The organism is Streptomyces zaomyceticus (genome assembly GCF_014656215.1).
GTDB classification, from domain to species: domain Bacteria; phylum Actinomycetota; class Actinomycetes; order Streptomycetales; family Streptomycetaceae; genus Streptomyces; species Streptomyces zaomyceticus.
Map to the genome: position 1 here is coordinate 113165 of NZ_BNBZ01000009.1, position 113163 is coordinate 226327.

A 113163-nucleotide genomic window follows, 5' to 3' on the forward strand; every position below is an offset into this window, starting at 1 on the left:
CTTCAGGTCGAGCTCCCGCACCAGGTAGGTGCGGCCCTGGTGGAGGTGGACGGCGCCCTCGTGGACGGCGGTGTGGGAGGCGGCCTCGTCAACGGTGCCGAGCAGCCTGCCGGTGCCGGACTCCACGATCCGGACGGGGCTTCCGCCGCCGCCCCGGATGTCGGTGAGGTCGGCGGCCCGCTCGCGGCGGGTCCAGTACCAGCCGGTGGAGCGGCGGCGCAGGAGTCCGGCGCTCTCCAGCTGGGGCAGCAGGTCGGGGACGGCCGGGCCGAAGAGGGCCAGGTCGGGTTCGGTCAGCGGGAGCTCCGCGGCGGCGGCGCACAGATGGGGGGCGAGGACGTACGGGTTGTCGGGGTCCAGGACGGTCGATTCGACGGGCTGGTCGAAGATCGCCTCCGGGTGGTGGACCAGGAAGGTGTCCAGGGGGTCGTCGCGGGCGATCAGGACCGCGAGGGCGCCCTCGCCCGAGCGGCCGGCGCGGCCCGCCTGCTGCCAGAGGGAGGCCCGGGTGCCCGGGTAGCCGGCGATCAGGACCGCGTCCAGGCCCGAGACGTCCACGCCCAGCTCCAGGGCGGTCGTGGCGGCCAGGCCGAGGAGCTCGCCGGAGTGCAGGGCCCGTTCCAGGGCCCGGCGCTCCTCGGGCAGGTAGCCGCCGCGGTAGGCGGCGACCCGGCGGGCGAGTGAGCGGTCGGTCTCGGCGAGCCGTTCCTGGGCGATCACCGAGATCAGTTCGGCGCCGCGTCGGGAACGGACGAAGGCGACCGAGCGGACGCCCTGCCGGGTCAGGTCGGTCAGCAGGTCCGCGGTCTCGGCGGTGGCGGTACGGCGTACGGGCGCGCCGCGCTCGCCGTGCAGCTCGGTCAGCGGCGGCTCCCACAGGGCGAAGACCAGCTCGCCGCGCGGGGAGGCGTCGTCGGAGACCTCGGTGACCGGGAGGCCGGTGAGGCGGCCGGCGGCGAGGGCGGGCTCGGCGGAGGTGGCGGAGGCGAGGAGGAAGACCGGCTCGGAGCCGTACCGGGCGCAGATCCGGCGCAGGCGCCGCAGTACCTGGGCGACGTGGGAGCCGAAGACGCCCCGGTAGGTGTGGCACTCGTCGATCACGACGTAGCGCAGGGAGCGCAGGAAGGAGGACCACCTGGGGTGGGAGGGGAGTATGCCCCGGTGCAGCATGTCGGGGTTGGTCAGCACGTAGTTCGCGTACTGGCGGACCCACTCGCGTTCCTCGACCGGGGTGTCGCCGTCGTAGACGGCGGGGCGGATCCGGTTGCCGAGGGGGGCGGCCAGTTCGCGCACGGCGCGCCGCTGGTCGGCCGCGAGGGCCTTGGTGGGCGAGAGGTACAGGGCGGTGGTCCCGCGTCCGTTGGGGGCCTCCGAGCCGTCCAGGAGGGTGCTGAGGACCGGGGCGAGGTAGGCGAGCGACTTGCCCGAGGCGGTGCCGGTGGCGATCACCACGGATTTTCCGTCCAGGGCGTGCTCGGCGGCCTCCGCCTGGTGGGCCCAGGGGTGCTCGATCCCGGCCTCCTGGACCGCCGCGATCACCTCCGGACGGATGCGGTGCGGCCAGACGGCATGACGACCCTCCCGGGCGGGCATGTGCTCCGTATGAGTGATGCGCGCGGCCCGGCTCTCGCCCGAGGAGAGCCGGTCGAGGACCATGCCGGGGGAGGGGCGACTGCCCGTGTCCCCGGCCGGGTGACGGGGGCGCTGATTCTTGGCCATCGGCACCGAGTGTGTCACTGCCATGACGGACAATGCTTCCAAGGCGTCGTGCATGGCTGCTGGTAAGTGATTGAATGCCATCGCGGCTGGCGATCAGTTCCCTGACTCCCGCCCGGGAGACCCAGTGGGAACGATCGTTCGATAGCAAGGTGCTGGAGGATCCGTGGACCTGTCCCTGTCGACTCGCAATGTGTCCGGCGCTGGTGGTGACCGTACGGTCGTCGAGGTCGGTGGCGAGATTGATGTGTATACCGCGCCCAAGCTGCGCGAGCAGTTGGTCGAGTTGGTGAACGACGGCAGCTACCACCTGGTCGTCGACATGGAGGGCGTGGACTTCCTCGACTCCACGGGCCTCGGCGTGCTCGTCGGCGGCCTGAAGCGCGTTCGCGCGCACGAGGGGTCGCTGCGTCTGGTCTGCAACCAGGAGCGCATTCTCAAGATTTTCCGGATCACGGGTCTCACCAAGGTGTTCCCGATCCACACCTCGGTCGACGAGGCCGTCAACGCCGTCGACTGAGCCCAGGGGGTTCGCATGGCCACCGTTGAACTCCGCTTCAGTGCTCAGCCCGAGCACGTCCGTACGGCCCGTCTCGTGGCCGCCGCGGTCGCGCGTCGGGCCGGGGTGGACGAGGCGGTCCTCGACGAGGTGCGTCTCGCCGTCGGCGAGGCGTGTTCCCGTGCGGTCGGGCTGCACCGCAGCAACGACGTCGCCACGCCCATCCGGGTCGTGCTGATCGAGGAGGAGAAACTGTTCTCCATCGAGGTCGGCGACGAGGTCCCGGGCGCGGGGGTCGCGGCGGCGGATGCCGCCGGTGTCCCCGGCGCGCGCGCCTCGGCCCCGGCCGAGGAGTTCGACGACGCCGACGGTGAGGACGAGATGGGGCTCGCGGTGATCCGCGGGCTCGTCGACGACGTCGAGGTGAGCGCCGGCGAGGACGGCGGCACGATCCGGATGAGCTGGCCGGTGAGTTCGGCGGACGTCCTGTCCTGACCCGTACGGGCGAAGCAGGAAGCGCGTTCGGGAAGAGGCCCTGCCCCGCAGGGCCTCTTCCGTATGCGTCGCCGCAGCCTCGCGCCACAGCCCCGCCGCCGCGGCCGGTCTCGGATTGATGCATCCGCGCGGTGGGCCTCCGGCATCCCCGTCTGTGCCGGTTTGCCTCCCTATGATCCGTCCCCATGTACCCCACTTCTCTCGCCGCGGCGGTGCTCACGAGCGGGAACCGGACGATCGTGTACGTCGTCGGCGCCGTCGCTCTCCTCGCGCTGGTCGTCGCACGACTCCTCGTCCGCCAGGTGCTCGCGGCCGGGGAGGGCACCGAGCGGATGAGGGAGATCGCCGCCGCCGTGCAGGAGGGGGCCAACGCCTACCTCGCCCGGCAGCTGCGGACCGTCGCCGTCTTCGCGGTCGTCGTGTTCTTCCTGCTGTTGCTGCTGCCCGCGGACAGCTGGTCGCAGCGCGCCGGACGCTCCTTGTTCTTCCTCGTCGGGGCGCTGTTCTCGGCGGCCACGGGGTACATCGGCATGCGGCTCGCCGTACGGGCCAATGTGCGGGTCGCCGCGGCCGCCAGGGAGGCCACCCCGGCCCCGGGCGAGCCGGAGCGGGATCTGACCGAGGTCGCACACCGGGCGATGCGGATCGCGTTCCGTACGGGCGGCGTCGTCGGCATGTGCACGGTGGGCCTCGGGCTGCTCGGGGCGGCCTGTGTGGTGCTGGTCTACGCCGCCGACGCGCCCAAGGTCCTGGAGGGTTTCGGGCTGGGTGCCGCGCTCATCGCCATGTTCATGCGTGTGGGCGGCGGCATCTTCACCAAGGCCGCCGATGTCGGCGCCGACCTGGTCGGCAAGGTCGAGCAGGGCATCCCCGAGGACGATCCGCGCAACGCGGCCACCATCGCCGACAACGTGGGCGACAACGTCGGCGACTGCGCGGGCATGGCGTCCGACCTCTTCGAGTCGTACGCCGTGACCCTGGTCGCCGCGCTCATCCTCGGCAAGGCGGCCTTCGGCGACCACGGCCTCGCGTTTCCCCTGATCGTGCCCGCGATCGGCGTGATCACCGCCGTGATCGGCATCTTCGCCGTCTCGCCGCGGCGCGGTGACCGCGGCGGGATGAGCGCGATCAACCGCGGATTCCTCGTCTCGGCGGTGATCTCCCTCGCCGGCGTGGCCGTCGCGGCCTTCACCTATCTGCCGTCCTCCTACGCCGAGCTGGCGGGCGTCACCGTTCCGGGGATCCGCGACCACGCCGGCGACCCCCGGGTCCTCGCCCTGGTCGCCGTCGCCCTCGGCATCGTTCTCGCCGCGCTCATCCAGCAGCTCACCGGCTACTTCACCGAGACGAGCCGGCGGCCGGTCAGGGACGTCGGCAAGTCCTCGCTCACCGGCCCGGCGACCGTCGTCCTCGCGGGTGTGGCCCTCGGCATGGAGTCCGCCGTCTACACGGCGCTGCTCATCGGGCTCACCGTGTACGGGGCGTTCCTGCTCGGCGGTGCGTCGATCATGCTCGCGCTGTTCGCGGTCGCCCTCGCCGGAACGGGCCTGCTCACCACCGTCGGTGTGATCGTCGCCATGGACACCTTCGGCCCGGTCGCCGACAACGCCCAGGGCATCGCGGAGATGTCGGGGGACGTCCGGGGCGCGGGAGCCCAGGTCCTCACCGATCTGGACGCCGTCGGCAACACCACGAAGGCCATCACCAAGGGCATCGCCATCGCCACCGCCGTGCTCGCGGCCTCGGCGCTGTTCGGCTCGTACCGGGACGCCATCGCGACCTCGGTCGCCGAGGTCGGCGCGAAGGCCGACGAGCTGACGCTGTCCATGGACATCTCGCAGCCCAACAACCTGTTCGGGATGATTCTCGGCGCGGCCGTCGTCTTCCTCTTCTCGGGACTGGCGATCAACGCCGTCTCCCGTTCGGCCGGATCGGTGGTCTACGAGGTGCGGCGGCAGTTCCGCGAGCACCCGGGGATCATGAACCACACCGAGAAGCCGGAGTACGGGCGGGTCGTCGACATCTGCACCAAGGACGCGCTGCGCGAACTCACCACGCCCGGGCTGCTGGCCGTCCTGGCCCCGATCGCGGTCGGTTTCGCGCTCGGCGTCGGTCCGCTGGGCGCGTATCTCGCCGGGGCGATCGGCACGGGCGCGCTGATGGCGGTCTTCCTCGCCAACTCCGGTGGGGCCTGGGACAACGCGAAGAAACTGGTCGAGGACGGGAACCACGGCGGCAAGGGCAGCGAGGCGCACGAGGCGACCGTCATCGGGGACACGGTCGGCGACCCCTTCAAGGACACCGCCGGTCCGGCCATCAACCCGCTTCTGAAGGTGATGAATCTGGTCGCGCTGCTCATCGCCCCGGCGGTCGTCCGGTTCGGTTACGGGGACGACGCGAGTGCCGGATTGCGGGCCGGGATCGCGGTCTTCGCGCTGCTCGTCGTCATCGCCGCGGTATGGGTCTCCAAAAGGCGTTCGGTGACCGTCGCCTGACGTGGCGTCCGTCTCATTCCCGGGCGCGTCAGGGGTGCGTGAGGCGTCTCTCGCTTGGGTCAAAAGACTGCAATACGGTCTGAATCCGTCGTACGAAAGGTGGAAGTAGCCCGTTCGGCGTGTATGTTCCGGGGCCGAGAGCCTTGGAAGGGACCGATCCGTTGAACAAGAAGCTTGCGGCCGCGCTGTCCGGCGGTGCGGTACTCGTGCTCGCGCTGTCGGGTTGCAGCGACGACGAGGGCGACAAGGTGAACGACTGGGCGAAGACGTTCTGCGACCAGGCGAAGCCTCAGATCCAGAAGCGGGCCGACGCCCACCAGATCATCATCTCGACGGCGGCCGACAGCAAGCCCGCCGAGATCCAGGCCGCCGACTCGAAGGCGTTCCAGGACATCGCCGACGCCGACCGGGCGCTCGCCAAGGCCGTCGAGAGCGCCGGGGCGCCGCCGGTCGAGAACGGCGAGAAGGTCCAGCAGGACGCGATCAAGGAGCTCAACGCGACCGCGGTGGCGTACGAGGGGCTCAAGAAGCAGGTCGACGCGCTGGACCCGACGAACCAGCAGAAGTTCGCGGACGGGCTCCAGAGCGTCGCCGACGGTCTGACCAAGATCGAGAAGATGGACCAGAACGCCCTGTCGAAGCTGGAGGAGGGCGAGCTGGGCCAGGCGATGGCCAAGCAGCCCGGCTGCCAGAAGCCCACCGCCTCGACCCCGCCGAAGGCCTCCGGTTCGGCGGCGCCGAACCCCGGCTCCACCTCCGACTCCTCCGGCAAGGGTTCGGACCCGTCGGATGCCGGGTCGGAGCCCACGGGGAAGGCCTCCACGAAGCCGAGCAAGAAGGCGACGGCGACCAAGAGCGAGTAGGCCGACGCGGGCCGCGCCGATCCCAAGGGCGCGGGCCGCGCGGATTCGGGGCCCGCGCGGATCCCGCGGGCGCCGGCCGGTGTCACGCGGATCCCGCGGGCGCCGGCCGCTCCGATCCCGTGGGCCTCGCGCGGGCCCACCGGCCCGCAGGGCCCCGCCGAGGCGGCGATCGGCCGTCCGTCGCCGGGTCGGCCGCCCGGTTGTCGGTGGCGGCGGTCACAATGGAGCGGTGAGTACGACCAGCCTGCCTCCCCGCCTCCCGGTGCCCGCGCACGCCGCCCGTCTGCGCGAGGCCCTGCTCGCCGCCGACTTCACCGCCGACGGACTGCTCGACCGCCTCGGCGCCCCGGCCTACGCGGCGCTCGCCCGCAGCGAGACCGTGCCCGCCCTGCGCGCCACCCGCGGCGACTCCCCGCTGGAGACCCTCGTCCGGCTCTTCCTGCTCCAGCAGACCGTCGGGCACGAGCGGGCCGCCGCCGCGCTGCCGCTCGCCGAGGCCCTCGCCGACGGCTGGGTGGTCCGCGAGGACGGCACGGTCTCCGCGACGGTCGACGTCCGGCCGTACGGCGGGCCGGACGGCGAGGACTGGTTCATCGTCTCCGACCTGGGCTGCGCCGTCGGCGGAGCCGGAGGCATCGGGAAGAAGGACGAAGGGGTCGTCCTCGGCGTCGGTGGGGCCTCCACCACCCTCGCCGGGATCACGGTCCGTACACCGGTCTCCTCCGCGCTCGACCTCGGCACCGGCTCCGGCATCCAGGCGCTGCACGCCGCCCAGCACGCCACCCTGGTCACCGCCACCGACCTCAACCCGCGGGCCCTGGACTTCACCCGGCTCACGCTCGCGCTCTCCGGGGCGCGGGAGGCCGAGCTGCTCACCGGCTCGCTCTTCGAGCCGGTCGACGGCGACAGGTACGACCTGATCGTCTCCAACCCGCCGTTCGTGATCTCCCCCGGCGCCCGGCTGACCTACCGGGACGGCGGGATGGGCGGCGACGACCTGTGCCGCACGCTGGTGCGGGAGGCCGGCGAGCGGCTCAACGACGGCGGTCACGCCCAGTTCCTCGCCAACTGGCAGCACGTCGAGGGCGAGGAGTGGCAGGACCGGCTGCGGTCCTGGGTGCCCGCCGGCTGCGACGCCTGGATCGTGCAGCGCGAGGTCCAGGACATCACCCAGTACGTGGAGCTCTGGCTCCGGGACAGCGGCGACCACCGCGGTGACCCGGAGGCGTACGAGGAGGCGTACGGGCGCTGGCTCGACGAGTTCGAGGCCCGCAAGACCCGCGCGGTGGGCTTCGGCTGGATCACGATCCGGCGGAACGAGGCGGTGTCCTCCGGCGCCGTCGAGCCCTCGATCGTCGTCGAGGAGTGGCCGCACCCCGTCGAGCAGCCCCTCGGTCCCACCGTCCTCGCCCACTTCGAGCGCCAGGACTATCTGCGCACCCGCGACGACGCCGCGCTGCTCGCCGACCGGTTCGCGCTCGCTCCCGAGGTGGTGCAGGAACAGGTCGGGCTTCCCGGCGCCGAGGACCCCGAGCACGTGGTCCTCCGGCAGAACCGGGGCATGCGGCGGGCCACCAGGGTCGACCACGTCGGCGCCGGGTTCGCCGGAGTCTGCGACGGCACCCTCAGCGCCGGCCGCATCCTCGACGCGATCGGGCAGCTGATGGGTGAGGACCCGGTGATACTGCGGGACCGCACCCCGCAGGCGATCCGGCTGCTCGTGGAGGAGGGCTTCCTGCTGCCCGTCGGCGAGGAGGACTCCGAGGGGAACCCGGGGGAGAACTCCGGGGAGTACCCCGCTTGATACGCATCGAGCTGGACGAGGCCTCGCTCGGGGCGACCCGGATCGCGATCAGCCCGCTGCGGGACGCGTTCTGCTCGATGCACCTCGCGCTGCCGCGTCGGCACCCCTCCTGGCCGTACCAGGAGTGGGTCGGGCAGGCGCGCGAGGTGTGGCGCGAGGACGACCGGCTCCGGCCACTGTGGGACCTGTTCGCCGACGGGCGGTACGAGGTCTCCGACTTCCTGCTGCCCCGGCCCGTCGGCACCGTCCACGTCCAGGAGGAGCTCGACCTGCTGCGGGCCACCGACCCCGCGTTCGTCCGCGAGCAGGTCGCCGTCTGCTACCCCGGCATGGCCGACGCGCCCTTCGTACAGCCGTATCTGAAGGACCCCGAGGCGGCCTGCGCGGCGCTCGCCGACGCGTACGCGGCCTACTGGGAGGGCGCCATCGCGCCGTACTGGCCTACGATGCGGAGACTCGTCGAGGACGAAGTGCTGGTCCGGGCCAGGACGTTCGCGACCGAGGGCGTCGACGCGCTGTTCGCCGGCCTGGAGTCGCGGGCGCGGTGGGACCCGCCCGTCCTCGAACTGACCAAGCACCTCGAAGCCGAGTACGCGGCCGGGGAGCGCCGGCTCGTCCTCGTGCCGCTGGTCTTCGCCGAGGGCTGCCGGCTCTACTCGACGGACGACCCCGAGGTCATGGCGGTCGGCTTCCAGGCCAGGGGCGCCGCCGCCCTGCGCGAACCGCCCGAGCCCACCGCCGAGGACCGGCTCGGTCTGATGCTCGGGCGGGGCCGGGCGGCGGTCCTGCGCGAGCTGGGCGGGCCGCTGACCACAGCCGGGCTCGCCGACCGCCTCGGGCTGGCGCCCAGCACGGTCTCCGAGCATCTGTCGGTGCTGTCGGAGGCCGGTGTGGTCACCCGGCACCGGGTCGGGCGCTCGGTGTACTACCAGCTCACGGACATGGGTCGCTCGCTGCTCGCCCTGCTCGCGGGGGAGGGCGTCCTGCACGCGGTGGCGTAGGTCCCGCGTGGGGCTCGCGACGGCGCAGGACCCCGGGTCCCGGCTCGCGGTGACACAGGACCCCGGGTCCCGGCTCGGCGCGCGCGACGCCGCAGGCCCCGCCGGCCGGCCGTGTCCCGACGATTCGGGGGCTCCCGAATCGATGGCCGGGCCGTCGCGCCGGCTCCTACCGTCCGGCGCATGCTCGCAATCGAGGCGGACGCGCTGCGCCGCACCTACACCAGCAGGACCGGGTGGCCGAAGGCCCGGCGGACCGATACCGAGGCCGTGCGCGGCGTCACCTTCGAGGTGGCGCCGGGGGAGCTGTTCGGCCTCCTCGGGCCCAACGGCGCCGGGAAGACCACCACGATCAAGATGCTCAACACCCTGCTGCTGCCGACCTCCGGCACGGCCCGGGTGTTCGGCCACGACGTGGCCCGCGACCCCGTCGCCGTACGCCGCCGGATCGGGTACGTCTTCGGCGGCGACCGGGGGCTGTACGACCGGCTCTCCGCGCTCGACAACCTGCGCTACTTCGCGGAGCTGTACGGCGTCCCGGCCCGCGAGCAGAAGCGGCGCATCGCCGAACTCCTGGATCTCGTCGGTCTCCTGGGCCGGGAGAAGGAGCGCGTCGAGGGCTACTCGCGCGGCATGCGGCAGCGCCTCCACATCGCCCGCGGTCTGCTCCACCGCCCCGACGTCCTCTTCCTCGACGAGCCGTCCATCGGCGTCGATCCGGTCGCCGCCCGCGATCTGCGCCGGACGGTCGCCGATCTGACGACGGCCGGTACGACCGTGCTCCTCACCACCCACTACATGGCCGAGGCGGACGAGCTCTGCGACCGGATCGCCGTGATCGCGGGCGGCCGGATCCGTGCCCTCGGCACCCCCGACAGCCTCAAGTCCCTCGTCCGGGAACGGGATGTGCTGGAGATCGAGGCGTACGGGGTGGACGAGGAGCGGCTGGACCGCCTGCGGCGGGTACCGGGGGTGCGGGGAGTGTCGGTCGAGGAGCGGGGCGCGCTGCAGACCGTGACGGTGCAGACCGGGCGGGGGGCCGCCGAGTTGCACGGACCGGTCCTGGCGGAGCTCGACGGGGTACGGATCGGACGGGTCACGAGCCGTGAACCGTCGCTGGAGGACGCCTACATCGCGATCGTGGAGGGGGCGGCCGACGGCGCAGCCGCGGCGGGGGCGGTGTCGGGATGAGCGTCGACACGGCCCTCCTGAGGCGCGTTCCGCGGCTGGTCCTCGTCGGGGTGCGGACCCATGTCTCGTACATGTCGCGCTCCCCGATCGAGATCACCTTCGCCGTTCTCGTCCCGCTCGTCTACGCGACCCTCGCCGTCTATCTGTTCCGTGCCGCCGGGGACCCCGACCGGCTGCTCACCGCCTCCGTCGGGGCCGGACTCATGGGCATCTGGGGCTCGGTGCTCTTCGGATCGGGCGGCGCGGTGCAGAACCAGCGCTGGCTCGGCACCCTGGAGAGCCTGGTCGTCGCCCCGACGCCGTTGGCGCTCGTGCTGCTCCCGATCACCCTCGCGACCGCCGTCATCGGCACGTACGCGATGGGCGCGACGGTCCTGTGGGGCGTGCTGCTCTTCGACGTGCCGCTCGACTTCGCGCACCCGCTGCTCTTCCTGGTCGCCGTCCCCGTGTGCGTCCTCGCGCTCGGCATGACCGGGCTGCTGCTCGCCGCCACCTTCGTCCTGCTGCGCAACGCGAACGCGCTGGCCAACCCGCTCGACACCCCCGTCTGGCTGCTGTCCGGGCTCCTCGTGCCCGTCACCGTGCTGCCCGCCTGGACCCATCCGGTCTCCTGGGCGCTGCCCACGACCTGGGGCGCGCGGGCCGTGCACGCGGCGACCTCCGGCGGGGAGGTGCTCGCACCGCTGCTCGCCGCCGCCGCGCTCGGGGCCGGCTACGCGCTGGCCGCCGTCCTCGTCCTCGGGCGGGTGGAGCGCCGGGCGCGCGCCGCCGCCACCCTCGCCCTCACCTGAAAGGCACGCCTCCCATGTTCCGTTTCCTCGGCACCGCGCGGCTCGTCGTCGTCGGCGGGGCGATCTCCTACCGGGCGCTGTTCAACTGGACGACCCCGCCGATGTTCATCGGAACCCTGCTGGTGGGGCCGCTCTTCCAGGTCCTCTTCTTCGTCTTTCTCGGCAGGGAACTGGGCGTCGCCGACGACCGGTTCTACCTTGTCGGGAACGCCGTCCTCGCGGCTTCCGCCTCCTGCGTGTACGGCGGCACGATGGCCGTCGCCAACGAGCGCCGGTACGGCACGCTCGGCGCCGTCCTGCTCTCGCCCCGGCACCGGGTTCCGCTGTGGATCGGCCGGGCCCTGCCGTATGTGCTCAACGGGCTGTTCGTCAGCGCCTTCGTGCTCACCGCGGCCTCCCTCGTCCTCGGTCTGCCGGTGCCCGCCGGGGCGCTGCCCGGGCTCGGTCTCGTGCTGCTCGTCGCGGCCGGTGCCTGCTCGGCGTTCGGGCTCGCCCTCGGCGCGCTCGGGCTCCGCTTCCGTGACGTGTTCCTGGTGTCGAACGTGGCCAGTTCCGTACTGCTCCTGCTGACCGGCGCGGCCGTTCCCCGGGACACGCTGCCGCCGTGGATGCGGGCCGCCGGTGAGCTGCTGCCGCTCACCCACGCGGCGGACGCGGCACGCGGGCTGACCGCCGGGGGAGGGCTCGACCGGGCCCTGCTCGGGGCGGAGCTCGCGGTCGGCGCCGGGTGGGCGCTGCTCGCCGTCGTCCTGCTCGGTGCCTTCGAGCGGGGCAGCCGGAGGCGGGCCACGCTCGACACGATGTGACGGAAGAGGGGGCGAGAGGCGGATCACTACCGGCCATCTTCGTGAAACCGTCCGGGACGCTCCGCGTCGTTCACCCGGAATTCGCGCCCACGACGCCCGGAGGTGTCAGCCTCGGCAGCGGGAGACGAACACCGCACGTGAACGGAACGGGGTACGGGCATGGAGAGCGGGCCGGCGATCTTCGCGGGGGCGGCGTTCACGCTGTTCGGAGGCGCGCTGCTGCTGTGGACCACCGTGCGGACGATGCACCGTGAGCCCGTCGCGTACGGGGTCGCGCCGCGCACCGCGATCGCGGTGACGGGCGTCTTCGGAGCCGCCTCCCTGGTCCTCGGCGTCTGGTGCTTCGGCCGCCTCTGACCCTTGGGGAGGGTCCCTCCGGATCCGGTCCCGATCGCCTTCCCGATCCCTCCCCGGAGACTCCGGAGCGGACGGCCCGCCCCGCCCGACCGGGAGTCCGGGCGGCAGGAATGCCAGGACTCGGGTTACCGTTCGAGTGGCCGTTGCGGGCTTTCGCCGTTTGACACGGGGGCGGGTTGTACCGTCACACTCCGCAGCGACGGGAGCGTCACCGTCCGTGCCGCTGCCGTGCGTGCCAGCACCGTACGTGCCAGAGAGTGTCGATCCGGAGAGAAGAGCGAAGTTGTCCCCGACCAGCGAAGCCGCACACGGCGGCCGCCGACTCGTCATCGTCGAGTCGCCTGCCAAGGCGAAGACGATCAAGGGCTACCTCGGCCCCGGCTACGTCGTCGAGGCGAGCGTCGGGCACATCCGAGACCTCCCCAGCGGTGCCGCGGAGGTGCCCGAGAAGTACACCGGTGAGGTGCGCCGTCTCGGCGTCGACGTCGAGCACGACTTCCAGCCCATCTATGTCGTCAATGCCGACAAGAAGGCGCAGGTCAGGAAGCTCAAGGAGCTCCTCGCCGAATCCGACGAGCTCTTCCTCGCCACCGATGAGGACCGCGAGGGCGAGGCCATCGCGTGGCACCTCCAGGAAGTCCTGAAGCCCAAGGTCCCGGTCCACCGGATGGTCTTCCACGAGATCACCAAGGACGCGATCCGCGAGGCCGTCGCCAACCCGCGCGAGCTGAACCAGCGCATGGTCGACGCCCAGGAGACCCGCCGCATCCTCGACCGCCTGTACGGCTACGAGGTCTCGCCGGTCCTGTGGAAGAAGGTCATGCCGAAGCTGTCGGCCGGCCGCGTGCAGTCCGTCGCCACCCGGCTCGTCGTCGAGCGGGAGCGCGAGCGCATCGCCTTCCGTTCCGCCGAGTACTGGGACCTCACCGGCACCTTCGCCACCGGCCGCTCCGGTGACGCCTCCGACCCGTCGCAGCTGGTCGCGCGCCTCGCGGCGGTCGACGGCAAGCGGGTCGCGCAGGGCCGTGACTTCGGCCCCGACGGCCGGCTCAAGAGCGAGAGCGTGCTCCACCTGGACGAGGCGAACGCCCGGAGTCTGGCGGCCTCGCTCGCCGACACCGCGTTCTCCGTGCGGTCGGTCGAGTCGAAGCCGTACCGCCGCTCCCCGTACGCCCCCTTCCGGACCACCACCCTCCAGCAGGAGGCGAGCCGCAAGCTGGGCTTCGGTGCGAAGGCGACCATGCAGGTGGCGCAGAAGCTGTACGAGAACGGCTTCATCACCTACATGCGTACGGACTCCACGATCCTCTCCGACACCGCCGTCTCGGCGGCGCGGGCGCAGGTCACGCAGCTGTACGGCGCCGACTACCTGCCGGAGAAGCCCCGCGTCTACGCGGGCAAGGTCAAGAACGCGCAGGAGGCGCACGAGGCGATCCGCCCTTCGGGTGATCGTTTCCGCACTCCCGCGGAGACCGGTCTGACCGGCGACCAGTTCCGCCTCTACGAGCTGATCTGGAAGCGGACCGTCGCCTCCCAGATGAAGGACGCGACCGGGAACTCGGTCACCGTGAAGATCGGCGGCCGGGCCGCCGACGGCCGCGACGCCGAGTTCAGCGCGTCCGGCAAGACGATCACCTTCCACGGCTTCATGAAGGCCTACGTCGAAGGCGCCGACGACCCGAACGCCGAGCTCGACGACCGCGAGCGGCGCCTGCCGCAGGTCGCCGAGGGCGACGCGCTGACCGCCGACGGGATCACCGTCGACGGCCACGCCACCAAGCCGCCGGCCCGCTACACCGAGGCCTCGCTGGTCAAGGAGCTGGAAGAGCGCGAGATCGGCCGCCCGTCGACGTACGCGTCGATCATCGGCACGATCCTCGACCGCGGCTACGTCTTCAAGAAGGGCACGGCCCTCGTGCCGTCCTTCCTGAGCTTCGCCGTCGTCAACCTCCTGGAGACGCACTTCGGGCGACTCGTCGACTACGACTTCACCGCCCGGATGGAGGACGACCTCGACCGCATCGCGCGGGGCGAGGCCAAGTCCGTGCCGTGGCTGAAGCGTTTCTACTTCGGTGAGACCGAGGGCGGTACGGCCGCCACCGGCGGCGCCGCGGACGCCGGCAACGGCGACGGAGACCACCTCGGCGGTCTGAAGGAGCTCGTCACCGACCTCGGCGCGATCGACGCCCGCGAGATCTCGTCCTTCCCCGTCGGCAACGACATCGTGCTCCGCGTCGGCCGCTACGGCCCGTACGTCGAGCGCGGCGAGAAGGACGCCGAGGGCCACCAGCGCGCCGACGTCCCCGAGGAGCTCGCGCCCGACGAACTGACCATCGAGCTCGCCGAGGAGCTGCTCGCCAAGCCGAGCGGTGACTTCGAGCTGGGCGCCGACCCGGTCAGCGGCAACCAGATCGTCGCGAAGGACGGCCGCTACGGCCCGTACGTCACGGAGATCCTGCCCGAGGGCACCCCGAAGACCGGCAAGAACGCGGTGAAGCCGCGCACGGCCTCCCTCTTCAAGTCGATGAGCCTCGACACCGTCACCCTGGAGGACGCGCTCCGGCTGATGTCCCTGCCCAGGGTCGTCGGCGCGGACGCCGAGGGCGTCGAGATCACCGCGCAGAACGGCCGCTACGGCCCGTACCTGAAGAAGGGCACGGACTCGCGGTCGCTCACCGAGGAGGAGCAGCTCTTCACGGTCACCCTCGAAGAGGCGCTCGCGATCTACGCCCAGCCGAAGCAGCGGGGCCGGGCCGCGGCCAAGCCGCCGCTGAAGGAGCTGGGCACCGACCCGGTCAGCGAGAAGCCCGTGGTCGTCAAGGACGGGCGCTTCGGCCCGTACGTGACGGACGGCGAGACCAACGCCACCCTGCGGACCGGCGACAGCGTGGAGGACATCACGCCGGAGCGCGGCTACGAGCTCCTCGCGGAGAAGCGGGCCAAGGGACCGGCGAAGAAGACCGCCAAGAAGGCCCCGGCCAAGAAGACGACCACCGCGAAGAAGACGGCCACGAAGACGGCGGCGAAGAAGACCACCGCCACCAAGGCCACGGCCGCCAAGAAGACGGCCGCGAAGACGACGACGGCGAAGAAGACGACCGCCGCCAAGAAGACGGCGGCGGCGAAGCCGGAGTAGTCCCGGCAGGACCTCGAAGGGTGGGGTGGAGGCAGCGGCCTCCGCCCCGCCCTTCGCCTTGTCACAGGCTCGTCCGGATGTTCGGGCGGAGGCCGCGGGGAGCAATCCCGTCCGGATAGGGTGGACGGATGACGCGAGCAGAGCAGCCAGACCGCCTCGGCGATTTCGACGCCGCACTCGTCGCGGATTCGGGGGAGCGTGCCGTACGCGCCCTCTTGCGCCATCAGCCGTTGCGCAGACTGTGGAGCGCCCAGCTCGTCGGCAGCACCGGCGACGCCCTCGCCCTGCTCGTGCTCGTCCTCCTCGGCCTCCAGGCGGCCGTCACCGAGGGCGCGCTCGGAGGCGGCGAGCGGGGTGCCGCGCTCGCCGTGGCCGCCGTCGTCGGCGCACGGCTGCTCGCCTCGCTCCTCTTCGGGGCCGTCCTCCTCGGGCCGCTGACCGCCCTCACCGGGCCCGGCGGGGCGCTCGACCGTCGCTGGACCATGATCGGCGCCGACGCCGTCCGGATCGCGCTGCTCGTCATCGCACCGCTGTGGATCGACTGGACCCCCGGCAACGCCCTCTGGTACCTCCTCGGCACCGTGTTCGTCACCGGTGCGGCCGAGCGGCTCTGGACGATCAGCCGCGAGGGTGCCGCACCCGCGCTGCTGCCCTCCCCGCCGATCGAGGGCGGGGCCGTAAGGCCGCTGCCCGACCACCTCGGCGCGCTGCGCCGGCTCTCCCAGCGGACCGGCTTCCTCGCCGTCCCGGCGGCGGCCGCCGTCCTGCTCGTCGCCACCCTGGTCGGCAATCTGCTGGGCGCCGGCATCGACTGGTTCACCCTGCACCAGGCCGCCCTCGGCTCGTACGTCGCCGCCGGGCTCTTCGCCGCCTCCGTCACCGTCCTGTACGCGATGGCGCTCCCCGGCGGGGCGACGCCCCGGCCCCGCTCGCCCCTGGAGGGCCTGCGCCGCCCGGCCGGCGAGAAGGGCCGTACGGGAGCCGTCTCCCCGCTCGTCCTGGCCTGCGCCACCGTCGCCGGGGCCATCGCCGCCGCCGCGTCCGTCGCCGTCCTCCACGCCTACGACCTGGGCGGTGGCCCGGTCACGTACGCCCTCCTGATCCTGGCGCTCAGCGGTGCCACCGCCGTCGGCATCCGCACCGCGAGCAAGGTCCTGCCCGTCCTGTCCCGACGCCGGCTGCTGGCCCTCGTCACCGCCGTCACCGGCGTCGCGCTGATCGCGATGGGCCTGGTGCCGGACACGGCGACCGTGCTGTTCCTCGCCGTCCTCGCCGGATACGCGGCCGGAGTCGCCGCCCACACCGGCCACACCCTCGTCGACCAGGAGACCGAGGAGCCCCGCAGGGCCCGGACCACCGAGCACCTCCAGGCCACCGCCCGCGTCGCCATGGCCGTCGGCGCGCTCGCCGCGCCGCTGCTCGCCGCCGCGATCGGGCCGCACCGGCTCGCCTCCGGCGACTTCGTCCTCGCCCACGGCGGCGCCGCCTTCACGCTCGCCCTGATCGGCGCCCTGCTGCTGCCGGTCGCCGCGCTCGTCCTCGCGAAGACCGACGACCGGGCGGGCGTCCCGCTCCGCCGCGACCTGCGCGACGCGCTGCGCGGCTCCGACCCGGCGCAGGCGCCCGCCGCGACCGGCTTCTTCATCGCCCTGGAAGGCGGCGACGGGGCCGGCAAGTCCACCCAGGTGCAGGCACTCGCCGAGTGGATCCGCGCCAAGGGCCACGAGGTCGTCGTCACCCGCGAACCCGGCGCCACCCCCATCGGCAAGCGGCTCCGCTCGATCCTCCTCGACGTGTCGTCGGCGGGGCTCTCGAACCGCGCCGAGGCCCTGCTGTACGCGGCCGACCGCGCCGAACACGTCGACTCCCTGGTCCGGCCCGCCCTGGAGCGGGGCGCGATCGTCCTCTCCGACCGCTACATCGACTCGTCCGTCGCCTACCAGGGCGCGGGCCGTGACCTCTCCCCGACCGAGATCGCCCGTATCTCGCGCTGGGCGACCGACGGTCTCGTCCCGCATCTGACCGTGGTCCTCGACGTCTCCCCGGAGACCGCGCGGGAACGGTTCACCGAGGCGCCCGACCGCCTGGAGTCCGAGCCGCCGGAGTTCCACGCGCGCGTACGGGCCGGATTCCTCGCCCTCGCCGCCGCCGACCCCAGCCGCTACCTCGTCGTCGACGCCGGCCAGGAGCCCGAGGCCGTCACCACCGTCGTGCGCCACCGGCTCGACCGGATGCTGCCGCTCTCGGAGGCCGAGGTGAAGGCCGTCGAGGAGGCCCGCCGGAAGGCCGAGGAGGAGGCGCGCAGGAAGGCCGAGGAAGAGGCCGCCCGCAAGGCCGAGGAGGAGCGCCTGGAGCGCGAGCGCCAGGAGCAGCTCGCCAAGCTCCGTGCCGAGGAGGAGGAGCGCAAGCGGCGCGAGGAGGAAGAGGCGCGCCGCCTGGAGGCCGAACGCCAGGCGGAGGAGGCCCGGCGCCGGGCCGAGGAGGCCCGGATCGCCGCCGAGGCCGCCGCCGAGGAGGAGCGGAAGCGACTCGCGGCCGAGGAGAAGGCCCGCCAGGAGGAGCAGGAACGACTCCGCAAGGAGGCCGAGGAAGAGGCACGGCTGCGGGCCGAGGCGGAGGAGCGCCGCCTGGAGAAGCAGCGCAAGGCCGAGGAAGCCCTGCTCCGTGCCGAGGAGGCCCGCCGGATGGCCGAGGCCGCCTCCGCCGCGAAGGCGGCCGAGGAAGCCGCGGCGAGGGCCGCGGCCGAGAAGATCGCGGCCGAGGCGGCGGCCAAGGCCGCAGCCGAGCGGGCGGCGGCCGAGCGGGCCGCGGCGGAGATCGCGGCCGCCCAGCGCGCCGAGGCGGCGAAGGTCGCCCGGCAGCGGGCCGCGGCCGAGAAGGCCGAGGCCGCGAAGAAGGCGGCGGAGGCCGAGGCGAAGGCCGCGGCCGACGCGAAGGCCGCTCAGGAGAAGGCGGCCACCGAGGCCAAGGCCGCTCAGAAGAAGGCGGAGGCCGAGGCGAACGCGGCCGCCGCCGCGCGGAAGGCCGCCGCCGAGGCCGCCGAGCTCTCGGCGAACGAGGTCACCCAGCCGACCCCGATCGTGAAGCCCGGGGCCGTCGCGAAGCCGGACGCCGCGGCGAAGCCCGACCCCCGGACGGCCGTACGGCAGGACCCGGAGCCGGACGGGCCGACGGTGTCGCCCGACGAGATCACCGTGGCCACCCCGATCGTGAAGATGACGAAGCCGGAGGCCGAGACGACCGTCCTGCCCCAGGTCGGTGGGGCGCGGGGCGTGGACGAGACCGCGGTCCTGCCCGCCGTACGGGACACCGAGTCGACCGCCGTGCTGCCCTCCGTACGGGCCGACCGGGTGCCTCCCGTACGGGCCGATCGGGCGTCCGACCCCGCCGACCGGGTGCCGCAGGGCATCTTCCGCGACGCGCGGGAGGAGCCGCACGGGGCGAACGACCGGACCCGTGAGCTGCCCCAGCTCGACGAGAACGGCCGGCCGCGCAGCCGCTCCGACTGGGCCGAGGAGACCCCGCTCGACGATCTCCCGACGCTCGCGGACGAGCTGTTCGGCCCGCACGACGACGAGGACGAGGGCCCGCGGCGCCGCCGCTGATCCTCTTCCCCGGCCTTGGGGGTGGAGCTGGCTCCACCCCCAAGCCGGAAGCCAGCTCCATGCCGCTGTGAGCCGCGTTTTTCTAGCGTTGTCGGCATGAAGACGACTGCAGTGCCGGAGGGCGGCGCCCACGCCCGGGAAGCCGCCCTCGCTCCGGGAGCCGCCCACGTCCCGGGAGCCGCCCTCGCGGATGCCGCCCTCGCCCTCGACGGGGTGGGACGGACGTACGGACGCGGGGCCCCGGCGCTCGAACGGGTGAGTCTGGTCGTGCCGCGCGGCCGGTTCATGGCGGTGATGGGCCGGTCGGGTTCCGGCAAGTCCACCCTGCTGCGGTGCGCGGCGGGACTCGAACGGCCGACGACCGGGACGGTACGGATCGGCGGCACCGACCTCGCCACCCTGAAGACCGCCGGTCTCACCCGGCTCCGGCGCGACCGGGTCGGCTTCGTCTTCCAGTCGCTGAACCTCGTCTCCGCCCTCAACGTGCGGGAGAACGTCACCCTCCCGCTGCTCCTCGCCGGAGCCCGCGAGGGCCGGGCGCTCGACGCCCGCGCCCTCGCCGGTCTCGAGGCGGTCGGGCTCGCCGACCGGGCCGAGGACATCCCGGAGAACCTGTCCGGCGGCCAGCGCCAGCGGGTGGCCGTCGCCCGTGCCCTGGTCAACGAACCCGAGGTGGTCTTCGCCGACGAGCCGACCGCCGCGCTCGACCCGGTCACCGCGGCGGGGGTCCTCGCCCTGCTGCGCCGCGCGGTCGACGAGCGGGGCACCACGGTCGTCCTCGTCACCCACGACCCGGTGGCCGCCGCCTGGACCGACGAGGCCGTGTTCCTCGACGGGGGCCGGCTCGTCGGGCGGCTCGACCGTCCGGACGAGTCCGGGGTACGGGAGATGCTCGGCGCGCACGCGCCCGCCGGCCACGCCGGCGCCGGCTTCCACCGTGTGGCGGTGGCCCGATGACATCACTGGGGAACCCCGCGGTCCGGCTGCTCGCCGCCCGCTCCCTGCGCTCGCACCGGAAGGCGTGGGCGGCCGTGTTCGCCGCCGTCGCCGTCACCACCGCGCTGCTCGGGGCCCTGGCCCTCGCCGCGGGCTCGGCCGGGCTCGGCCACGCGCGCGTGGAGCGGTACGCGGCCGCGGCCGTCGTCGTCGCCGGGGACCAGGAGGTCCGCTGGACGACGAAGCCGTGGGGCGGCGAGCCGACCACGGAGACGGCCGGACTGACCGAGCGGGTACGGGTGCCGGGCGCGGCCGTCGACGTGGTGCGGGCCGTTCCCGGGGTCCGGGCGGCGGTGCCGGACCACACCTTCGCCGTACGGGAGCAGGGGGCGGACGGTCCCCAGGACCGGCGCGTGTACACCGGGCGGTCCTGGGAGGCGGCCCGACTCGCTCCGTACCGGCTCGTGGAGGGCCGGGAGCCCCGCACGGCGGACGAGGTCGTGACGGGTGGCGGTGCCGGTGGCGGCGCGGGTGCGGGTGCTCGTGCCGGTGTCGCGGCCGGGGTCCGGGTCGGGGACGTCGTGGCCGGGCGGAAGGTCGTCGGTCTCGCCGAAGGGCCCGCCGCGCTGTACGTCACGGCGGCGGAGGCGCGGAAGCTCGCCGGGCACGCGGGCGCCGCCGACGCCGTCGGGGTGCTCGCCCGGCCCGGCGTCCCCGTGGACACCCTCCACGCGCGCGTACGGGCCGCCCTGGACCGGGCCGGACTCAAGGACACCGCCTCGGGCCGGCCGCTCCGGGCACTCACCGGCGACGGCCGGGGCGGTGCCGAGCACCTCGCCGCGCCCCCCGCGCGCATGGAGCTCCTCCGACTGCTCGCCGCCGTCTCCGGGACCCTCGTCCTCGTGGCCGTCCTCGTCCTCGCCTCGCTCGTCGCGCAGGCCCTCCAGCAGCGTGCCGCCGAGCGGGAGCTGCTGCTCTCGGTCGGGGCGACCCCCCGTCAGATCCGGGCGGCCGCGGGCCGGGAGGTGACCCGGGTGGCGGGGCTGGCGGCGCTGCTCGGCGCGGTCGCGGCCGTACCGGTGTTCCTGGGGCTGTGGTCGGCGCTGCGGGGCCGTACCGGAGTCGTACCGGAAGGCCTCGAACTGCCCGTCCCGCCCTGGCTGTTCGCCGCCGTCCTCGTCGCCGCCGGTGTCGTGCTGGGCATCACCCGGCTCGTCGCCCTCTCCGCGACCCGGAAGCCGGGGCGGCCGGGGAAGGGGAGTGTGCGGAAGGTCGTCGGGATGGTGCTGCTCGTGCTGGGCGCGGGATCGGCCGGAGCGGCCGGTGTCCAGGGCGGCGGGGCGGCGGCCGCCGCGGCCGGAGCCGCCACGGTGACGCTGGTCGCCGGATGCGCGGTGCTCGGGCCGTGGATCGCGGGGGCCGCCATGAAGGTCCTGGACCGGCCGTTCCGCCGGCTCGGCGGTGCGCCCGGACGGCTCACGGCGGCCGGTGCGGGCGCCCACTCGCGCCGGCTCGGGGCGGCGCTCGTCCCGGTCGTCCTCGTCACCTCCTTCGCCCTGGTGCAGCTCTCGGCGGGTACGACGATGGAACGCGCCGCCGACGCGCAGGCGCGGGCCGCGACGACCGCGGATCTCTCGCTCTCCGGTACGACGGCGGAGCGGGTGCGGAAGCTGCCCGGCGTCGACACGGCCACGGACGTGCTGCGTTCGACCGTCGTCCTGGCCCGGACGGAGGCCGGTACGCCGCGCCTCGACCGGCTGCCGGTCCTCGGCGTGGACGCCGCGGGCCTGGCCGGCACGCTCGACCCCGGTGTCGTCGCCGGTGACCTGGCCGGACTCGCCCGGCCGGGCACGGTGGCGGTCGGTGCGGCCATGGCCGACTCCCTGGACGTGAAGCCCGGTTCGACGGTGGAGCTGCGGCTCGGCGACGGCGTCCGGAAGCGGCTGCGGGTGGTCGCGGTCTACGAACGCTCGCTCGCCCTGGGCGAGTTCCTGCTGCCGAAGGCCGAACTGGCCCCGCACATGAGCGATCCGTACCCCGCGCGCGTGCTGGCCGCCACGGAGGGGGGCTCCTCCGCCGCTCCCGTGACACCCGAACAGGTGACACTTCCGGGCGCCGAACTGAACGGGATCGTGTCGGCGGCGATCGTCTCCGCGATCGGCGGGCTCACCCTCCTCTCCGTCCTCAGCACCCTCACCCTGATCGGAGCCGGGCGGCGCGGTGAGCACCGGCTGCTCGGCCAGGTGGGAGCCTCGGCCGGTCAGCTGCGCCGGATGCTCGGCCTGGAGGCCGGGTTCCTGACCGTCACGGGTCTGATCGTCGGGGCCGTGGTGGGCGCGCTGCCGCTGACCGCCTTCGCCTGGGCGCTCACGGGCGGCCTGCCGTACCTGCCGCCCGAGCAGGCGGCGCTGATCGCCGGAGCGGTCGTGGTCACGGTGGTCGCGGGCGTGTTCCTGCCCTCGCGGCGGCAGCGGGCGTGAGCCGGGCCCGGGCGGCGGCGGCCCGGTCCGGCGCGCCGGACCCGTCCCGGGCGGGCACTCCGTCCCGGGCGGCGGCTCAGGCGTCGAGATAGGCGAGCACGGCGAGGACCCGGCGGTGGCCGCCGCTGTCGGTCGGCGGCAGGCCGAGCTTCAGGAAGACATTGCCGATGTGCTTGTGCACGGCCCGCTCGGTGACCACCATCGAGCGGGCGATCGTGCCGTTGTCGTGCCCCTGGGCCATGAGTTCCAGAACCTCGCGCTCGCGGGGCGTGAGGGAGTCCAGCGGGTCGTCGCGGCGGCGGGCGAGGAGTTCGGTGACGACCTCCGGGTCCAGGGCCGTACCACCGGAGGCGACCCGTTCCAGAGCGTCCAGGAACTCGTCCACCCGGCCCACCCGGTCCTTCAGGAGGTAGCCGACGCCCCGGGCGCCGCCGCCCAGGAGCTCGGCCGCGTAGGTCTCCTCCACGTACTGGGAGAGCACCAGGACCGGCAGATCCGGCAGCTGCTCGCGGGCCGCCAGCGCCGCTCGCAGCCCCTCGTCGCGGAAGCCGGGCGGCAGCCGTACGTCGAGGACGGCCACGTCCGGGCGGTGCTCCAGGAGCAGCGGCAGGATCTCGGGGCCGGTGGCGGCGACCCCGGCGACCTCATGGCCGGAGGAGGTCAGCAACAGCACCAGGCCCTCCCTCAGGAGGGCGTTGTCCTCGGCGATCACCACACGCACGGAAGCTCCACTTCGATCATGGTCGGGCCCCCTTCGGGGCTGGTCAGTCGTACGGTGCCGTCCAGCGCGGCGACCCGGCGGCGCATGCCGACGAGCCCGGAGCCGCCGCTCTCACCGGCCTCGGCCCCGCCACGGCCCTCGTCCTTCACGCGGACGCGGAGAGCGGTCGGTTCGCGGGTGAGGGCGACGGAGGCACGGGTGGCGCCGCTGTGCTTGGCGGCGTTGGTGAGGGCCTCGGCGACCACGAAGTACGCGGCGGCCTCGACGGCGGCGGGCGCGCGACGACCGTCGGCGGGCCGGGGGACGGAGGGTGCCGGTGCGGTGTCGGAGGCCCGGGGGCCGGCCGGTGCGGCCGCCGGTGCCGGTTCGCCGTCGGCGGCCCCGGCGCCGTCGGCCAGGCCCGTCACGGACACCCGCACCTCCAGGCCGCTGCTCGCGGCCAGCGCCCGTACCGCCCCGGTCAGTCCCCGGTCGGTGAGGATCGGCGGGTGGATCCCCCGCACCACGTGCCGCAGCTCGGCCAGCGCCTCCTCGGCCTGCGTCTGCGCGTCGTCGAGGAGTTTGCGGGCCGTCACGGGATCGGAGTCGTAGGCCCGTTTGGCCAGACCGATCCGCATGGAGAGCGCCACGAGACGGGCCTGCGCGCCGTCGTGCAGATCGCGTTCGATCCGGCGCAGCTCGGCGCCGTGCGCGGCGATCGCGCCCGCCCGGGTGGCCGTCAGCTGCTCGATGCGGGCGGCGAGCGCGGCGTCCCGGGCAGCCGAAGGGGCGGGCGTGAGCAGGATGCGGGACCACTCGGCCCCCAGATCGGCGAGCCGGCCGATCAGCGGCAGGGCCACCGGCCGCCGTCCCGCGAGCCCGGTCCCCACGCCGTCGACGATCAGCGCGGGCAGCCACAGCACCAGCGAGACGTACCAGAGCGCCATGCCGTAGAGCAGCTGTGCGGCGGCCCAGACCAGGTCCCGGCCGGTGCCGGGGTCGGTGACGGCGGTGCGCACGCGCGCGGGGAGCGGGCCTTCGAGCGGAAGGTACGCCTCCGGGACGGGCGTCCCGGTCCACGCGGCGGTGCGGTGCCGTTCCCGGCCGGCGAGCCGGCGCAGCAGCAGCACGCTCTCGGGGAGCACACCCGCGCCGATGACGGTGACGGTGAGGCAGGCCGCGAAGAGGGCGACTCCGGCCATCAGGTGGCAGAGGATCGCGATCGCGGCCCCGCTCAGCAGTTGGAGCGACGCCCGGGCCGCTTCCTTGATCGCGTCGCGCATACGGCCAGGTTATGCGGGAGGACCCGAGAGCCGCGGTGGTGCAGGCACCACCATCGGTCCGGGGGCGGGCACCGCTGTGCGGGGAGCCCGGGGCGACGAAGATCGAATCCGTACCGCCCGCACCTCTTTCCCCGCCTCCCGGGACCTTCCCGCTTCTACCCCTCGTTCCCCTCGGCTTCCCCGACCCACGGAGATTCCCATGCGCTTCCTGCTCTGGCTGCTGCTCGCGGCGGCGGTCCTCGGCAACGCCTACATCAACACCTTCGCCCACCTCGCCGGCGCCACCCACGTCGCGGCGAGCGTCTGCAGCGGGGTGGCGGTGCTGGGCTCGGCGATCGGCCTGTGGCTGACCCGCCCCCGCGCGGAGGCCCGATGACGGCACCCGGCGTGAAGCGGGAGGCGCCCGCTCCGACGCGCGCCTCCTCCGCTCCGACGCGCGCCTCCCCCGGACCGGCGGGGGCTGTCAGAGGACTGCCCCACAATGGAGGGCGTACCTGAGGAGGGGCAGACATGGCCGTATGGGACGACCTGGTCGGACAGGCGAAGGTCGAGGAGCAGCTCGCCGCCGCCGCGCGCGACGCCGACGCGCTCGTGACCGCCCATGCCGCCGGAGGCCCCGAGCCCGATGCCTCGAAGATGACGCACGCCTGGCTCTTCACCGGCCCGCCGGGATCCGGGCGGGCGACCGCGGCGCGGGCGTTCGCCGCCGCGCTCCAGTGCGTGAGCCCCGACCGGGCGCTCGGCGGAGCCCCCGGCTGCGGCTTCTGCGACGGCTGCCACACGACCCTCGTCGGCACCCACGCGGACGTCGAGATCGTCCGTACGGACCTGCTGTCCATCGGTGTGAAGGAGACCCGCGCCCTCGTCCGCCGCGCCCAGCTCTCACCGGCGGGCGGCCGCTGGCAGGTCATCGTCCTGGAGGACGCGGACCGGCTCACCGAAGGCGCGGGCAACGTCCTCCTGAAGGCCGTCGAGGAACCCGCCCCGCGCACGGTCTGGCTGCTCTGCGCGCCCTCCCTGGAGGACGTGCTGCCCACGATCCGCTCCCGCTGCCGGCACCTGACCCTGCGCACCCCGCCCGTGGAGGCCGTCGCCGACGTGCTCGTGCGGCGCGACGGCATCGACCCCGAGACGGCGCACGCCGCCGCCCGCGCCACCCAGGGCCACATCGACCGGGCGCGGCGGCTGGCCACCGACGAGCGGGCCCGCGCGCGCCGGAACGTCGTCCTCAAACTGCCGCTGCGGGTCGACGACATCGGCGGCTGCCTCAAGGCCGCCCAGGAGCTGGTGGACGCGGCGGCCGAGGACGCGAAGCAGGTCGCGGAGGAGATCGACGTCAAGGAGACCGACGAGCTGAAGGCGGCCCTCGGCGCGGCGCAGGGCGGGCGGATGCCGCGCGGCACGGCCGGGGCGATGAAGGAGCTGGAGGAGCGGCAGAAGCGCCGTCGGACCCGTACCCAGCGCGACAGTCTGGATCTCGCGCTCACCGATCTGACCGGCTTCTACCGTGATGTCCTGACGCTCCAGCTGCGCTCGCGATCCGCCCTCGCCAACACGGACGTGCAGGACGCGCTGGAGCGGATCGCCCGCGGCACCACCCCGGAGCGGACCCTCCGCCGTATCGAGGCGGTCCTGGCCTGCCGGGAGGCACTCGACCGGAACGTCGCGCCGCTGCTCGCGGTGGAGGCGATGACGATGGCGCTGCGGGGCTGACGGTGTTCTGGGCGCGGGTCCCGGGCCGGTCGGGGCGGTCGCGCCCGACGGGGGCCCGGGCGCGCGTCCCGGGCGGGTTCGCGAGGCCGGGCCCCAAGGGTGTCCCGTACCAGGCGATTGGACACGGTCCGTACCGGTCCGGATACGCTCCGGGCATGGATTCCAGGCGTTTGCTCCGTACGTCCGCCACGGCCCTCGCGGCCGCCGGGCTGATCCTCTCCGGCTGCTCGGGCGGCAGCGACGCGGCGGCGTCCCGCACCACCACGTCGGCCCCGCCGGCGGCGGCGCCCTCCTCCTCGCCGGGGGCCCTGAAGACGTTCTACGGCCAGAAGCTCGCGTGGCGCGACTGCGGGGTGCCGAGCTTCCAGTGCGCCACCCTGCGCGCCCCGCTGGACTACGCGAAGCCGGACGCGGGCGAGATCGAGCTGGCCGTCTCCCGGGTCCGGGCCACCGGCCCCGGCAAGCGGCTCGGTTCGCTGCTCGTCAACCCGGGCGGCCCCGGCGGCTCGGCCGTCGGCTACCTCCAGGGGTACGCGGGCATCGGCTACCCCGCCCCCGTCCGCGCCCGCTACGACATGGTGGCCGTCGACCCGCGGGGAGTCGCCCGCAGCGAGCCCGTCGAATGCCTGACGGGGCCGCAGATGGACACGTTCACCCAGGTCGACCAGACCCCCGACGACACCGCGGAGGTCAATGCGCTGAGCGCCGCCTTCAAGGTCTTCTCGGCGGGCTGCGCGAAGAAGTCGCGGGCGATCCTGCCGCACGTCTCCACGGTCGAGACGGCCCGTGACATGGACATCCTGCGGGCGGTGCTCGGCGACGAGAAGCTCAGCTACGTGGGGGCGTCGTACGGCACGTTCCTGGGAGCCACGTACGCCGAGCTCTTCCCGGGCCGGGTCGGCCGCCTCGTCCTCGACGGGGCGATGGACCCCTCGCTGCCGGCGATCGACCTCAACCGCGACCAGACCGCCGGTTTCGAGACCTCGTTCCGTGCCTTTGCCGCCGACTGCGTGAGCCGGCCGGACTGCCCGCTCGGTACGGGGTCGGTCGCGGCGGCCGGCGAGGCGCTGAAGAAGTTCTTCCGTGACGTGGACGCCGAGCCCGTGCCCACCGGAGAGAGCCGCGCGCTCGGCGAGTCGCTCGCCACCACCGGAGTGATCGCGGCGATGTACGACGAGGGCGCCTGGCCCCAGCTGCGCGAGGCGCTGACCCGGGCGATCGGCGGCGAGGGCTCGGGCCTCCTCGCCCTCGCCGACAGCTACTACGAGCGGGAACCGGACGGCGCGTACGCCAACCTCATGTTCGCCAACGCGGCCGTGAACTGCCTCGACCTGCCGGCCGCCTACGCGGGCCCCGCCGACGTCGCCAAGGCCGTCCCGTCCTTCGAGAAGGCCTCCCCGATCTTCGGCAGGGGTCTCGCCTGGGCCGCCTTGAACTGCACCTCCTGGCCCACCCCGGCCACCGGCGGCCCGCACCGCATCACCGCCGAGGGCGCCGCCCCGATCCTGGTCGTCGGCACCACCCGCGACCCGGCGACCCCGTACAAGTGGGCCCAGTCCCTGGCCGGCCAGCTGTCCTCCGGCACTCTGCTGACGTACGAGGGCGACGGCCACACCGCGTACGGCCGGGGCAGCGACTGCATCGACACGGCGATCAACGCCTACCTCCTGGAAGGCACCCCTCCGGCCGACGGAAAGCGCTGCTCATAGGCCCTCTCCGGGGGTGGTCGGAGCACCCCCGGAAACTGTGTAGACTTGGCGTCGCTGCTGCACCCACCATGGGTTCACACAGCGTGCCGCCTTAGCTCAGCTGGCCAGAGCAACGCACTCGTAATGCGTAGGTCTCGGGTTCGAATCCCGAAGGCGGCCCGGATTAGCCCCAGGACTCACTCGCCGTGACCTGGGGCTTTTTCATGCCCGGACACGACGGGGGAGTCGTGGGTGCCGGTGGTCGTGGTGTGCAGGAAGTCGTGGAGCAGTCGGACGAGTTCGTCCGGGCGGTCCTCGGGGACCAGGGTCCGGCTGCCCTCGATCTCGGCGAGGCGTCCTCGCGGGAAGAGCTCGGCCAGGCGTGGGCCGTGTTCGCGGGGCATCAGCCTGTCCCGTGTCGCCCAGGCCACGAGTACGGGTCCCTCGAAGGCGCGCATCTGCTCGGACCACTGGAGCAGTTGCCTCCTGGGTGGGGTGGACGTGAGGTATTTGGCCAGGTCGCGGCGGACGCCGGGGTCCGTGCGGGCGGGCCGGAACCAGGCGTCCGTGATCGCGTCGGGGATCGGGCGCTCGGTCATGGCGCCCCAGCCGTTCGGCGCCCGCCGTACCGGGCGCAGCCGCAGGAGATGCATCAGCAGGGCCAGGCCGCCCGGGATCGAGGCGGCCCGGACCAGGGACCGGCCCGGTCTGCCCGGCGGGTAGTTGTCGAACGCCTCGCAGGCGACGAGGGCGAGGCGGGCGATGCGCGCCGTACGGCCCTCGGACAGCAGCACTTGCGCACCGCCCCAGTCGTTGAGCACCAGCGTCACCTCGCGCAGGTCGAGCCGGTCGAGGAACTCCCCGACCAGGAGTGCCTGTCCGCGCAGCGACAGGTCGGCGTCCGGGCGCATCGGCGTGCGGTGGCTGCCCAGCGGCAGGGTGGGCAGCACGCACCGGTAGGTGCCGCGCAGGTCGGGGACGACCTTGCGCCACACCGTGTGGTCCATCAGCACTCCGTGCAGGAACACCAGGACGGGACCGTCGCCGCCGGTGTCCTCGTAGGCGATGGTTCCGGACGACAGCTCGACCTGGGGCATGGCCCTGCCTCTCCTCGTGTCCCACTCGGACGGACGGGCCGTTCGCCCGTGCGGGGTCCGGTCTGCGCCCCAACAACTACCACAGGTGTGGCACCACAGGTAGGGTGGTGCCCGGCAATCGACGGGTCGGGAAAGGGGCGGGCGGCGTGGCGGAGAACGCGAACCGGCGCAATCTGCTGCGGGATGCGGCGCTGGAGGTGCTGTCCGCCGAGGGCAGCCGCGGCCTGACCCATCGCGCGGTCGACGGCGCGGCGGGAGTACCCGCCGGGACGGCGAAGAACTACTTCCCCACCCGCGACGCACTGCTCGCCGCCGTCGCGGAGCGTTGCCTCGATCTCTTCCGGCAGGCGGGCACCCTGCCGACCGGCGCGACCGGCCCCACCGGGCGCGAGGACTTCGCCGCGCTGCTGTGCGGCCTGCTCGAAGAGGCCACGGGGCCGGGCCGGCGGCGTGTGCTCGCCTACCTCGAACTCCACGGCGAGGCGTCACGCAAGCCGTGGCTGGGCAAGGTGCTCGCGGAGATCTCCGCCATGGACTTCGCGACGATGGAGCGGCTCCAGCGCTCCGCCGGCTTCGACGTCACGCCGCAGCGCGCGCGTGTCGTCACCATGGCCGTCCACGCGGCCGTCGTCGATCTGCTGGCGCACCCTCGGGGCGTGCCGAACGGGGCGGGGCTCGACGACCTCGACGCGTTCGTCGGCGGGCTGCTCGACGTGGTCTATCCCCGGTCGCCCGCGGGCGGGTGACGCGCACTCGGCCCGGCGGCGCCCCGGGCCGAGGCCGGCGTGGCCGGGCGCGGTGCGCGTGGTCGGAGCCCCCCGCCTCGCGCGCGCCCGCCCGCTCACCCGCGGGCGCGCGCGAAGTGGACGGCCCCTTGCTTGGGGCATTGGTCTAGTCCAAACTGATCATTGACGAAGCCTCTGCAGAGTCGGCCGCGCACGGCCCGCAATGCCGCAGCCGGTCACGATCGACGGGTCGCGGTCATCGGATGAGGGGGATGCCATGTCAGAGAGGACGTCGGTCGCGGGGCTTCCCCGGGGAGGCCCGGGGGAACAGGGCTCGTTCGGCGCACAGCTCCAGGCGTTCCGCAGACGGGCCGGACTCAGCCAGGAAGCGGCCGCCGCACGGGCCGGGATCAGCACCCGGGCACTCCGCGACATCGAGCGCGGCCGGGTCAGGCGCCCCCAGTCGCGCACCCTCCAGCGACTGGCCGAAACCCTCGGACTGACCGGCGCCGAGCTGGTGGACCTGCTCGCCGCCACCCGTACCGGACCGTCCCGCGCCGCCGCCCGCCCGCGCCTGCTGATCCTCGGCCCCCTCTCCCTCCGGCGCGGCCAGAGCCCCGTCCCCGTCACCAGCCCGATGCTGCGCCGCCTGCTCGGGCTGCTGGCACTCAAGCACCCCGAGCCCTCCACCCAGCAGGAGATCACCGACACCCTCTGGCCCTCCGGGCCGCCGAGCTCCCACCAGAGCCTGATCCACACCTACGTCAGCCAGGTCCGCCGACTCCTCGAACCCGACGAACCGCGGACCGTTCCGTCGCTCACCGTCGCCCGGACGCCCACCGGCTACCTCCTCCAGGCGACCCGGAACCAGATCGACCTCGGCCACTTCGACGAGCTGCTCGCCCAGGCGGAACGCCTGCACCGCGCCGGGGACCCGGAGGCCGCGTACGAGACACTGACCCAGGCCCTTCAATGGTGGCGGGGGCCGGTGCTCGCCGACGCGGACCCCGTACTGCGCCAGCATCCGGCCGCGGTGGTGGCCAACGAACGCCGCGTCAAGGCGGTCCTGCTGCACGCCGACACGGCACTGCTGCTGCGCCGGCCCGAGGAGACCGTCCCGCTGCTCTGGGACATGGTGAACACCGAGCCACTCCACGAGGGCATGCACGCCCGGCTGATCCTCACCCTCGCCAGCTGCGGCGAACAGGCCGCCGCACTCAATGTGTTCAACCGCCTGCGCGACCGGCTCGACGAGGAACTGGGCATCGAGCCCAGCACCGAGGTCCGCGCCGCCCATCTGCGGGTACTGCGCCAGCAACTTCCCCTCGCACAGCGCCCCGACCGCCCCGCGGCGGCCGAGCGCCCGGCACTCACCACCGGCCCGCTCCCCGCCCAGCTGCCCGCCCGGGCCGGCTCCTACGTCGGGCGGCGCCGCCAGATGCGGGAGCTGGACGCCCTCGTCGCGCCCCACCCCGCCCTGCGCTCGCACGTGGTGGCCGTCGTCGGCGCGCCCGGAGTCGGCAAGACCGCCCTCGCCAAACACTGGGCGCATGCCCGGCGCGAACACTTCGAGGACGGACAGCTCTTCGTCGACCTGCGCGGCCACTCCCCGCTTCCGACCCTGAGACCCGGCGACGTCCTGGCCCAGTTCCTCCGGGCCCTGGGCGCGCCCCCCGACCAGCTGCCCGCGGACGAGGACGAGGCCGCGGCGCTGTACCGCACCCTGCTCGCCGACAAGCAGATGCTGATCGTGCTCGACAACGCGCGCGACGCCGAGCAGGTCAGGCCGCTCATCCCGGGCGCCCAGGGCTGCGCCGTCGTGATCACCAGCCGCAGCCGGCTCGCCGGGCTGGTCGCCAGCGACGGTGCCCGCCAGCTCGTCCTGGACGTGCTCGACCCGGATGAGGGACTCCAACTCCTCGCCGCCACCATCGGCGAGAGCCGGGCCGCGGCCGACGAGGAGGCGGCCCGCAGGCTCGTACGGCTCTGCGGCGGGCTGCCGCTGGCCATCCGGATCGCCGGTGCCAACCTGCTGGCCCGCAACGTCGCCATCGCCGACTACTGCGCCGAATTAGCGGGTGACGACATGCTCAGCCGGCTGCACATCGAAGGCGACCGGCGCTCGACGGTGCGGGCCGCCTTCGAGCTCTCCTACCGCGCGCTCCCCGCCGCCGCCCAGCGGATGTTCCGGCTCCTCAGCCTGACCCCGGGACCGGACCTCACCGTCGACGGAGCCGCCGCGCTCGCGGACTCCACCTCGGCCGAATCCGCGTCCCTGCTGGTCACCCTGACCGACGCCCATCTGGTGCGGGAGCGGGCGGCCGGCCGGTTCGGGCTGCACGACCTGCTGCGCACCTACGCCCGCGAGCTGGTCAGCCGGGAGGAGGCGCGCGCCGGGCGGCAACGGCTCTTCGACTGGTACCTCTACCACACCGACGCGGCGGCCCGGCTGCTCTACCCGGCGGAGTCGGCCGCGCAGCCGTCCGCCGCGTCGGCGCCCTCGGCCGCGCTGGTCTTCTCGGACCACGACCAGGCCTCGGAGTGGCTGGACAACGAGCGGGAGAACCTGGCCGGCGCCGTCCTCCAGGCCTCCGGCGCGGGCTTCACCGCCGTCGCCTGGCGGCTGGCGGAGAGCCTGCACAGCTACTTCATGGTGGGGATGTACACGGGTGACTGCCTCAAGGTCGCGACCGCCAGCCTGTTCGCCGCCGTCGCCGACGGCGAGCTGAGGGCCCAGGCCGCCGCCCAGCTGCGGCGCGCCGAATGCCACTGGGTGCTGGCGAACAACGCGCAGGCCCTGGACCTGTTCCGCAGCGCGCTGGAGCTCGCGCGGCAGGCCGGCTGGCAGGAGGGGCAGGCGCTGGCGCTGCGCCGTATCGCCGCCGCCCGGCAGGAGAACGGCACCATGCGGCCGGCCTGCGACCACCGCTCCCAGGCCCGTGATCTCACCGGGCGCGGCAGCGGGGCGGGGGCCGTCGCCGATGCCGTCCGCAAGGTGGGGCTGACCTGCTGACCCGGTGACCTGCTGACCTGCGGACCCGGTGAGCTGCTGAGTCGTCGGTGCGCGGGGCCGCTGATCGGCTTTCGGCCGCCGGCCCTCCGGCCGGCCCTCCGCCTCCTGGGTCCCGACCGCCCGCCCGCCCGCCCAGCCACCGCCCCCACCCCCCCCGCGCGCCCCGGCGGAAGGACAACTCCTCCGGCAGTTGCGCCAGTTCTGCCGGTTCTTCCGGGGCGGGCGACGGCGACCGGCAGAACCATAGGTCAGCACCCCTACGGGCGGCCGGCGGCGGCGATTCCGGTGCTTCCCGTCCTCTGGTCCGGCTGTAGGAGCCCGACCAGCCCGGGTCCGTACGGTGGGGCCGCACCGCAAGGCCGTTCTCCGTGCCGATTCATGAGGTGACACGTTGCCACAGCTCACGGTGGCAGACGCCGGCGTCCGTGCGGGGCGCGTTCCGGGCCGCCTCTCCTTCGGTCATGCCCCATGCCCACAGCATCCGTGCGATCAGAACGAGGTGACGATGGAATTCGAGGCACAGACCCCACGCCAGGAAGCCCCTTGCCCCGCAGAGCTCGACGAGTTCGCGGTGGCGTTCTACGAACGCACCCTGGGGCGGGCGGACTTCTGCCCATCCGGGATCGCCGACGAGCTGGGCGTACCCCGGCAGCGTGCGGAGCAGGCCGTCTGCGTGCTGCGCGAACTGCGCCTGGTCAAACCGGCGGAGGGGGTGGTGGACCGGTTGGTCGCGGTCAGTCCGGAGGCCGCCCAGATGGAGCTGCTGGTTCCGCTGGAGCGGGAGATCCTTGACAGTCGTCGCCGACTCGCGGGATTCAAGGGCCAGCTGAACTCCTTCGTGGCGGCGTTCGAGAAGCAGACCAGGAACCGTGCGGAGTCGGTGGTGATCACCGACGACCAGGAGGAGATCGAGCTCCGGCTGCTCGAGGCAGCCCAGGGCTGCACCGAGGAGGTCCTGGTGATGCAGCCCTGTGTGGCCAGGGAGACCCATGAGCTGCGGCTGGCCCGTCCTCTGGTCCTGGAGGCGTTACGCCGCGGGGCGCAGGCGAGGATCCTCTACCCCCACACCGCCCGCGGCGACTCCGTCACCCGCGCCCACCTGGGCGAACTCCTCCCCGCCGGGGGCCAGGTGCGCACCACCAACGAGGTGCGCGACCGCTTCCTGGTCTTCGACCGGAAGACGGCCTTCATCCCGGCCGGCGAGGGCGAGGCGATCGCCGTCGTCTACGAGGGCGCGGTCGCGTCCTTCCTCGCCGGACTGCACGCCCGGGCCTGGGAGTCCGCCTTCGACTTCGACTCCGGCGCGGCCGGTTACGCCGGGACGCTGGAGGACCTCAAGGCCACCCTGCTCGACCTGCTCGCCTCGGGTGCCAAGGACGAGGTGATCGCGCGCCGCGTGGGCATGTCCGAGCGGACACTCCGCCGTCATGTGGCCACGATCATGCAGGACCTCTCCGCCACCAGCCGCTTCCAGGCCGGTGTGCTGGCCGCCCGTACCGGCCTGGTCGACCCCGCCCTGAGGAGCGCCGCATGAGCCGGTACGACCACCTCGCGTACACCTCGTCGGTGCGCCGGGTCCAGCAGCAGATGGGCAGCGCCTCGGCGGCGGACCGCCGGCTGGGGCAAGCGGCCGAGGAGGCCGTGCCGCTCGACGCCAACGCCGCCGCGTTCATCCGGAGCCTCGACGGGTTCCTGTTCGCCAGTGTGGGCGAGACGGGCTGGCCGTACATCCAGTTCCGGGGCGGGCCGGCGGGGTTCGTCCACGTCCTGGACGCGCACACCCTCGGCTATCTGGACGTCCGGGGAAACCGGCAGTACATCACCACCGGCAATGTGCGGGCCGACGACCGGGTCGCGCTGTTCTTCCTCGACCAGGCCCGGCAGACCCGCCTCAAGCTGTTCGGCCACGCCACCGCCGTACCGGTCGACGAGGATCCCGAGCTGGCCGCCCGGCTGGACTCGCCACGGACCGACGGCACCGTCGAGCAGCTCGTCACCATCCGGGTCGAGGCCTTCGCCTGGAACTGCCCCAACCACATCACCCCCCGCTTCAGCGAACGCGAGCTCTCCGAGGCGCTGAGCCCGATCCGCGAGCGCCTCGCGCGGCTGGAGCAGGAGAACACCGCCCTGCGCGCGGAACTCGCCGTCCGTCGCGGCGGCGCCCACCACGAAGCCCACCACGAAGCCCACCACGAAGCCCAACACGAGACCCAACGCGAGGCCCACCACGAGGCCCACCACGACGATCTCAGGCCGGACGCGGCTGCCCGGCACGTCCCCCGAGAGGCCTGACGCCCGTCCGTCGCGATGACCGGAATCGGCAGCCGGTTCCGGTCATCGAGGCAGGTCGGCGCACCGATCCCGATTTGCGCCGACCTGGCCGCTGGCCGCATTCGGCAGCCGGTTCCGGTCATTGAGAAAACTCGCTCGGGAATCCTTTACTGGAGTCAGCAAAGGGCCACCCGAAGCGAACGGAGACATCGCGCGATGGTCAGCGACGTGATCGACCGAAACGATCGGTTCCGGGGAATTCTGGACCGACTCGCCACCAAGTCGATCGACGACTACTACAACCCGTACCGGCTGTTCGAGTGGCCGGACCGACTCCCCGAGGACATGTGGTGGATGAGCCCCGAGCTCACCACCACATACGGGACGGAATGGGCCGAGTCGCTCACTCCGCAGCAGCTCCACGCGCTTTCCAAGCATGAGAGCATCAATTTCTACAGCCTCAATGTGCACGGTATCCGGGAACTGCTCATCGAGGTGGTCGGCCGGATTCACACCGCCGGTTTCGAAACCCCTTCGGAGTTCTTCCACCATTTCATCGGTGAAGAGAACGAGCACATGTGGTTCTTTGCCGAATTCTGCCTCCGGTACGGCGGGAAGATCTACCGCCAGCCGGCCGGCGGCGCGGAGGCGGCCGTCCCCTCGGAGAAGATCCAGAGCCTGCTGGTCTTCGCCCGCATCCTGATCTTCGAAGAGCTGGTCGACCACTTCAACTCGAAGATGGCCGCGGACGAGCGGCTCCACGAGACCATCCGCGGCATCAACCGGATCCACCACCAGGACGAGTCCCGGCACATCGCCTTCGGCCGTGAACTCGTCGACCTGCTCTACCAGGACCTGAAGCAGACCGCGACGGAACAGGAACTGGACGAGGTCTCCACCTATCTCCGCCGCTACCTGAAGCACAGCTTCGACTCGCTCTACCACCCGCAGGTCTACCGCGACGCCGGTCTGGAGCGGCCGCACGAGCTGCGCCGGGCCCTGATGGAATCGCCGGCCCGCGCCGAGGCCGAGCTGCGCACCTTCCGCAAGACCGCCAAGTACCTCGAGAAGACGGGGCTCATCCGATGAACCGCCTGACCGGAAGCGACGGCGCACCCGCACTCGCCATCCTCGGGCCGGGGTCCACCCGGCTCGTCAAGGAGCTCGACCGGGTCTTCACCGGCTGGGGCGTGACGGCCGGCGCCGAGGAGATCAGCGCCCCGCCGCTCTTCCCGGTGACCGACCTGGAGAAGTTCGACGTCTACACCAACTTCCCGCAGCTCGCCTGGGTGGCCGGCTCGCTCGACCTGACGGACGACCAGTTCAAGCCGGTCGACGGCAGGTTCGGACCGGGCGCGGTGACCGAGGCGCGCTACGGACTGCCGCACGCCACCTGCTACGGCGCGTACCTCTTCCACGAGGGGAACCAGGTCGCCGACGACACCCTGGTGACCCTGGTCAACCGCTGCTTCCGCAACGAGGACCACTACGGCGGGCTGCGCCGCCTCGCCAGCTTCCAGATGCGCGAGATCGTCGCCATCGGCAGCTTCGAGCACACCCAGCAGGTGCTGGCCCGGTTCACCGAGCGGATCCAGGCCTTCGCCGCCGCGCTCGGGGTCGACCTGGCCAAGGTCCCGGCCGGTGACCCGTTCTTCCGCAACGACAACGGCCGCGCCCTGCTGCAGAAGCTCAGCCCGGTCAAGTACGAGTTCCAGTACGGCGACGACCTGGCCATCGCCTCGGTCAACACCCACCGCAACTTCTTCGGCGAGCGGTGCGGCATCCGGCTGGAGTCCGGCGAGCACGCCTACACCTCCTGTGTGGCCTTCGGACTCGAGCGCTGGCTCGCCGTGCTCACCGAGCACTTCGACGGAGACCTCGACGCCGCGCTGACCGCCGTACGCGCCGCCGCCGACCCGTCGTGACCCAGCCCCTGATCGGCGTCGACCTCGTGCCGATCTCCCGGGTCGGCGAGCTGCTGGATCCCGGTATCGGGCCGCTGCTGAGGCGGTACCTCTCCGCCGAGGAGCTGACCGTGTCCAGGACCCCGGACGGCGAACCCGACCGGGCCGGGATCGCCGGCCGGCTCGCCGCCAAGGAGGCCGTCTTCAAACTCCTCGGCGCCGTCGGACGACCGGTCCCCTGGCAGGGCATCGAGGTCCTGCGCGGGCCCGGCGGCCGGCCCGGGGTCCGACTCTCCGGCAGGGCCGCCGAACTGGCCCGCGACGCCGGGCTCGGCCCGATCGACGTCAGCATCAGCCACGACGCCGGCTTCGCGATCGCCGTCGCGGCCGCCTCCACCTCTCTCGAACACCCCAACTCGCTGGAACAGCGACTCTGAAGGGAATGCCATGAGTTCCGCAGGTATCGACAAGGTCCGGGACTGGATCCTCGGCCGTCACCCCGAGCGCACCGAGCTCGCCGCCGACGTCGACCTCATCGAGAGCCGTCTGGTCGACTCGCTCGCCTTCGTCGAGCTCGTCTACACCATCGAGGACGCCGCGGGCGTCGAGATCGACTTCGACAACATCGACATCGAGGACTTCCAGACCCTCGCGACCATCGAGAAGGCGTTCTTCGCCTGATCCCGAGGAGGGATCTTCACCATGGATGCAGTCTCGTACACCGCACAGTGGATGGCCGCGGCCCGCGCACAGGAGTCCGAGCGGGAGGACGCCCTCTTCGTCGACCCGCTGGCCAAGGACCTGGCCGCGCCCAGGGGCTTCGAGCTGATCGAGCGCTACGCCGGCGGCGGCCTGCTGCCGTTCATCTCCATCCGGACCCGGTTCCTCGACGACGCCATCAAGACCGTCCTCGCCGAGAGCGGGATCCAGCAGGTGGTCCTGATCGCGGCCGGCATGGACACCCGCGCGTACCGGCTCGACTGGCCGGACGGCATCGAGCTCTACGAGGTCGACCACGCCCTCCTGATCGCCGAGAAGCGCCGCCGGCTCGCGGCCCTCGGGGCCGAACCGCGCACCGACCGGCGCGAGGTCTCCGCCGACCTCACCCAGGAGTGGCTGCCCGCCCTGGAGGCCGCCGGCTTCGACCGCGACCGCCCGACCCTGTGGGTCGCCGAGGCGCTGACCTTCTTCCTCACCGACGACCAGGCCGCCGGCCTGCTGCGGCTGCTCGCCTCCGCCTCGGCCCCCGGCAGCCACCTCGCCTTCGACATCCTCGGGCGCGCCCTGCTGCGCAGCCCGTTCTCGAAGCGCTTCCTGGACAACCTCGCCGCCGACGGCACGCCGTGGATCTTCGGCACCGACGAGCCCGAGGAGTTCCTCACCGCCAACGGCTGGAAGACCACCGACCTGCGCGAGCCCGGCCAGCCCGGCGCCGGCGAGGGCCGCTGGCCGTACGAGGTCCAGCCGAGGGACCGCCGCGGCGCCAACCGGCTGTGGCTGATCCGCGCCGAGGTCGTGACGACCTGATGAGTCAGCCGACCACGGACCGCCGGATCACCCTGGAGCGGATCGAGTCGTACCTGCCCGAGCGCAGCGTGCGGATCGAGGAGCTGGGCGAGCGGCTGGGCCTGCGACGGGCCGAACTCGGCGTGTTCCGGAAGTTCTACGGACTGGACACGCTGCGCTTCGACCCCGAGCTTCCGCTGATCGACCTGCTGCGCCCGGCCGCGCGGGGCGCCCTGGCCGCCCTCCCCGAGGGCGGCCGGGTGGACTACCTGGCGTACGCCCATGTCACCCAGGCGGTGGCCCCGGCCGACGTGGACATCGCCCAGGTGGTGACCGAGGACCTCGGCCTCACCGGGACCGAGTCCTTCGGCCTCAGCCACCAGGCCTGTGTCAGCAGCCTCGGCGCCATCGAGGTGCTCGGCGAACTGCTCCGCGCGGAGGGCACGGAGGGCGCGTACGCCCTCATGGTCACCGGCGAGCAGGCGTACTCGCCGATGGTCCAGCTCGTCCCCAACACCTCGATCATGGCCGACGCCGCCGCCTCCTGCCTGATCACCCTGGACGGCGACGGCGACGTGGTCCGCTCCTTCGCCACCCGGACCCTGGGCGAGTACGCCCAGTGGCTGGAGCTGACCGCCGAGCAGAACACCGAGTTCGGGGAGCAGTACGGCAAGCGGATCTCCGAGGTCATCCACCAGGCGCTGACGGAGGCGGGGCTGACGCTCGACGAGGTCGACCTGGTCATCCCGCACAACGTCAACAAGCTGGCCTGGCGGCAGACCATCAAGGAGCTGGAGGTGGCGCCGGAGAAGGTCTTCCTGGACAACGTCCCGCGCTTCAGCCACACCTTCGCCGCGGACGTCTTCGTCAACTACACGACGCTGCGGGACGCCGGCCGCCTGGTGGACGGGGCGCACTACCTGCTGGTCTCCGTCGGCCTGGGCGCCACCTTCGGCGCGATGGTGGTCACCCACAGGGCGGGAGGGGAGCCCCGATGAGCCGTCAGGAAGTGCTGCTCACGATCGAGAAGGCGCTCAGCGAGGTCCTGGAGCGGCCGATCAGCGGACTCAACGAGGAGACCGCGCTCTTCGACGAGCTGCAGCTCGACTCCCTCGCCGTCCTGGGGATGCTGATGACCGTCGAGGAGGCGACCGGGATCTCGATCGACCCCGAGAAGCTGGACATCGACCACCTGCGGACCATGCGGTCCTTCGCCGACTACGTCGAGGCCGCGATCCGCGAAGCGGAGGGCACGTCATGAGCGGACTCGCCGTCCGGGCCGCCGCCTCGGTGCGCTCGCCGGAGGGCCGCGCCTCCGGCACCACCCCGGCCGCGCTCGACTACTACCGCGACCTGCTCACTCCCTTCGGCGAGAAGCCGGACGAGGAGCTGCTGGCCCGTGGCGCGCACGTCCACCACCGGGACCTCGCGGACCTGCTCGTCGCCGACGAGGGCGTCGGCCGGAGCCGGCCGGAGCTGCTGATCGTCACCCACGCCCTCCCGGACGTGGTGCCGTTCACCGCCGTCGCGCCGCATCTGACCGACCGCCTCGGCGGTCTGGCGACCAACTTCGCGATCGCCGAGCAGGGTCTGGCGGCACCCTTCACGGCGCTCCGGATCGCCTCGGCGTACCACCGTGCGGGGCGGGCCGCGGAGGTGGTCGTCGCGGTGCTCGAACAGACGACCCTGCCGACGGCCTTCCCGCTGGTCCAGGAGACCCCGCTGGTCGACTCGGCGGCGGCGCTGGTCCTCGGCGCCTCCACCGGGCCCGGTCTGCGGTTCGCCCGGGCGCGCTCGGCCGCGTCGGCGGCGGCCGCCCTCGACGAGGCCGTCCTGAGCGGGGACTTCGGCGGGGACGCCCCGGGCCGGGTCCTCGGGGGGGACGGCACCCTGCTGGTCCTCGGGCCCTGGGTCGCCGAGGACGTCCCGGAGCACGGCGCGGTGCACCGGGTGGCTCCGGGCAGCTACTGCACCAGCGTCTGGCTGGAGCTGGCCGACCACTGGCAGGAGTGGCAGCGGACGTACCGGCGGATCGTCCTCTGCGACACGGATCCGCGCTCCGGCCGCAGCCATGTGGCGCTCTTCGCCCACGGCGAGGGGTAACCGCCCGGCGGCCGGGTGCGGGCACCGCGCCCGCCACGGCCGGCCGAGGGGCGAGCACGGCATCCGTCACGGCCCGCGCCGTGACGGACACCGGGCTCGCCCCCGCGCGTTCGGCCCGGCTCCGACAGACATCCGACATGGCAACCGAAGGGAAGTTTGAAGACGATGACCACGGCTGAGCAGCGGACCATCAGGCTGGACTCCGCGAGGGCCGGGACAGGCCCGGCGACCTGGGGGCAGCGGGCGATCTGGGGGGTCGTCACCCGGCTCGGTGACGACGCCCCCCGGTACAACCTGCCGGTCGACCTCCCCCTCACCCCGCCCCGCCCCGTCCCCCTGGTCCTCGCGGACCTGACGGAGCTGCTCCTGCTCCACGACAGCCTGCACACCAGGTTCCTGCCGGCCGGCGAGGACGGTCTGGAGCAGGTCGTCGACGGCAGCGGCGAGCTCCCCGTGGAGATCAGGACGACCTCGGTGGCGCAGGCCGCGGAGGTCGGCGCGAGCCTGCTCAAGGAGCTGGCGGGCCGCTCCTTCGACCACACGCGCGAGTGGCCCCTGAGGGTCGGTCTGGTGGAGTCCGAGGGTCTGGTCCACCGGCTGATCCTGGCCGGGGCGCACACCGGGATGGACTACTGGGGCCTCGGCCGGCTGCTCCGCGACCTGGAGGCGATCCGGTCGGGGGAGACCGCCGAGTCGCTGCGCGGTTCGCGCCCCTCCCAGCAGCCCCTGGAGGCCGCCGAGCTCCAGGCGTCGCCGCTCGGCCGCCGCCGGGACGAGGCGGCCCGCCGCTACTGGTCCGAGCAGCTGACCGCCGGCCCCCGGCAGATCTTCCGGGAGCCCGCGGCGCCGGAACTCGCGGATGATCCGCACCGGATGTTCCCCAACGCGCTGCTGCGCTCGCCCGCGCTGGCCGTCGCCGTCGGGCGGGTGGCGGCGGAGCTGGAGGTCAGCGACGCCGCGGTGCTGCTGGGGGCGACCTCGCACCAGCTGGCCAGGATGTCCGGGAGCAGCGACGTGCTGTTCCAGGTGGTCGTGGGCAACCGCTTCCAGCCGGCCGCCGCCGCGTCGGTCAGCACGGTGGCGCAGGAGGCCCTGTTCCGTCTCACGGACGCGGACCGGGACTTCGCGGACGCGGTGCGGCGGACCCGGTCCGTCGCGTTCGCCGCGTTCCGCCATGCCGCGTACGACAAGTGGGCGCTGGACCGGGAGGTGGCGCTGCTCGTGGAGAAGGGCGAGGCGGCGGACCACTCGTACTGGTGGAACGACACCCGCGACCCGGGCGTGGGGCCGTTCGACACCGTCGAGCAGCCGCGGGCCCCGCTCAGTGAGCTCATCGGCGGGACCGAGCTGAGCTGGCCGACGGAGTTCCTGCCCCGCAAGAACGTCTCGGTGGCCGTGGACGTGCTGACCGCCCCCGGCGCACTGGACCTCGCCATGACCGCCGACCCGGCGGTCCTCGGCCGTGAGGGGATGGAGACGTTCCTGCGCGGGGTCGAGCGGCTGATCGTCGCCGAGGCGATCGCGCTGGGGGACTGATGACCAAGCGGTACGCGGGAATCGCCTGGACCGACGAGGGCTACCGGGTCGAGGTCCTGGACGACGCGGGGCACCGGGTGGTGGAGCAGAGCAGCTGGGGCGGCGCCCGGGTCGCCGAGCTCATCGCCTGGCTGCGGAGCCTGGACGGTGGGCAGCCCCCGGCCGTCGTCCTGGACAGCACCAACGGTCTGCTGGACGGTCCGATGACCGCCGCGGGCCTGGAGGTGTACCGGGCCGATCCCTGGCTGCTGCCGCAGCGGCCGCGGTTCGGCTCCGTCCCGGCCGAGCAGCTCGCGGAGCAGGCCAGGACCGCGCCCGGCGCGCTGGCCCGGGTGACCGCCGAGGGCGGCACGCTGACCGGCCGGGCCGAGGAGTACTTCGAGGGCGTGCGGCAGGGCGAGCCGATCCTGGCGGCGCTGACGGCGGCCGGACGCTGCTTCGAGCACGGCAGCCGGGACACCCCGAAGGTCGCGCTCACCTTCGACGACGGCCCCGACCCGGTGCACACCCGCCAGGTGCTGGAGATCCTGGAGCGCTACGGCGCCCGGGCGACCTTCTTCTGCGTCGGCCAGCACGTCGCGGCGCTGCCCGACGAGGTGCGCCGGATCGCCGCGGCCGGCCACGAGCTGGGCAACCACTCCTGGTCGCACCCCTTCCTGTTCGACCTGACGCCGGACCAGCTGCGTGAGCAGATCGACCGGACGGCCGAGCTGATGACCCGGGTGACCGGTGAGAGCCCTACCTGGTTCAGGCCGCCGTACGGCGCGCTGAACCCCGAGGTGCTGGCCGCCCTGGAAGGGCATCCGACCACCTTGACGATGTGGGACGTGGACGCCCGCGACTGGTCGCGGCCGGGGCCGGAGCGGATCGCGGCGACCGTCCTGGAGGCCGCCGGGCCGGGCTCGGTGGTGCTGATGCACGAGGGCGCCGGCGACCGGGGCCAGACCGTCCAGGCCCTTCCGTCGATCGTCGAGGGCCTGCTCGAACGCGGCCTGGAGCTGGTGACCGTGGGGGACCTCTCCGCGCCTCCCGGCCCCGACGGCACGCGGCCACTCGACCGATGAAGCGCACGATCAACGACTGAAGGGTTGAACAGTCATGGAAGAACGCCTGGCAGATCACACTGCGGAGGTGGCGTCCCCACAGACGAAGGACGGACCCCCCGACGGGCCGCCCCGCGGACCGGCCGACGGGGCGCCGGGCGGTCCGCCGTCGGGCGAGCTGGCGATCTGGACCCGTAACTTCCGGTACTACTTCACCGCCCGCAGCGCGGGCCTGCTGAGCTGGGCCATGCTGCCGGTCGCCGTCGCGGCCGGTCTGCTCAAGGGCGGTTACGGGCTGGACGCCGCGGGCTACTCGATGGCCTTCCTGGTCGCCCCGTTCGCCGGGCTCGTGCTGTTCGGCGGCGTGCTCGCCGACCGGTTCACCGCCCGCCGGATGATGATCATCGCGGATCTGGCCAACCTCACCGCCCACATCCTGCTCGCCCTTCTCTTCATCCACGGCATCGACCATCTGTGGCAGCTGTACGCGCTGCTGGTGGTGGCCGGTACCGCGAACGCGCTGTTCCAGCCGGGCGCCTCCTCGACCGTCCCGCTGGTCTCCCGGGACGTCCAGGGCGCCAACGGGGTGCTGCGCACCTCCGAGGCGATCACCGGACTCGGCGGGCCCGCGCTGGCCGGCACCCTGGTCGGCTTCGGGTCCACCGGCTGGGTCATGGTGATATCCGCCGTCGCCTACGGGACCAGCGCGATCTGTCTGTTCGTCCTCCGGCTCGGAGCGGTGCCCGCCCCGCCGGCCGGCGAGAGCCTGTGGCGCAACCTGGTGGTCGGCTGGCAGGAGTTCCGCTCCCGCAGCTGGCTCTGGGGCGTGATCCTGATCTGGATGTTCTACGCGGTGCTCTCCTGGGGGCCGCAGCTCTCGGTGGCCGCCGGCGTCATCGTGCCCGAGCACGGCGCGAGCGCCTTCGGCCTGATCAACGCCGCGCTGGGCGCCGGCACCATCGCCGGCGGTCTCGTCGCGATCCGCTACAAGCCCCAACGGCCCCTCGCCGCCGGGGCCGTGGCCATGATGGCCTACCCGCTCTACCCGCTCGGCATCGTGCTCGGCTGGCCGGTCTGGGCGCTCGCCGCCGCCCAGGTCGCGGTCGGTATCGGTATCGGCGTCTGGGGCGTCATGTGGGCCACCAGCGTCCAGACCCAGGTCCCGGGCGAAGTCCTCAACCGCGTCCACGCCTACGAGGTCGCGGGCTCCGTCGGCATGTACCCGATCGGCAGCGCGCTCGCCGGTCCCGCCGTCGGCGCGTTCGGCACCGACGAGGTGCTCATGGTGGGTGTGGTCGTCTCCTTCCTCACCGCCACCGCCCTCCTCGTCGCCCGGCCCATCCGCACCCTGCGGCGTGTGCCGGACCGCGCCTGAGCGGCACCGGACCCGGGACCTGAACGGGTGAGCGCGTCGACGCCGGGAGCGCGGCCGTGGCGGCCGGGAGCAGGAGTGTGCACGGCCGCCGAGGGCGTGCACTACCTGGTCGGCCGGAGCGAGGAGGTCCTCGCCGCCCTGCCCGTCGCCCCGGCGGACCGGGCCCCCGCCGCGGCGCTGCCGCCGTGGCGCGCCCTGGAGTACACCGCCTCGCGGACCCTGCTGAGGGCCCTGCTGCGGGAGGTCGGCGAGGACCTCCGCGGCGGGCCCGTCGCCGCCCGCCCGGGCGGCCGGCCGTACCTCCCCGGCCGCCCCGATCTGGGCGTGAGCCTCTCGCACTCCGGAGGCTGGGTCGCCGCGGCCGTCGGCGGGAACCGTGAGGTCGGCGTCGACGTACAGACGCCGGCCCCCGTCGGCGACCGGCTGCTGCGGCTCTGCTGCTCGCCCGGCGACGCCGAGGCGCTGACCGCCCTGCCCGAGGACGGCCGCAGACGGGAGTTCGCCTGGATCTTCACCGTCCAGGAGGCCTGTGTGAAGGCCCTCGGCGCGGGGTTGTCCGGCCGCCCCTGGAACGTGCCGGTCGCGCTCGGACAGCGGACCGGGGAGTGGAGCGGGGAGCGGGCGGGGGAGTCGACGGGGGAGCGGGCGGAGGCGTGGGGGCGGGTCCGCTGGTGCGCCCCTCGCGACCGGCACCCGGTACCGGTCGGCTGTGCCTGGACCGAGCCTTCCGCCGTTCCGACAGATGGGCCCCGGTAGCGGTGGGGGGCCGGCGCGTCGTACAACTCCGGGAGATCATCTACGGCGTTCGAGCAACCTGGGGGCAATGTGAGCGGCACCGTCACGTCCGGCAGCGGCGACGATCCGGTCGTCACCGAACGGACCAGGCTGCGCCGGATGCGGGAGAAGGGAAGCCATCGGCGGGCCGACCTGGACGCCGTGCTCGCCGCCGGGTTCCTCTGCCATCTCGGGGTCGACGTCGACGGCACCACGATGGTGGTGCCCACCGCGTACGGCGTCGAGGGCGACCGGCTGTATCTGCACGGGTCCGTCGCCAGCCGCACCCTCGTCCGGGCGCCCGACACCACCGTCTGCGTCACCGTCACCCACGTCGACGGGCTCGTCCTCGCCCGCTCCGTCTTCGAGCACGGCGTCAACTACCGCTGCGCGATGATCTACGGCGTCCCCCGCACGGTCACCGATCCGGACGAGAAGCTGCGCGGGCTGCGGGCGCTCACCGAGCAGAGTTCCCCCGGGCAGTGGGAGTACGTACGGCAGCCCAGCCGCAAGGAACTGGCCGCGACCGCGCTGCTCGCGCTCGATCTGACGGAGGCCTCCGTGAAGACCCGGAGCGGGCCGCCGGACGACGGGGACTCCGAGGACGCGGCCCTCGGGCTGTGGGCCGGGGTGCTGCCCGTGGTGACCACCTTCGGCGACCCGGTCACCGACCCGGTGCTTCCCCCCGATGTCACGCCGCCCGCCCATGTGGCGTCCCGCGCGGGACGCGTCCTCGGGGAGTGACGCGCGGCGCCCGGGGAGTGACCGGAGCCGCCGGCGGGTGATCCGTGACGCCGGGCGGGATACGGAGTGCCGTGCTGCAGGTGCTGCAGGTGCTGCAGGTGCTGCAGGTGCTGCAGGAAGTGCAGGTGGTGCTGGTGGGTGCCCTCGGCCTTTCGGGGGCCGTCAGAGCCGGAGCTCCAGCCGGTTCAGGTGGTCGGCGTCCGACAGGGCGTCGATCGCGGTGATCCGGTCGTCCAGGACCGTGAAGGCGAAGACGAGCCGCGGCTCGCCCTCCGGTGGCCACGCCAGGCCTGCCGCCCCGTCCACCAGGGCCTTTCTGGCGGTGCCCGCCCGGTCGGCGACGGCTTCGGCGACGGCTCCGGGGCCGTGCGCGGCCGCCGCCCCGGCCCGTACGGCCGCGGTGTCGGCCCGCAGCACCACCTCGGGGTCGAGGAGCTCCCGCATCGCGGCCGTGTCGCCGCCCCGCGCGGCCGCGAGGAAGGCCGCGACGACCTCCCGCTGGCGCGACGGGTCCGGCTCCGGCATCTCCTCGGCCTCGCGGAGCCGGTAGCGGGCCCGGCCCGCCAGCTGCCGGGTGGCGGCCGGTGTCCGGTCCATGATCGGGGCTATCTCCTCGTACGGCACGGAGAACTCGTCGTGCAGGACGTAGGCGAGCCGTTCCGGGGGTGTCAGTCCGTCCAGGGCGGACGGCAGGGGCCGTTCCCCGGGGCCGTCGGCGGTGGTGGGGCCGTCGGGGTCGGCGGCGCCGTCGGCGGTGGTGGGGCCGCCGGGGCGGGGCGGTCCGCCGGAGGCCCAGGGGTCCCAAGGGTCCCAGGGGTGTTCGCGGTGGGTCTCGCGGGCGCGGAGCCGGTCCAGGCAGGCGCGTGCCACGGCCTCGGTCGGGTCGTCCGGGGAGGGGACAGCCGCGCGGCCCGGTCCGGCCGGGGGCGGGCCGCTCGGGTTCTCCGGGGCCCGCCAGGTCCTTCGTACGTCCTCCAGCGTCTCGTCCGCCTCCTCCGAGGTGCCGAGGAGGCGGTACGCGACCGCTCGCAGGCGGGGGCGGTGCTCCTCGAAGAGGGGCGCGGGGACGGTGTGCTCATCCACGGGGCGTGACCTCCGTCGGGCAGGGGGCGTCGCCGGGGGCCGCGCGGGCGCCCCGACGACGATCACGGTGGGCTTCTCCGTGCCCCGGTTCAGTCGCCGTGGCCCGTGCCCCCGCTGCCGAAGCCGCCGCTGGAGATGCCGCCCCACTTGCGCTTCTCCTCGGTGGGCGGTTCGGGTGACGGTTCCGAGCCGTCCTTGAGCTGGTAGGGCATGAGCCGGTGCTCGCCGTCGGTCTGTGGCATCTCGTTGGGCCTGCGGTACTCGGACGACTCGCCCGGCAGGCCGGCGTCCTCCGGCCGGTGGGGCTGCTCGTCCGGCTTGGGCGCCGCGGATTCGCGGTCCCGGACCCGGAAGCCCAGCCAGACCGCGGCGATCAGCACGGCGACGATGACGAGTCCGCCGAGGAGCTGGCCGAGGCCCGACTGCCAGACTCCCGCGGCCATGGTCTGGGCTGCGCTGAGACTGTTCATACTCCAGGATTACCCGATTTCTGCTCTTTTGGACGCACCGGGCGAAGACACCTGGAGATTGCCTGAAACATTTCCGCGCTCCCGTCGCGTCAATGAGGTGTACGGCGACCACACCACGTGACCGCGAGAAGAAGGAGGGGCATGAGAAAGTCCCGCGCGGACGAGTTTCTGGAGTTCGCCGCCGCACGCACGGGCCATCTGTTCCGCTCGGCCTGCCTGCTGACCAGCGGGGACACCCATCTCGCCGAGGACCTCACCCAGGAGACACTCGGCCGGATGTACGCCCTGTGGGGCCGCATGACACGCGTCGGGAACCCCGCCGCGTACGCCCAGACCGTGCTCGTCCGCACGTTCCTCAGTCACCAGCGGCGCCGCTCGGCCACCGAGCGCCCGCTCGGCGAACTGCCCGACCGCGCCCCCGACGACGGCGAGGACCCGGCACTCCGGATCGCGCTGCTCGACGCGCTGGCCGGACTCGCGCCCAAGGACCGGGCGGTCGTGGTGCTGCGGTACTGGGAGGACCGCAGCATCGAGGAGACCGCCGACGCCCTGCACGTCAGCTCCGCCGCGGTACGCACCCGCTCCGTGCGGGCGCTCGCGAAGCTGCGGGAACGCCTCGGCGGCAGCATCGCCGAGTTCGCGACCCGCTGACGCTCCCCGCTTTCCGTATCCCGTTCCATCTTCCGCATCCAGCTACCGGAGACGGTGAATTCGACATGCCCCAGAACGAAGGTCCCCAGCACGAGGGATTCGAGGAAGAGCTCGGCGCGGTCCTGCGCAGGACCGGCGACGGCTTCGCCGCCGACGACCGGCGCGAGCTGGTCGCGGGCGGGCTCCGGCGCGGCAGGAGCCGCCTGATCCGCCGCCGCCTCGCGGTGACCGGCGGTGCCCTCGCGCTCGCCGCCGTCGGCATCGGCGGCGCCTACGGCGGCTCGCTGCTCCCCATCGGCGGTGGGCCGGAGAAGGTCTCCGCGGCCGGGCCCAAGGCACCCGAGCCGACCCGCGGCACCTCCGCCGAGGCCGAGGCGGAGGCCGCGGCAGAGGCCCGGGCGAACAGGCGGGGCGAGGCCCACATCCCGGTCAAGAAGCTCGCGGCCGTCCTCAAGGCCAACACCCCGGCCGGCACCTGGAAGATCGACAACGAGGACGGCAGGGGCCAGTCCGTCCTCGGCGTCTACGACGACGGCAGGGGCAAGGCCGCCGTCTCCGTCGGCCTCTACCGCGCCGGTGCCGGCGGAGAGTCGGGCGAGGGCCAGGTCACCTGCCCCTCCAAGACGGCCGTCCCCTACGACGCCTGCACGATGGAGCAGCTCGCGGGCGGCGCCCGCCTGATGGTCCTTCAGGGGTACGAGTACCCCGACAAGCGCGAGGAGACCAAGCAGTGGCGCGCGGTCCTCCTCACCAAGGACGGCTTCCTGATCGACGCGTCGGAGTACAACGCGGCCGCGGAGAAGGGCGCCGAGATCAGCCGTGAGAACCCGCCCTTCACCCCGGCGCAGCTGAAGGCGCTCGTCACCGCCGACGGCTGGCGTCCGCTCCTGAAGCAGATCCCGTCACTGCCCAGGCAGCAGAACGGCAGCGGCCAGCAGCCGCCGGCCGCGCCGGGCGCCGACGCGACGCAGGCCACCCTGCGCTCCCTCCTGCCCAAGGGCCTCACGTTCGGCGACAGGGGCGGGCAGCCCGGGTACGCCTTCGTGGTCGTCGACGACGGCAGGGGCAAGAGCCTCGTGCAGATCAACGTCCAGACGAACATGGGCGACATCGCCGGCGATGTCTTCGGCAGCGGGGACGTCACCACCCTCCCCGACGGCCGGCTGGTCAAGCTCACCCAGCAGCCCGGCGAGAAGGGCGGCTCGGGCGTCGTGTGGTGGTCCGCCGACACCCTCGCCCCGGACGGCTTCCGGGTCGTCGTGTCCGCCTTCAACACCGGCGCCCAGCACGAGGACGCCACGCGCGCCGAGCCCGCGCTGACGATGGAGCAGCTGAAGGCGATCGCACTGAGCCCCAAGTGGCGGAAGCTGCCCCTGACGTCGAACTGACACCGGGAAACGCTCGGGGGTGAGGGGCCCGCCACGGGGGTGCGGGCCTCTCACCCCTTCCCCGTTGTCCCCTACCCTTTCCCGCGGGCCTACTTGGCGTCCGCGTACCGCTCCACCGTGGCCACCGTGAACGGGAACCGCACCGGTGTCTCCCCGAAGGCGATCCGTCCCGCCTCGTCCCCCGCCGTCCTGATCGCCGCCGTGACCGCCTCCGCCTCCTCCGCCGGGCAGTGCACGATCACCTCGTCGTGCTGGAAGAACACCAGCTCCGCCCGCATCCCCGCGAGTGCCCGACGCAACGCCGCCAGCATCAGCAGCGCCCAGTCCGCCGCGCTGCCCTGGACCACGAAGTTCCGGGTGAAGCGACCCCGCGCCCGGGCGTTCCCCGAGGCGTAGCCGGGCACGAACTCGCCCTCTTCCACGGCCGGTTCGCCACCCTCCTGCGGCAGTCCCGCCTCCTCGTCCTCGCCCGCGCCCACCGCCCGCGGGCTGGTCCTGCCCAGCCAGGTCCGCACGAGCCGGCCCTCCTCGCCCGCCTTCGCCGCCTCGTCGACATAGGCGACCGCCCGCGGGAAGCGGCGCCGCAGCGCCGCCAGGTTCTTGAGGCCGTCGCCGCTCGTCTGCCCGTAGATCGCGCCCAGGAGCGCGATCTTGGCGTGGTCGCGGTCACCGGAGAAGGCCCGGTCCGAGAGCCGGGTGTACAGATCGTCGGGATGCCCGGCGACCTCCATGAGGCCGGGGTCACGGGAGATCGCGGCGAGCACCCGCGGCTCCATCTGGTCGGCGTCGGCCACCACCAGACGCCAGCCCGCGTCCGCGACCACCGCCCGTCTGATCACCTTCGGGATCTGCAGCGCCCCACCGCCGTTGGTCGTCCAGCGCCCGCTGACCGTGCCCCCCGGCAGGTACTCCGGCCGGAACCGGCCGTCCCGCACCCAGTCCTGGAGCCACGACCAGCCGTGCGCCGTCCAGATCCGGTACAGCTTCTTGTACGCGATCAGCGGCCGCACCGCCGGATGATCGATCTCCTCCAACTCCCAGCGCCGGGTGGACTTCACCCGGATCCCGGCCTGCGCGAAGGCCTTCAGCACATCGGCGGGCAGATCCGGCCGGACCCGCCGGCCGAAGGCGTCGGACACCTCGTCCGCGAGCTCCGCGAGGCGACGCGGCTCGCCCCCGCCCGCGTACCGCTCGCCGAGGAGTTCGTTCAACAGCTCCCGGTGCACGTCCGCCCGCCACGGCAGCCCGGACCGGTGCATCTCGGCGGCCACCAGCATTCCCGCCGACTCGGCCGCCGTGAGCAGCCGCATCCTGCCCGGGTGCTCCGCCCTGTCGTGGCGGCGCAGCTGCTCCGCGTAGACCGCGAGGACACCGTCGAAGGGGACGGAGACCACCGGGCGCGGCTCGAAGAGCGAGTCCTGCGAACCGGGCTCGGCGTTGCGCTGCGGCGGATCGGGCGGCACGGGGGAGTTCCGCAGGCGGGCCCAGGCGGCCGCGGCCGAGCGCGGCTCGCCGAGCCGTCCCTCGTGGCCCAGGAGCAGCTGCTCGGCGTCCTCGATGTCGTAACAGCGCTCGACCCGCACCCCGCCGGCGAGGAGCCGCGGATACACCTCGGCCGTCGACCGCCACACCCAGCGGGCCACCTCCGGCCTGGCCCGTACGGCCTCGACCAGATCCGGCTCGCGCCGCACCTCCCCGGCGGGCAGCCCGTCCGGGCCGAGGGGGACGAGCAGCGCTCCGTCCCCCTCCGCCTCGGCCGCAAGCGCCCACCTCTCGTTCATGGGTGCGAGTCTGGCACCCGGCACTGACAGCGCCCCGAAGGCAGGGCGGGGCGGGCAGGACCGGCGCGTGGCCGGGGGCGGGGCAGGCAGGACCGGCGCGAGCCGGGGTGCCGGGGCGGGGCCGGGGCCGCCGGGGTCGGGGGCCTCCCGCGGGCCCGCCCGGCGGTCTACGCCGCCGCGTGGAACAGTGCGGCGGCCTCGCCCCGGGAGTCGACGCCCAGCTTGTTCAGGATGTTCGCCACGTGGAACTTCACCGTCGACTCACTGATGTGCAGCTCCTCGGCGATCCGCCGGTTGCGGTGCCCGAGGGCCAGGTGCCGCAGCACCTCCACCTCCCGCTCACCGAGACCGGTCAGCGGGTGCGCCGCCTCGACCGGCGCGGCCGGCGCCGCCAGCGGGATCACCGCCGTGATCGTCGTGCCCCAGCCAGGGACGACGTCCATGTCGAGCCGTCCGCCGAGCACGTCGAGCCGGTCCCGGATCGTCCCCGCCCCCAGGTCGCAGGGGGCGAGCGCGCCCGCGCCGTCGTCCCGCACGGAGGCCCGCAGCTCGTGCTCGGTCAGCTGCCAGCCGACATGGATCCGGCACACCGAGTCCTGCTCGAGGACGATCAGGAGCAGGGAGCGGACGATCGCCCGGGCGCTGTGCGCCACGTCCGCGGCGAGCGAACGATCCGAGTCCGGTGCCCCCAGCTCCAGCCGGACCCTGCTGTGCCGCAGCAGGGGACGGAGTTCGCCGGCGAGCCGCTCGAAGGCCTCCTGGGACGGCTCCTCCGCGACCGCCCGGTCCCGCCGCTGCTCGGCCCGCATCTCGATCAGCGCCGAAGCGGCCAGATCGGTCGCGCTCGCCCGGGCCGTCGTGTCGTCCAGGGCGCGGCTGCGCAGCACCCCGAGGACCCCGGAGAGCGCCGCCGTGTGCGAGGCGGTCAGCTCGGCGATCACCCGCGCCCGGGTGTCGGCCGCCGCCCGCGAACGGGCGAGCGCCCCCGGCAGGGCCTCCGTCGCGAACCGGTCGAAGTGGCCGGTGACCAGGTCCCACAGGGCCTGCGCCACGGTGAGCCCGTCCTCGCCGACCGGGGCCGCGCCGTCCTCCCGTACGAGCACGAGGACCGCCCCGCGCACGGTCGCGTGGCTGGTGACGGCGAGGACCTCGCGCTCCCGGCCGCCGATGGTCGCCGTGCCCTGCCACGGGCTCCCGGGCACGCCCGCCGCGAGCAGCGGCGCCAGTTCGGCGGCGGTGAGCAGTTCCGTACCGCCGAGTGCCTTGAAGGGGGAGTGGGCGCAGTGGGTGGAGAGTTCGGCCGCGTCCACGTGCGGGACGAGGGGCGCGAGAGCGGCCGAGACCTTGGGGAGGATCTCCCCGAGCGGCTGCCGGATGATCTCGTACGCGGTGGTCAGCGTGGGCGCGTCCATGTCGTCGAGCGTACGGGGGGAGGGACCGGCCGCGGCCGGTCTTTCGGCCAGGTGGGACTGGCCGTTAGGAGGGCGGGGAGCGGGTGGCCCGGAGCGCAGTCTTGAGCACGTCGAAGAGCGGAAGACGTGAACGGGCGGCTGTGGAGGCTGAGATGGAAGCGATCGTGTACGAGGAGTTCGGCGGCCCCGAGGTGCTGCGCCACACGACCGGCGTCGCCGTACCGGAGCCCGGTCCCGGCGAGGTCCGGGTCAAGGTGGCGGCCGTGGGGCTGAACCCGGTGGACTGGAAGCGGCGTCACGGCTGGGTCGAGGAGTACTACCCGACGACCTTCCCGGCCGTACCGGGCCTGGAGTTCGCCGGTACCGTCGACGGGCTCGGCGAGGGCGTCACCGGTCTCTCCGTCGGCGACGAGGTCCTCGGCTGGACGAAGACCGGCGCCTACGCCGAGTACGCCATCGCCGGCATCGTCGCACCCAAGCCCGCCGGGCTCTCCTGGGAGGCCGCCGCGAGCCTCCCGGTGGCCGGGGAGACGGCGCAGCGCGTCCTGGACCTGATCGGCGTACGGCGGGGCGAGACGCTGTTCCTGCACGGTGCGGCGGGTGTCGTCGGCTCCGTCGGCGTCCAGCTCGCGGTCGCCGCCGGGATCACGGTCGTCGGCAGCGCGTCCGAGTCCAACCACGCCTACCTGCGGGAACTCGGCGCGATCCCGGTGGCGTACGGGGAAGGCCTCGCCGACCGGGTGCGGGCCGCGGCCCCCGACGGCGTCGACGCGGTCTTCGACGCGGCCGGTCACGGGGTGCTGCCCGTCGCGATCGAGCTCCTGGGCGGGGCGGAGGCGGCGAAGGAGCGGATCGTGACGATCGCCGACGTCGACGCGGAGAAGCACGGGATCGTCTTCTCGGGAAACCTCGGCGACCCCGACGCCGTACGGGCCGGCCTCACGGCCCACGCGAGGGCGGCGGCGGCCGGCACCCTCGCGGTCCGGCCGGCCGGCACCTTCCCGCTGAAGGAGGCGGCGCGTGCCCAGGAACTCAGCGAATCGGGCCATGTACGGGGGAAGTTGATCCTGGTCCCGTGACGACCGGGGTGCGAGGCGTGCCCGGCGTTCATGGCGGAGGGGGTGAGAGGATCCCTCCGCCGTGAGTGCTGGTTCCGACCGTGGAGGGCGACGACGATGTACGCGATACCCCTGGGAGACGACGGCGCGGAGCTGCGTCCGCTCGAACCGTGGCAGGCCGGGGAGTTCCTGGCGCACATGGACCGGGGACGCGAGTTCATCGGCGCGCGCAACGGACTCCCCGACGTGGTCACGGACCTGGAGTCGAGCCGGGCCTTCCTCCGGCTGTACGCGGAGAGGGCGGCCGCCGACTCCGGCCGTATCCACGGCATCTGGTCCGGCGGCACCCTCGTCGGCGCCGTGATCCTCCGGAAACTGGACGTCGAGCACGGCACGGCCGAGGCGGGCTGCTGGCTCGAACCGGCGGGCGTCGGCAAGGGGCTGGTGACCCGGGCGGCGCGGGCGCTCGTCGACTGGGCGATCGAGGTGCGCGGGATCCACCGGGTGGAGTGGGTGGTCTCCTCCGACAACGAACCGAGCATCGCGGTCGCCCGCCGTCTGGGCATGACCAGGGACGGCGTCCTGAGGGAGAGCCACCCCTACCGCGGCAGGCGCCACGACGAGGAGGTCTGGTCGGTCCTGGCCCCGGAGTGGAGAGCGGCGAAGTCCGCGTCGAAGGCGGTCGCCGGCCCGTCCCGGTCGTCGGCCCCCGGTCCGGCCTAGGCGCCGCCTCCCGGTCCGGTCTGGTCGGCGGCTTCCGGTCCGGCCCGGACACCGGCCCCCGGTCCGGCCCGGACACCGGCCCCCGGTCCGGCCTGGACATCGGCTCCCGGTCCGGCCCGGTCAACGGTCGTCGGCCGGATTCCGTGTGGGATCCCGTGCCGGTGGCTGTGGTGGCTGTGGTGGCTGTGGTGGCTGTGGTGGCCGCGGCGGGCGGCCCGGGCGGCTCGGGCACGGGCGAGGGTCCCGACCGCGCGACCCGCCCCGCGGGGGGACTTCGCGCGGGCGCGGGTGGACGGGGCGGTGACCCGGCTCCGACCCCGGTCACCGCCCCGTCCGTCCCACCATCGCCGCTCAGCGCGTCAGCCGCCACGCGGGGAGGGCCGACGCGGCGACCGCGACCGTCGCGCACACGCCCGCCGCCGCGCCGAGCGTGGTCCACGGGAGGGCCAGGGCCACCGGCGCCGAGAGGGCGGCGAGACCCGCTCCCAGGGTGCCCAGGACCAGCGCGGTCACCACGAGGCCGAGCAGGGCGCCGATCGCGACGGCGAGCGTCGCCTCGCCCGTCACCACCCGCAGGATCTGCGCCCTGGTGGCTCCGGCCAGCCGGAGCGAGGCCAGTTCCCCGCCGCGTACGGAGGTCGCCATGAGCAGGGTGTTGGCGAGGCCGATCACCGTGTAGACGAGGGCGATGCCGAGGACGAGGACCAGGCCGAGCCGGGTCTGCGGGCTGCCGCTCGACGGGCGGGCGGCGGCGGCCCAGGCGTCGGCGGTCCCGACAGCGCCGCCGCTCGCCTCCAGGGCCCGCACCGTGGCCGTACCGCCGCCGCGTGCCTCGATCCGGTCGGGGGCGGAGCCGGGGGCGTTCGCCCGGGTGACGTACGGCCCGTTGTCGCCGGTGCCGAGGGCGAGGACGGCCGCGATCCGGAGCCGTACAGGACCGGTCCCGTCCGCGCGCCAGACCTCGACGGTCTCGCCCACCCGGCGGTGCTGGAACTCCTCGTTGACGACGATCGACCGGTCGTCGAGGTCCCGCAGGTCGCCGGCGACCACGGGCAGCCGGGCGAGCGCCGCGAAGGCCGCCGGGTCGGTGACCGCCCGCGCCCCGTACTTCACGACAGCCGCGTCCCCGTCCCGTACGAAGACGGAGGTCGGCCCGGTAGGGGAGACGACGGCCCCGGCGGGCGGCCGCACCGGCCTCAGGGCCGGACCCGCCACGACGTACTCCGCGGCCGTCTGCTCTCGGGCCTCCACGCCCTTCGCCCGTGTGACGGTGGACGCCGAGCCGAAGAGCGTCCCGGCGAGCGCCACGGTCACGAGGACGGGGGCGGCGACGGCGGCGGTCCGGCGTACGGAGGCCGCGCTGTTCTCCCGTACCAGCGTCCCCACGGCCCCCCGCAGCCGCAGCAGCCCGGCCACCGGCCGGACGAGCAGCGGGGAGAGCAGGGCGACGCCGGTGATCAGGAGCATCGGGAGCGTCGTGTACGTCTTCCGCTTGAGCAGCGCGGACGGGTCCGTGGCGTACGTCCAGACGAGGAGCCCGAGGCCGGTCAGGAGCAGTCCCGTACCGAGGAGGGCCCGGCCGAGGGGCAGGGTGTCGGCGTCGACGTCCGCGTCGCGGAGCGCGGCCGTCGGGCCGACCTTCCCGGCGCGCCGGGAAGCGGCCACGGCCCCGGCGAGGGCGACGGTCACCCCCGTCCAGAAGGACACGTGGAAGGGCCAGACCGGTCCGCCGACCGTGAACCACTCGGGCGCGAGACCGCCGTCGACGAGGGTCCTGGCGAGCAGGGGGGCGCCCAGGCCGCCGAGGGCGCATCCGGCGGCGGAGGCGAGCACGCCGAGCGCCGCCGCCTCGGCGAGGAGGAGTCGCCGGACCTGCCCCGGGGTGGCTCCGGCGGTCCGGAGCAGCCCGAACTCGCGGCGGCGCAGGGCGACGCCGAAGGCGAAGGTGGAGGCGACGACGAAGACGGAGACGAAGGCGGTGACGCCGCCGGAGGTGCCGAGGAGGGCGTTGAGGGCGACGAGCGCTTCGGCGTCCCGGTCGGGGTCGGGGTCGGCGCGCCTCCGCTCGGCGCCGGTGAGGACCTGGGCGCGGTCGCCGACGAGTGCCCGGACCTCGGCGACGGGAGCGTCCACGCCGACGGCGTCGGGGCCGGTGGGGCCGGTGGGGCCGGTGGCCGTTCCGGGGCCGCCGGAGGTGGTGACGGTCCAGCGGGCGCGGAGTTCGCGCAGCAGTTCTCTGTCCACAGGCTGTGGACGATCGAGCCGCTGCGTCACGGGCACGGTCTCGGGCCCGCGCCGCACGTCGAGCGTCAGCCGGTCCCGGCCCTGCACGACGACCGGCGAGGAGGCGAACCGCTGGGGAGCGCGCTCGGGCGCGTGAAAGGTGGCGGAGAGCCCGAGGCCCATGGTGGTGAGCAGCCCGACGCCGAGCGCGAGGGCGACGAACCCGCCGAGGAAGGAGGCCCAGCGGGCGCGGAGGCCGGAGAGGACGACGGTCAGCACGAGGGCCTCCGGGCGGTGGTGGCGGTGGTGGCAGTGGGGGCGGTGGTGCGGGCCGTCGCCGACGCGGACGCCGTCCCCGTTCCCGACGCGGTCCCCGACGCGGTCCCCGACGCGGTTCCCGCCCCCGACGCCGATTCCGTCTCCAGGGCCGTCATCCGCGCCGCGACCGTCTCCACCGTCGGGCCCGGCAGTTCGCCCGCCACCCGGCCGTCGACGAGGAAGACCACACGGTCCGCGCGGGCCGCCGCCACCGGGTCGTGCGTGACCATGACGATCGTCTGCCCGTCCCGGTCGACCAGCTCCCGCAGCATCCCGAGGACCTCACGACTCGTCGTCGAGTCCAGCGCGCCGGTCGGCTCGTCGCCGAAGAGGACGGCGGGGCGGGTGATCAACGCCCGTGCGATGGCGACCCGTTGCTGCTGTCCGCCGGACAGCTCGCCCGGCCGGTGCCGTTCCCGACCAGAGAGCCCGACGCGCGCCAGCGCCTCCCGCACCTCCGTACGGGACGGGCGGCGGCCGGCCAGCCGGAGGGGCAGGGCCACGTTCTGCGCGGCCGTCAGGGCGGGCAGCAGGTTGAAGGACTGGAAGACGAAGCCGATCCGGTCCCGCCGCAGCAGGGTCAGGCGCCGCTCGCTCAGTCCCTCCAGGGCGACCCCGCCGACCTCCACCCGCCCGGCGGTGGGCCGGTCGAGCCCGGCCGCGCACTGGAGGAGGGTGGACTTGCCGGAGCCCGAAGGGCCCATGACGGCGGTGAAGGTCCCGGCGTGGAAGTCGAGGTCGACGCCGTCGAGGGCGCGGACGTCCCGGTGGTGGCGGGTGAGCCGGCGGAGCCGTACGGCGGCGGTGGAGCCGGTGCCGTGGGTACGGGTGGAGGGCGTCACGGGGGCTGTCGAGGTCATGCCCCCAGCGAACCGTTCCCGCGCCCGCCGATCACGACCACTGACGGGCGTCCGGGGGGTAGGCCTGGCCCTACCCCGAGGGGCGGGGTGAACCGACCCGGGCCGTCGGCACCTACCGTCGGCGCCGACCCTCGGCACTGACGGTCGACCCGGTCCGCCGACCCCGCTGGTCGGTCGATCCCGCACGCCCGCCGACCCTGCCGACCCTGCCGACCCCACCGGCCCCGCCGGCCCCGCCGGGATCACCCCTCCCGTACGGCCTTCACGAACACGTCCAGCGCGTCACGGGGTTCGCGACCGCCGAGCAGCGCGCGCAGGTCGCTCTCGATCCCCGAACCGTCCAGGAAGCCGTGGGCGATCGCCGAGTACGTGCTCGCCAGCATCGGTACCTGGAACGGCTCGGCCCCGGAGGCGGCGATCGCGGCGCGCGCGTCCGCGAGCGTCCCCGGCGCGTACGTGGATCCCAGGGCCCGTGCCAGGTCGCCGCCGCCGAGCGCGCGCTCGCCGACGAGCTCGTACACCCGGCTCCGGTGGGCGGCCGGGTCCGTCGCGACCGAGACGGCGATGTCGGCGAGGTCCTCGCGGGCGACGGCGGCGAGACGGCCCTCGCCGAGGGGGCCGGTGATCCGGTCGTCGGCGTCGGGCGCGGCGATCCAGCTGAGGAACTCGGCGTAGAGGCCGTTGCGCAGGAACGTCCAGTCGAGGGTGGGCGAGCGCCGCAGCCGCCGCTCGGTCCAGCGGTGGGCGAGCGCGTACGTGAGGTGGTCGCCGTCGCCGGAGAGACTGGTGTACACGACGTGCCGGACGCCCGCCCGCTCGGCGGCCGAGATCGCGGCCCCGTGACGGGCGACGACCGTGTCGTCCTCGCCGTACCCGGCGGATATCAGCAGCAGCGTGTCCACCCCGGCGAAGGCCTCCGGCAGGGTTCCGGGGGCGTCGAAGTCGAGGCGGCGGGTGCCGGGAAGCCCCGCGCGCGTACCGAGGGCGACGTCCGCGCGGCCGGCGAGCCGTTCGGCGACGAGTGAGCCGAGAGCGCCGGATGCGCCGGTGACGAGCAGCATGGATTCCCCCAGGGGTCGAGATGGCTGAGACCATCGTGGAGGGGCGGAGAAGATCGCGTAAGGAGGCACATTCATGTCCGAGGGGCACAGGGAGGTAACCACCGATCCCTTGGTGAGCTGCGCGGAGGACTGCGGTGTACGGGACGTCCAGGACCGGCTCGGCGACAAGTGGACCGTGCACGTGGTCGTCGAACTCGCTCCGGGACCACGGCGGTTCAGGGAGCTCCAGCGGCTGGTCACCGGGGTCTCGCAGCGGATGCTGACCCTGACGCTGCGCCGCCTCGAACGGGACGGCCTCGTCTCGCGGACGGTGTACCCGACGACACCGCCGCAGGTGGAGTACGCGCTGACGGAGACCGGGCACAGCATGACCCACCTGATCAGACAGCTCGTCGACTGGTCGCTCGACCACCGTGCGGTGATCGCCCGGGCGCGCGAGGAATGGGACACGAGGACGACGGCGTGAGTACGAGCACCACGATCGACAGGGCCTTCGAGGCGCTGTACGCGAGCGACGACGGGTCGCTCGACACGGCGGCGTCGCTGCTCGCCGCGGACCGCGGCGCCGACGCGGAACTGACCCGGCGCGGCGAGGAGTTCGTCCGCACGCTGTGGGAGCGGGGCTGGCAGCCGGCGGACGTCGTACGGCTGGCACGCCGTGACCTCTCCGACGACCACCTGCGGGTGCTCACCGGCCTGATCCGCACCGAGACCGCCCGCTACGAGCGGCTGCCGCACGGCTGGCGGCCCCAGCTCGACGAACTGGACGCGGCACCCGGGCGGCCGTCGGACCGCTTCTCGTACGCGACGACCGTCCTGGAGCTGTACCGGCTCCTGGTCCGGCTGCCGCGGCTCGACGCGGTCGGTCCGGTGCCGGGGGACGCGCTGCCGCCCGCGACCGCCGGGGAGCCCCGGATGCTCGGCCGGATCAGGGCGCTGCTCGCGAAGGCGGAGGCGACGGGGTATCCGGAGGAGGCGGAGGCGCTCACGGCCAAGGCCCAGGAACTCATGGCACGCCACAGCCTCGACGAGGCGACGCTCGCGGCGGGGGCACCGTCACCCGAGACGCCGGGCGCGATCCGGATCGGGGTGGAGCCGCCGTACGAGCAGGCGAAGGCGATCCTGCTGGACGCGGTCGCCACGGCGAACCACTGCCGGGCGGTGTGGAACGAGACGTACGGCTTCTCGACGGTCGTCGGCTTCGAGGCGGACCTCGACCCGGTCGAGCTGCTCTACACCTCGCTGCTCGTCCAGGGGACGGCGGCGATGACGCGGGCGGAGGCGGAGCAGCGGGCGGGCGGCCGCAAACGCACGAAGTCCTTCCGGCAGTCCTTCCTGCTCGCGTACGCGAACCGGCTCGGCGCGCGGCTCGCGACGACGTCCCGCCGCGTGGCGTCCGAGGCCCCGACCCTCCTCCCGGCCCTGGCCTCCCGGGACCTGGCGGTCACCACCCGCACGGACGAACTCTTCCCGGAAACCCGCACCACGCGCGTGCGCGCGGCCTGGGACGAGGAGGGCTGGACCCACGGCGCCTCGGCAGCGGACAGAGCGGGCCTGAACCCGGGCCGACGGGGCTTGCGAGGCTGAACCAGCCGACCGGGGGCCGGGGGCGGGGGGCCGACAACGGCACCCCGGGCCCCTGCCCGCCCCCGGGCACCCCGCCCCCCGGCCAGCCCGGCCCCCCGGCCCCCGCACCCCCAGTCGCCCCCGCCCGTTCGGGTGCCCCCGCCCCCGGCAGGGTTTCGGGAAGAGGCAGGCAGGGCGAGAGGGTGGAAAACGGTGACTATCGGTCCATTCCGGATACGCTCGGGCCATGAGCTGGCTCCGGGCGTTGAGGGAGACCGCCCGCTCCGGGCTCACCGTCGAGCGGCGGCGGCTCGACCCCGCCATCGCCGCCCGCGCCGCACTCGGCCTCGCCCTCGTCGTCGGGTTCTCCCTCGCCGTCTTCGGCCCCGCCGTCGCCGTCTCCTCCGCCTTCGGCGCGTTCCAGGCGGCCCTCGCGACCTTCCAGCGTTCCTGGCGCCCCCGCCCCACCCTCGCCCTGGCCTCCGGTGCCAGCCTCGCCGTGTCGACGTTCATCGGCTATCTCGTCGGCGCCGACGACGTCTCCTTCCTCGCCCTGCTGCTCCTCTGGACGTTTCTCTCGGGGCTCGCCTGGGCCGCCGGCCCCACCGCCGGCATGATCGCCTCCTCCAACGTGGCGATCATGCTGGTCACCGTCACGATCCCGACCTCCGTCGCAGCCGCCGCGGGACACGCCGTCATGATCTTCGCGGGCGGTGTCGTCCAGGCCGCGCTGGTCGTCGTCCTGCCGGTCCGCCGCTGGGGCGCCCAGCGCGACGCCCTCGCGGACGCGCTCGCCGCCGAGGCCGACTATGCCCGGCGGCTCCGCCACGACCCGGTGGCTCCCTTCGATCCCCTGCCGCTGATGACCGCCCGCAGCGCCGCCGCCGTGACCCCCGGCCAGGCCCGCCGCCGCCCGGCGGAGCTCCACGGGGCCCGCGGTCTCGCGGAACGCATCCGCCCGGTGCTCGCCTCCCTCGCCGACCCCGCGGTCGGCGTGCCGGAGGAGGGCCCGGCACGCGCGCGCGTGCGGGAACTGCTCGGGGCGGCGGGCTCCGTCCTGGACGCCGCCGCGCACGCGATCCGGCACGGCGAACCGGTCACCCTGCCGGCCCTCGCCGTCGACGCCCTGCACGCCCCGGACACCCTCTCGATCCTGCACGGACCGCCCCGTCGCGCCGCCATCCGCCTCACGGCGCTGCTCGGCGACGTCGTCGACACGGCCGATCCGAGGACGGAGACCTCGGGGCACGGCGCCGAGGCCCGGACCCGCCCCACCCTGGTCGGCCTCGCGCCGATCGTCCTGGTGAGCGTGCATGCCGAGCTGCGGCGGGACTCCCCGGTCCTGCGCCACGCGATCCGTGTCTCGGTGGTCACGGCCGCCGGCTACCTGCTCGGCGGGGTGCTCCCCTTCGGGCACGGCTACTGGGCGCCGATGGCCTCGGTGATGGTGATGCGCCCGGACTTCTCGCAGACGTACGCGCGCTCGATCGCGCGGTTCGGCGGCACGCTCGTCGGGGTGGCCCTGGCGACGGCGGTCGTCCAGTCCGCCCACCCGGGTGTGCGCCTGTCGGCCGTGCTCGCGGTCGTGTGCGCGTTCGCGAACTACCTGTTCATCCGGACGGGGTACGCCGTCAGTCAGGTCTTCGTCGCCGCGTACGTCGTCTTCCTGCTCGGCATGGAGGGCGTGGGCGTCGGCCAGACCGTACGGGACCGGGTGACGCTGACCCTGCTCGGCGGGGTCCTCGCGATGCTGTCGTACGCCGTCTACCCGGCCTGGGAGACGCCCCGGCTGCGCGGCCGGCTCGCGGACTGGCTGGCGTCCGTCGGCGGGTACGGGGCGGTCGTCGTCGCGCGGTACGCCGACCCGGTCGGTCCCGGCAGTCCCGACGTCCGCGAGGCGCTCCTGAACACCCGCGCGGCCCGGGTCGCCTGGCAGGAGGCGGTGGAGCGCGCGACGCACGAACCGGTACGGCACCGGGGGCTCTCGCACGCGGCGGTGGAGCAGACCGACCACGCGCTCGCGGAGTTCGGGCGGGTGGCGATGCTCATGGAGGCGCACCTGCCGGAGCCCGGCGCCCCGCCCGTGCCGGCCGCCGCGACCCTCGCGGAGTCGCTGCGCCGCGCGACGGAACGGGGCGCCAAGGAGGTGCGGGAGCGCAAGGTGCCCCAGTGGGACGATCTGCGCGAGACGGTCGACGCCTGGTCCGACGACCCGCCGGACCACTTCCTGCTGCACAAGGGCGCGGTGCTCCTGCTGGAGGCACTGGACGAGGTGACGACGGCCCTGACGGACTCCAGGCGCGGGCGCTGACCCCGCCCGGACGTCGGGCGGCCGACGAATTTCGCGTGCGTGTCATCCGGCCCGGGGCCGGGCGGAGTTGAAAGGGGAGGAGGGGCGCGGACGCTCATGGCCGCGGTCCACCGAGACCTGCCAGACCCGCCAGACCCACTGCGATGCGCCGGGATCCACCGAGACCCGGTGACATCCGGTGATATCCAGATCCCAGGAGCAACGGATGAAGAAGTACGTGCTGGCCGCCGCCGGAGTCGTGGCCGCCGCGGTGATCGCGGCACCGGCGGCCGTGGGGGCGTCCACCGAGACGTCGACCGCGGCCCTCTCCGTCGCCGCGGCCCCGGCGAAGTCCGCCGCTCCCGTGCAGGCCGCCCCCGCGAAGGTCACCCCCGTCAGGTCCGCCGTTCCGGCCGCCGATCCGGTCCGTACCGTGCGCGAGGGCCGGCGCGTGGACGCGGGCGGCGGCTTCACGGTGTGGCTGACCGGGGACGGCAAGCACTGGACGGGCCCGGAGGGGTACGAGAACTTCCGCAGCGTCGTCGACGGCAACATCGACCGCTCCGTGCCCGGCGTCAGCCACCAGAGCGAGGGGAACGGGAACGGAGCCTTCCACTCGGGCCTCTTCTACGGGACCCGTAAGGCGGGTCGCGTCGAACTGACCGACTCCGAGGGCCACAAGACCGCCGCGAACCTGATCGCCCTGCCCGGCCGTCCCGACTGGGGTGTCTGGTACACCCACACCGGGCCGGTGGAGGGCAAGCAGGGAGGTGGCTTCGACGTCGCCCTGTATGACCGCGCGGGCAAGCTGCTGGCCGAGCTTCCGGGCTTCGACTTCCCGGCCGGCCGCTGACCGCGGCCGACCGCGGAGGAACGTGGCGGGGCCCGGCACGGGGCGGGCCCCGCCACCCCACGTCCTCCACGCCCTTCACGTCCTGCGTCCCCCGTCCGTCCGTCTCCGAGAACGACCGCCGACCGATCGCGAGGTCCGACACCGTGCCGCACGAGTCCGCCATCGACCTCGCCGAGGTCTCCGGGGCTTCCAAGGCTTCCCGGCCCTCCGGGGCCACCGATGCCGGTGATGCCGGCGATACGGGGGACGTCGGGGACATCGGGGACATCGGGGACGTCGGCGAGGTCGGGCACGCCGGTGACGTGCCCGAGGACGACGGCTTCGCCGAGTTCGCCGTCGCCGCCTGGCCCCGGCTGGTGCGCACGGCGCAGCTCCTCACCGGGGACTTCCACGAGGCCGAGGACCTGGTGCAGACGACGCTCGCCAAGGTCTACGGGCGGTGGCGGCGGGTCCCCCGCGGGGAGATCGACCTCTATGTGCGCCGGGCGCTGATCAACAACAACCTCAGCCGGATCCGCCGGAAGCGGGTCGTCCACCTGCTGACGCCGGTCCTGCCGGAGTCGCTGCGCCACACCTCCGCGGGCCATGCCGAGGCGGTCGAGGACCGGACCTCGCTCCTGGCGGCGTTAGCGGATCTGGCCCCCCGTCAGCGCGCGGTCATGGTGCTTCGCTACTGGGAGGATCTGACCGAGCTGGAGATCGCGAGCGTGCTCAACTGCTCGATCGGCACGGTCAAGACCCACGCCCGACGCGGCCTGGCGGCGTTGCGCGCCCATCCGAGGCTCGTCGCCGCCCCCGTCCCGCTTCTCACCGCCCCTTCCGGAGCCCGACGATGACTCCCGCCAGCCCGACCACACCACCCGATCCGGATTCCACACCCGATCCGGACTCCACACCGGACTCGGCCCCCGACGCGGCCCCGGACCCCGCCCCCGCCCCGCGTCCGGCACCCCGTCCCGCCGAGGCCGACGTGCGCGCGGCCTTCGCGCGGGCCGCCTTCGAGGTCACCCCGGGCCCGATGCCGCTGGAGGCCGTCCGGCGCGCGGGCCGGATCCGCCGGAGGCGCCGTACGACCGCCCTCTCGGCGTTCTCGGTGCTCACGGTCGCGTCGGCCGTGGCGGCGGTCGTCGCCCTGACCCCCGTACGACCGTCCCCGCCGTCCCCGCCTCCCGCCGCCGTCCCGCCGACCGCCGTCCGGACCTCCGCGCCGGCCCCGCGCACCGGCGCGGACCTGCCTCCGGTGCTGCCGCCCGCCCCGAGCCCGAAGCGGGTGGTGGCGGCCGGTGAGCGGGTGGACGCGGGGAAGGGCTGGCGGATCTGGCTCACGCGGGACGGCAAGCACTGGACGGGCCCGGAGGGGTACGAGAACTTCCGCAGCGTCGTCGACGGCAACATCGACCTGACGGCGCCGGACGTGAGTCATCAGAGCGAGGGAAACGGAGAGGGGGCCTTTCACTCGGGCCTCTACTACGGGACCCGTACGGCGGGCCGTGTCGAGCTGAAGGGCGCGGGGGACCGCGTGATCGTCGCCACCCTGCTCGAACTGCCCGGCAAGCCCGGCTGGGGCGTCTGGTACGCGCACTCGGGTCCGACGGACGGTGATGTCAGCCCGGTGCTGTACGACCGCGCGGGCAAGCAACTCTCCTCACTGCCCCCGAGCTGACCCCGAACCGGCCCCGAGCGGCCGCGAGTCGCCCCCAAGGGCCGCTCGCGTGGCGCTCCCGAGCGGTACCCCGAGCCACCCCAGGGGCGAGCCTCACCACGAGGCCTTCCGCACCCCCGGCAGGAACCCCGCGTGTGCCTGTTCCCTGAGCCGGATCCGGGACAGGCCGAAGCGCCGCAGATGGCCCCGGGGCCGGCCGTCCACGGCGTCCCTGTTGCGGACCCGGGTCGCGCTCGCGTCCCGGGGCTGGCGGCGGAGCTCCCGCAGGGCCGCCTCGCGGTCGGCGGCCGGGGTGCCGGGGCGGCGGACGGTCTCCTTCAGTTCGGCGCGCCGCTCGGCGTACCGCGCGACGACCGTCCTCCGGTGCGCGTCGCGTGCGATCTTGCTCGCCCTGGCCATCAGACCTTCGTTCCGCGGGCGCGGATGCGGGCCACGGCGGCCTCGACGCCGATCGTGTCGACGGTCCTGATCGCGCGGGCGCTGAGGGTGAGCCGGACGTACCGGCCCTCGCTCGGCAGCCAGTAGCGCTTGCGCTGGATGTTGGGGTCGAAGCGGCGTGCGGTGCGCCGGTGGGAGTGCGAGATCCGGTTGCCGAATCCGGGCTGCGCTCCGGTCAGCTGGCAGTGGGCGGACAAGGGGTGACCTACCTCTCCGTCGAGACATTGGAAATGGGAACCATTTTCATTTACTCTACACACCATGGCACGCAATGAGCTCCGCCCCGTCGTCAAGCTCCGGTCCACCGCCGGCACCGGATTCACCTACGTCACCCGCAAGAACCGCCGCAACGACCCCGACCGCCTCACCCTGCGCAAGTTCGACCCGGTCGCCCGCCGGCACGTCGACTTCCGAGAGGAGCGCTGACCCACTCATGAAGCCCGCCATCCATCCCCCGTACGAGCCGGTCGTCTTCCGCGACAAGGCCGGCGGCTTCGCCTTCCTCACCCGCTCCACGCGCACCGGTGACCCCGGGAAGACCGTGGAGTGGGAGGACGGCCGCACCTACCCCGTCATCGACGTCGAGATCTCCTCGGCGAGCCACCCCTTCTACACCGGCACCGCGCGCGTACTGGACACCGCCGGCCGCGTGGAGCGCTTCGAGAAGCGCTACGGACGCCGGGAGAACCGCGGCGGGGGGACCCCCGGGGCAGCCCCCTGATGTTCTCCGTCGCCCTGGTCGGAGGCCTGCACTCCGACGCCCGCCGTGCTGCCGTGGACCGGCTCCTGGCCCTCGTCCCCGGCAGCGTGGCGCTCCACCACGATCTCGCGACGGCCCCGGAGACCGGGACCGTCGCCCGTACCGTCCGCGATGCCACCGGCCCGCTCTCGGCCGGTGAGACCCCGCTGGTCGACGACTGCGCCTGCTGCGCGCTGCGCGAGGACCTCGTTCCCGAGCTCGTCCGGCTCCGTGACGCCGGGCTCACCCGGCTCGCCGTCGTCGAGCTCTGGGACTCCGTCGAGCCCAGGGCGATGGCCGAGGTCGTCGCGGGCGCCGGGTTCCGGATCGGAGCCGTCGTCACCGCCGTCGACCCGGCCCTCCTCCTGCCGTACCTGGGCAACGGCGACGACCTCGCGGACGTCGGCCTCGCCGCGGCCGCCACCGACCGGCGCACCGTCGCGGACACCTGGGCGCGCCAGCTGGAGTACGCGCCCGTGCTCGCCGTCGTCGACAGCCCCGGCGCCGACGAGGAGGACCGGGCGCTGCTCGACCAGCTCCATCCCACCGCCCGGCGGATCTCCGTCGAGGGCGGCGAACTGGCGGACGCCGTGTTCGCCGGCTTCGACGTCGAGGCCGCGGCGGCCGCGCAGCACCCGGCGTGCGCGCTGCTGCCGCAGGAGGCCGACGGCCACGGTGTCGCCACCTATGTCTGGCGCCACCACCGCCCCTTCCACCCGGAGCGGCTCTACGCCGCCCTGGAGGACCTGACCTGCGCCGCCGCGCGCAGCCGGGGCCGCTTCTATCTGGCCGACCGGCCCGACACCCTGCTCGCCTGGGAGGCGGCGGGCGGTGCGCTGTCCGTGGAGAGCGCGGGCCCCTGGCTGGCCTCGCTGCCCGATGCCGCCTGGGAGCTGGTCCCGGCGGTACGGAGGGCGGCCGCCGCCCTCGACTGGCACCCGGAGCACGGCGACCGCTGCCAGCACCTGGTCTTCACCTCGCCCGGCCTGGACCGCGACCTTCTGGCCGGACTGCTCGGCTCCTGTCTCCTCACGGACACGGAGTACGCGGCGGGGCGGGACTCCTGGCAGGGGAGCGGGTCCGCCTTCGACGCCTTCCTGGAGGTCTGAACGAAGATCAGGAACCGTAGGCTGGTCCCGGTGCGTCCCGAACGGAGTGCGCGGCGTGCGGCGTGCGGGGGTACGCGGGGCCGGACTCGGGCGTCGTACCCGCTGGTAGCACGCTGAGTCGCGTAGCCGCTACGCCACCCCCCGTGCACGTGCATCTGCTCATGCATCGGCATATGAACACAGCTATGATCCGAGGAAGTTGACACCTGCACCAAGCAACTCGGGGAGCTACCAGTGCATCATGCGCATCACGCGTACAACGGCATGGCAGCCGCGGAGCTGCGTGGTGTCGTGTGGCAGAAGAGCAGGCACAGCAACTCCCAGGGTTCCTGCGTGGAGTTCGCCAAACTTCCGGGGGGAAACGTTGCCGTGCGCAACTCGCGCCACCCCGACGGCCCCGCTCTCGTCTACACGCCCGCGGAGATAGAGGCGCTCCTCCTCGGCGTCAAGGACGGGGAGTTCGACCACCTGGTGTGAGCGTGCGCGCGTACGCGAGAGGGGCCCGGGCGGCGTGCGCCCGGGCCCCTCTCATGTACGCGTGTGTCCGTATCCGTGGATGTCCCACCCGCCCCGGTCCCGTCCGGGACCGCGGCTACTCCGGTCCTATCCGGAACAGCGCCCACACCACCTTGCCCCGCAGCGTGCCGGCGAGCGGATGCCAGCCCCAGCTGTCGCTGAACGAGTCCACCAGGAACAGTCCGCGTCCCGACTCGGCGGCGAAGTCCTCCTCGCCACCGCGCGCCTCGGGGCTCTCCTGACTGGGGTCGCGCACGGCGCACACCAGGCGCGAGGACCAGCGCATCAGATGCAGTCGAACCGGTGGGTTCAGGCCTTCTTCCTGGGGCGCGTCCGCGGGCACCGCGTGGCGCAGCGCGTTGGTGACGAGCTCGGAGACGACCAGGGCCACATCGTCGAAGCGTTCGGTCAGTTCCCAGCGGTCGAGCGTCGCACTGGTGAACTTCCGGGCCCCGCGTACGGCTTCGTACCGCGCGGGCAGAGCGCAGGACGCGGAGGTGGAGACGGCGCCGGGATCGATCGGCGGAAGGCCCTGCCGTAACGGCTCGAGCACGGTCGATCCATTCGTCCCCATGCGAGGCACTCCCGGGAATCGCGACTGTGGTGCTACAACACGACAACACGAACGAGTACGCGGCTGCGCGGGGCCCATGGTTCCGAATGCGACCACTGGATGCAAGGGCAGATGCACGTGCACGCGCCGGACCTGTCCGTCCCCGCGCCTAATCTGTGCATAAGTCGTCCCCCTCTCGGGGGGAACTTTCCGCGAACTGTGGGGTCCTGGGCGCCCGACTGCCCGGATCCCGCCGCCTTTCCGTAATCGAATGTGTACGCCCCGAAGCGTTTGGTGGCAGAATCCGGGGCTCGACGGGGGCTCGACACCGTATAGGGGAGGCAGAGCCGTGACCGCAGGCGAATCGAGCGGAGCAAGCGGGAGCGTGGTGCGACGCATCCTGCTGGGCTCCCAGCTGAGGCGGTTGCGCGAGTCGCGCGGGATCACCCGCGAGGCGGCCGGCTACTCGATCCGCGCGTCCGAATCCAAGATCAGCCGTATGGAGTTGGGACGGGTGAGCTTCAAGGCCAGGGACGTAGAGGATCTGCTCACGCTGTACGGGGTCGGGGACGAGGCCGAACGCGGCTCGCTCCTCGGACTCGCCCGCGAGGCCAATGTCGCCGGCTGGTGGCACAGCTTCGGCGACGTCCTGCCCGGCTGGTTCCAGACGTACATCGGGCTGGAAGGCGCCGCCTCCCTCATCCGCGTCTACGAAGTGCAGTTCGTCCACGGCCTGTTGCAGACCGAGGCGTACGCCCAGGCCGTCGTCACCCGAGGCATGCCCGGGGCCCCGGCCGCCGAGATCGACCGCCGGGTCGCCCTCCGCCTGGAACGGCAGAAGGTGCTCGTCTCCGAGCGCGCCCCCCAGTTCCACGCCGTCCTCGACGAGGCCGCCCTGCGCCGCCCCTACGGCGACCGGGCCGTCATGCAGGGGCAGTTGAGGCATCTCATCGAGATCTCCGAGCACCCGGGAGTCACGCTCCAGATCATGCCCTTCAGCTTCGGCGGGCATGCCGGCGAGAGCGGCGCCTTCACGATGCTGAGCTTCCCCGAGTCCGACCTCTCCGACATCGTCTATCTGGAACAGCTCACCAGCGCCCTCTACCTCGACAAGCGCGAGGAGGTCGCCCAGTACCAGCGAGTCATGGAACGACTGCAGAAGGAAGGACCGGATCCGGCCGAAAGCCGGGACCTTCTCCGAGGCCTCCTCCAACTCACCTGACACATCAGTACGATGACGTGACATCAGTTCCGACGTTTCGGCGTTTCGACGTCACTTCTGTCATCCGTGCAGAGGTAGAGCGGGTAGAGGGGTCTCGATCCATGTCGCACTTCACCGACCTGGCCCACCAGTACATCGACGGCGAGTGGAAGCCGGGCAGTGGCTCGTGGGACATCATCGACTTCAACCCGTACACCGGGGAGAAGCTCGCCTCCATCACCGTCGCCACCGCCGGTGAGGTCGACCGCGCCTACCGGGCCGCCGAGCGCGCCCAGGCCGAGTGGGCCGAGACCAACCCGTACACCCGCCGGCTCGTCTTCGAGCGGGCGCTGCGGATCGTCGAGGACCGCGAGGAGGAGATCGCCGAGACGATCGTCGCCGAGCTCGGCGGCACCCGTCTCAAGGCCGCCTTCGAGCTGCACCTCGCCAAGGAGTTCCTGCGCGAGGCGGTCCAGCTCGCGCTGCGCCCCGAGGGCCGCATCCTGCCGTCCCCGGTGGACGGCAAGGAGAACCGCGTCTACCGCGTGCCCGTCGGGGTCGTCGGCGTCATCTCGCCCTTCAACTTCCCCTTCCTCCTCTCCATCAAGTCGGTCGCGCCCGCGCTCGCCCTGGGCAACGCGGTCGTCCTCAAGCCGCACCAGAACACCCCGATCTGCGGCGGCACCCTCGTCGCCAAGGTCCTGGAGGAGGCCGGGCTGCCGGCCGGTCTGCTGAACGTCGTCGTCACCGACATCGCCGAGATCGGCGACGCGCTCCTGACCCACCCGGTCCCGAAGGTCATCTCCTTCACCGGCTCCGACAAGGTCGGCCGCCACGTCGCCACGGTCTGCGCGCAGAACTTCAAGCACGCCGTCCTCGAACTCGGCGGCAACAGCGCCCTGATCGTCCTCGACGACGCCGACGTCGACTACGCGGTGGACGCGGCCGTGTTCAGCCGGTTCGTGCACCAGGGGCAGGTCTGCATGGCCGCCAACCGCATCCTGGTGGACCGGACCGTGGAGGAGGAGTTCACCGAGAAGTTCGTGGCGAAGGTGAAGACCCTGCGGGTCGGCGACCCGGCCGACCCCGCCACCCACATCGGTCCGCTCATCAACTCCCAGCAGGCGGAGGCCGTCTCCTCGCTCGTCGACCAGACGGTCGCGGCCGGCGCGACGGCGCTGCTGCACGGCACGGTCGACGGCAATCTCGTCTCCCCGTCCGTCCTCACCGGCTTCGCCCCCGACGCCCCGGTCCTCGGTCAGGAGATCTTCGGCCCGGTCGCCCTGATCGTTCCGTTCGACGGCGAGGAGGAGGCCGTACGGATCGCCAACGACACCCCGTACGGGCTCAGCGGCGCCGTGCACACGGGTGACATCGAGCGGGGTGTACGGGTCGCCAAGCGCATCCACACCGGCATGATCCACATCAACGACGGCACCGTGCACGACGAGCCGATCGTGCCCTTCGGCGGCGAGAAGCACTCGGGCATCGGGCGGCTCAACGGCGAGGCGATGGTGGAGAGCTTCACCACCCAGAAGTGGATCTCGATCCAGCACGGCCGGAGCCGGTTCCCCTTCTAGGACAGTAGTTGTCCGCAAGGGTCCGTAGCGTAAGGGGTGTCGAGAAGGTCCGGGCCCGCCAGGACCGGACGGCGCAAGCGATTCGGCTACGGAAGGCGGACATCATGGTGGCTCTCGTTCCCACGGAGACCCACGGCGACGAGCGCGGCGCGCTCCTGAACTTCGTCGAGGCCCAGCGCGCCGCGATCCGCCGCTCGCTCCTCGGACTCACCGAGGAGCAGGCGGCGAGCCGCCCCAGCGCCAGCGAGCTCAGCCTCTCCGGACTGCTCAAGCACGTCGCCGAGGTCGAGCTCAACTGGCTCCGGCTGGCGCAGCAGAGGCCGAACGAGCGGCAGCGCACCCAGGAGACCTGGGGCGAGGGCTTCCGGCTCGTGGACGGGGAGACCATCCCGGAGATCATGGAGTTCTGGGCGGGCGTGGCGAAGGAGACCGAGGAGTTCGTCCGCTCGGTGCCCAGCCTGGACGACACCTTCCCGCTGCCCGAGGCGCCCTGGTTCCCCGTGGACGGACGGGTCTCGATGCGCTGGATGGTGCTCCACCTGGTGCAGGAGGCGGGCCGCCACGCCGGGCACGCCGACGTCATCCGCGAGTCCCTGGACGGCAAGGGCTCCTTCGAACTGATCGCGGCGGAGCAGGGCCGGGGCTGAGCGCGGCGGCGGGGACCGGGCGCGGTCGGGACGCCGGTGCCGCCCCCGGGCGGCCCCCCGCGCGTACCCTGGTCAAAATTGACTAGGAGGTACGGCGATGTCGGCGATCCGGCTGCTCGTCCTGGGCGCGGTGAAGCAGCACGGCCGCGCCCACGGCTACCAGGTCCGCAACGACCTGGAGTACTGGGGCGCCCACGAGTGGTCCCACGCCAAGCCGGGCTCGATCTACCACGCGCTGAAGCAGATGGCGAAGCAGGGACTGCTGCACGCGCACGAGGTCGCGCCGAGCGCGGTCGGCGGACCGCCGCGCGTCGAGTACGAGCTGACGGAGAGCGGTACGGAGGAGTACTTCGCGCTGCTGCGCGAGGCGCTGACCACGTACGACCAGAAGATGGACGTCCTGTCGGCGGGCATCGGCTTCATCGTGGACCTGCCCCGGAAGGAGGCCGCGGAGCTGCTGCGCCGGCGGGTGCGGGCGCTCGACGAATGGCGGACCGCGGTCACGGAGTACTACACGCCGGAGGGCGGCCCCGGCCAGCTCGGGCACATCGGCGAGATCATGCACATGTGGGTCCACTCGGCGGACGCCGGCAAGGAGTGGACGCTCGGGCTGATCGAGCGGATCGAGGGCGGGGCGTACGTCTTCGCGGGCGAGGGGGACCCGTTCGTGGGGGTCCTGGCCGAGGGGGAGGAGAACCCCTATGCGACGTGAAGCCGGTGCGACGTGAATTCCGTGTGCGGCCCCCGGTCGGCATCTGCGGTCGGCACCTGCTAATCAAGTTTGACTAAGCACTCCCGAGGGCATACCTTGCTCCGTCGGTGGCGACTGGTCAAATTTGACTACGAGGATTTCGGGAGGAATCGACATGACAGCGGACGCGATCCTCGTGGAGGGCGCACGCAAGCGGTACGGGGAGAAGGAGGCCCTGGCCGGCCTCGACCTCACCGTCCGGCGCGGCACCGTCCACGGCCTGCTCGGGCCCAACGGCGCGGGCAAGACCACGACGGTACGCATCCTGGCCACCCTGCTCCGCCACGACGAGGGCCTGGTGCGGGTGGCGGGACACGACGTACGGACCGAGGCCCGGGAGGTACGGCGGCGGATCGGCCTCCTCGGACAGCACGCGGCCCTCGACGAGGAGCTGGGCGGCAGGCAGAACCTGGAGATGTTCGGCCGACTCCACCACCTGGGCGCGCGGCGCGCCGGGTCGCGGGCCGACGAACTCCTGGAGCGCTTCGGCCTCACCGACACCGGACGCAAGCCCGTCAAGCAGTTCAGCGGAGGCATGCGACGACGCCTCGACCTGGCCGCCTCCCTGATCACGGACCCCGAGGTGCTCTTCCTCGACGAACCGACGACCGGACTCGACCCGCGCGGCCGCGGCGAGGTCTGGGAGTCCGTGCGCTCCCTCGTCGGCGGGGGCACCACGGTGCTGCTCACCACGCAGTACCTGGAGGAGGCGGACCGGCTCGCCGACCGGATCTCGGTCGTCGACGAAGGGCGGGTCGTCGCGGACGGCACCGCCGACGAGCTGAAGGCGAAGGTCGGCGTGGACCGCATCGACGTGGTCGTACGGGACGGGGCACGGCTCGACGAGGCGGCCGCGCTGCTGCCGGGCGAGCGGGCCGAGGTGAGCGTGGACGCCGACCGGCGGCGGCTCAGCGTTCCGGTGGCGGACCGGACGGCCTCGCTCGCCGAGACCGTGCGGGCGCTGGCGGAGGCCGGGATCGAGGCCGAGGACATCGCTCTGCGGCGGCCGACGCTGGACGAGGTCTTCCTGCACCTGACAGCACGCGGTACGGCCCCGGGGGCGGACCGCGAGAAGGAGGTGGCGGCATGAGCGCCGCGTACGTGGTGAGCGACTGCTGGACGATGACCCGCCGCGAGCTGGCGCACTGGGCCCGACAGCCCGTGCAGGTCCTCGTCGGACTCGTGTTCCCGGTGATGATGCTGCTGATGTTCGGCTATCTGGTCGGCGGCGGGCGGGGCGTCGACGGCGACTACGTCGACTTCCTGGTGCCCGGGATGCTCACCCTGACCATGGTGTTCGGGCTCGAAGGCACCATGACGGCGGTGACGCAGGACCTGAACAAGGGCGTGATCGACCGGTTCCGGGCGATGCCGATGACCGACGGCGCTGTGCTCGTGGGGCGGTCGGCGGCCGACATGCTCCAGTCGACGGTGGGCCTGCTCGTGATGGTCGGCGTCGGGTACGCGATCGGCTGGCGTGCGAACGGCGGCCCCGGAAGCACCCTCGGGGCGCTGGGCCTGCTGCTCCTGCTCCGTTTCGCGATGCTGTGGATCGGGATCCTCCTCGCCCTGGTCGCGGGGCGGGCGGAGCTGGTGCAGGCGGTGCAGATCCTCGTCTGGCCCATCGGCTTCCTCTCCAACGCCTTCGCCTCGCCGGACTCGATGCCGGGCTGGCTCGGCACGTTCGTGGAGTGGAACCCGATGTCGGCGACCGCGACGGCGGTCCGCGACCTCTTCGGCAACCCGGGCGGCGAACCGGGGCACATCGGGGCGGCGGTGGTGTGGCCGCTGGTGCTCCTGGCGGTCTTCCTCCCGCTGGCGGTACGGAAGTTCGGGCGGCTCGGGAAGTAGCGGCGCGGAGGTGGGAACCCGGGGGCGGCGAGCGGTGTATTGAAAGCAGCGGTTCACCGCGGACCGCCCGAGGGAGGACAGGGGGACGTGCGATGCGCAGGCCCGTGGGAGGAGTGGTCGGCGCTGTCGTGGCGCTGGTGCTGGTGGTGTTGAGCGGGTGTTCGGGAGCGAGGTCGGGTGGGGAGGAGGGCGGTGCGGGGAGCCGGGGAGGTGCGGGGATTCTCGGTTCTTCGGAGGGTCCGGGCTCTTCGGAGGGTCGGGACACTTCGGGAGGCCTCGGCTCGGCCGGTGAGGGGCCGGTGGGGGATCCGGATCCGCGGCTCTTCGGGGCGCCGCCCCGGATTCCGTCGGCGGAGGGGCTGCCCGGCTGGGCGCACAGTCCGGGCTTCGCGCGGGACGGCAGCGGGTTCGCGCTGCTCGCCTCGTGCGTCGGCGACCCGGCCGCCCCGGAGAACGGCTTCTGCCGCCAGCACGTGGCCGTGCTGGACGCCGGCGCGAGGAAATGGGTGCTGCGGCGGTCCCCGCTGCCCCGGGTGTCGGGAACGGACGGCGTTTCCTCGCACCTCGTGGTCCTCGGCCCCGGCCGGGCCCTCATCGAGGAGGGCGGCGCCGAGCCCGGCGCGCGGACCTGGTTCACGAAGGACGGCGGGCGCACCTGGCGGGCGGGCGACCGGCGTACGGTCGGGACGATCCCCGAGATACCCGTCGGCGCGGCGCTCGTCACCGACTGCGCCGCGCCCGCCGGGGCGCTGCCGGACGACTGCGAGCGACAGCGGCTCGTGGTGGTGTCGCCGCAGGACGGCCGGCGCCGGGCGCTGGCCCGGGTGCCCCTCCTGGGGGCCGGTCCCCGGCCCCAGGAGCAGCCGGAACCCGACGGGTCCTGGTGGGTCTCGGGCACGGACCCGCTGTCGGGGCGGGCGGCGGTCGCCGTCTCCCGGGACGGGGGCCGCGGCTGGACGGTCACCCGGCTGCCGAGTCCCGCCACGAGTCCCGGGTGGTACACGGCGGTGGCGGTGGGCAGGGACGCGGTGTACGCGGCGGAGATGGGGGAGTTGACGGGCGGTGAGCCCGTCAAGAACCCGATGAGGGCGCTGCACCGTTCGGTGGACGGCGGCAGGACCTGGCAGCGGATGTGGACGACGGGGCCGGGCGAGCAGCCGCGCTCCGTGCTCGGCCTGCCGGTCCCGGGGCCGGGTGGCCGGGTGGAGATCGGCACGGAGCTCTCGGGGTACGGGAGCGTGGACGGCGGGCGTACGTTCGCCCGGCTGGGCGACGGGACGCACCACACCCGGCGCACCCCGCTGGGCCTGCTGCGTGAGGCCTCGCGCTGCCGGTTCGCGCTGACCGAGGACGGGGTGCGCTGGTCGGAGTTCCGGCTGGCCTGCGACGACCCGGTGGGCGGCTGACCGGCGGCGGCTGACCGGGCGGGGTGCGGTGGGCGCCCCGGGAGGCTTCCCCGCCCGGGCCTTCCGGCGGATCCGGGGCGGGCACTCGCTAGTGGTGGAAGGAGGTCGCCGCGCTCACGTCCTGGGTGAACGGCTGCGACTGGCTCCGCAGTTCGGGCAGCAGCCGGTTCAGATCCTCGATGAGGAGTCCGGCGAGGTCGGCCGAGAAGCCGTTGCGGCAGACCACGCGCAGCACGGACAGGTCCTCGCGGTTGGCGGGGAAGGTGTAGGCGGGGACCAGCCAGCCCTGTTCGCGCAGCCTCCGGGAGACGTCGAAGACGTTGAAGGAGGTGACGTCGGGGGCGGTGGTGAAGGCGAAGACGGGCAGTTCGTTGCCGTGGGTGAGGAGCTGGAAGTCGCCCATGGCCTCGATCCGTTCGGCGAGGCCGCGGGCGATGTCGCGGGAGGTCTGCTGGACCGCACGGTAGCCCTCCCGGCCGAGCCTGAGGAAGGTGTAGTACTGCGCGACGACCTGGGCGCCCGGCCGGGAGAAGTTGAGGGCGAAGGTGGGCATGTCGCCGCCCAGGTAGTTGACGCGGAAGACGAGGTCCTCGGGGAGCTCGGCGGCGGACCGCCACAGGGCCCAGCCGACGCCCGGGTAGACCAGGCCGTACTTGTGACCGGAGGTGTTGATGGAGGAGACGCGGGGGAGCCGGAAGTCCCAGATCAGGTCTTCGTCGATGAAGGGGGCGACCATGGCGCCGGAGGCGCCGTCGACATGGACGGGGATGTCCAGACCGGTGCGTTCCTGGAGGGCGTCGAGGGCGGCGCAGATCTCGGCGACGGGTTCGTAGGAGCCGTCGAAGGTCGAGCCGAGGACGGCGACGACGCCGATGGTGTTCTCGTCGCAGAGCGCGGCGGCGGACTCGGCGTCGAGGTGGAAGCGGCCGCCCTCCATCGGGACGAGCCGGGCTTCGACCTCCCAGAAGTTGCAGAACTTCTCCCAGCAGACCTGGACGTTGACGCCCATGATCAGGTTGGGGCGGGCGGAGCCGGGGTAGCGGTCGGCGTTCCGCTTCGCCCAGCGGCGCTTGAGGGCCATGCCGGCGAGCATGCAGGCCTCGCTGGACCCGGTGGTGGAGCAGCCGACGGCCAGGGCCGGGTCCGGGGCGTGCCACAGCTGGGCGAGCATGGCGACGCAGCGGCGCTCCAGTTCGGCGGTGCGCGGGTACTCGTCCTTGTCGATCATGTTCTTGTCGCGGCATTCGGCCATCAGGACACCCGCCTGGGGTTCCATCCAGGTGGTGACGAAGGTGGCGAGGTTGAGCCGGGAGTTGCCGTCGAGCATCAGCTCGTCGTGGACGAGCTGATAGGCGCTCGCCGGGGGCAGCGGGCTCTCGGGCAGGCGGTGGTGGGGCGGGGCCTCGGTCATTCCGCCGACCGGGTTGGCGGCCTCCCCGAAGAAGGGGTTGAGGGCGAGTCGGCGGGTGGGCTCGGCGGGGGAGGCGGCAGGACCCTGGTGGAGCGGCATGGGGGACTCCTTCTGTCCGGTGGGGGCGGGGGCTCTTCGAGGGGGAACCGGGTCAGCGCAGGGCGCGGCCCTGGTGGTCGAGCTGGAGCTGGGGCCGGCCGGTGACGATCAGCCAGGCGGGGAGGGAGGCCAGGCAGAGGAGGGCGATCACCGCGGGAGAACCGGCGATGACGGCTCCGGTGAAGAGGCTGATCCAGCCCTGCCGGGTGGTGGCGAGCAGGACACCGAGGACGGCGGAGGAGACGGCCACCGTCGGACTGACCTCGGGGACGAGGGCCTGGGCGAGCAGCCCGAAGGCGGCGCCGATGAAGACGGCGGGGAAGATCCGGCCGCCCCGGAAACCGCAGGATGCGGCGACGAGGAGCGCGACGAGTTTGATCACGGCCAGTTTGGCGAGCTCGCCGGAGGACCACGTGCCGATCGAGGCGGTGAGCTCCTTGACCTCGTCGAGGCCCTTGAAGAGGGTCAGCTGTCCGCCGAGGGCACCCAGAAGGCCGAGGACGAGGCCGCCGAGGGGAAGGATCAGCATGGGGTGGCGCAGGCGCTGGAAGGCGGCGTGCATGAAGGGGAAGGCGTAGCAGGCGACGAGGGCGAAGAGGGCCGCGGCGGAGGCGATCACCAGCGCGGCGAGCAGGTCGCCCCAGCCGGGGTTCGTCAGGGGCGGGAGCCCCATGTCGAAGGTGGGCTCGGCGAGCAGCTGGGTGGTCATGGCGCCGGCGCCGGCGGCGACGAGCGGGGAGAAGAGCCGGTCCCACAGCGATCCGCGTCCCGGCATGCCGGTGAGGGCCTCGGAGAGGACGAGGGCGGCGGCCACCGGGGTGCCGAAGAGGGCGCCGATGGTGGCGGCCGAGGCGAGGGAGACCCAGAAGGCGCCCGGTACGGCGGGGGCGGCCTTGCGGCCCAGCCAGTAGGCGAGGGCGATGTTGGACGCGATGATCGGGTTCTCGGGGCCGAGGCTGACCCCGCCGGCGAGCGAGAGTGTGCTCGCGAGCAGGAGGCCGGGGACGACCCCGGGGGCGATCGGTTTCCCGCCGAGGCCCTCGGAGGCCGGGTCGGGCCCGGCGTGTCCGGGGAACTTCCAGATCACGAGGCCCACGGCGATGCCCGCGGCCGTGAGCATGCTGATGATCCAGAGGGAGGAGTAGTCACCGATGCCGAGGGCGTCCGGCAGGTTGTGCCACAGGACGTCCTGGAGTTCGTCCGCGAGGGCCTCGATCCCGAGGAGCAGCAGGCTCGCCACGACGCCGACCACGAGCGCGGGCAGCACCTGGGGGAGCAGGATCCGCAGCGGGCTCTCGTCGGCGGCGGGGGGAGGGGGCGGAGCATGATCGGTGGCCACCGACCCACCATAAGTGAGCAAATGCCGCACAACATCCCGAAATTCGGGTCGAACGGACGTGCACCTCACGTCGTGTCAGGTCGGGGCGAAGCCGCGTACCGGCACACGTCGGCCCCCCCACGGCGCCACCCGTGGCGAACTCCCGCCCACGGCGCCACCCAAGGCGCCCCACGTCCGGGACGGCGGCCTCGGGCCTCGGCGGCCTCGGGCCTCGGCGGCCTCGGGCCTCGGCGGCCGAGGGGGCGGCGACCTCGTCGTTCGTGACGCGATCCACGAGAGCAGTCCCGGGCGCCTCCACGCCGCCGTCCGGGCGAACGCGCGATGCCCGGGGCCGACCCGGGAGCCCGACTCCGGGGCCCTCGGCCCGAACCACCGGGACATCGGGGCCCACGGACGGGCCCACGGACGGGTCCTGGGGCGGGTCCTCGGACGGGCCCTGCGGCGGGTCCACGGACGGGCCCGGGGGCGGAAGCCCGGACCGGAGCCCGGGCCCTACCGCGGGGCCCGGCCCGGTCAGGCGCGTGGTGCGATCACCACCGCGGTGCCGTACGCGCAGACCTCCGTGCCCACGTCGGCCGCCTCGGTCACGTCGAAGCGGAACATCAGCACGGCGTTCGCACCGCGCGCCTGAGCCTGTTCCACCAGGCGTTCCATCGCCTGGTTGCGGGTCTGCACCAGGGTCTTCGTCAGACCCTTCAGCTCCCCGCCGATCATCGACTTGAGCCCCGCGCCGATCTGGCTGCCCAGATGGCGGGAGCGGACGGTGAGCCCGAAGACCTCACCGATCACCTGCCGGACCTCGAAGCCCGGCACGTCGTTCGTCGTCACCACCAGCACATCGGGCTGCGGCCCCTGGCCGCCTCCGTATTCGTCGATGCCCATCGGCAAACACCTCCTGGCCCCCCAGCCTCGGGGGAGCGGGACCCGTCCGCATCCCGTGGGCCCCGGGTGGAACCGGTCGCGTTCGGCCCGCGTTGATAGCTTGGGGCCAGCCGTCCCCCATGCCTCACCGACCGCAGGAGCCCGGAACCCGTGAATACGCTTGCCCTCGGACCGAGCTGGCTGGACCCGGACTATCTGATTCAGACCTTTGGTCCGATCGGTGTCCTGGCCATCGTCTTCGCCGAGTCCGGACTTCTCATCGGGTTCTTCCTGCCCGGCGACTCGCTGCTCTTCACCACCGGCCTGCTGATCACCACCGGCAAGCTGGACATGCCGCTGTGGCTGATGTGCACCCTGATCGTGGCCGCGGCGGTCATAGGAGACCAGGTCGGATACCTCTTCGGGCGGAAGGTCGGCCCGGCCCTCTTCAAGCGACCCGACTCGAAGCTCTTCAAGCAGGAGAACGTCGAGAAGGCCCATGAGTTCTTCGAGAAGCACGGCCCGAAGTCGCTGATCCTGGCCCGCTTCGTCCCCATCGTGCGGACGTTCACGCCGATCATCGCCGGCGTCAGCCGCATGAACTACCGCCTGTTCATCACGTTCAACATCATCGGCGGCGTCCTGTGGGGCGCGGGCGTGACCATCCTCGGCGCCCTCCTCGGCAAGATCGACTTCGTGCACCAGCACATCGAACTGATCCTCGTCGGCATCGTGCTGATCTCCGTCGTGCCGATCATCATCGAGGTCCTGAGGTCCCGCTCCCAGTCGAAGAAGGCACAGGCCCGGGGCGACGACCACACCCCCGGCGACCACGACGCGCCCGGCACCCCCAACCCGCCCCGCGGCCGGCACGCCAAGCGCTGACCCCGGATCCGTCCGAAGCACCGAAAGGGCCCCGCACACCGTGCGGGGCCCTTTTCCGCGCCTCGGACCGATCCGAGCGGGTGACCCTAGAAACCCCTGGTCCGCTTGGCCGCACGACGGGCCGCGGCGGCACGGGGGGCCTGCATGAAGAGCCGCGCCAGCTCACCACCCAGGTTCACCCCGATCGCGATCGCCAGGGCCAGCGCCGCCGCCTTCGCCAGCGAGGCGAAACCCTGGTCCAGATTGTTCTGGGCGATCGCCAGCACCCCGAAATACGTCGCCGAACCCGGCAGCAGCGGGCCGATCGCCGCCGTCACGTACGGCAGCGACGACGTGTGCTCGTAGCGGGCGATCAACTGCCCGAAGAGCCCCACCAGGCCCGCCGCCACCGCCGTCGCCATGACCGTCGAGCCCTCCGCGGTCACCGCTATCGACGCGTAGATCACCCACGCGACCCCGCCGTTCAGCGTCGCGAACAGCACGGTCGCCCGCGACTGCTGCAACAGGATGGCGAAGGTCGCGCACAGCACCATCGAGGCCAGGATCTGCGTCACCGGCCGCTCCACCGCCCGCAGCGTCCCCTCCGGGTTCAGCTGCGCGTCGAACTGCACCGCGATGTACAGCACCGACAGCACGCCCACCACGATCGCGACGAAGAAGTACGCGACCTCCAGAAGCCGCGCCGACGCCGTGATGTAGAAGCCGGTCAGACCGTCCTGGACGGCCGCCACCAGCGCCCGCCCCGGGATCAGCGCGAACAGACCACCGGTGATCACCGCCGAAGGACGCAGATCCGCGTGCAGCATCGTCAGCAGCACACCCATCGCCGCCGGCGGCATCGCCGCCACCAGGAACTGGTAGAACTCCGGCAGCCCGCGCCCCGCGCACAGCCAGGCGAGCCGGTCGCCGAGCACCGCGCCCAGCGCCGCCACGAAGAAGACCGTCGGACCACCGCCCAGCAGCACCGAGGCCGCGCCGGCGAGGACACCCGCCGCCGCCGTGAGCACCCAGCCCGGGTACGGGTGGCGATTGCGCCGTATCTCCGCGAGCCGCCGGTACGCCTCCTCGGGCGTCACCTCGTGGGCGCTCGCGTTGATGTCGGCGAGCAGCGTGTAGACCGCCGCGAGCCGCGTGTAGTCCGTCCCCCGCCGCCGAACCGTCCGGTTCGCCGTGATCGGGTCGTCCACCAGGGAGGGCTGGTACGTGACGGACAACAGCGTGAACGTGACCGTCGGCTCGACCCGGTCCAGACCGTACGAGCGGCAGATCGCGAACATCGCCGCCTCGACGTCCTCCGCACCCTCCCCGCCCGCGAGCAGCAGCTCCCCGATACGCAGGGTCAGGTCGAGCACACGAGGCACCGAGGGCCCCGCCTCGTCCTCCTTGCGCGAGGCCTCCGGCACGGGCCGCTCACCCACCGGCAGCCGCAGCATCGTCCGCATCCGGTCCTGCCACGGGGCGTCCTGCGGCAGCCGTACCAGCGGCACCCCGTACGCCGGAGTGAAGGCGGGCGGCGAGTTCTTCGCCGAATACGTGGCCGGCGTCGCGAACGCCGAACCCTCCTGCTCGGCCGGCGGCTCCGCCGTGAAACCTGGAGGAAGAGCGAACTCGGAGGTCGGATGCTCCTCCTCCGGTGGCGCGGGCTGCTCCACACCGGCGGGCGGCGCGAACGCGCTCCGTGCCTCGTCCGACTGGGGCTTCCGGTCCTCCGGAACCCCTCCCGGACCGTTCTTCGAGCCGTCCGGCTCCGCCACCACTCTGACCGCCTCACTCCCTGGGAACCGTGGATTCCAGTATGAGTGTGCGACAGATGCGCGAAAGGCGGTGCACCCAAGGGGTACACCGCCTTCACACGATCAGACCGCCGCCGTCAGGCGAACGACCGGAACAACGGGGGCTCAGTGGCCGCCCTGCTCCTTGGCGCGCGCGTACGACTTCTCGATCTCTTCCTCGGCCTCGGCGCGACCGACCCAGTCGGCGCCCTCGACCGACTTGCCCGGCTCCAGGTCCTTGTAGACCTCGAAGAAGTGCTGGATCTCCAGGCGGTCGAACTCCGCGACGTGGTGGATGTCCCGCAGGTGCTCCATGCGCGGGTCCGTGGCCGGGACGCACAGCAGCTTGTCGTCGCCGCCCGCCTCGTCCGTCATGCGGAACATGCCGATGGCACGGCACTTGATCAGGCAGCCCGGGAAGGTGGGCTCGTCGAGGATGACGAGCGCGTCCAGCGGGTCGCCGTCCTCGCCGAGGGTGTTCTCGACGTAGCCGTAGTCGGTCGGGTAGGCCGTCGACGTGAAGAGGCGACGGTCCAGGCGGATGCGACCCGTCTCGTGGTCGACCTCGTACTTGTTCCTCGATCCCTTGGGGATCTCGATGAGAACGTCGAACTCCACGGGTGGCTCCTCCTGAATCAACACAAGTGAATGCTCGCGACGACGCGCGGTGATTAAGTGTCCCTCACGCACGTGTGTGATCGCGAAAGGGGCTGGTCAGCAATGCCCGAGCCGAGGATGTGGCAGCTCACGGCGGGCTCCGCCGCCCTCGGACTGGCCCTGGCCGCCGTCGCGGTGACCGCGGCCGGTCCGTGGGACTCGGGCCAGCGTACGGCCGAGCGGGCCCGCGCCGCCGCCCCGGCGACGGGTGGCGCACGTCACGCCCCGCCCCCCGCGCCCGCCCCGCCCCGGCGCCCCGCACCCGCCCCGAGCGCCCCCGGCGTCCTCACCGCCCTGCACGCCCCGGCCCCCGCCGGACGCCCCGCGGACCTCGCCGCCCTCCTCGTACCCCTCCTCGCCGACCCCGGACTCGGCCCGCTGCGCACCGCCTCCGTCGTCGACACCGCGACGGGGAAGCAGCTGTACGGCGAGGGCGCCGGCACCCCGATGACCCCCGCGTCCACCGTCAAGATCGCCACCGCCGCGGCCGCGCTCTCCGCCCTCGGCCCCGACCACCGCATCCCCACCACCGTCACCGCCGCCCCCGACGGCCGGACCGTCACGCTCACCGGCGGCGGCGACCCCACCCTCGACCCGGCCCGGCTGAAGGCCCTCGCGACCGACACCGCCCGCGCCCTCACCGCCCGCGGCCACACCTCCGTACGCCTCACGTACGACACGAACCTCTACCCCGGCCCCCGGCTCCACCCCATCGGCCCCAACGAGAACATCGCCCCCGTCGTCGCCCTCATGACCGACGAAGGACGCCTCGACGACAGCGAGAGCGGCCCCGCGCCCCGCGCCGCCGACCCCGCGGCCGACACCGCCACCGCCTTCGCCGGACTCCTCACCGAGGCCGGGATCGAGGTCACCGGCGACCCGGCCCCCGGCCGCACCCCGAAGGCCGCCCCCCTCGCCCGCACCCACTCCGCGCCCCTCGCCGACCTCGTCGAGCGCACCCTCACCCACAGCGACAACGACCTCGCCGAAGCCCTCGCCCGGCAGACCGCCCTCGCCCGCAAGCAGCCCGCGAGCTTCGAGGGCGCCGCCAAGGCCGTCCGGGACGAACTCGCCCGCCTCGGCCTCCCCGTCGCCGGCGCCCGCTTCGCCGACGGCAGCGGACTCGACCGCCGCGACCGCGTCTCCGCCGCCCTCCTCACCGCCCTCCTCACCCGAGCGGCCGACCCCGCCCGCCCCGCGCTGCGCCCGCTCCTCACCGGACTGCCCGTCGGCGGCTTCACCGGCACCCTCGCCGGCCGCTTCGACACCGCGCCCGCCACCGCGGGCGCCGGACTCGTCCGCGCCAAGACCGGCACCCTGACGGGCGTCAACACACTCGCCGGGACCGTCGTCACCCCCGACGGGCGTCTCCTCGCCTTCGCGTTCCTCGCCGGCCGCACCCTCTCCCCGTACGAGGCACAACCCGCCCTCGACCGCCTCTCCGCCGCCCTCGCCGGACAGGACTGACCACCGTACGGCCGCACCCCGACACCGCCCGGACCTCGCCCGGACCCGGTTCCGACCCGAACGGAAGCCGTCCCGAACCCACACCGAACAGGCTTCGAGACCGTACGGTTGACGCATGACGAGCATCGGTGGCGCAGGCACATCCGGGATGGTCGACTGGAACCTCGCGGTCGCGACCGCGACCCGCCTCGTGCGGCCCGGACCCGAAGTCAGCCGCGACGAGGCCCGCGAGGTCGTCGCCGAACTCCGCAGGCACGCCAAGGCGTCCGAAGAACACGTCCGCGCCTACACCCGGATGTTCCCCGAGGGCACGGACCCCGGGACCATCGCCGACACCCCCGTCCTGGTCGTCGACCGGGCCGGCTGGATCAGGGCCAACGTCGCCGGATTCCGCGAACTGCTCACCCCGCTCCTCGGCAAGATGCAGGACCGCAGGGCGAGCAACCCCGGCAACGCCGTCCTCGGCGCCGTCGGCGGCAAGGTCACCGGCGTCGAACTCGGCATGCTGCTGTCCTTCCTCGCCTCCCGCATCCTCGGCCAGTACGAGACCTTCGCCCCCGCCACCCGCGAACTCCCCGCCGGAGCCAACGGCGGCGGCCGCCTCCTCCTCGTCGCGCCCAACATCGTCCACGTCGAACGCGAACTCGAGGTCTCGCCGCACGACTTCCGGCTCTGGGTCTGCCTCCACGAGGAGACCCACCGCACCCAGTTCACCGCCGTCCCCTGGCTGCGCGACCATCTGCAGGGCGAAATCCAGTCGTTCCTCGCCGCCACCGACGTCGACCCCGGCACCGTCGTCGAACGCCTCCGCGAGGCCGCCCAGACCCTCGCCGGCGGCCGCCCCGAGGGCGAGGAGGGCGAACCCGCCCCCTCCCTCGTCGAGCTCGTCCAGACCCCCGAACAGCGCGAGATCCTCGGCCGCCTCACCGCCGTCATGTCGCTCCTCGAAGGCCACGCCGACTACGTCATGGACGGCGTAGGACCCCAGGTCGTGCCCTCCGTCGCCGAGATCCGCGAGAAGTTCCAGCAGCGCCGCGCCCGGGGCGCCTCCCGCCTCGACCTCGCCCTGCGCAAGCTCCTCGGCCTCGACGCCAAACTCCGCCAGTACCGCGACGGCGAGCGATTCGTCCGCGCCGTCGTCGACCAGGTCGGCATGGACGGATTCAACCGCGTGTGGACCTCCCCCAACACGCTCCCCACCAAGACCGAGATCGCCGCCCCCGCCGACTGGATCGCGAGGGTGCACCGTAAGGCAGACTCGTGAGACAGGTGCGGCAGACGGCACAGGAACACGTCAGAACACCCCACCAATCACCCATCCGAGGGACCCTGGGCATGGGGTGAGGCGTGCAATGCTCGGGTAACGGCCGGGTTTCTGTCACCATCGACGCACTCTGAGTGACCGAACCCCCCTTTCCGACCGTTAAGACTCCGACCGAGGCACCCCACCCCATCACGAAGGGCACCGGACATGGGTCCCCATCCTGCGGTCGCGGCGATACGCCTGGCGGTCCGCCGCGTACTCCACGACGTTCTCACCGAGCACCAGACCGACCCCGCTCCCGACGCGCACACACCCCTCGTGCTCGTCGCCTGTTCCGGAGGCGCCGACTCGATGGCGCTCGCCTCCGCCCTCGCCTTCGAGGCCCGCAAGCTTCCCGTGCGCGCCGGCGGCATCACCGTCGACCACGGGCTCCAGGACGGCTCCGACACCCGCGCGGGCGAGGTCGCCGGACGCATGACCGTGCTCGGCCTCACCCCCTCCGAGGCCGTCTCCGTCACCGTCGGCCGCGAAGGAGGCCCCGAGGCCGCCGCCCGAGACGCGCGGTACGCGGCGCTCGACGCCGCCGCCGAGCGCCACGGAGCCGCCGCGATCCTCCTCGGCCACACCCGCGACGACCAAGCGGAAACCGTCCTGCTCGGGCTCGCCCGCGGCTCCGGAATCCGCTCGCTCTCCGGCATGGCCGCGATCTCCGGCGCCTCCGGCCGCTACCGGCGTCCCTTCCTCCAGCTCGACCGCCAGACCGTCCGCAAGGCCTGCGTCGCACAGGAACTCGCCGTCTGGGACGACCCCCACAACAGCGACCCCGCCTACACCCGCTCCCGGCTCCGCCACGAAGGCCTCCCCGCCCTCGAGAAGGCCCTCGGCAAAGGCGTCGTCGAAGCACTCGCCCGAACGGCCCAGCTCTCCCGCGACGACGCCGACGCCCTCGACACCTGGGCCGCCGACGCCGAGACCTCCGTACGCGACGAGGCGGGCGCCCTGGAATGCTCCAAGCTCTACGGCCTGCCCCCCGCCGTACGCCGCCGGGTCCTGCGCCGCGCCGTGATCGCCGAGGGCGCACCCGCCGGCTCCCTCTTCGCCCGACACATCGAAGAAGTCGACCGGCTGATCACCGGCTGGCGCGGCCAGGGGGCCATCAACCTGCCCGGTCGAGTCGAAGCCCGCCGCCAGGGTGGCAGACTGGTCATCCGGCAAGGCTGACGCACGCTGCAACGAAAGTGACCCGGGTGAACGAGAAGGACATGGGCACCGACCTCCAGTCGGTGCTCATCACCAAGGAAGAGATCGACGCCAAGCTGGCAGAGCTGGCCGCGAAGATCGACGCGGAATACGCGGGCAAGGACCTGCTCATCGTCGGCGTCCTCAAGGGCGCGGTGATGGTGATGGCGGATCTGGCTCGCGCCCTTTCCACCCCCGTCACCATGGACTGGATGGCCGTGTCCTCCTACGGCGCCGGCACCCAGTCCTCGGGCGTCGTCAGGATCCTCAAGGACCTCGACACCGACATCAAGGGCAAGCACGTCCTGATCGTCGAGGACATCATCGACTCCGGCCTGACGCTGTCCTGGCTGCTGTCGAACCTCGGCTCGCGCGAGCCCGCCTCCCTGGAGGTGTGCACGCTGCTGCGCAAGCCCGAGGCCGCGAAGGTCGCGATCGACGTCAAGTGGATCGGTTTCGACATCCCCAACGAGTTCGTCGTGGGCTACGGCCTCGACTACGCCGAGAAGTACCGGAACCTTCCGTTCGTCGGCACGCTCGCCCCGCACGTCTACGGCGGCTGAACACCAGCGCCGTACGGGGAACCCGCACCGCCTTCCCCCCGTTGAACCACGGGAAGGCGGTCGCGGGCGACGATGCTGAGGTACCGTCCGAAGAACAGCTTTTTCACACTGCAGCACTCACAGCAGCATTTTCCTACGGGCAGGAGGGACGGGGCGTTCTCGCCCCGTATGGATGGACGTGAAGCGATACTTCCGTGGGCCGGTCATGTGGATCGTGCTGGCCGTCCTCGCCGTGGTCGTGCTGATGCAGGTCGTCGGCTCGTCCGAGGGCTACAAGACGGTGGACACCGGCAAGGTCGTCCAGGCGATCGACAAGAACCAGGTCAAGCAGGCAAAGATCACCACCGGTGACGAGCAGATCGTCAAGATCGAGCTCATCGACGGCCAGAAGATCGACAAGAGCAGCAAGGTCCAGGCCAGCTACATCGGCACCCAGGGCGCCGACCTGGCCGACAAGCTGCAGGAGAAGTTCGAGGCCGGGCAGATCGAGAAGGGCTACACCGTCTCACCGACGAAGCAGTCGCCCTTCGTCTCGATCCTGCTCTCCCTTCTCCCCTTCGTCCTCATCGTGGTCGTCTTCCTCTTCCTGATGAACCAGATGCAGGGCGGCGGCTCCCGCGTCATGCAGTTCGGCAAGTCCAAGGCGAAGCTCATCACCAAGGACACGCCGAAGACCACCTTCGCCGACGTCGCAGGCTCGGACGAGGCCGTCGAGGAACTCCACGAGATCAAGGAATTCCTCCAGGAGCCCGCGAAGTTCCAGGCCGTGGGCGCCAAGATCCCCAAGGGCGTCCTGCTCTACGGCCCGCCCGGAACCGGCAAGACGCTCCTCGCGCGCGCCGTCGCCGGCGAGGCCGGGGTGCCGTTCTACTCGATCTCCGGATCCGACTTCGTCGAGATGTTCGTCGGCGTCGGCGCCTCCCGTGTCCGTGACCTCTTCGAGCAGGCGAAGGCCAACGCACCGGCCATCGTCTTCGTCGACGAGATCGACGCCGTCGGACGCCACCGCGGCGCCGGCCTCGGCGGCGGCCACGACGAGCGCGAGCAGACGCTCAACCAGCTCCTCGTCGAGATGGACGGCTTCGACGTGAAGGGCGGCGTCATCCTGATCGCCGCCACGAACCGGCCCGACATCCTCGACCCCGCCCTCCTGCGCCCCGGCCGCTTCGACCGGCAGATCGCCGTCGACCGCCCGGACATGCAGGGCCGTCTGGAGATCCTCAAGGTCCACCAGAAGGGCAAGCCGGTCGCCCCGGACGTCGACCTCGGCGCCGTCGCCCGTCGCACCCCCGGCTTCACCGGCGCGGACCTCTCCAACGTCCTCAACGAGGCGGCGCTCCTCACCGCCCGCAGCGACCAGAAGCTGATCGACAACGCGGCACTGGACGAGGCGATCGACCGAGTGGTCGCGGGCCCGCAGAAGCGGACCCGGATCATGTCGGACAAGGAGAAGAAGATCACCGCGTACCACGAGGGCGGACACGCCCTGGTCGCGGCGGCCTCGCCGAACTCCGACCCCGTCCACAAGATCACCATCCTGTCCCGAGGCCGTGCCCTGGGCTACACGATGGTCCTCCCGGACGAGGACAAGTACTCGACCACCCGCAACGAGATGCTCGACCAGCTGGCGTACATGCTGGGCGGGCGCGCGGCCGAGGAGCTCGTCTTCCACGACCCGACCACGGGCGCGGCCAACGACATCGAGAAGGCCACGGCCACCGCGCGAGCGATGGTCACGCAGTACGGCATGACCGAGCGTCTGGGCGCGATCAAGTTCGGCGGCGACAACACCGAGCCCTTCCTCGGACGGGAGATGTCGCACCCGCGCGACTACTCGGAAGAGGTCGCCGCGCTGGTCGACGAAGAGGTCAAGAAGCTCATCGAGACCGCGCACAACGAGGCCTGGGAGATCCTCGTCGAGAACCGTGACGTCCTCGACAACCTGGTCCTCGCCCTCCTGGAGAAGGAGACGCTGGGCAAGGAGGAGATCGCCGAGATCTTCACCCCCATCGTCCGCCGCCCGGCCCGCCCGGCCTGGACCGGCTCCTCCCGCCGTACCCCGTCCACGCGTCCGCCGGTGCTCTCCCCCAAGGAGCTCGCCCTGACGAACAGCGCGAACGGCTCGGCGACCACGGCGGTCGACACCACGAAGGGCATCGAGATCGCCCCGGTGGACACCCCGGAGGACTGACCGTCCCACCCCGGAATGGCTGCCGCGCCCCCACAGGTTTTAGCCTGTGGGGGCGCGGCTTTTCCGCGCACATCAGTCAGACGGAACGAGGCACAGAGATGACCGACCCGGTGACGCTGGACGGCGAGGGCACGATCGGCGAGTTCGACGAGAAGCGCGCCGAGGCAGCCGTACGCGAGCTCCTCATCGCGGTCGGCGAGGACCCGGACCGCGAGGGTCTGCGGGAGACGCCGGCGCGCGTGGCGCGGGCGTACAAGGAGATCTTCGCGGGTCTGTGGCAGGCGCCCGAGGACGTCCTGACGACCACGTTCGACCTCGGCCACGACGAGATGGTGCTGGTCAAGGATATTGAGGTGTACTCGACATGTGAGCACCATCTCGTACCGTTCCGCGGGGTGGCGCACGTCGGTTACATCCCGTCGACGACCGGGAAGATAACGGGACTGTCGAAGTTGGCCCGGCTCGTCGACGTCTACGCCCGCCGCCCCCAGGTGCAGGAACGGCTCACCACGCAGGTGGCGGACTCGCTGATGGACATCCTCGAGCCGCGCGGCGTCATCGTGGTCTTCGAGTGCGAGCACATGTGCATGTCGATGCGCGGTATCCGCAAGCCCGGCGCCAAGACGATCACCTCGGCCGTGCGCGGCCAGCTGCGTGACCCCGCGACCCGGGCCGAGGCGATGAGCCTCATCATGGCGCGCTGAGGCGCCACGGCGGGTTCGTGCGTCAGGCCCGGGCCTTGCCCGGGCCCTTTTCTTCGTCTTCCGGGAGCCTGCAGACGCGTTCCAGGAAGAGGGCGGCCGCGATGACGGCGATGCCCGCCGCTACCGAGAGGGCCGCGTAGAGGGCCTGGTCGCGGCGGGCCGGGACGTCGAGGGAGCCGAGGAGGAAGACGCCCGTGCCGCCGTACATGCCGGCGACCAGGGCGGCGACCAGGGCGCTCGCCTGGCCGAAGACCACCGCGCGGGCCGCCATCAGGGGCTCGACGCCCTTGGCGCCGGGGCGGCGGTCGCGCTGGGCCTTGAGGCGGGCGCGGATCGAGAGGGCGGTCGCGGTGAGGACGACCGCGATCACGGCGAGGACGATGGGCGCGGCGATCGGCACGCTGGGGAGGGTGCCGACCGAGTCCCAGAGTCGGGCGGCCCCCCAGGAGAGGATTCCGGCCACGAGGAACAGTCCGGCGAGCACCTTCAGCCGCAGTTGTTTCACCGGGTGTCCTTCATGTGGTCGCGATCGGTCTGCCACGAAGCGTAACGACTACTCGGGCAGACGGAGTTCCAGGTCGGTGCGGCGGGCGATGCCGTCGTTGCCGAGGGCGGCGAGGAGCTCGGCGACGGGGCCCTGGCCGGGGATCCGTGCCTCGGGGTCCACGTCGTGCCAGGGGGCGAGCACGAAGGCGCGCTGGTGGGCGCGGGGGTGCGGGAGGGTGAGGACGGGGTCCGCGGAGATCACGTCCGCGTAGGCGACGATGTCGACGTCGATGGTGCGGGCGCCCCAGCGCTCCTCGCGGACGCGGAGGAAGGCCTCCTCGACGGCGTGGGCCCGCTCCAGGAGGGAGGAGGGCGGCAGGGTCGTCTTCACCAGCGCGACGGCGTTGAAGTACGAGGGCTGGGTGCCGGGCTCGACGCCCCAGGGCTCCGTCTCGTAGACGGGGGAGACGGCCTTGACCCGGAGGCCGGGGGTGTCCGCGAGGGCGTCGACGGCCCCCTGGAGGGTCTCCAGGCGGTTGCCGAGGTTGGCGCCGAGGGCGACGACGGCCCAGCGGGGGTTGGACAGGGTCGTGTCGGCCGCGTCGACGGTCGCGACGACGGCGTCCGGTACGGGCTGGACGGTGGGGTCGCTCTGGGTCGGCTTCATCGTCGGCTCCGGGTGATCGTGATGGTCACGTCGTCGAAGGGCACGGTGATGGGGGCGTCCGGCTTGTGCACGACGACTTCCACCTCCTGTACCCCGGCATGGCTGAGGCATTGCTGTGCAATGCGCTCGGCGAGGGTTTCGATGAGGTCGACGGGCTCGCCCTGGACGACGTCGACGACTTCCTCGGCGACGATCCCGTAGTGCACGGTCTTCGCCAGGTCGTCGTCGGCGGCCGCCGGGCGGGTGTCCAGGCCGAGGACCAGGTCCACGATGAAGGTCTGGCCCTCCTCGCGCTCCTTGGGGAAGACGCCGTGGTGGCCCCGGGCCTTGAGGCCGCGCAGCGCGACACGATCCACGCGAATCACTCCTGCTGTCGTAGTTCGGGTGGCCACGCAGCCGGGTGCGGACGGCCGGTGTCCAGCATCGAATCTACCTGCGGGGACCGACAGCGCTTGCCCATGGGGGCCGTGGGCGGGTCAGGAGGGCGGTTCGGAGGGGGGTTATGCGTCGGCCGGGCCGGGCTCGCCGTCCTCGGTTCCCTCGGTGTCCGCGAGGACGGGGGAGGCATGGTGGGACCAGATGCGCCAGCCGCCGGGTGTGTGGCGGAACACGTTGGTGGCGACGACGAGCTGGCCGACGAGGGGTCCCAGTTCGGCGCCGTCCTCGGCGGGGCCGCCGCTGAGGATGTTCTCGGTGCAGGTGACGACGGCGGTGCCGTCGGAGAGGGAGATCTTCAGGTCGGTGAGGAAGAACTGGATGTACTCGGTGTTCGCCATGATCAGCGCGTACGAGCGGAGCACCTCGCCGCGGCCGGTGAGGACGGGCCAGCCGGGATGGACGCAGGTGATGGGGGTGGCCCCGTCGTCGAGCCAGAGCTCCGAGACGCGTTCGAAGTCGCCGGTCTCCATCGCCTCGTAGAAGGCGGTGTTGGCGGCTTCGACGGCCGCCTCGTCGGTGCCGCGGCTCACGCGGCTCCCTCGACGGCGCGGGCGACGCGGACGGCGTCGGCGGTGGCCCTGACCTCGTGGACCCGGACGGCCCAGGCGCCGGCGTGGGCGGCGAGGGCGGAGACGGCGGCGGTGGCGGCGTCGCGCTCGCGGGCGGGCGGCGGGGCGGCGCCCTCGCGGGCCAGGACGTGGCCGAGGAAGCGTTTGCGGGAGGCGGCGACCAGGAGGGGGTGGCCGAGGGCGCGGAGTTCGGGGAGGTGGGCGACGAGGGCGAGGTCGTGGGGGGCGAGTTTGGCGAAGCCGAGGCCGGGGTCGACGACGATGCGTTCGGGGGCGATTCCGCCGTCGACGACGGCCTCCAGGCGGGTGCGGAGTTCGGCGACGACCTCGGTGACGACGTCGTCGTACACGGCGAGGCTGTTCATGTCCTGGCTGAACCCGCGCCAGTGCATGACGACGAAGGGGACTTCGGCGGCGGCGACGGCGGGCACCATTCCGGGGTCGGCGAGGCCGCCGCTGACGTCGTTGACGAGGACGGCGCCGGCTTCGACGGCGCGGGCGGCCACGACGGCGCGCATGGTGTCGACGGAGACGGTGACGCCTTCGGCGGCGAGGCCCCGGACGACGGGGACGACGCGGCGGAGTTCTTCCTCCTCGTCGACACGGCTGGCTCCGGGCCGGGTGGACTCGCCGCCGACGTCGACGAGGTCGGCTCCCTCGGCGACGAGGTCGAGGCCGTGTTTGACGGCGGTCGTGGTGTCGAACCAGCGGCCGCCGTCGGAGAAGGAGTCGGGGGTCACGTTGACCACGCCCATGACCGCGCAGCGGTCCCACTCCGGCAGGCCCCGGGCCGTACCCCGGTCGATCGTCGTACTCATGTGTCCAGCGTAGGGCCCGGCGGTGGGATCAGGCGGCGCGGATCTCGCGCTCGGCGGCCGCGGGGACGATGTGGGCGCAGGGGCGCGGGGTGGGGGCGGGGCGCCGGCGGGCGAGGGGGCGGGGCAGGGAGAGGCTCAGGAAGCCTTCGGCCTGCATGGCGGCGAAGCCGATGCGGGGGAGGTCGCGGCTCTTGCGGTAGACGACGAAGCGGGGTTCCCAGCGGGGCCGGAACTTGGCGTTGAACTTGTAGAGCGACTCGATCTGGAACCAGCGGGAGAGGAAGACGAGCAGTCCGCGCCAGACGCGCAGGACGGGGCCGGCGCCGATCTTCTCGCCGCGGGCGAGCGCGGAGCGGAACATGGCGAAGTTGAGGGACACGCGCGCGATGCCGAGGCCGGGGGAGGCCTGGAGGGCGGCGACGATGAGGAGCTCGTTCATGCCGGGGTCGGCGGAGCGGTCGCGCCGCATGAGTTCGAGGGACATGCCGTCGGTGCCCCAGGGGACGAAGTGGATGATCGCCTTGAGGTCGCCGTAGGGCGAGTCGGGGTCGTCGTCGGTGTCGTTCTTGTGGGCGGTGGCTATCACCGCGTCTCCGTCGCCGGGGGCTCCGATGCGGCCGAGGGCCATGGAGAAGCCGCGCTCGGTGTCGGTGCCGCGCCAGTCGGCGGCGGCGCGGCGGACGCGTTCGAGTTCGGCGTCGTCGAGGTCACGGACACGGCGGACGCGGGTGGTGTATCCGTTGCGTTCGATGCGCTTCACCATCTGGCGGACGTTGCGCATGGCCCGCCCGGAGAGGGAGAAATCCGCGACGTCGACGACCGCCTCGTCGCCGAGCTCGAGGGCGTCGAGGCCGGTCTCCCGGGTCCAGACCTGGCCGCCGGTCTCGGAGCAGCCCATGACGGCGGGGGTCCAGGAGTGGGCCTTGGCCTCGTCCATGAAGCGTTCGATGGCGCCGGGCCAGGCTTCGACGTCGCCGATGGGGTCGCCGCTGGCGAGCATGACGCCGGAGACGACGCGGTAGCAGACGGCGGCCTTGCCGCTGGGGGAGAAGACGACGCCCTTGTCGCTGCGGAGGGCGAAGTGGCCGAGGGAGTCGCGTCCGCCGTGCTGGTCGAGGAGGGCGCGGAGCCGGACCTCGTCCTCGTCGGTGAGGCGGGCGGCGGGGTGCTCGGGGCGGAAGGCGAGGTAGATGGTGGTGAGGGCGGTGAGCATGCCGAGGGCGCCGAGGGAGTAGCCGACGGTCCAGTCGACGCCGTTGCTGTAGTCGACGGGGCCTTCGACGCCGAAGAGTCCGTACAGGACGTGTTCGAGGCGGTCGGCGAGGCTGGGGTCGCCGAGGACGCGGCGCGGGTGGGCGCTGACGATGACGAGGCCGAGGGCGATGGATCCGGCGCCCATGAGGACGAAGTTGGCGAGTGCGCGCCAGCGGCTGCGCGGATCGGGCAGGGCGGCGAACTCGCCCCGGTGGCGCAGGAGGAGGGTGAGGAGTACGAGGGAGAGGAGGGCGCCGAGGACGGAGTGGCGCCAGACGAACTGGGCGGCGGCGCCGAGGGGGAGCAGGACGACGGCGGCGCGCCAGGCGCGGCGCTTGTGGCGCTTGAGGCCGTGGGCGAGGAGCAGCAGGAGGACGCCGGCGCTCAGGGAGAGGGCGGCGGAGAGGGGGCCGAGGGTGCCGGGGAGGACTTCCGCCATGGCGTGCATGCGGCTGGCGCGGAAGCGGGGGAAGACCCCGGCGGCGATGTCGATGAGGCCGATCAGGGTGCAGGCCGTTCCGACGAGCGCGGGGACCTTCTCGGGGCGGGGGCCGCGGAGAATCCGGCGTACTCGAACCGGAACCAATCCTGATTTGTCCCCATCTACTGTGACAGACATGGCTTCCCGTACTTCCCGTGGTCCTGCGAAGGGTCCTTGACTCCGGTCGGGCCCTGCGGCGCGTTCGGCGGGCCGTTCCGGTTGGTGCGCCTTCTAGGACGGAGTGGTGCGGGGTCGGGTTCATCGGTTCACAGGAAATTCTCGGAAAGAAGGCTCGGTCGCCCCATGGGTCTCACCAGCAGCAAAGTCCTCGTGGTGGCGGTCGTACTGGCCGTGGCGCTGTTCCTCGCCACGGTCTGGCTCTGGCCGCGGCTCGCGCGTCGTGGCTGGCGGGCGGTGGTGGGCAGGGTGGGGCTGCTGCTCGTGACCCAGGTGGTGCTGTTCGCGGCGGTGGGGCTTGCGGCGAACCGTTCCTTCCTCTTCTACGGCTCGTGGGCCGACCTGTTCGGCCAGGAGCAGGACATGGGCGTGGTCGTCGACCACTCGGCCGGTTCGAAGGACGTGCGGGTGGTGGGCAAGCAGGCGCTCGACGTGCCGGGCGGCGGCCGCCCCGAGGTCGGCGGCCAGATACAGAAGGTCGTCGTGGCGGGGGAGCGGTCGGGGATCGTCTCGCCGGCCTACGTGTACCTCCCGCCGGAGTACTTCCAGGCGCGGTACGCGAAGCGCGCGTTCCCGGCCTCGGTGGTGCTCACCGGGTATCCGGGGACGGCGGAGAACCTGATCAAGGGGCTGAAGTACCCGAAGACGGCGTACCTCCAGGCGAAGGCCGGGCGGATGCAGCCGATGATCCTGGTGATGCTGCGTCCGACGGTGGCCCCGCCCCGGGACACCGAGTGCGTGGACGTGCCCGGTGGTCCGCAGACGGAGACCTTCTTCGCGGAGGACCTGCCGAAGGCGGTGTCGGAGACGTACCGGGTGGGCACGAAGCCCCGGAACTGGGGGTTCATGGGGAACTCCACGGGCGCGTACTGCGCGCTGAAGATCGCTCTGCACCACCCGGACCGGTTCGCGGCGGGGGCCGGTTTCTCCGCGTACTACCGGGCGGCGGAGGACGTGACGACGGGTGACCTCTTCCACGGGGACGACGGGCTGCGCAAGCGGGCCGATCTGCTGTGGAGCCTGGACCATCTGCCGCAGGGCAGGACGTCGTTCCTGGTGACGACGTCGAAGCGGGGCGAGGACAACCGGCGGGGCACGCTGGAGTTCATCAAGAAGGTGAAGAGCCCGGCGAGCGTCTCGTCGATCACGCTGGAGAGCGGCGGCCACAACTTCAACACGTGGAACCGCGAGATCCCGCCGGGCATGGTCTGGATGGGCGGCAAGCTCAGCGCGACCTGAGGGCGGTGGCCCTCGGGGGCCTTCGGGGGCCCGACGGGACCGCGACCCGGGGTCACGTTCCTTCGGGGGTGTCCGACGGGACCGCGACCGGGGTCACTTCCCTTCGGGGGCGGTGCCCGACGGAACGGAGGCCCGGCGCAGAGCGCGGTGGACGCCCTCCGGGGTGAGGACGCCGAGGGGCCGGCCGTCTTCGCCGGTGATCGTGAGGCGCCCGGTGTCGTGCTGGAGGAGCACGGCGAGGGCGTCCTTCAGGGAGGTGCCGAGGGGGACGGGGGCGGCGCCGTCCCGGCTCCCGGACTTCTCCGACGAGGTGGGACCCGCCGCCGGTACGGGGTCGAGGTCGGCCTCGGTGACCGGGGTGACGGCGAGCCGCTTCAGGCCCCGGTCGCTGCCGACGAAGTCCGCGACGTACGGGGTGGCGGGCGAGCCGAGGACGGTGGCGGGGGTGTCGAACTGCTCGATGCGGCCCTGTCCGTAGACGGCCATGCGGTCGCCCATGCGGACGGCCTCCTCGATGTCGTGGGTGACGAGGAGGACGGTCTTGCGGACGGTTGCCTGGAGGGCGAGGAACTCGTTCTGGAGGCGTTCGCGGACGACGGGGTCGACGGCGCCGAACGGCTCGTCCATGAGGAGGACCGGCGGGTCGGCGGCGAGGGCGCGGGCGACTCCGACGCGCTGGCGCTGACCGCCGGAGAGCTGGGCGGGGTAGCGGGAGCCGTAGGTGGCCGGGTCGAGGCCGACGAGGTCGAGGAGTTCGGCGGCACGCGCGCGTGCGGCGGCCTTCTTCCACCCGAGGAGCGCGGGGACGGTCGCGGTGTTGTCGAGGACCGTGCGGTGGGGGAAGAGCCCGACCTGCTGGATGACGTAGCCGATCTTGCGGCGCAGGGCGACGGGGTCGACGCCGGAGATGTCCTCGCCGCCGACGAGGACGCGTCCGGAGGTCGGCTCGACGAGCCGGTTCACCATCATCATGGTGGTCGTCTTGCCGCAGCCGGACGGCCCGACCAGGGTGACGAGTTCGCCCTCCGCGACCTCGAAGGAGAGGTCGTCGACGGCGGTGGTGCCGTCCGCGTACCGCTTGGTCACGTGCTCGAACCGGATCATGGTTCCCCATTCTGGCCCCTGGATGCCGGGGGTGTGTGAAGGGCGTGTTGCCGCATTGTGGCGGGTCTCGGGGATTGTCGGTGGCGGGGGTTAGGGTCGTCACACATGCGTTCGGGAGGGTCGACGAACCGGGGGGAGGGACGGATGAGCGCGCCGAACTGTCTGGTCACGAACGACTGGATATGCGGGGAGTATCTGCGGACGCGGGCCGGGGAGTTGACGGACGCCACGCTCCAGCATGTGGGAATCACGGTCGTGTCCGTGCTGATCGCGCTCGCCGTCGCGGTGCCGCTCGCCCTGCTCGTCCGCGCCAGGCCGCGGTTCGCGGGACCGGTTCTCGGTCTGACCACCCTGCTCTACACGGTGCCGTCGCTCGCCATGTTCTCTTTGCTGCTGCCCCTGTTCGGTCTTTCGGCGGCGCTCGTGGTGACCGGCCTCGTGCTGTACGCGCTGACCATCCTCGTGCGGAACACCCTGGCGGGTCTCGCCGCGGTGCCGGCCGAGACCCGGGAGGCGGCGCGGGGCATGGGCTACGGCTCGCTGCGTCTCCTGTGGGAGGTCGAACTGCCGCTCGCGCTCCCGGTGCTGATGGCGGGCATACGGATGGCGACGGTCTCCACGATCGCGCTGACGACGGTCGGTTCGGTCGTCGGCCGCGGCGGCCTCGGGAATCTCATCGAGGACGCGCTGCCCACCTTCTTCAAGGCGCAGATGCTCGCCGCCTCGGTGCTGTGCGTGCTGCTCGCCGTCACAGCCGACCTTTTGCTCCTGGGACTCCAGCGGCTGCTGACGCCGTGGACCCGGATACGGACCGCGCCGGGAGGTGGGTGAGATGGGCATCGTGACGGACGCCTGGGGCTGGCTCACCACCGGCGCGCACTGGACGGGCGAGGAGGGCGTCGGGCAGCGGCTCGCCGAGCACGTGTACGTGAGCGGGGCGGCGCTGCTGATCGCCGGGGCGCTCGCGCTGCCGCTGGGATTGTGGCTCGGCCACCTCGGCAGGGGCGGGACGCTCGCGGTGAACGTGTCCAACGTGGGGCGGGCGATCCCCGTCTTCGCGGTGCTCGCCCTGTTCATGGTGTCGCCCCTGCGGAACGCCGGGTACGTGCCGACCGTCGTGGCCCTCGTGCTCTTCGCGATACCGCCGCTCCTCACCAACGCCTACGTGGGGATGCGGGAGGTGGACCGGGCCGCGGTCCGGGCCGCGCGGGGCATGGGGATGACGGGCGGCCAGCTCTTCCGGCGGGTCGAACTCCCGCTGGCGAGGCCGGTGGTGATGACCGGGGTGCGCTCTGCCGCGGTGCAGGTGGTCGCCACGGCGACGGTGGCGGCGATGGTCGGCCAGGGCGGCCTGGGCCGGATCATCACGGCCGGATTCGCCAGGTACGACACGGCGCAGGTCGTCGCGGGCGCGGTGCTCGTCGCCCTGCTGGCCCTTCTGGTGGAGGGCGTACTGGTGGGCGCGGAGCGCCTCTTCGGGCGGCTCGCCCGCCTCTGAACTTCATGTTGAACGCTGACTGGGAATGGGTGATCTCGTGAACAGGGTCTCGCGTATCGCGGGCGCGGTACTGGGTACGGCGGCGCTGACCGTCGCGCTCGCCGCGTGCGGCGGCGACAGCCTGGAGCAGGGCAAGGGGAAGGGTTCGGGTGACTCCGAAGGCGCCGACGGCGCGGAGAAGGGTTCGCTGGTGGTCGGTGCCGCCGCGTTCACCGAGGCCAAGGTGCTCGCCGAGCTGTACGCCCAGACGCTGCGGGACGCCGGATACTCCGTGTCCATCACCACGGTGAAGAATCGCGAGCTGTACGAGCCGTCCCTGGAGAAGGGCGAGATCGACGTCGTCCCGGAATACGCGGCGACGATCGCGGAATTCCTCAACGCGAAGGTGAACGGGCCGAAGGCGCCCGAGGAGAAGCCGGTCGCCTCCGGTGACGCGACGGCCACGGTCGAGGCGCTGCGGAAGCTCGCCGAACCGCGTGGTCTGAAGGTGCTGGCGGTCGGTGGGGCCGTCGATCAGAACGCCTTCGCGGTCACGAAGGAATTCGCCGAGAAGAACAAGCTGAAGACACTTTCCGATCTCGGAGCGGCGAAGCTGAAGGTGAAGATCGCCGCCGGTGACGAATGCGCGGTGAGGCCGTTCTGCGCGCCCGGTCTGAAGAAGACGTACGGGATCGACGTGACCGGGATCGACCCCAAGGGCGTCGGCACCCCGCAGGCCAAGCAGGCGGTGAAGGACGGGGTGGACCAGTTGGTCCTGACGACCACCACGGACGCCACGATCGACAGCTACGGCCTGGTCTTCCTCGAAGACGACAAGAAGCTGCAGAACGCCGACAACGTGCTGCCCGTGGTCAACGCCAAGGACGCCGGTTCTCCGGAGATAGCCGCCGCCCTGGACAAGATCACCAAGGTGTTGACCACAGCGGATCTCGCCGAACTCAACCGCAAGGTGGACGCCGAGCGGGCGAAGCCCGAGGACGTCGCCAAGACGTATCTGGAGACGAAGGGGCTGCTCAAGAAGTAGGCATCGGGTGAGGGGAGTCGGCCCGAAACGGAACCGGAACGGTGGATATCCACTTCTGATGTCGAGAAGTGGCCAAGAGATTGCCGGGCCGACGCCCCACGCGGCGCCTACGCACGGTAAATTTCAGGCCATGCCACGTGGACGCCACCGCCATTCCCCGCCTCTGCACAAGCTGCTGCCGCCCTCCGCGGTGGCCGGCGCCGCGGTCGTGTGTGCCGCGGCCGCCTGGTTGCCCGGTGAAGCGGTCGTCGCGCGGCTGCTCGCGGCCGCGGCGGCCGCCGCCGCCGTCACCGGAGCCGTCCTCATGCGCAGTTGGGACCGGAGCGCCGGTCTGCGGGTCGCCGAGCTCGACCGGGCGCGCACCGCCGACCAGTGGAAGGCCGAGGAGCGGCTCGCCGAGCTGGAGTCCGACCTGGAGGAGGCCCGCGCCCTGCGCTCCCGGCTCGACGCCAAGCTCCGCGCCAAGCGGGTGGAGCTCGCCGGGCTGCGCGGCGAGCACGCCGACCTGCTCCGCCGGTACGCCACGGCCGAGACCGAGCGGGCCAGCGCCCTGGAGGGCGCCCGCGTCCTGGCCCTGGAGAGCGCCGGTACGGCCTCCGGAGCCAAGGCGCTGCCCGCCGGAGGGGCCATGCCCACTCCGGAGGCCTTCCGCAGCGCCGCCAAGGCGCTGCGGGACCTCCCGCGCAACGCCGCGGCCCAGCAGGCCCGTCGCACCACCGAGGCGGCCCGCGCGCGCGACATCGCCGAGCGGGCCCGCGAGACGGAGGAGCCGCAGGGGAAGCACGCGGCGGCCGCCGGAACCGAGCACACCCGCCCGGCCGCCCCCGCCCTCGCGCTCCCGCCGGCCGCGCCGGTCCCGCCCGCCTCCACCATGGTGCCCGCGGTGCCCACCGCGGCCGCGATCGTCCCGTACGCCTCCCGCAGGCCCGCGCGCCCCGAGGGCAACTTCGACTTCTTCGGTACGCAGAAGGCGGCGGCCATCGAGGCCGTGCAGAACACGGATCTGGCCGACGTCGTGGGCGAGGAGGTCCTCGAAGAGGCCCTGGCGGCCCGGACGGCGCTCGGCGCCCCGGTCCTGACCCCCATCAGCCCCACCGGTACGCCCGGCAATCCGCTTGCTCCCCGCGTCCAGGCGCCGTCCAAGGCGGTCGGCCAGGTCATCGACCTGACCGCGCACGACGAGACCGAGCAGCTCGATGTGGCCGAGCTGCGCGGAGCGGTGAACTCGTGACGTACCGCCTCGCCCGCCTCCCGGCAGGTGAGGCCGCCCGACACCGCGACGAGCTGCTCGTCCTGTGCGCGCAGGCCTTCTGCGGTGCCCCCTGGCACGAGCCGCCGCGCGGCGCCGTACGGACCGTGGACCGGCTGCTCGACTCGGCCGCGCGGAAGGACGGCTTCGACGCGGTGATCGCGCTCGACGACGACGGCGCCCTGATCGGGTTCGCGGCCGGCTGGACCGACACCGTGCTGACCGGCGCGGAGCCCGCCTTCGAACTCGCCGAACTCGTCGTCGCCCCCGGCCTGCAGGGCCGCGGCGTCGGACGCGCGCTCCACGACCGCCTGCTCCTGGCCGGGGCGCCCGGCCGGGCCCTTCTCATGACCCTCGACGTACCGGAGCTGACGGGCCGGTACGAGCGCTGGGGCTGGACCGTGGTCGACCGGCGGCGCCCCGCCGAGGAGGAGCGGGAGTACGTCGTGATGAGCCGCGGCCGCTGACCCTCGACGCGGCCGGGGATCAGGGGCCCGGGGCTACTTGTCGATGTCGCCGACGACGAAGAACAGCGAGCCCAGGATCGCCACCATGTCGGCGACGAGGGTCCCCGGCAGCAGCTCGACGAGGGCCTGGATGTTGTTGAACGAGGCCGAGCGGAGCTTCAGCCGGTACGGGGTCTTCTCCCCCTTGGACACCAGGTAGTAGCCGTTGACGCCGAGCGGGTTCTCGGTCCACGCGTACGTGTGACCCTCCGGAGCCTTGAGCACCTTCGGCAGCCGCTGGTTGATCGGCCCCTGCGGTAGCTCCGCCATCCGGTCCAGGCAGGCGTCCGCGAGGTCCAGGGAGTTGTGCGTCTGCTCCAGCAGGCACTCGAACCGGGCCAGGCAGTCGCCCTCCTCGCGCACGGCGACCTTCAGGGTGTCCCCGAGCTCCCCGTAGGCCAGGTACGGCTCGTCCCGGCGCAGGTCGAAGTCGACGCCCGAGGCACGGGCGATGGGTCCGGAGACGCCGTACGCGTGGACCGCGGCCGGGGACAGCACGCCGACCCCGCGCGTACGGCCCCGGAAGATCTCGTTGCCGAGGACGAGCCGGTCGTACACGTCCATCCGCGACCGCACGTCGGCGACGGCCTGCCGGGCCCGGCCCAGCCAGCCGGCGGGCAGGTCCTCCTTGAGACCGCCGACCCGGTTGAACATGTAGTGCATCCGGCCGCCGGAGACCTCCTCCATCACCGACTGGAGCTCCTCGCGCTCCCGGAAGGCGTGGAAGACCGGGGTGATCCCGCCCAGTTCCAGGGGGTACGAGCCGAGGAACATCAGGTGGTTGAGCACCCGGTTCAGCTCGGCGAGGAGCGTCCGGGTCCACACCGCGCGCTCGGGCACCTCCATGCCCAGCATCCGCTCGACGGCCATGACCACGCCGAGCTCGTTGGAGAAGGCGGACAGCCAGTCGTGACGGTTGGCCAGCATGATGATCTGCCGGTAGTCCCGCGCCTCGAAGAGCTTCTCGGCGCCCCGGTGCATATAGCCGATCACCGGCTCGGCATGCCGCACGACCTCGCCGTCGAGCACGAGCCGGAGCCGGAGCACCCCGTGGGTCGAGGGATGCTGCGGCCCGATGTTCAGCACCATGTCGGTGCTCTCCGCCGCGCCGCCGATGCCGACCGTCGTCTCCGTCATGCGGTCAGTATCCCCCGCGCCCCGGACCCCTCGCCGACCTGTCCACAGGCTCCGGGAGACGACCCGGCGGATGCCGGGGCAACCATCGCCGTACTTCGGGAGTCACACAGGTGTCCGACCGGCGGGAGGGTCCGCCTTCACGCTCAGTCCGAACGCTCCTGGAGGATCCATGGCGCAACTCCGCGCCGCACTGGTCACCGCGACGGCTCTCGTCTGCGCGGTCGTCCCGGCCGCCGTGGCGGTCGCCGCACCGACGACTACCGCGACCGCGACCGGAACAGGGACCGCGACCGGAACGGAGACGGGGAAAGTCGTCCAGGAAGGCGGCCCGCTGGTCGTGCCCGTGGGCGACGAGGCCCCGGTGACGACCCGCTTCACCATCACCCTGCCGGCGTCCGTGACCGGCCGGGTGACCCTGGGACTGCTCGTCCCCATGCCCGGTCCCTCGGCGGGTGACGACAACCTGCCCTCCGCCACGTGCTCGGTGAACGGCGGCGCGTACCAGAGCTGCGGCTGGGGGTGGGAGAGCGCCGAGCAGAGCGACAGCTGGAACGACGGCTACGCGCTGTCCCTGCCGCCCACCGAGGCGGCCCGGACCCTCACCTATGTCCTCAGGATCGACACCAGCCGGTGGATCCTGATCGGAGAGCGCGCCGGAACCCTGGAGATGAAGGACGCGAGAGGGAACGTGGTGGCGAGCGGGCCGGCCGCCCTCCACTTCGTGCCCGGCACGCCTGAGCCGGGGGACAGGGCCACGGTCCACGCGCGCGACAAGAGCGGCGTGCTCTGGCAGTACGAGGCCACCTCCGACCCCGCCCGGCCCTTCAAAGCACGCACCCGGGTCGGTGGCGGCTGGAACGCGTACACCGCGATCACCAAGCTCAGCCCGACGGTGGCGGCCGGCTGGGGCAGCCTCGTCGCCCGGGACAAGGCCGGCGTGCTCTGGTACTACGAGGGCACCGGGAACCCGGCGCGGCCGTTCAAGGCACGCGCCCGGGTCGGTGGCGGCTGGAACACGTACACCTCGATCACCGGCACGCGCGGAAATCTGGTCGCGCGGGACCGCGACGGCGTCCTGTGGGCCTACGAGCGGACGGACCTGTACGGCAACGACCGGGCGGTGTTCAAGCCGCGTGTGCGCGTGGGCGGGGGCTGGAACGCCTACAACCTCGTCACCAACCTCGCGGACAGGGTCGTGGCCCGCGACGCGAGTGGGGTGCTCTGGTCGTACGAGCACAAGGGCGACAACTGGTACGGGGAGGAGTTCGACGCGAAGGCCCCGTTCAAGCCGCGGGTCCGGGTCGGCGGCGGCTGGAACGCGTACACCGCCGTCACGGAGACGGCCGAGATGACCAAGCAGCTGACCTGGCGCGGTGACGGCATCGCGCGCGACCGGGACGGCCGTCTCTGGCTCTACCACGCCACCCCGCACGCCGCCCGTACGCAGATCGGCCGGGGCTGGAACATCTACACCGCGATCATCTGAGCTGTTCCTGTTCCTGTTCCTGTTCCTGATTCCGGCCCTGCTCCTCCTACTCCTGCTTCCCTCGTTCCCGGTCCGGCGGCGGGTCAGCCCGTCGCCGCCGGGACCCGCTGGGTCAGCCAGAGGAAGTCGCCGAGACCGCCGAGGGCGGTGAGCTCGGCGGCCTCGCCGGCCGAGGAGAGCGCACGGACGTACCCGGCGGGGTCGGTCGAGGCCAGCGAGAGCGGAGGCCGTCCGCCGGACACCCCGAGCGCCCGGAGGGCCTCCCGCTGCGTGACCAGCCCGGCCACGGGCCACCCCGCCGATGCCGCCCCGACCGCTTCCGCGCACGCGTCCAGTGCCACATGGGCGGTCAGGTCGCAGTCTCCGTCCGGGACGGGCGGGACCTCGCGGCCCGCGCGGAAGCCGGTCAGGGAGCCGAAGGGCGGGCGGGCGGCCCGTACGTGCGCGTAGTCCACGGCCACCGCCCGGCCCTCCGCGAGGCAGGCCACCGCCGCCGTCCACGCCTCGTCGCGGGGCCGTCCGATCTCCGCGCGCGCGCCCGGCTCCCGCAGCGGCCACCAGCGGGCCAGCCACTCCGCGTCCGCGCCGGAGACGGGTCCGGCGAGCCGTTCCGTCCCGTCCGCGCGGACCTCCACGTACCGGGCCGTGCCCTCCGCGTCCGCCTCGGCCACGTCCACCGGCACGTTGTCGAGCCACTCGTTCGCGAAGAGCAGCCCCCGCACCCCCCGGGGCGGCCGGTCGCTCCACTCGATGCGGGGGTCGAGCCCCGCGGGACGGGCGGCGCGCTCGACGGCGTACGCCCGGACCGTCAGGGCGCCCGGCAGGCCGCTCGCCGTGTCCCCGGCTCCCGCGTCGGTCGCGGCGAGCACCCCGGTGAGCAGTTCGCCCCGCCCCGCTCCCACGTCCACGAGGGCGATCTCGGTCGTTCCCAGCTCCTCCGCGACCTCGCCGAGCAGCCGGGCCACGGCCGCCGCGAAGAGCGGGGAGGCGTGCACCGAGGTGCGGAAGTGCCCCGCAGGTCCCTCGGGGCGCAGATAGAAGCCCCCGGGGCCGTAGAGCGCCCGTTCCGTGGCCTCGCGCCACCCCTGCCACTGACACGTCTCATCCGTCACGCGGTCCAGTCTCCACCTCGGGGAGTACGGGTCCCGCGCCAAGGATCGACCCCACGGTTGATCCCTGGACCATCGGCCTTCCCTACTCTGGGTGACGTGCAGCGCCTTTACGACTTCATCCGCAGACACCCGACGGGCGTCGACACCTTCTGGGCGGTCGTCCTCCTGGGGTTCTCCATGCTGTGGGTCGTGTCGGCGGGCACGGGCGCGGTGGAGGGCCACCCCGTCGGGTACGCCCTCGTCGCGGTGCTCTTCTCCCTGGTCGTGGCCCTGAGGCGCCGCACCCCGGAGAAGATGCTGGTCCTCGCGGTGGGCCTCGGGTTGGCACAGCTCGCCTTCGGCCTGACGCCGTTCATGGCCGACTTCGCCATGCTCGTGATCATCTACACCGTGGCCGCGCACGACGGACCCCGCTGGGCGTCCCGGCTCGCGCTGGCCGGCGGACTCTCCGCCGCGACGCTCTCGCAGCTGAGATGGCCGGTGGACGGTCCGCAGTCGGGCGCGGCCCAGGTCTTCTTCACGATCATCATGACCGTGCCGTTCGCGCTCGCCTGGGTCCTCGGCGACTCGCTCCGCACCCGCCGCGCCTACTTCGCGCAGCTTGAGGAGCGGGCCTCCCGCCTGGAGAAGGAGCGCGAGGCGCAGGCCAAGGTCGCGGTCGCCGCCGAGCGGGCCCGGATCGCCCGCGAGCTGCACGACGTCGTCGCGCACAACGTGTCGGTGATGGTGGTGCAGGCCGACGGCGCCGCCTATGTCATGGACTCCTCCCCGGAGACCGCCAAGCAGGCCCTGGACACCATCTCCACCACGGGCCGGCAGGCACTCGCCGAGATGCGCAGACTCCTCGGCATCCTGCGCACCGGCGAGCACCAGGAGGCCGGGGAGTACGTGCCGCAGCCCGATGTGAAGCAGATCGAGGACCTCGTCGAGCAGGTCAGGAGCGCCGGCCTCACCGTGGACTTCGCGATCGAGGGGAGCCCGCGTCCGCTGCCCAGCGGCGTCGAGCTCACCGCGTACCGGATCGTGCAGGAAGCCCTCACCAACACGCGCAAGCACGGCGGTCCCGACGTCGGCGCCAGCGTCCGGCTGGTCTACTTCGACGACGGACTCGGGCTGCTCGTCGAGGACGACGGCCGGGGAGCGCCGCAGGAGATGTACGAGGACGGCGGCGCCGACGGCCGGGGCCACGGCCTGATCGGCATGCGGGAGCGCGTCGGCATGGTCGGCGGCACGCTGGACGCGGGCCCGCGTCCCGGCGGAGGCTTCCGGATCAGTGCCCTGCTCCCGCTCAAGCCCGCTCACTGACGACCCGAAGGAATCTCATGTCCATCCGCGTGATGCTTGTCGACGACCAGGTGCTGCTGCGTACCGGTTTCCGTATGGTGCTCGCCGCCCAGCCGGACATGGATGTCGTGGCGGAGGCGGGCGACGGGGTCGAGGCGCTGGAAGTGCTGCGCTCGACGGCGGTCGACGTCGTGCTGATGGATGTGCGCATGCCCAAGCTCGACGGGGTGGAGACGACCCGGCGGATCTGTTCGCAGCCGGATGCTCCGAAGGTGCTGATCCTGACCACGTTCGACCTCGACGAGTACGCGTTCTCGGGGCTCAAGGCGGGGGCGAGCGGCTTCATGCTGAAGGACGTGCCCCCGGCGGAGCTGCTCGGGGCGATCCGCTCGGTGCACAGCGGTGACGCGGTGGTGGCGCCCTCGACCACCCGGCGGCTCCTCGACCGCTTCTCGCCGATGCTGCCGTCGACGGGCAAGGACCCCGAGCACAAGGAGCTGGGGCGGCTCACGGACCGGGAGCGCGAGGTGATGATGCTGGTCGCGCAGGGGCTGTCGAACGGCGAGATCGCCGCCCGGCTCGTCCTCTCGGAGGCGACGGTGAAGACCCATGTGGGCCGCATCCTGACCAAGCTGGGCCTGCGCGACCGTGTCCAGGTCGTCGTCCTCGCGTACGAGACGGGCCTCGTCCGGGCGGGCGGCGGCGCGGCGGGCTGAGCGGACGGGGCTCGGAGCGGGGGTGGCACCGGCTGGGGACGCTCCGGCTGGCGCGGAACCGGCTGGGCAGGCTCCGGGCGGGCCTCGCCCACATCCGCTTCGACCGAGGACCCGCCGGTCGGCCCCTATCGGAGCACGCTCTCCAGGAAGTCGCTGCCGAGGCGGGCGACGACGGCCACGTCCAGCTGGTGCAGGACGTAGCGGCCACGCCGCTGGGTGGTGATCAGACCGGCCTTCCTCATGACCGCGAGGTGGCGGGAGACCTCGGGGGCGCTGATGCCGTACGTGTCGGCCAGCTCGCTCGTCGAGTACGCCCCCCGGGCGAGGCTGCGGCTCAGCCGCATCCGCATCGGGTGGGCGACCGCCTCCATCCGCAGTTTGACCGTGTCGACGGGTGCGCCGCCGCCGAGGTCGCGGGCGGGCACCGGGTACTGGATCACCGGCTGCCAGCCGGGGGCGTGCAGCGCGAAGAGGTGCGGCCAACCGAAGGCGGTCGGCAGGAACGTCACGCCCGAGCCCTCGGCGTCGGTGCGGCCCTGGAGCAGCTTGTCGACGACGATCCGGGAGCCCGCCCCGTCCTCTTCGAGGACCATCGCGGAGGACGCGTCGGCGACGGCCTCGGCCAGGCCCTTGCGGCGCATCAGCTCCGTCTTGTGGCGGGCGTCGGCGGAGAGCTGGACCCGGACGCGGCGCCAGGTGTCGGCGAAGAAGGCCTCGTCGCAGTCCTCCATGAGCCGCCGGATCCACGCGCGCGTGCCGGGCGGATCGGCGAGCATCCGCTCCACGAACGCCGCCTGGCGCGGTCCGCGCGCGGTGGCCAGTTCGAGCGCCCGGCGCCGCATCCGCTCGTCGACGAGAGGCGAGGGGGCGCCGCGCGAGTACCGGCTGGCGCAGGAGATCTCCAGGGCCGAGCCCACGTACTTCTCGTCGTCCATGCGGTCGAGGTCGTCCAGTTCCTCGGCGAGGGTCGCGCGGGGCTGGGCGGGCAGCAGGAAGTCGGAGCGGGTGGACCGCCACATGAAGTCGGCCTCGTGCAGCCGGTCGGCGAGCTCGGGTTCGAGCGCGGCGGCCGTCGTGGCCGCCCAGGCGTGGAGCCTGGCATGGTGCGCGGGCTCGGCGAGGACGTGCAGGGAGGCGCCCAGCTCCGCCAGCGGCGAGGGGCAGAACACGATCCGCTCGCGCGGCAGTGCGGTGATGTCGATGGTCACGCTCACCCCACCATGGTGCGGGGTGGGGCCGGGAAGGTGTCGCGCCGTTTGACGGGAGCCGTCAATCGACGTGACGGGGGGCCCGGGACCGCCGTTTGACGGGAGCCGTCAATCGACGCGCCAGGGGCCTCGGGCCGGGCCCACGGTGAGGTCATGAACGCGATGCACCAGTACCTCTTCGACACCTACCGCGCCGCTCGCCTCGGTGAGCCGATGCCGCCGGCGCCCGGCACCCATGACATCGCCGTCCTGCGGTCGGTCCGCGACCGGCGCCGCTTCGAGCGGGTGCTCGCGGGCCGCCCGGCGAGGGGCGGCCTGCGAGCCGCCCTGCGCCGTCGACTGCGCCGACGCGCCTCCTGACCGCCGGACGCCCCCGCGCCTCCTGACCGCCGGACGCCCCGCGCCTCCTGACCGCCGGACGCCCCGCGCCTCCTGACCGCTGGACGCCCCGCGCCTCCTGACCGCCGGACGCCCCGCGCCTCCTGACCGCCGGGGGCTCGTGACCGGGGGGCCGCGCGAGAAGAGGCCGCGCGAGAAGGGGATGCGGGGAAAGGGATTCGCGAACGGGCCCGCTACCCCAGCTGCGCCAGGAAGTCCCGTACCGCCGCCTTCACATCCTCCGCCGTCCACTCCAGGCCCGGTCCCGCCACCGTCAGCTCCGTCACCGCCACCCCCGGAGGTCCGTCCGCGCCCGGGGTGAACCAGCGGCGGAAGAGGACCGTTCCGGTCGCCTCGGTCAGGGCCAGGGACGCCGCCGTCAGCCGCTCGGCGTCGTACGGCAGCCAGACCCGGAACTGGTGGGTGTGCGGGGCCTCGGGGTGGATCCGGAACCATCCGGTGCCCGCCTCCGTGAGCGCCTCCCGGACCGCGTCGGCCACCACGCGCGCGTGGGCCACGTACGAGGGCAGCCGGGGCAGCTCCTCGTCCAGCCCCCGGAGCGCGGAGAGGGCCGCCGGGTACTGCTGGAAGACCTGGCCCCCGTAGCGGTGCCGCCACACCCGTGCCTCGGCCATGACGTCCTCGGGCCCGGCGAGCACGGCGCCGGAATGCCCGCCGAGGGACTTGTAGAACGAGAGGTAGACGCTGTCGGCGAGCCCCGCGATCTCCGCGAGCGGACGGCCGAAGTGCGTCGGGCACTCCCAGAGCCGCGCCCCGTCGAAGTGGACCACCGCGTCCCGCTCGCGCGCGGCCTCCACGACCTCGGTCAGCTCCTCCCAGGACGGCAGGACGAAGCCGGCGTCCCGCAGCGGCAGCTCCAGCATCAGCGTCCCGAAGGGCTCCGGGTGCTCCCGAACCTCCTCGGCCGTCGGCAGCCGCGGCGCGTCGGTCGGGTGGACGGTACGGAGCCCGGAGACGGCCGCCAGCGCGCCGCCCTCGTGGACCTCGGGGTGGGCGAGCGGGTGGAGGGCGACGACGGGGCTGCCGGTGCGTCCGGCCCAGCAGCGCAGCGCCACCTGCTGCGCCATCGTGCCGGTCGGGAAGAAGACGGCGGAGGGCAGGCCGAGCTCCTCGGCGGCGCGCCGTTCCAGCTCCTCGACGAGCCCGTCCCCGTAGGTGTCGAGCGCCGCCCCGCCACGGCCGGAGGTCTCGGCCCAGTCGGCGAGCTCACGCAGCCGCGCGCCCACCGTGCCGTCCACCTGGGTGCGCCACAGCGTGCGGTCGGCGCCGCCCCAGACCTTCGCCCGGTGGAGCCGGGCCGCTTCCTCGTCCGGGGGGTCGACAGGTTCCACAGGATTCATGGACCGATCATCACACCACCGCCCACACCCTGTGGACAGCCACGGAGCAGCGCGAAACGCTGGCGTAGCATGACCAGAAATCGTCCGGTACCCGCCGAGGACTGGAACGGAAGGCCGTCCCCACCGTGAACGCATCAGCAGCGCCAGAGCCCCGAGCCGAGGACCGACCCGCCCGGCTCACCGTCGGAGTCGTCGGCGCGGGCCGCGTGGGCCCCACGCTCGCCGCCGCCCTCCGGCTCGCCGGGCACCGCCCCGTCGCCGTCTCCGCGGTCTCCGACGCCTCCCGGCGCCGCGCCGCGGCCCTCCTGCCCGAGGTCCCGGTCGTCGAGCCCGCGCGTGTCCTCGCCCTCGCCGACCTGGTCCTGCTCACCGTGCCGGACGACGCCCTGCCCGGTCTCGTCGAGGGCCTCGCCGACACCGGAGCCGTACGGCCGGGACAGCTGATCGTGCACACCTCGGGGCGGTACGGGGCACGGGTCCTCGACCCCGTCCGGCGGGCCGGAGCCCTGCCGCTCGCCCTGCACCCCGCCATGACCTTCACCGGCACCCCGGTCGACGTCCAGCGGCTGGCCGGCTGCTCCTTCGGGGTGACCGCGCCCGAGGAGCTGCGGCTCGCCGCGGAGGCCCTGGTGATCGAGATGGGCGGAGAGCCCGAGTGGATCGCCGAGGAGGCCCGCCCGCTGTACCACGCGGCCCTGGCCCTCGGCGCGAACCACCTGGTCACCCTGGTGGCCCAGTCGATGGAACTGCTGCACAAGGCCGGGGTCGCCGCCCCCGACCGGATGCTCGGCCCGCTCCTCGGCGCCGCCCTCGACAACGCCCTGCGGTCCGGGGACGCGGCCCTCACCGGCCCGGTCGCGCGCGGCGACGCCGGCACGGTCGCCGCCCATGTCGCCGAGCTGCGCAAGCACGCGCCCGGCACCGTCGCCGGCTATCTGGCGATGGCCCGCACCACCGCCGACCGGGCGCTCGCGCACGGTCTGCTCAAGCCCGAGCTGGCCGAGGACCTGCTGGGCGTACTCGCCGAGGGGGAGCCCCGATGAACGTCTCGCACGCCACCCCCCTCACACTCGTCCGCACGGCGCGGGAGCTGCACGCCCTGGATAGCGGCAGCGGTGTCCGCCGGGCCGTGGTCATGACCATGGGCGCCCTCCACGACGGCCACGCCACCCTGGTCCGCACCGCCCGCGAGCGGGTCGGGCCCGACGGCACCGTCGTCGTCACCGTCTTCGTCAACCCGCTGCAGTTCGGCGCGGGCGAGGACCTCGACCGGTACCCGCGCACCCTGGACGCCGACCTGGAGATCGCCTTCGCCGCGGGCGCGAGCGCCGTCTTCGCGCCCTCCGTCGACGAGGTCTACCCGGGCGGCGAGCCCCAGGTCCGGATCACCGCGGGCCCCATGGGTGAGCGACTCGAAGGCGCCTCCCGGCCCGGTCACTTCGACGGCATGCTGACCGTGGTCGCCAAACTGCTCCATCTCACTGCCCCTGACCTGGCCTTCTTCGGTCAGAAGGACGCCCAGCAGCTGGCCCTGATCCGCCGGATGGCCCGCGACCTGAACTTCCCGGTGGAGATCGTCGGCGTGCCGACCGTCCGCGAGGGCGACGGGCTCGCCCTCTCCAGCCGCAACCGCTACCTGTCGTCCGAGGAGCGCCGTACGGCCCTGGCGCTGTCCGGCGCGCTGTTCGCCGCCCAGGACCGGCTGGCCGCCCAGGCGGCCCTTCGCGCGCGTGCCGAGGCCCTGCCCGGCGCCCACGGCCGGGGCGAGAACCGCGCCGAGGCACTCTCCCGGCTCGGCGAGGCACGGGCCGCCGCCGACGCCCATGCGGTCGCGCAGGCCGCCGAGGGCCGCGGCGCCGACGTCGTGCGCGCCGCGGCCCGCGCGGTGCTCGACGACGCCGCCAAGGCCGAGCCGAGGCTCGTCCTCGACTATCTGGCCCTCGTCGACCCGTCCGACTTCACCGAGGTCGCCGCCGACCACGACGGGGAGGCGATCCTCGCCGTCGCCGCGCGGGTGGGCGCCACGCGGCTGATCGACAACGTCCCCCTCCTCCTCGGAGCCACCATGTCCACCACGTTCGGAGCCACCCAGTGACCGGAATACGGCTGCACGCCCCCGCACCCGGCTGGGCCATCGACGCCGATGTCGTCGTGGTCGGCTCCGGCGTCGCAGGCCTCACCGCCGCCCTGCGCTGCACCGCCGCCGGGCTCCGTACGGTCGTCGTCACCAAGGCCAGGCTCGACGACGGCTCCACCCGCTGGGCCCAGGGCGGCATCGCCGCCGCGCTCGGCGACGGCGACACCCCCGAGCAGCACCTCGACGACACCCTCGTCGCCGGAGCCGGACTGTGCGACGAGCGGGCCGTGCGGGCCCTGGTCACCGAGGGACCGGACGCCGTCCGCCGTCTGATCGCCACCGGAGCCGACTTCGACAAGACCGCCGACGGCGAGATCGCGCTGACCCGCGAAGGCGGCCACCACCGCCGTCGCATCGCGCACGCGGGCGGGGACGCGACCGGCGCCGAGATCTCCCGGGCCCTGGTCGAGGCGATACGCGACCGGGGTGTGCGCACCGTCGAGCACGCCCTCGTCCTGGACCTCCTGACGGACGCCGAGGGCCGTACGGCGGGCGTCACCCTGCACGTCATGGGCGAGGGACAGCACGACGGCGTCGGCGCCGT

Annotated in this window: 105 protein-coding genes and 1 tRNA gene (2 of these 106 only partly in view); 76 read left to right on the top strand and 30 right to left on the bottom strand. The window is 73.1% G+C overall.

Annotated elements, in window-relative coordinates:
- Positions 1-1800 carry the 5' portion of a DEAD/DEAH box helicase gene (locus tag IE311_RS14685; protein ID WP_189832108.1) on the bottom strand. 696 nt of this gene lie to the left of the window's left edge, so only the first 1800 of its 2496 coding nucleotides appear in the window; it begins with the start codon at positions 1798-1800; the stop codon falls past the left edge of the window.
- Positions 1801-1882: 82 nt separating this feature from the next.
- Between IE311_RS14685 and IE311_RS14690 the strand changes: the two genes are divergently transcribed.
- The 14 genes from IE311_RS14690 (at position 1883) to IE311_RS14755 (ending at position 22172) form a co-directional block, all read left to right on the top strand.
- Entirely contained in the window at positions 1883-2236 is a 354-nt protein-coding gene (locus IE311_RS14690) for an STAS domain-containing protein (protein WP_015034520.1), read from the top strand.
- 15 nt (positions 2237-2251) lie between these two features.
- Positions 2252-2710, top strand: a complete 459-nt coding sequence (locus tag IE311_RS14695; RefSeq protein ID WP_189832109.1) for an ATP-binding protein — start codon at positions 2252-2254, stop codon at positions 2708-2710.
- A gap of 185 nt (positions 2711-2895) precedes the next feature.
- Positions 2896-5205: a sodium-translocating pyrophosphatase gene (locus IE311_RS14700; protein WP_189832110.1), complete on the top strand. Its 2310-nt coding sequence runs from the start codon at positions 2896-2898 to the stop codon at positions 5203-5205.
- 161 nt (positions 5206-5366) lie between these two features.
- The gene (locus tag IE311_RS14705; RefSeq protein WP_189832111.1) at positions 5367-6068 is read left to right on the top strand and encodes a small secreted protein; all 702 of its coding nucleotides are present in this window, start codon (positions 5367-5369) and stop codon (positions 6066-6068) included.
- A 229-nt stretch (positions 6069-6297) separates the two neighbouring features.
- Positions 6298-7872 carry a DUF7059 domain-containing protein gene (locus tag IE311_RS14710; protein ID WP_189832112.1) on the top strand — a complete coding sequence of 525 codons (1575 nt, stop codon included), beginning with the start codon at positions 6298-6300 and terminating at the stop codon, positions 7870-7872.
- Positions 7869-8873, top strand: a complete 1005-nt coding sequence (locus IE311_RS14715) for an ArsR/SmtB family transcription factor (RefSeq protein ID WP_189832113.1) — start codon at positions 7869-7871, stop codon at positions 8871-8873. Before IE311_RS14710 ends, IE311_RS14715 begins: the two co-directional genes overlap by 4 nt.
- A gap of 180 nt (positions 8874-9053) precedes the next feature.
- Positions 9054-10061, top strand: coding sequence for an ABC transporter ATP-binding protein (locus tag IE311_RS14720; RefSeq protein WP_189832114.1), 1008 nt, complete (start codon positions 9054-9056; stop codon positions 10059-10061).
- Positions 10058-10852 (top strand): ABC transporter permease, encoded by a 795-nt coding sequence (locus IE311_RS14725; protein WP_189832115.1) that lies wholly within the window; start codon positions 10058-10060, stop codon positions 10850-10852. Before IE311_RS14720 ends, IE311_RS14725 begins: the two co-directional genes overlap by 4 nt.
- A gap of 14 nt (positions 10853-10866) precedes the next feature.
- Entirely contained in the window at positions 10867-11658 is a 792-nt protein-coding gene (locus IE311_RS14730; RefSeq protein ID WP_229901930.1) for an ABC transporter permease, read from the top strand.
- A 159-nt stretch (positions 11659-11817) separates the two neighbouring features.
- Positions 11818-12015: a hypothetical protein gene (locus IE311_RS14735; RefSeq protein ID WP_189832116.1), complete on the top strand. Its 198-nt coding sequence runs from the start codon at positions 11818-11820 to the stop codon at positions 12013-12015.
- A 283-nt stretch (positions 12016-12298) separates the two neighbouring features.
- Positions 12299-15151: a type I DNA topoisomerase gene (topA, locus tag IE311_RS14740; RefSeq protein WP_189832117.1), complete on the top strand. Its 2853-nt coding sequence runs from the start codon at positions 12299-12301 to the stop codon at positions 15149-15151.
- Positions 15152-15279: 128 nt separating this feature from the next.
- Positions 15280-18756: a dTMP kinase gene (gene tmk / locus IE311_RS14745; protein ID WP_189832118.1), complete on the top strand. Its 3477-nt coding sequence runs from the start codon at positions 15280-15282 to the stop codon at positions 18754-18756.
- Positions 18757-18852: 96 nt separating this feature from the next.
- Positions 18853-19713: an ABC transporter ATP-binding protein gene (locus tag IE311_RS14750; RefSeq protein ID WP_229901931.1), complete on the top strand. Its 861-nt coding sequence runs from the start codon at positions 18853-18855 to the stop codon at positions 19711-19713.
- Positions 19710-22172 (top strand): FtsX-like permease family protein, encoded by a 2463-nt coding sequence (locus IE311_RS14755; RefSeq protein ID WP_189832119.1) that lies wholly within the window; start codon positions 19710-19712, stop codon positions 22170-22172. Before IE311_RS14750 ends, IE311_RS14755 begins: the two co-directional genes overlap by 4 nt.
- 76 nt (positions 22173-22248) lie before the next feature.
- Here the strand turns inward: IE311_RS14755 and IE311_RS14760 are convergent, their stop codons facing one another.
- Both IE311_RS14760 and IE311_RS14765 read right to left on the bottom strand, forming a co-directional pair.
- Complete coding sequence (locus tag IE311_RS14760) at positions 22249-22893, bottom strand: LuxR C-terminal-related transcriptional regulator (protein WP_189832120.1); 645 nt, start codon at positions 22891-22893, stop codon at positions 22249-22251.
- On the bottom strand, positions 22881-24155 hold the full coding sequence (locus IE311_RS14765; protein WP_189832121.1) for a sensor histidine kinase: 1275 nt from the start codon (positions 24153-24155) through the stop codon (positions 22881-22883). Before IE311_RS14765 ends, IE311_RS14760 begins: the two co-directional genes overlap by 13 nt.
- 199 nt (positions 24156-24354) lie before the next feature.
- Here IE311_RS14765 and IE311_RS14770 point away from each other — a divergent pair, with 199 nt between their 5' ends.
- From IE311_RS14770 to IE311_RS14785, 4 genes are all read left to right on the top strand, one after another.
- Positions 24355-24531, top strand: a complete 177-nt coding sequence (locus tag IE311_RS14770; RefSeq protein WP_189832122.1) for a hypothetical protein — start codon at positions 24355-24357, stop codon at positions 24529-24531.
- 134 nt (positions 24532-24665) lie between these two features.
- A complete protein-coding gene (locus IE311_RS14775; protein WP_189832123.1) occupies positions 24666-25868 on the top strand; it encodes a DNA polymerase III subunit delta' in 1203 nt (400 codons plus the stop codon).
- A gap of 155 nt (positions 25869-26023) precedes the next feature.
- Positions 26024-27577 (top strand): alpha/beta hydrolase, encoded by a 1554-nt coding sequence (locus IE311_RS14780; RefSeq protein ID WP_189832124.1) that lies wholly within the window; start codon positions 26024-26026, stop codon positions 27575-27577.
- Positions 27578-27662: 85 nt separating this feature from the next.
- Positions 27663-27736 (top strand) — tRNA-Thr (locus tag IE311_RS14785).
- Positions 27737-27753: 17 nt separating this feature from the next.
- Here IE311_RS14785 and IE311_RS14790 read toward each other — a convergent pair.
- Positions 27754-28653: an alpha/beta fold hydrolase gene (locus IE311_RS14790; protein ID WP_229901932.1), complete on the bottom strand. Its 900-nt coding sequence runs from the start codon at positions 28651-28653 to the stop codon at positions 27754-27756.
- Between the two features lie 146 nt (positions 28654-28799).
- Here IE311_RS14790 and IE311_RS14795 point away from each other — a divergent pair, with 146 nt between their 5' ends.
- The 17 genes from IE311_RS14795 (at position 28800) to IE311_RS14875 (ending at position 45647) form a co-directional block, all read left to right on the top strand.
- Positions 28800-29399: a TetR/AcrR family transcriptional regulator gene (locus tag IE311_RS14795; RefSeq protein WP_189832125.1), complete on the top strand. Its 600-nt coding sequence runs from the start codon at positions 28800-28802 to the stop codon at positions 29397-29399.
- 256 nt (positions 29400-29655) lie between these two features.
- The gene (locus IE311_RS14800) at positions 29656-32391 is read left to right on the top strand and encodes a BTAD domain-containing putative transcriptional regulator (protein ID WP_189832126.1); all 2736 of its coding nucleotides are present in this window, start codon (positions 29656-29658) and stop codon (positions 32389-32391) included.
- 505 nt (positions 32392-32896) lie between these two features.
- Positions 32897-33925, top strand: a complete 1029-nt coding sequence (locus tag IE311_RS14805; protein ID WP_189832127.1) for a LuxR C-terminal-related transcriptional regulator — start codon at positions 32897-32899, stop codon at positions 33923-33925.
- Positions 33922-34683 carry a pyridoxamine 5'-phosphate oxidase family protein gene (locus IE311_RS14810; RefSeq protein WP_189832128.1) on the top strand — a complete coding sequence of 254 codons (762 nt, stop codon included), beginning with the start codon at positions 33922-33924 and terminating at the stop codon, positions 34681-34683. Before IE311_RS14805 ends, IE311_RS14810 begins: the two co-directional genes overlap by 4 nt.
- 195 nt (positions 34684-34878) lie before the next feature.
- The gene (locus IE311_RS14815; protein ID WP_189832129.1) at positions 34879-35751 is read left to right on the top strand and encodes a diiron oxygenase; all 873 of its coding nucleotides are present in this window, start codon (positions 34879-34881) and stop codon (positions 35749-35751) included.
- Complete coding sequence (locus IE311_RS14820) at positions 35748-36587, top strand: class-II aminoacyl-tRNA synthetase family protein (RefSeq protein ID WP_189832130.1); 840 nt, start codon at positions 35748-35750, stop codon at positions 36585-36587. Before IE311_RS14815 ends, IE311_RS14820 begins: the two co-directional genes overlap by 4 nt.
- The gene (locus IE311_RS14825) at positions 36584-37003 is read left to right on the top strand and encodes a holo-ACP synthase (protein ID WP_189832131.1); all 420 of its coding nucleotides are present in this window, start codon (positions 36584-36586) and stop codon (positions 37001-37003) included. Before IE311_RS14820 ends, IE311_RS14825 begins: the two co-directional genes overlap by 4 nt.
- Before the next feature lie 10 nt (positions 37004-37013).
- Positions 37014-37247 carry a phosphopantetheine-binding protein gene (locus IE311_RS14830; protein ID WP_024755837.1) on the top strand — a complete coding sequence of 78 codons (234 nt, stop codon included), beginning with the start codon at positions 37014-37016 and terminating at the stop codon, positions 37245-37247.
- A gap of 21 nt (positions 37248-37268) precedes the next feature.
- Positions 37269-38093: a class I SAM-dependent methyltransferase gene (locus IE311_RS14835; protein WP_189832132.1), complete on the top strand. Its 825-nt coding sequence runs from the start codon at positions 37269-37271 to the stop codon at positions 38091-38093.
- Positions 38093-39070, top strand: coding sequence for a 3-oxoacyl-[acyl-carrier-protein] synthase III C-terminal domain-containing protein (locus tag IE311_RS14840; protein ID WP_189832133.1), 978 nt, complete (start codon positions 38093-38095; stop codon positions 39068-39070). The genes IE311_RS14835 and IE311_RS14840 overlap by 1 nt, the downstream gene beginning before the upstream one ends.
- Positions 39067-39333, top strand: a complete 267-nt coding sequence (locus IE311_RS14845; RefSeq protein ID WP_189832134.1) for an acyl carrier protein — start codon at positions 39067-39069, stop codon at positions 39331-39333. The genes IE311_RS14840 and IE311_RS14845 overlap by 4 nt, the downstream gene beginning before the upstream one ends.
- Complete coding sequence (locus IE311_RS14850; RefSeq protein ID WP_189832135.1) at positions 39330-40175, top strand: hypothetical protein; 846 nt, start codon at positions 39330-39332, stop codon at positions 40173-40175. Before IE311_RS14845 ends, IE311_RS14850 begins: the two co-directional genes overlap by 4 nt.
- A 165-nt stretch (positions 40176-40340) precedes the next feature.
- Positions 40341-41711: a condensation domain-containing protein gene (locus tag IE311_RS14855; RefSeq protein ID WP_189832136.1), complete on the top strand. Its 1371-nt coding sequence runs from the start codon at positions 40341-40343 to the stop codon at positions 41709-41711.
- Positions 41711-42775, top strand: coding sequence for a polysaccharide deacetylase family protein (locus tag IE311_RS14860; RefSeq protein ID WP_189832137.1), 1065 nt, complete (start codon positions 41711-41713; stop codon positions 42773-42775). Before IE311_RS14855 ends, IE311_RS14860 begins: the two co-directional genes overlap by 1 nt.
- A gap of 34 nt (positions 42776-42809) precedes the next feature.
- Positions 42810-44129, top strand: coding sequence for an MFS transporter (locus IE311_RS14865; RefSeq protein ID WP_189832138.1), 1320 nt, complete (start codon positions 42810-42812; stop codon positions 44127-44129).
- A 75-nt stretch (positions 44130-44204) separates the two neighbouring features.
- Complete coding sequence (locus IE311_RS14870) at positions 44205-44885, top strand: 4'-phosphopantetheinyl transferase family protein (RefSeq protein WP_229901934.1); 681 nt, start codon at positions 44205-44207, stop codon at positions 44883-44885.
- A gap of 138 nt (positions 44886-45023) precedes the next feature.
- On the top strand, positions 45024-45647 hold the full coding sequence (locus tag IE311_RS14875) for a pyridoxamine 5'-phosphate oxidase family protein (protein WP_189832226.1): 624 nt from the start codon (positions 45024-45026) through the stop codon (positions 45645-45647).
- 162 nt (positions 45648-45809) lie between these two features.
- On the opposite strand, the gene IE311_RS14880 is transcribed toward IE311_RS14875, so the two are convergent.
- Both IE311_RS14880 and IE311_RS14885 read right to left on the bottom strand, forming a co-directional pair.
- Positions 45810-46730, bottom strand: coding sequence for a sigma factor-like helix-turn-helix DNA-binding protein (locus IE311_RS14880; RefSeq protein ID WP_189832139.1), 921 nt, complete (start codon positions 46728-46730; stop codon positions 45810-45812).
- 89 nt (positions 46731-46819) lie between these two features.
- Entirely contained in the window at positions 46820-47200 is a 381-nt protein-coding gene (locus IE311_RS14885) for a DUF6479 family protein (protein ID WP_189832140.1), read from the bottom strand.
- A 141-nt stretch (positions 47201-47341) separates the two neighbouring features.
- Between IE311_RS14885 and IE311_RS14890 the strand changes: the two genes are divergently transcribed.
- Together IE311_RS14890 and IE311_RS14895 are read left to right on the top strand one after the other, a co-directional pair.
- Entirely contained in the window at positions 47342-47851 is a 510-nt protein-coding gene (locus IE311_RS14890; protein ID WP_189832141.1) for a SigE family RNA polymerase sigma factor, read from the top strand.
- A gap of 65 nt (positions 47852-47916) precedes the next feature.
- Positions 47917-49239, top strand: coding sequence for a hypothetical protein (locus tag IE311_RS14895; protein ID WP_189832142.1), 1323 nt, complete (start codon positions 47917-47919; stop codon positions 49237-49239).
- Between the two features lie 89 nt (positions 49240-49328).
- On the opposite strand, the gene IE311_RS14900 is transcribed toward IE311_RS14895, so the two are convergent.
- Together IE311_RS14900 and IE311_RS14905 are read right to left on the bottom strand one after the other, a co-directional pair.
- Positions 49329-51020, bottom strand: coding sequence for a bifunctional 3'-5' exonuclease/DNA polymerase (locus IE311_RS14900; protein WP_189832143.1), 1692 nt, complete (start codon positions 51018-51020; stop codon positions 49329-49331).
- A gap of 167 nt (positions 51021-51187) precedes the next feature.
- Positions 51188-52432: a helix-turn-helix transcriptional regulator gene (locus IE311_RS14905; protein WP_189832144.1), complete on the bottom strand. Its 1245-nt coding sequence runs from the start codon at positions 52430-52432 to the stop codon at positions 51188-51190.
- Between the two features lie 152 nt (positions 52433-52584).
- On the opposite strand from IE311_RS14905, the gene IE311_RS14910 reads away from it, so the two are divergent.
- Together IE311_RS14910 and IE311_RS14915 are read left to right on the top strand one after the other, a co-directional pair.
- On the top strand, positions 52585-53511 hold the full coding sequence (locus IE311_RS14910; RefSeq protein WP_189832145.1) for an NADP-dependent oxidoreductase: 927 nt from the start codon (positions 52585-52587) through the stop codon (positions 53509-53511).
- A gap of 96 nt (positions 53512-53607) precedes the next feature.
- Positions 53608-54213, top strand: coding sequence for a GNAT family N-acetyltransferase (locus IE311_RS14915; protein WP_189832146.1), 606 nt, complete (start codon positions 53608-53610; stop codon positions 54211-54213).
- 351 nt (positions 54214-54564) lie between these two features.
- On the opposite strand, the gene IE311_RS14920 is transcribed toward IE311_RS14915, so the two are convergent.
- The 3 genes from IE311_RS14920 to IE311_RS14930 all read right to left on the bottom strand — a co-directional run bounded on the left by IE311_RS14920 (position 54565) and on the right by IE311_RS14930 (position 58675).
- Positions 54565-56715, bottom strand: a complete 2151-nt coding sequence (locus IE311_RS14920) for an ABC transporter permease (protein WP_189832147.1) — start codon at positions 56713-56715, stop codon at positions 54565-54567.
- Positions 56709-57614, bottom strand: coding sequence for an ABC transporter ATP-binding protein (locus IE311_RS14925; protein ID WP_229901935.1), 906 nt, complete (start codon positions 57612-57614; stop codon positions 56709-56711). Before IE311_RS14925 ends, IE311_RS14920 begins: the two co-directional genes overlap by 7 nt.
- Positions 57615-57856: 242 nt before the next feature.
- Positions 57857-58675 carry an NAD(P)H-binding protein gene (locus IE311_RS14930; protein WP_189832148.1) on the bottom strand — a complete coding sequence of 273 codons (819 nt, stop codon included), beginning with the start codon at positions 58673-58675 and terminating at the stop codon, positions 57857-57859.
- Between the two features lie 73 nt (positions 58676-58748).
- On the opposite strand from IE311_RS14930, the gene IE311_RS14935 reads away from it, so the two are divergent.
- The 6 genes from IE311_RS14935 to IE311_RS14960 all read left to right on the top strand — a co-directional run bounded on the left by IE311_RS14935 (position 58749) and on the right by IE311_RS14960 (position 65047).
- Positions 58749-59141, top strand: coding sequence for a winged helix-turn-helix transcriptional regulator (locus IE311_RS14935; RefSeq protein ID WP_189832149.1), 393 nt, complete (start codon positions 58749-58751; stop codon positions 59139-59141).
- Complete coding sequence (locus IE311_RS14940; RefSeq protein WP_189832150.1) at positions 59117-60262, top strand: DUF2786 domain-containing protein; 1146 nt, start codon at positions 59117-59119, stop codon at positions 60260-60262. The genes IE311_RS14935 and IE311_RS14940 overlap by 25 nt, the downstream gene beginning before the upstream one ends.
- 226 nt (positions 60263-60488) lie before the next feature.
- Positions 60489-62552 carry an FUSC family protein gene (locus IE311_RS14945; protein WP_189832151.1) on the top strand — a complete coding sequence of 688 codons (2064 nt, stop codon included), beginning with the start codon at positions 60489-60491 and terminating at the stop codon, positions 62550-62552.
- Positions 62553-62757: 205 nt separating this feature from the next.
- A complete protein-coding gene (locus tag IE311_RS14950) occupies positions 62758-63384 on the top strand; it encodes a hypothetical protein (protein WP_189832152.1) in 627 nt (208 codons plus the stop codon).
- Between the two features lie 302 nt (positions 63385-63686).
- A complete protein-coding gene (locus tag IE311_RS14955; RefSeq protein WP_189832227.1) occupies positions 63687-64220 on the top strand; it encodes a SigE family RNA polymerase sigma factor in 534 nt (177 codons plus the stop codon).
- Positions 64217-65047: a hypothetical protein gene (locus tag IE311_RS14960; RefSeq protein WP_189832153.1), complete on the top strand. Its 831-nt coding sequence runs from the start codon at positions 64217-64219 to the stop codon at positions 65045-65047. The genes IE311_RS14955 and IE311_RS14960 overlap by 4 nt, the downstream gene beginning before the upstream one ends.
- Positions 65048-65140: 93 nt before the next feature.
- Here IE311_RS14960 and rpsN read toward each other — a convergent pair whose 3' ends face one another.
- Positions 65141-65446 carry a 30S ribosomal protein S14 gene (gene rpsN, locus IE311_RS14965; RefSeq protein ID WP_189832154.1) on the bottom strand — a complete coding sequence of 102 codons (306 nt, stop codon included), beginning with the start codon at positions 65444-65446 and terminating at the stop codon, positions 65141-65143.
- Complete coding sequence (gene rpmB, locus IE311_RS14970) at positions 65446-65682, bottom strand: 50S ribosomal protein L28 (protein ID WP_189832155.1); 237 nt, start codon at positions 65680-65682, stop codon at positions 65446-65448. The genes rpsN and rpmB overlap by 1 nt, the downstream gene beginning before the upstream one ends.
- A gap of 64 nt (positions 65683-65746) precedes the next feature.
- On the opposite strand from rpmB, the gene rpmG reads away from it, so the two are divergent.
- The 4 genes from rpmG to IE311_RS14990 all read left to right on the top strand — a co-directional run bounded on the left by rpmG (position 65747) and on the right by IE311_RS14990 (position 67810).
- A complete protein-coding gene (rpmG, locus tag IE311_RS14975) occupies positions 65747-65911 on the top strand; it encodes a 50S ribosomal protein L33 (RefSeq protein ID WP_141300493.1) in 165 nt (54 codons plus the stop codon).
- A gap of 7 nt (positions 65912-65918) precedes the next feature.
- On the top strand, positions 65919-66206 hold the full coding sequence (locus IE311_RS14980; RefSeq protein ID WP_189832156.1) for a type B 50S ribosomal protein L31: 288 nt from the start codon (positions 65919-65921) through the stop codon (positions 66204-66206).
- Positions 66206-67333 carry a CobW family GTP-binding protein gene (locus IE311_RS14985; RefSeq protein WP_189832157.1) on the top strand — a complete coding sequence of 376 codons (1128 nt, stop codon included), beginning with the start codon at positions 66206-66208 and terminating at the stop codon, positions 67331-67333. The genes IE311_RS14980 and IE311_RS14985 overlap by 1 nt, the downstream gene beginning before the upstream one ends.
- Before the next feature lie 264 nt (positions 67334-67597).
- Positions 67598-67810 carry a DUF397 domain-containing protein gene (locus IE311_RS14990; RefSeq protein WP_189832228.1) on the top strand — a complete coding sequence of 71 codons (213 nt, stop codon included), beginning with the start codon at positions 67598-67600 and terminating at the stop codon, positions 67808-67810.
- 115 nt (positions 67811-67925) lie between these two features.
- Here IE311_RS14990 and IE311_RS14995 read toward each other — a convergent pair whose 3' ends face one another.
- Entirely contained in the window at positions 67926-68423 is a 498-nt protein-coding gene (locus tag IE311_RS14995; RefSeq protein WP_189832158.1) for an ATP-binding protein, read from the bottom strand.
- Positions 68424-68751: 328 nt separating this feature from the next.
- On the opposite strand from IE311_RS14995, the gene IE311_RS15000 reads away from it, so the two are divergent.
- The 7 genes from IE311_RS15000 (at position 68752) to IE311_RS15030 (ending at position 75838) form a co-directional block, all read left to right on the top strand.
- On the top strand, positions 68752-69624 hold the full coding sequence (locus tag IE311_RS15000; RefSeq protein ID WP_189832159.1) for a helix-turn-helix domain-containing protein: 873 nt from the start codon (positions 68752-68754) through the stop codon (positions 69622-69624).
- A gap of 101 nt (positions 69625-69725) precedes the next feature.
- A complete protein-coding gene (locus tag IE311_RS15005) occupies positions 69726-71183 on the top strand; it encodes an aldehyde dehydrogenase family protein (RefSeq protein ID WP_189832160.1) in 1458 nt (485 codons plus the stop codon).
- Between the two features lie 104 nt (positions 71184-71287).
- Entirely contained in the window at positions 71288-71830 is a 543-nt protein-coding gene (locus tag IE311_RS15010; RefSeq protein WP_189832161.1) for a DinB family protein, read from the top strand.
- A 97-nt stretch (positions 71831-71927) separates the two neighbouring features.
- Positions 71928-72542, top strand: coding sequence for a PadR family transcriptional regulator (locus IE311_RS15015; protein ID WP_189832162.1), 615 nt, complete (start codon positions 71928-71930; stop codon positions 72540-72542).
- Positions 72543-72696: 154 nt separating this feature from the next.
- Entirely contained in the window at positions 72697-73671 is a 975-nt protein-coding gene (locus IE311_RS15020) for an ATP-binding cassette domain-containing protein (RefSeq protein ID WP_189832163.1), read from the top strand.
- On the top strand, positions 73668-74432 hold the full coding sequence (locus IE311_RS15025) for an ABC transporter permease (protein WP_189832164.1): 765 nt from the start codon (positions 73668-73670) through the stop codon (positions 74430-74432). The genes IE311_RS15020 and IE311_RS15025 overlap by 4 nt, the downstream gene beginning before the upstream one ends.
- A gap of 299 nt (positions 74433-74731) precedes the next feature.
- A complete protein-coding gene (locus IE311_RS15030) occupies positions 74732-75838 on the top strand; it encodes a sialidase family protein (protein ID WP_229901936.1) in 1107 nt (368 codons plus the stop codon).
- A gap of 88 nt (positions 75839-75926) precedes the next feature.
- Here IE311_RS15030 and IE311_RS15035 read toward each other — a convergent pair whose 3' ends face one another.
- From IE311_RS15035 to IE311_RS15045, 3 genes are all read right to left on the bottom strand, one after another.
- Complete coding sequence (locus IE311_RS15035) at positions 75927-77348, bottom strand: glutamate decarboxylase (protein ID WP_189832165.1); 1422 nt, start codon at positions 77346-77348, stop codon at positions 75927-75929.
- Between the two features lie 52 nt (positions 77349-77400).
- Positions 77401-78687 (bottom strand): ion channel protein, encoded by a 1287-nt coding sequence (locus IE311_RS15040; protein WP_189832166.1) that lies wholly within the window; start codon positions 78685-78687, stop codon positions 77401-77403.
- Between the two features lie 513 nt (positions 78688-79200).
- Complete coding sequence (locus IE311_RS15045; RefSeq protein ID WP_189832167.1) at positions 79201-79569, bottom strand: YbjQ family protein; 369 nt, start codon at positions 79567-79569, stop codon at positions 79201-79203.
- A 150-nt stretch (positions 79570-79719) separates the two neighbouring features.
- Here IE311_RS15045 and IE311_RS15050 point away from each other — a divergent pair, with 150 nt between their 5' ends.
- Positions 79720-80433: a DedA family protein gene (locus IE311_RS15050; protein ID WP_189832168.1), complete on the top strand. Its 714-nt coding sequence runs from the start codon at positions 79720-79722 to the stop codon at positions 80431-80433.
- Between the two features lie 86 nt (positions 80434-80519).
- Here IE311_RS15050 and IE311_RS15055 read toward each other — a convergent pair whose 3' ends face one another.
- A complete protein-coding gene (locus IE311_RS15055) occupies positions 80520-82190 on the bottom strand; it encodes a threonine/serine exporter family protein (RefSeq protein ID WP_189832169.1) in 1671 nt (556 codons plus the stop codon).
- A 141-nt stretch (positions 82191-82331) separates the two neighbouring features.
- The gene (locus IE311_RS15060) at positions 82332-82823 is read right to left on the bottom strand and encodes an inorganic diphosphatase (protein ID WP_024758444.1); all 492 of its coding nucleotides are present in this window, start codon (positions 82821-82823) and stop codon (positions 82332-82334) included.
- Positions 82824-82925: 102 nt separating this feature from the next.
- On the opposite strand from IE311_RS15060, the gene dacB reads away from it, so the two are divergent.
- The 6 genes from dacB (at position 82926) to folE (ending at position 90290) form a co-directional block, all read left to right on the top strand.
- On the top strand, positions 82926-84329 hold the full coding sequence (gene dacB / locus IE311_RS15065; protein ID WP_189832170.1) for a D-alanyl-D-alanine carboxypeptidase/D-alanyl-D-alanine endopeptidase: 1404 nt from the start codon (positions 82926-82928) through the stop codon (positions 84327-84329).
- Positions 84330-84444: 115 nt separating this feature from the next.
- The gene (locus tag IE311_RS15070) at positions 84445-85593 is read left to right on the top strand and encodes a zinc-dependent metalloprotease (RefSeq protein ID WP_189832171.1); all 1149 of its coding nucleotides are present in this window, start codon (positions 84445-84447) and stop codon (positions 85591-85593) included.
- 207 nt (positions 85594-85800) lie between these two features.
- Positions 85801-86814 carry a tRNA lysidine(34) synthetase TilS gene (tilS, locus tag IE311_RS15075; RefSeq protein ID WP_189832172.1) on the top strand — a complete coding sequence of 338 codons (1014 nt, stop codon included), beginning with the start codon at positions 85801-85803 and terminating at the stop codon, positions 86812-86814.
- Between the two features lie 41 nt (positions 86815-86855).
- Positions 86856-87395, top strand: a complete 540-nt coding sequence (gene hpt, locus IE311_RS15080) for a hypoxanthine phosphoribosyltransferase (protein WP_030219931.1) — start codon at positions 86856-86858, stop codon at positions 87393-87395.
- Between the two features lie 172 nt (positions 87396-87567).
- The gene (gene ftsH, locus IE311_RS15085; protein ID WP_189832173.1) at positions 87568-89586 is read left to right on the top strand and encodes an ATP-dependent zinc metalloprotease FtsH; all 2019 of its coding nucleotides are present in this window, start codon (positions 87568-87570) and stop codon (positions 89584-89586) included.
- Positions 89587-89684: 98 nt separating this feature from the next.
- Positions 89685-90290 carry a GTP cyclohydrolase I FolE gene (gene folE, locus IE311_RS15090; RefSeq protein ID WP_189832174.1) on the top strand — a complete coding sequence of 202 codons (606 nt, stop codon included), beginning with the start codon at positions 89685-89687 and terminating at the stop codon, positions 90288-90290.
- 22 nt (positions 90291-90312) lie between these two features.
- On the opposite strand, the gene IE311_RS15095 is transcribed toward folE, so the two are convergent.
- The 6 genes from IE311_RS15095 to IE311_RS15120 all read right to left on the bottom strand — a co-directional run bounded on the left by IE311_RS15095 (position 90313) and on the right by IE311_RS15120 (position 95141).
- On the bottom strand, positions 90313-90795 hold the full coding sequence (locus tag IE311_RS15095) for a DUF3180 domain-containing protein (protein ID WP_189832175.1): 483 nt from the start codon (positions 90793-90795) through the stop codon (positions 90313-90315).
- Between the two features lie 48 nt (positions 90796-90843).
- Complete coding sequence (gene folK, locus IE311_RS15100) at positions 90844-91443, bottom strand: 2-amino-4-hydroxy-6-hydroxymethyldihydropteridine diphosphokinase (protein ID WP_189832176.1); 600 nt, start codon at positions 91441-91443, stop codon at positions 90844-90846.
- The gene (gene folB / locus IE311_RS15105) at positions 91440-91799 is read right to left on the bottom strand and encodes a dihydroneopterin aldolase (RefSeq protein WP_017240053.1); all 360 of its coding nucleotides are present in this window, start codon (positions 91797-91799) and stop codon (positions 91440-91442) included. The genes folK and folB overlap by 4 nt, the downstream gene beginning before the upstream one ends.
- Before the next feature lie 144 nt (positions 91800-91943).
- Positions 91944-92411, bottom strand: a complete 468-nt coding sequence (locus IE311_RS15110; RefSeq protein ID WP_189832177.1) for a nuclear transport factor 2 family protein — start codon at positions 92409-92411, stop codon at positions 91944-91946.
- The gene (gene folP, locus IE311_RS15115) at positions 92408-93268 is read right to left on the bottom strand and encodes a dihydropteroate synthase (protein ID WP_189832178.1); all 861 of its coding nucleotides are present in this window, start codon (positions 93266-93268) and stop codon (positions 92408-92410) included. The genes IE311_RS15110 and folP overlap by 4 nt, the downstream gene beginning before the upstream one ends.
- A gap of 28 nt (positions 93269-93296) precedes the next feature.
- Positions 93297-95141 carry a phosphatidylglycerol lysyltransferase domain-containing protein gene (locus tag IE311_RS15120; RefSeq protein WP_189832179.1) on the bottom strand — a complete coding sequence of 615 codons (1845 nt, stop codon included), beginning with the start codon at positions 95139-95141 and terminating at the stop codon, positions 93297-93299.
- 165 nt (positions 95142-95306) lie between these two features.
- Between IE311_RS15120 and IE311_RS15125 the strand changes: the two genes are divergently transcribed.
- On the top strand, positions 95307-96419 hold the full coding sequence (locus IE311_RS15125; RefSeq protein ID WP_189832180.1) for an alpha/beta hydrolase: 1113 nt from the start codon (positions 95307-95309) through the stop codon (positions 96417-96419).
- Between the two features lie 93 nt (positions 96420-96512).
- Here the strand turns inward: IE311_RS15125 and IE311_RS15130 are convergent, their stop codons facing one another.
- A complete protein-coding gene (locus IE311_RS15130) occupies positions 96513-97523 on the bottom strand; it encodes an ABC transporter ATP-binding protein (RefSeq protein ID WP_189832181.1) in 1011 nt (336 codons plus the stop codon).
- A gap of 144 nt (positions 97524-97667) precedes the next feature.
- Between IE311_RS15130 and IE311_RS15135 the strand changes: the two genes are divergently transcribed.
- From IE311_RS15135 to IE311_RS15155, 5 genes are all read left to right on the top strand, one after another.
- Positions 97668-98354: an ABC transporter permease gene (locus tag IE311_RS15135; protein WP_189832182.1), complete on the top strand. Its 687-nt coding sequence runs from the start codon at positions 97668-97670 to the stop codon at positions 98352-98354.
- Between the two features lies 1 nt (position 98355).
- Positions 98356-99021 (top strand): ABC transporter permease, encoded by a 666-nt coding sequence (locus tag IE311_RS15140; protein ID WP_189832183.1) that lies wholly within the window; start codon positions 98356-98358, stop codon positions 99019-99021.
- Positions 99022-99046: 25 nt separating this feature from the next.
- Positions 99047-100045, top strand: a complete 999-nt coding sequence (locus IE311_RS15145) for an ABC transporter substrate-binding protein (protein WP_189832184.1) — start codon at positions 99047-99049, stop codon at positions 100043-100045.
- A 130-nt stretch (positions 100046-100175) separates the two neighbouring features.
- Positions 100176-101276 carry a hypothetical protein gene (locus IE311_RS15150; protein WP_189832185.1) on the top strand — a complete coding sequence of 367 codons (1101 nt, stop codon included), beginning with the start codon at positions 100176-100178 and terminating at the stop codon, positions 101274-101276.
- Positions 101277-101401: 125 nt separating this feature from the next.
- Positions 101402-101761: a GNAT family N-acetyltransferase gene (locus IE311_RS15155; RefSeq protein WP_373313864.1), complete on the top strand. Its 360-nt coding sequence runs from the start codon at positions 101402-101404 to the stop codon at positions 101759-101761.
- A 33-nt stretch (positions 101762-101794) separates the two neighbouring features.
- Here the strand turns inward: IE311_RS15155 and IE311_RS15160 are convergent, their stop codons facing one another.
- Entirely contained in the window at positions 101795-102937 is a 1143-nt protein-coding gene (locus tag IE311_RS15160) for an NADH-quinone oxidoreductase subunit D (RefSeq protein WP_189832187.1), read from the bottom strand.
- Between the two features lie 169 nt (positions 102938-103106).
- Between IE311_RS15160 and IE311_RS15165 the strand changes: the two genes are divergently transcribed.
- Complete coding sequence (locus IE311_RS15165) at positions 103107-104423, top strand: hypothetical protein (protein ID WP_189832188.1); 1317 nt, start codon at positions 103107-103109, stop codon at positions 104421-104423.
- A gap of 83 nt (positions 104424-104506) precedes the next feature.
- On the opposite strand, the gene IE311_RS15170 is transcribed toward IE311_RS15165, so the two are convergent.
- A complete protein-coding gene (locus IE311_RS15170; protein ID WP_189832189.1) occupies positions 104507-105535 on the bottom strand; it encodes an SAM-dependent methyltransferase in 1029 nt (342 codons plus the stop codon).
- A 96-nt stretch (positions 105536-105631) separates the two neighbouring features.
- On the opposite strand from IE311_RS15170, the gene IE311_RS15175 reads away from it, so the two are divergent.
- Together IE311_RS15175 and IE311_RS15180 are read left to right on the top strand one after the other, a co-directional pair.
- Entirely contained in the window at positions 105632-106840 is a 1209-nt protein-coding gene (locus tag IE311_RS15175) for a sensor histidine kinase (protein ID WP_189832190.1), read from the top strand.
- A gap of 17 nt (positions 106841-106857) precedes the next feature.
- Positions 106858-107535, top strand: coding sequence for a response regulator transcription factor (locus tag IE311_RS15180; RefSeq protein WP_189832191.1), 678 nt, complete (start codon positions 106858-106860; stop codon positions 107533-107535).
- Positions 107536-107660: 125 nt separating this feature from the next.
- On the opposite strand, the gene IE311_RS15185 is transcribed toward IE311_RS15180, so the two are convergent.
- Positions 107661-108749 carry a DUF5937 family protein gene (locus tag IE311_RS15185; protein ID WP_189832192.1) on the bottom strand — a complete coding sequence of 363 codons (1089 nt, stop codon included), beginning with the start codon at positions 108747-108749 and terminating at the stop codon, positions 107661-107663.
- Positions 108750-108896: 147 nt separating this feature from the next.
- Between IE311_RS15185 and IE311_RS15190 the strand changes: the two genes are divergently transcribed.
- The gene (locus tag IE311_RS15190) at positions 108897-109103 is read left to right on the top strand and encodes a hypothetical protein (RefSeq protein ID WP_189832193.1); all 207 of its coding nucleotides are present in this window, start codon (positions 108897-108899) and stop codon (positions 109101-109103) included.
- Between the two features lie 212 nt (positions 109104-109315).
- On the opposite strand, the gene IE311_RS15195 is transcribed toward IE311_RS15190, so the two are convergent.
- Positions 109316-110482 carry a threonine aldolase family protein gene (locus IE311_RS15195; RefSeq protein WP_189832194.1) on the bottom strand — a complete coding sequence of 389 codons (1167 nt, stop codon included), beginning with the start codon at positions 110480-110482 and terminating at the stop codon, positions 109316-109318.
- Between the two features lie 125 nt (positions 110483-110607).
- On the opposite strand from IE311_RS15195, the gene IE311_RS15200 reads away from it, so the two are divergent.
- The 3 genes in view from IE311_RS15200 to IE311_RS15210 are tightly spaced (each overlapping or abutting the next) and all read left to right on the top strand, a layout consistent with a single transcriptional unit that may run on beyond the window.
- On the top strand, positions 110608-111525 hold the full coding sequence (locus IE311_RS15200; RefSeq protein ID WP_189832195.1) for a Rossmann-like and DUF2520 domain-containing protein: 918 nt from the start codon (positions 110608-110610) through the stop codon (positions 111523-111525).
- Positions 111522-112577 (top strand): pantoate--beta-alanine ligase, encoded by a 1056-nt coding sequence (panC, locus tag IE311_RS15205; protein ID WP_189832196.1) that lies wholly within the window; start codon positions 111522-111524, stop codon positions 112575-112577. The genes IE311_RS15200 and panC overlap by 4 nt, the downstream gene beginning before the upstream one ends.
- Positions 112574-113163: the beginning of an L-aspartate oxidase gene (locus tag IE311_RS15210; RefSeq protein ID WP_189832197.1), read on the top strand. The gene runs 1105 nt beyond the window's last position; 590 of the gene's 1695 nt are visible here — the first part of the coding sequence; the start codon lies at positions 112574-112576; its stop codon lies off the right edge, out of view. The genes panC and IE311_RS15210 overlap by 4 nt, the downstream gene beginning before the upstream one ends.

Excerpts from the sequence above, each read along its gene's own strand:
- IE311_RS14695 (WP_189832109.1), top strand. The coding sequence starts at position 2,252 with ATGGCCACCGTTGAACTCCGCTTCAGTGCTCAGCCCGAGCACGTCCGT.
- IE311_RS14700 (WP_189832110.1), top strand. The coding sequence starts at position 2,896 with ATGTACCCCACTTCTCTCGCCGCGGCGGTGCTCACGAGCGGGAACCGG.
- IE311_RS14720 (WP_189832114.1), top strand. The coding sequence starts at position 9,054 with ATGCTCGCAATCGAGGCGGACGCGCTGCGCCGCACCTACACCAGCAGG.
- IE311_RS14725 (WP_189832115.1), top strand. The coding sequence starts at position 10,058 with ATGAGCGTCGACACGGCCCTCCTGAGGCGCGTTCCGCGGCTGGTCCTC.
- IE311_RS14730 (WP_229901930.1), top strand. The coding sequence starts at position 10,867 with ATGTTCCGTTTCCTCGGCACCGCGCGGCTCGTCGTCGTCGGCGGGGCG.
- IE311_RS14735 (WP_189832116.1), top strand. The coding sequence starts at position 11,818 with ATGGAGAGCGGGCCGGCGATCTTCGCGGGGGCGGCGTTCACGCTGTTC.
- tmk (WP_189832118.1), top strand. The coding sequence starts at position 15,280 with ATGACGCGAGCAGAGCAGCCAGACCGCCTCGGCGATTTCGACGCCGCA.
- IE311_RS14750 (WP_229901931.1), top strand. The coding sequence starts at position 18,853 with ATGAAGACGACTGCAGTGCCGGAGGGCGGCGCCCACGCCCGGGAAGCC.
- IE311_RS14755 (WP_189832119.1), top strand. The coding sequence starts at position 19,710 with ATGACATCACTGGGGAACCCCGCGGTCCGGCTGCTCGCCGCCCGCTCC.
- IE311_RS14765 (WP_189832121.1), bottom strand. The coding sequence starts at position 24,155 with ATGCGCGACGCGATCAAGGAAGCGGCCCGGGCGTCGCTCCAACTGCTG.
- IE311_RS14770 (WP_189832122.1), top strand. The coding sequence starts at position 24,355 with ATGCGCTTCCTGCTCTGGCTGCTGCTCGCGGCGGCGGTCCTCGGCAAC.
- IE311_RS14775 (WP_189832123.1), top strand. The coding sequence starts at position 24,666 with ATGGCCGTATGGGACGACCTGGTCGGACAGGCGAAGGTCGAGGAGCAG.
- IE311_RS14780 (WP_189832124.1), top strand. The coding sequence starts at position 26,024 with ATGGATTCCAGGCGTTTGCTCCGTACGTCCGCCACGGCCCTCGCGGCC.
- IE311_RS14790 (WP_229901932.1), bottom strand. The coding sequence starts at position 28,653 with ATGCCCCAGGTCGAGCTGTCGTCCGGAACCATCGCCTACGAGGACACC.
- IE311_RS14800 (WP_189832126.1), top strand. The coding sequence starts at position 29,656 with ATGTCAGAGAGGACGTCGGTCGCGGGGCTTCCCCGGGGAGGCCCGGGG.
- IE311_RS14805 (WP_189832127.1), top strand. The coding sequence starts at position 32,897 with ATGGAATTCGAGGCACAGACCCCACGCCAGGAAGCCCCTTGCCCCGCA.
- IE311_RS14810 (WP_189832128.1), top strand. The coding sequence starts at position 33,922 with ATGAGCCGGTACGACCACCTCGCGTACACCTCGTCGGTGCGCCGGGTC.
- IE311_RS14815 (WP_189832129.1), top strand. The coding sequence starts at position 34,879 with ATGGTCAGCGACGTGATCGACCGAAACGATCGGTTCCGGGGAATTCTG.
- IE311_RS14820 (WP_189832130.1), top strand. The coding sequence starts at position 35,748 with ATGAACCGCCTGACCGGAAGCGACGGCGCACCCGCACTCGCCATCCTC.
- IE311_RS14830 (WP_024755837.1), top strand. The coding sequence starts at position 37,014 with ATGAGTTCCGCAGGTATCGACAAGGTCCGGGACTGGATCCTCGGCCGT.
- IE311_RS14835 (WP_189832132.1), top strand. The coding sequence starts at position 37,269 with ATGGATGCAGTCTCGTACACCGCACAGTGGATGGCCGCGGCCCGCGCA.
- IE311_RS14840 (WP_189832133.1), top strand. The coding sequence starts at position 38,093 with ATGAGTCAGCCGACCACGGACCGCCGGATCACCCTGGAGCGGATCGAG.
- IE311_RS14845 (WP_189832134.1), top strand. The coding sequence starts at position 39,067 with ATGAGCCGTCAGGAAGTGCTGCTCACGATCGAGAAGGCGCTCAGCGAG.
- IE311_RS14850 (WP_189832135.1), top strand. The coding sequence starts at position 39,330 with ATGAGCGGACTCGCCGTCCGGGCCGCCGCCTCGGTGCGCTCGCCGGAG.
- IE311_RS14855 (WP_189832136.1), top strand. The coding sequence starts at position 40,341 with ATGACCACGGCTGAGCAGCGGACCATCAGGCTGGACTCCGCGAGGGCC.
- IE311_RS14860 (WP_189832137.1), top strand. The coding sequence starts at position 41,711 with ATGACCAAGCGGTACGCGGGAATCGCCTGGACCGACGAGGGCTACCGG.
- IE311_RS14865 (WP_189832138.1), top strand. The coding sequence starts at position 42,810 with ATGGAAGAACGCCTGGCAGATCACACTGCGGAGGTGGCGTCCCCACAG.
- IE311_RS14875 (WP_189832226.1), top strand. The coding sequence starts at position 45,024 with ATGCGGGAGAAGGGAAGCCATCGGCGGGCCGACCTGGACGCCGTGCTC.
- IE311_RS14885 (WP_189832140.1), bottom strand. The coding sequence starts at position 47,200 with ATGAACAGTCTCAGCGCAGCCCAGACCATGGCCGCGGGAGTCTGGCAG.
- IE311_RS14890 (WP_189832141.1), top strand. The coding sequence starts at position 47,342 with ATGAGAAAGTCCCGCGCGGACGAGTTTCTGGAGTTCGCCGCCGCACGC.
- IE311_RS14895 (WP_189832142.1), top strand. The coding sequence starts at position 47,917 with ATGCCCCAGAACGAAGGTCCCCAGCACGAGGGATTCGAGGAAGAGCTC.
- IE311_RS14900 (WP_189832143.1), bottom strand. The coding sequence starts at position 51,020 with ATGAACGAGAGGTGGGCGCTTGCGGCCGAGGCGGAGGGGGACGGAGCG.
- IE311_RS14905 (WP_189832144.1), bottom strand. The coding sequence starts at position 52,432 with ATGGACGCGCCCACGCTGACCACCGCGTACGAGATCATCCGGCAGCCG.
- IE311_RS14910 (WP_189832145.1), top strand. The coding sequence starts at position 52,585 with ATGGAAGCGATCGTGTACGAGGAGTTCGGCGGCCCCGAGGTGCTGCGC.
- IE311_RS14915 (WP_189832146.1), top strand. The coding sequence starts at position 53,608 with ATGTACGCGATACCCCTGGGAGACGACGGCGCGGAGCTGCGTCCGCTC.
- IE311_RS14925 (WP_229901935.1), bottom strand. The coding sequence starts at position 57,614 with ATGACCTCGACAGCCCCCGTGACGCCCTCCACCCGTACCCACGGCACC.
- IE311_RS14930 (WP_189832148.1), bottom strand. The coding sequence starts at position 58,675 with ATGCTGCTCGTCACCGGCGCATCCGGCGCTCTCGGCTCACTCGTCGCC.
- IE311_RS14935 (WP_189832149.1), top strand. The coding sequence starts at position 58,749 with ATGTCCGAGGGGCACAGGGAGGTAACCACCGATCCCTTGGTGAGCTGC.
- IE311_RS14940 (WP_189832150.1), top strand. The coding sequence starts at position 59,117 with ATGGGACACGAGGACGACGGCGTGAGTACGAGCACCACGATCGACAGG.
- IE311_RS14945 (WP_189832151.1), top strand. The coding sequence starts at position 60,489 with ATGAGCTGGCTCCGGGCGTTGAGGGAGACCGCCCGCTCCGGGCTCACC.
- IE311_RS14950 (WP_189832152.1), top strand. The coding sequence starts at position 62,758 with ATGAAGAAGTACGTGCTGGCCGCCGCCGGAGTCGTGGCCGCCGCGGTG.
- IE311_RS14960 (WP_189832153.1), top strand. The coding sequence starts at position 64,217 with ATGACTCCCGCCAGCCCGACCACACCACCCGATCCGGATTCCACACCC.
- rpsN (WP_189832154.1), bottom strand. The coding sequence starts at position 65,446 with ATGGCCAGGGCGAGCAAGATCGCACGCGACGCGCACCGGAGGACGGTC.
- rpmG (WP_141300493.1), top strand. The coding sequence starts at position 65,747 with ATGGCACGCAATGAGCTCCGCCCCGTCGTCAAGCTCCGGTCCACCGCC.
- IE311_RS14980 (WP_189832156.1), top strand. The coding sequence starts at position 65,919 with ATGAAGCCCGCCATCCATCCCCCGTACGAGCCGGTCGTCTTCCGCGAC.
- IE311_RS14985 (WP_189832157.1), top strand. The coding sequence starts at position 66,206 with ATGTTCTCCGTCGCCCTGGTCGGAGGCCTGCACTCCGACGCCCGCCGT.
- IE311_RS14990 (WP_189832228.1), top strand. The coding sequence starts at position 67,598 with ATGGCAGCCGCGGAGCTGCGTGGTGTCGTGTGGCAGAAGAGCAGGCAC.
- IE311_RS14995 (WP_189832158.1), bottom strand. The coding sequence starts at position 68,423 with ATGGGGACGAATGGATCGACCGTGCTCGAGCCGTTACGGCAGGGCCTT.
- IE311_RS15005 (WP_189832160.1), top strand. The coding sequence starts at position 69,726 with ATGTCGCACTTCACCGACCTGGCCCACCAGTACATCGACGGCGAGTGG.
- IE311_RS15010 (WP_189832161.1), top strand. The coding sequence starts at position 71,288 with ATGGTGGCTCTCGTTCCCACGGAGACCCACGGCGACGAGCGCGGCGCG.
- IE311_RS15015 (WP_189832162.1), top strand. The coding sequence starts at position 71,928 with ATGTCGGCGATCCGGCTGCTCGTCCTGGGCGCGGTGAAGCAGCACGGC.
- IE311_RS15020 (WP_189832163.1), top strand. The coding sequence starts at position 72,697 with ATGACAGCGGACGCGATCCTCGTGGAGGGCGCACGCAAGCGGTACGGG.
- IE311_RS15025 (WP_189832164.1), top strand. The coding sequence starts at position 73,668 with ATGAGCGCCGCGTACGTGGTGAGCGACTGCTGGACGATGACCCGCCGC.
- IE311_RS15035 (WP_189832165.1), bottom strand. The coding sequence starts at position 77,348 with ATGCCGCTCCACCAGGGTCCTGCCGCCTCCCCCGCCGAGCCCACCCGC.
- IE311_RS15045 (WP_189832167.1), bottom strand. The coding sequence starts at position 79,569 with ATGGGCATCGACGAATACGGAGGCGGCCAGGGGCCGCAGCCCGATGTG.
- dacB (WP_189832170.1), top strand. The coding sequence starts at position 82,926 with ATGCCCGAGCCGAGGATGTGGCAGCTCACGGCGGGCTCCGCCGCCCTC.
- IE311_RS15070 (WP_189832171.1), top strand. The coding sequence starts at position 84,445 with ATGACGAGCATCGGTGGCGCAGGCACATCCGGGATGGTCGACTGGAAC.
- tilS (WP_189832172.1), top strand. The coding sequence starts at position 85,801 with ATGGGTCCCCATCCTGCGGTCGCGGCGATACGCCTGGCGGTCCGCCGC.
- hpt (WP_030219931.1), top strand. The coding sequence starts at position 86,856 with ATGGGCACCGACCTCCAGTCGGTGCTCATCACCAAGGAAGAGATCGAC.
- ftsH (WP_189832173.1), top strand. The coding sequence starts at position 87,568 with ATGGACGTGAAGCGATACTTCCGTGGGCCGGTCATGTGGATCGTGCTG.
- folE (WP_189832174.1), top strand. The coding sequence starts at position 89,685 with ATGACCGACCCGGTGACGCTGGACGGCGAGGGCACGATCGGCGAGTTC.
- folK (WP_189832176.1), bottom strand. The coding sequence starts at position 91,443 with ATGAAGCCGACCCAGAGCGACCCCACCGTCCAGCCCGTACCGGACGCC.
- folP (WP_189832178.1), bottom strand. The coding sequence starts at position 93,268 with ATGAGTACGACGATCGACCGGGGTACGGCCCGGGGCCTGCCGGAGTGG.
- IE311_RS15120 (WP_189832179.1), bottom strand. The coding sequence starts at position 95,141 with ATGTCTGTCACAGTAGATGGGGACAAATCAGGATTGGTTCCGGTTCGA.
- IE311_RS15125 (WP_189832180.1), top strand. The coding sequence starts at position 95,307 with ATGGGTCTCACCAGCAGCAAAGTCCTCGTGGTGGCGGTCGTACTGGCC.
- IE311_RS15130 (WP_189832181.1), bottom strand. The coding sequence starts at position 97,523 with ATGATCCGGTTCGAGCACGTGACCAAGCGGTACGCGGACGGCACCACC.
- IE311_RS15135 (WP_189832182.1), top strand. The coding sequence starts at position 97,668 with ATGAGCGCGCCGAACTGTCTGGTCACGAACGACTGGATATGCGGGGAG.
- IE311_RS15140 (WP_189832183.1), top strand. The coding sequence starts at position 98,356 with ATGGGCATCGTGACGGACGCCTGGGGCTGGCTCACCACCGGCGCGCAC.
- IE311_RS15145 (WP_189832184.1), top strand. The coding sequence starts at position 99,047 with ATGGGTGATCTCGTGAACAGGGTCTCGCGTATCGCGGGCGCGGTACTG.
- IE311_RS15150 (WP_189832185.1), top strand. The coding sequence starts at position 100,176 with ATGCCACGTGGACGCCACCGCCATTCCCCGCCTCTGCACAAGCTGCTG.
- IE311_RS15160 (WP_189832187.1), bottom strand. The coding sequence starts at position 102,937 with ATGACGGAGACGACGGTCGGCATCGGCGGCGCGGCGGAGAGCACCGAC.
- IE311_RS15165 (WP_189832188.1), top strand. The coding sequence starts at position 103,107 with ATGGCGCAACTCCGCGCCGCACTGGTCACCGCGACGGCTCTCGTCTGC.
- IE311_RS15180 (WP_189832191.1), top strand. The coding sequence starts at position 106,858 with ATGTCCATCCGCGTGATGCTTGTCGACGACCAGGTGCTGCTGCGTACC.
- IE311_RS15190 (WP_189832193.1), top strand. The coding sequence starts at position 108,897 with ATGAACGCGATGCACCAGTACCTCTTCGACACCTACCGCGCCGCTCGC.
- IE311_RS15195 (WP_189832194.1), bottom strand. The coding sequence starts at position 110,482 with ATGAATCCTGTGGAACCTGTCGACCCCCCGGACGAGGAAGCGGCCCGG.
- panC (WP_189832196.1), top strand. The coding sequence starts at position 111,522 with ATGAACGTCTCGCACGCCACCCCCCTCACACTCGTCCGCACGGCGCGG.